Source organism: Rubrivirga sp. SAORIC476, from assembly GCF_002283555.1.
GTDB lineage: Bacteria > Bacteroidota > Rhodothermia > Rhodothermales > Rubricoccaceae > Rubrivirga.
The window spans coordinates 146536-259951 of sequence record NZ_MVOI01000003.1 but is presented as its reverse complement, the minus strand read 5'-3'; the positions used below and the strand labels follow the sequence as shown (position 1 = coordinate 259951).

General features: G+C 72.2%; 105 protein-coding genes. 51 read left to right on the top strand and 54 right to left on the bottom strand.

Annotated features, from left to right (window positions below):
* Position 1 precedes the first annotated feature (1 nt).
* Complete coding sequence (locus B1759_RS02965; protein WP_158225096.1) at positions 2 to 1213, top strand: patatin-like phospholipase family protein; 1212 nt, start codon at positions 2 to 4, stop codon at positions 1211 to 1213.
* An 8-nt stretch (positions 1214 to 1221) separates the two neighbouring features.
* On the opposite strand, the gene B1759_RS02960 is transcribed toward B1759_RS02965, so the two are convergent.
* The 5 genes from B1759_RS02960 to B1759_RS20510 form a co-directional block, all read right to left on the bottom strand.
* The gene (locus B1759_RS02960; RefSeq protein WP_095513547.1) at positions 1222 to 1776 is read right to left on the bottom strand and encodes a hypothetical protein; all 555 of its coding nucleotides are present in this window, start codon (positions 1774 to 1776) and stop codon (positions 1222 to 1224) included.
* A 113-nt stretch (positions 1777 to 1889) separates the two neighbouring features.
* On the bottom strand, positions 1890 to 2915 hold the full coding sequence (locus B1759_RS02955; protein WP_095513546.1) for a low specificity L-threonine aldolase: 1026 nt from the start codon (positions 2913 to 2915) through the stop codon (positions 1890 to 1892).
* An 85-nt stretch (positions 2916 to 3000) separates the two neighbouring features.
* On the bottom strand, positions 3001 to 3720 hold the full coding sequence (gene mtgA / locus B1759_RS02950) for a monofunctional biosynthetic peptidoglycan transglycosylase (RefSeq protein WP_095513545.1): 720 nt from the start codon (positions 3718 to 3720) through the stop codon (positions 3001 to 3003).
* Between the two features lies 1 nt (position 3721).
* Positions 3722 to 4195, bottom strand: coding sequence for a transcription elongation factor GreA (greA, locus tag B1759_RS02945; protein WP_095513544.1), 474 nt, complete (start codon positions 4193 to 4195; stop codon positions 3722 to 3724).
* A gap of 134 nt (positions 4196 to 4329) precedes the next feature.
* The gene (locus B1759_RS20510; protein WP_198948731.1) at positions 4330 to 5049 is read right to left on the bottom strand and encodes a C40 family peptidase; all 720 of its coding nucleotides are present in this window, start codon (positions 5047 to 5049) and stop codon (positions 4330 to 4332) included.
* A gap of 166 nt (positions 5050 to 5215) precedes the next feature.
* On the opposite strand from B1759_RS20510, the gene B1759_RS02935 reads away from it, so the two are divergent.
* The 3 genes from B1759_RS02935 to B1759_RS02925 all read left to right on the top strand — a co-directional run bounded on the left by B1759_RS02935 (position 5216) and on the right by B1759_RS02925 (position 8742).
* Positions 5216 to 5518, top strand: a complete 303-nt coding sequence (locus tag B1759_RS02935) for a YtxH domain-containing protein (RefSeq protein WP_095513543.1) — start codon at positions 5216 to 5218, stop codon at positions 5516 to 5518.
* Between the two features lie 56 nt (positions 5519 to 5574).
* On the top strand, positions 5575 to 6090 hold the full coding sequence (locus tag B1759_RS02930) for a BrxA/BrxB family bacilliredoxin (protein WP_095513542.1): 516 nt from the start codon (positions 5575 to 5577) through the stop codon (positions 6088 to 6090).
* 150 nt (positions 6091 to 6240) lie between these two features.
* Positions 6241 to 8742, top strand: a complete 2502-nt coding sequence (locus B1759_RS02925) for a cation:proton antiporter (protein WP_095513541.1) — start codon at positions 6241 to 6243, stop codon at positions 8740 to 8742.
* Here the strand turns inward: B1759_RS02925 and B1759_RS02920 are convergent.
* The 3 genes from B1759_RS02920 to B1759_RS02910 form a co-directional block, all read right to left on the bottom strand.
* Complete coding sequence (locus B1759_RS02920; protein ID WP_095513540.1) at positions 8739 to 9716, bottom strand: hypothetical protein; 978 nt, start codon at positions 9714 to 9716, stop codon at positions 8739 to 8741. The two genes, B1759_RS02925 and B1759_RS02920, sit on opposite strands and share 4 nt — an antisense overlap.
* Before the next feature lie 91 nt (positions 9717 to 9807).
* Positions 9808 to 12645 (bottom strand): serine/threonine-protein kinase, encoded by a 2838-nt coding sequence (locus B1759_RS02915; protein ID WP_095513539.1) that lies wholly within the window; start codon positions 12643 to 12645, stop codon positions 9808 to 9810.
* A gap of 76 nt (positions 12646 to 12721) precedes the next feature.
* Positions 12722 to 13285: an ECF-type sigma factor gene (locus tag B1759_RS02910; protein ID WP_198948730.1), complete on the bottom strand. Its 564-nt coding sequence runs from the start codon at positions 13283 to 13285 to the stop codon at positions 12722 to 12724.
* 113 nt (positions 13286 to 13398) lie between these two features.
* On the opposite strand from B1759_RS02910, the gene B1759_RS02905 reads away from it, so the two are divergent.
* Positions 13399 to 15459, top strand: a complete 2061-nt coding sequence (locus B1759_RS02905; protein WP_095513537.1) for a T9SS type A sorting domain-containing protein — start codon at positions 13399 to 13401, stop codon at positions 15457 to 15459.
* A 58-nt stretch (positions 15460 to 15517) separates the two neighbouring features.
* On the opposite strand, the gene B1759_RS02900 is transcribed toward B1759_RS02905, so the two are convergent.
* From B1759_RS02900 to B1759_RS02875, 6 genes are all read right to left on the bottom strand, one after another.
* Positions 15518 to 15988 (bottom strand): hypothetical protein, encoded by a 471-nt coding sequence (locus B1759_RS02900; RefSeq protein WP_095513536.1) that lies wholly within the window; start codon positions 15986 to 15988, stop codon positions 15518 to 15520.
* 34 nt (positions 15989 to 16022) lie between these two features.
* The gene (locus tag B1759_RS02895) at positions 16023 to 17225 is read right to left on the bottom strand and encodes a dipeptidase (RefSeq protein WP_095513535.1); all 1203 of its coding nucleotides are present in this window, start codon (positions 17223 to 17225) and stop codon (positions 16023 to 16025) included.
* Between the two features lie 184 nt (positions 17226 to 17409).
* Entirely contained in the window at positions 17410 to 20130 is a 2721-nt protein-coding gene (locus B1759_RS02890; RefSeq protein WP_095513534.1) for a DUF5916 domain-containing protein, read from the bottom strand.
* A gap of 143 nt (positions 20131 to 20273) precedes the next feature.
* On the bottom strand, positions 20274 to 21086 hold the full coding sequence (locus B1759_RS02885) for a hypothetical protein (RefSeq protein ID WP_095513533.1): 813 nt from the start codon (positions 21084 to 21086) through the stop codon (positions 20274 to 20276).
* A gap of 5 nt (positions 21087 to 21091) precedes the next feature.
* Positions 21092 to 23128, bottom strand: a complete 2037-nt coding sequence (locus tag B1759_RS02880; protein WP_095513532.1) for a M56 family metallopeptidase — start codon at positions 23126 to 23128, stop codon at positions 21092 to 21094.
* The gene (locus B1759_RS02875; protein WP_095513531.1) at positions 23125 to 23505 is read right to left on the bottom strand and encodes a BlaI/MecI/CopY family transcriptional regulator; all 381 of its coding nucleotides are present in this window, start codon (positions 23503 to 23505) and stop codon (positions 23125 to 23127) included. The genes B1759_RS02880 and B1759_RS02875 overlap by 4 nt, the downstream gene beginning before the upstream one ends.
* A gap of 209 nt (positions 23506 to 23714) precedes the next feature.
* Here B1759_RS02875 and B1759_RS02870 point away from each other — a divergent pair, with 209 nt between their 5' ends.
* From B1759_RS02870 to B1759_RS02855, 4 genes are all read left to right on the top strand, one after another.
* Positions 23715 to 24980 (top strand): vitamin K epoxide reductase family protein, encoded by a 1266-nt coding sequence (locus B1759_RS02870; RefSeq protein ID WP_095513530.1) that lies wholly within the window; start codon positions 23715 to 23717, stop codon positions 24978 to 24980.
* Between the two features lie 34 nt (positions 24981 to 25014).
* The gene (locus B1759_RS02865; RefSeq protein ID WP_095513529.1) at positions 25015 to 26052 is read left to right on the top strand and encodes a mechanosensitive ion channel family protein; all 1038 of its coding nucleotides are present in this window, start codon (positions 25015 to 25017) and stop codon (positions 26050 to 26052) included.
* Positions 26053 to 26171: 119 nt separating this feature from the next.
* Positions 26172 to 26972: a PspC domain-containing protein gene (locus B1759_RS19910; RefSeq protein ID WP_198948729.1), complete on the top strand. Its 801-nt coding sequence runs from the start codon at positions 26172 to 26174 to the stop codon at positions 26970 to 26972.
* Between the two features lie 50 nt (positions 26973 to 27022).
* Positions 27023 to 28693 carry a hypothetical protein gene (locus B1759_RS02855; protein WP_095513528.1) on the top strand — a complete coding sequence of 557 codons (1671 nt, stop codon included), beginning with the start codon at positions 27023 to 27025 and terminating at the stop codon, positions 28691 to 28693.
* Between the two features lie 63 nt (positions 28694 to 28756).
* Here B1759_RS02855 and B1759_RS02850 read toward each other — a convergent pair whose 3' ends face one another.
* The 3 genes from B1759_RS02850 to ribE form a co-directional block, all read right to left on the bottom strand.
* Entirely contained in the window at positions 28757 to 29332 is a 576-nt protein-coding gene (locus tag B1759_RS02850) for a hypothetical protein (RefSeq protein ID WP_095513527.1), read from the bottom strand.
* A gap of 143 nt (positions 29333 to 29475) precedes the next feature.
* Positions 29476 to 31785: a two-component regulator propeller domain-containing protein gene (locus B1759_RS02845; RefSeq protein ID WP_095513526.1), complete on the bottom strand. Its 2310-nt coding sequence runs from the start codon at positions 31783 to 31785 to the stop codon at positions 29476 to 29478.
* 46 nt (positions 31786 to 31831) lie between these two features.
* Positions 31832 to 32305, bottom strand: coding sequence for a 6,7-dimethyl-8-ribityllumazine synthase (gene ribE / locus B1759_RS02840; RefSeq protein WP_095513525.1), 474 nt, complete (start codon positions 32303 to 32305; stop codon positions 31832 to 31834).
* A gap of 89 nt (positions 32306 to 32394) precedes the next feature.
* Between ribE and B1759_RS02835 the strand changes: the two genes are divergently transcribed.
* Positions 32395 to 33048, top strand: coding sequence for a 1-acyl-sn-glycerol-3-phosphate acyltransferase (locus B1759_RS02835; protein ID WP_198948728.1), 654 nt, complete (start codon positions 32395 to 32397; stop codon positions 33046 to 33048).
* Positions 33049 to 33187: 139 nt separating this feature from the next.
* Here the strand turns inward: B1759_RS02835 and B1759_RS02830 are convergent, their stop codons facing one another.
* The 7 genes from B1759_RS02830 to B1759_RS02805 form a co-directional block, all read right to left on the bottom strand.
* The gene (locus tag B1759_RS02830; RefSeq protein WP_095513524.1) at positions 33188 to 33961 is read right to left on the bottom strand and encodes a sigma-70 family RNA polymerase sigma factor; all 774 of its coding nucleotides are present in this window, start codon (positions 33959 to 33961) and stop codon (positions 33188 to 33190) included.
* 23 nt (positions 33962 to 33984) lie between these two features.
* On the bottom strand, positions 33985 to 34146 hold the full coding sequence (locus B1759_RS19580; protein WP_158225093.1) for a hypothetical protein: 162 nt from the start codon (positions 34144 to 34146) through the stop codon (positions 33985 to 33987).
* A gap of 260 nt (positions 34147 to 34406) precedes the next feature.
* Positions 34407 to 35636, bottom strand: coding sequence for an aminotransferase class V-fold PLP-dependent enzyme (locus tag B1759_RS02825; protein ID WP_198948727.1), 1230 nt, complete (start codon positions 35634 to 35636; stop codon positions 34407 to 34409).
* Between the two features lie 98 nt (positions 35637 to 35734).
* Positions 35735 to 36724 carry a MoxR family ATPase gene (locus B1759_RS02820; RefSeq protein ID WP_095513523.1) on the bottom strand — a complete coding sequence of 330 codons (990 nt, stop codon included), beginning with the start codon at positions 36722 to 36724 and terminating at the stop codon, positions 35735 to 35737.
* A gap of 99 nt (positions 36725 to 36823) precedes the next feature.
* Positions 36824 to 38182: a peptidylprolyl isomerase gene (locus B1759_RS02815; protein WP_095513522.1), complete on the bottom strand. Its 1359-nt coding sequence runs from the start codon at positions 38180 to 38182 to the stop codon at positions 36824 to 36826.
* A 79-nt stretch (positions 38183 to 38261) separates the two neighbouring features.
* On the bottom strand, positions 38262 to 39122 hold the full coding sequence (locus B1759_RS02810) for a peptidylprolyl isomerase (protein WP_095513521.1): 861 nt from the start codon (positions 39120 to 39122) through the stop codon (positions 38262 to 38264).
* 11 nt (positions 39123 to 39133) lie between these two features.
* Entirely contained in the window at positions 39134 to 41173 is a 2040-nt protein-coding gene (locus B1759_RS02805) for a peptidylprolyl isomerase (RefSeq protein WP_095513520.1), read from the bottom strand.
* 258 nt (positions 41174 to 41431) lie between these two features.
* Here B1759_RS02805 and B1759_RS02800 point away from each other — a divergent pair, with 258 nt between their 5' ends.
* From B1759_RS02800 to gltX, 4 genes are all read left to right on the top strand, one after another.
* Positions 41432 to 42034, top strand: coding sequence for an RNA polymerase sigma factor (locus B1759_RS02800; protein WP_095513519.1), 603 nt, complete (start codon positions 41432 to 41434; stop codon positions 42032 to 42034).
* A gap of 2 nt (positions 42035 to 42036) precedes the next feature.
* Positions 42037 to 42516 (top strand): anti-sigma factor, encoded by a 480-nt coding sequence (locus tag B1759_RS02795; RefSeq protein WP_158225092.1) that lies wholly within the window; start codon positions 42037 to 42039, stop codon positions 42514 to 42516.
* Between the two features lie 18 nt (positions 42517 to 42534).
* Positions 42535 to 42852: a hypothetical protein gene (locus B1759_RS02790; protein ID WP_095513517.1), complete on the top strand. Its 318-nt coding sequence runs from the start codon at positions 42535 to 42537 to the stop codon at positions 42850 to 42852.
* A gap of 79 nt (positions 42853 to 42931) precedes the next feature.
* Complete coding sequence (gene gltX, locus B1759_RS02785; protein ID WP_095513516.1) at positions 42932 to 44410, top strand: glutamate--tRNA ligase; 1479 nt, start codon at positions 42932 to 42934, stop codon at positions 44408 to 44410.
* A gap of 56 nt (positions 44411 to 44466) precedes the next feature.
* On the opposite strand, the gene B1759_RS02780 is transcribed toward gltX, so the two are convergent.
* The 5 genes from B1759_RS02780 to B1759_RS02760 all read right to left on the bottom strand — a co-directional run bounded on the left by B1759_RS02780 (position 44467) and on the right by B1759_RS02760 (position 48835).
* The gene (locus tag B1759_RS02780; protein ID WP_095513515.1) at positions 44467 to 45006 is read right to left on the bottom strand and encodes a hypothetical protein; all 540 of its coding nucleotides are present in this window, start codon (positions 45004 to 45006) and stop codon (positions 44467 to 44469) included.
* Positions 45007 to 45081: 75 nt separating this feature from the next.
* Positions 45082 to 45381, bottom strand: coding sequence for a putative quinol monooxygenase (locus B1759_RS02775; protein ID WP_095513514.1), 300 nt, complete (start codon positions 45379 to 45381; stop codon positions 45082 to 45084).
* Positions 45382 to 45459: 78 nt separating this feature from the next.
* Entirely contained in the window at positions 45460 to 45981 is a 522-nt protein-coding gene (locus B1759_RS02770) for a GNAT family N-acetyltransferase (protein ID WP_095513513.1), read from the bottom strand.
* A complete protein-coding gene (locus B1759_RS02765) occupies positions 45978 to 46553 on the bottom strand; it encodes a hypothetical protein (RefSeq protein WP_143537247.1) in 576 nt (191 codons plus the stop codon). Before B1759_RS02765 ends, B1759_RS02770 begins: the two co-directional genes overlap by 4 nt.
* Positions 46550 to 48835, bottom strand: coding sequence for a glutamine--tRNA ligase/YqeY domain fusion protein (locus tag B1759_RS02760; RefSeq protein ID WP_095513511.1), 2286 nt, complete (start codon positions 48833 to 48835; stop codon positions 46550 to 46552). Before B1759_RS02760 ends, B1759_RS02765 begins: the two co-directional genes overlap by 4 nt.
* Positions 48836 to 48996: 161 nt before the next feature.
* On the opposite strand from B1759_RS02760, the gene B1759_RS02755 reads away from it, so the two are divergent.
* A complete protein-coding gene (locus B1759_RS02755; RefSeq protein ID WP_095513510.1) occupies positions 48997 to 49593 on the top strand; it encodes a GNAT family N-acetyltransferase in 597 nt (198 codons plus the stop codon).
* A 20-nt stretch (positions 49594 to 49613) separates the two neighbouring features.
* Here B1759_RS02755 and B1759_RS02750 read toward each other — a convergent pair whose 3' ends face one another.
* The 8 genes from B1759_RS02750 to B1759_RS02715 form a co-directional block, all read right to left on the bottom strand.
* Complete coding sequence (locus B1759_RS02750) at positions 49614 to 50204, bottom strand: bifunctional 2-polyprenyl-6-hydroxyphenol methylase/3-demethylubiquinol 3-O-methyltransferase UbiG (RefSeq protein ID WP_158225091.1); 591 nt, start codon at positions 50202 to 50204, stop codon at positions 49614 to 49616.
* A gap of 1 nt (position 50205) precedes the next feature.
* A complete protein-coding gene (locus B1759_RS02745; RefSeq protein WP_095513508.1) occupies positions 50206 to 50523 on the bottom strand; it encodes a DUF2007 domain-containing protein in 318 nt (105 codons plus the stop codon).
* A 60-nt stretch (positions 50524 to 50583) separates the two neighbouring features.
* Positions 50584 to 51363 (bottom strand): subclass B1 metallo-beta-lactamase, encoded by a 780-nt coding sequence (gene bla / locus B1759_RS02740; protein ID WP_095513507.1) that lies wholly within the window; start codon positions 51361 to 51363, stop codon positions 50584 to 50586.
* A 98-nt stretch (positions 51364 to 51461) separates the two neighbouring features.
* Entirely contained in the window at positions 51462 to 52316 is an 855-nt protein-coding gene (locus tag B1759_RS02735; protein WP_095513506.1) for an endonuclease/exonuclease/phosphatase family protein, read from the bottom strand.
* A 4-nt stretch (positions 52317 to 52320) separates the two neighbouring features.
* Positions 52321 to 52779 carry a VOC family protein gene (locus B1759_RS02730; protein ID WP_198948726.1) on the bottom strand — a complete coding sequence of 153 codons (459 nt, stop codon included), beginning with the start codon at positions 52777 to 52779 and terminating at the stop codon, positions 52321 to 52323.
* Between the two features lie 97 nt (positions 52780 to 52876).
* Positions 52877 to 54013, bottom strand: coding sequence for a SpoIIE family protein phosphatase (locus B1759_RS02725; protein WP_095513504.1), 1137 nt, complete (start codon positions 54011 to 54013; stop codon positions 52877 to 52879).
* Entirely contained in the window at positions 54010 to 54564 is a 555-nt protein-coding gene (locus B1759_RS02720; RefSeq protein WP_095513503.1) for an ATP-binding protein, read from the bottom strand. Before B1759_RS02720 ends, B1759_RS02725 begins: the two co-directional genes overlap by 4 nt.
* Positions 54565 to 54600: 36 nt before the next feature.
* Positions 54601 to 54987 carry an STAS domain-containing protein gene (locus tag B1759_RS02715; RefSeq protein WP_095513502.1) on the bottom strand — a complete coding sequence of 129 codons (387 nt, stop codon included), beginning with the start codon at positions 54985 to 54987 and terminating at the stop codon, positions 54601 to 54603.
* 372 nt (positions 54988 to 55359) lie between these two features.
* Here B1759_RS02715 and B1759_RS02710 point away from each other — a divergent pair, with 372 nt between their 5' ends.
* The 14 genes from B1759_RS02710 (at position 55360) to B1759_RS02645 (ending at position 67943) form a co-directional block, all read left to right on the top strand.
* On the top strand, positions 55360 to 56202 hold the full coding sequence (locus B1759_RS02710; RefSeq protein ID WP_095513501.1) for a hypothetical protein: 843 nt from the start codon (positions 55360 to 55362) through the stop codon (positions 56200 to 56202).
* A complete protein-coding gene (locus B1759_RS02705; protein ID WP_095513500.1) occupies positions 56199 to 57929 on the top strand; it encodes an OstA-like protein in 1731 nt (576 codons plus the stop codon). Before B1759_RS02710 ends, B1759_RS02705 begins: the two co-directional genes overlap by 4 nt.
* Positions 57930 to 57996: 67 nt before the next feature.
* Positions 57997 to 58776, top strand: a complete 780-nt coding sequence (gene lptB, locus B1759_RS02700) for an LPS export ABC transporter ATP-binding protein (RefSeq protein WP_095513499.1) — start codon at positions 57997 to 57999, stop codon at positions 58774 to 58776.
* Positions 58777 to 58870: 94 nt separating this feature from the next.
* On the top strand, positions 58871 to 59314 hold the full coding sequence (locus B1759_RS02695; protein WP_095513498.1) for a hypothetical protein: 444 nt from the start codon (positions 58871 to 58873) through the stop codon (positions 59312 to 59314).
* A gap of 120 nt (positions 59315 to 59434) precedes the next feature.
* Positions 59435 to 60484: a 3-deoxy-7-phosphoheptulonate synthase gene (aroF, locus tag B1759_RS02690; protein ID WP_095513497.1), complete on the top strand. Its 1050-nt coding sequence runs from the start codon at positions 59435 to 59437 to the stop codon at positions 60482 to 60484.
* A 128-nt stretch (positions 60485 to 60612) separates the two neighbouring features.
* Positions 60613 to 62451: a glutamine--fructose-6-phosphate transaminase (isomerizing) gene (glmS, locus tag B1759_RS02685; protein WP_095513496.1), complete on the top strand. Its 1839-nt coding sequence runs from the start codon at positions 60613 to 60615 to the stop codon at positions 62449 to 62451.
* 315 nt (positions 62452 to 62766) lie between these two features.
* Positions 62767 to 63207, top strand: coding sequence for a hypothetical protein (locus B1759_RS02680; RefSeq protein ID WP_095513495.1), 441 nt, complete (start codon positions 62767 to 62769; stop codon positions 63205 to 63207).
* Positions 63204 to 63635: a hypothetical protein gene (locus tag B1759_RS02675; RefSeq protein WP_095513494.1), complete on the top strand. Its 432-nt coding sequence runs from the start codon at positions 63204 to 63206 to the stop codon at positions 63633 to 63635. Before B1759_RS02680 ends, B1759_RS02675 begins: the two co-directional genes overlap by 4 nt.
* Before the next feature lie 97 nt (positions 63636 to 63732).
* The gene (prfA, locus tag B1759_RS02670; protein WP_095513493.1) at positions 63733 to 64815 is read left to right on the top strand and encodes a peptide chain release factor 1; all 1083 of its coding nucleotides are present in this window, start codon (positions 63733 to 63735) and stop codon (positions 64813 to 64815) included.
* A gap of 194 nt (positions 64816 to 65009) precedes the next feature.
* Positions 65010 to 65420: a 30S ribosomal protein S6 gene (gene rpsF, locus B1759_RS02665; protein WP_095513492.1), complete on the top strand. Its 411-nt coding sequence runs from the start codon at positions 65010 to 65012 to the stop codon at positions 65418 to 65420.
* Positions 65421 to 65651: 231 nt separating this feature from the next.
* Positions 65652 to 65921, top strand: coding sequence for a 30S ribosomal protein S18 (rpsR, locus tag B1759_RS02660; RefSeq protein WP_369811367.1), 270 nt, complete (start codon positions 65652 to 65654; stop codon positions 65919 to 65921).
* A gap of 81 nt (positions 65922 to 66002) precedes the next feature.
* A complete protein-coding gene (rplI, locus tag B1759_RS02655) occupies positions 66003 to 66458 on the top strand; it encodes a 50S ribosomal protein L9 (RefSeq protein WP_095513491.1) in 456 nt (151 codons plus the stop codon).
* Between the two features lie 97 nt (positions 66459 to 66555).
* A complete protein-coding gene (locus B1759_RS02650; protein WP_095513490.1) occupies positions 66556 to 67017 on the top strand; it encodes a protein-disulfide reductase DsbD domain-containing protein in 462 nt (153 codons plus the stop codon).
* Positions 67017 to 67943 (top strand): M28 family peptidase, encoded by a 927-nt coding sequence (locus B1759_RS02645; protein WP_095513489.1) that lies wholly within the window; start codon positions 67017 to 67019, stop codon positions 67941 to 67943. The genes B1759_RS02650 and B1759_RS02645 overlap by 1 nt, the downstream gene beginning before the upstream one ends.
* A gap of 6 nt (positions 67944 to 67949) precedes the next feature.
* Here the strand turns inward: B1759_RS02645 and B1759_RS02640 are convergent, their stop codons facing one another.
* Positions 67950 to 69362 (bottom strand): ATP-binding protein, encoded by a 1413-nt coding sequence (locus B1759_RS02640; protein ID WP_095513488.1) that lies wholly within the window; start codon positions 69360 to 69362, stop codon positions 67950 to 67952.
* Positions 69359 to 70501 (bottom strand): FIST signal transduction protein, encoded by a 1143-nt coding sequence (locus tag B1759_RS02635; RefSeq protein ID WP_095513487.1) that lies wholly within the window; start codon positions 70499 to 70501, stop codon positions 69359 to 69361. The genes B1759_RS02640 and B1759_RS02635 overlap by 4 nt, the downstream gene beginning before the upstream one ends.
* A gap of 403 nt (positions 70502 to 70904) precedes the next feature.
* On the opposite strand from B1759_RS02635, the gene B1759_RS02630 reads away from it, so the two are divergent.
* Positions 70905 to 71399 (top strand): CAP domain-containing protein, encoded by a 495-nt coding sequence (locus B1759_RS02630; RefSeq protein ID WP_095513486.1) that lies wholly within the window; start codon positions 70905 to 70907, stop codon positions 71397 to 71399.
* A gap of 172 nt (positions 71400 to 71571) precedes the next feature.
* Here the strand turns inward: B1759_RS02630 and B1759_RS02625 are convergent, their stop codons facing one another.
* On the bottom strand, positions 71572 to 72597 hold the full coding sequence (locus B1759_RS02625) for a histone deacetylase (RefSeq protein WP_095513485.1): 1026 nt from the start codon (positions 72595 to 72597) through the stop codon (positions 71572 to 71574).
* On the bottom strand, positions 72594 to 73886 hold the full coding sequence (locus B1759_RS02620; RefSeq protein ID WP_198948725.1) for an HD domain-containing protein: 1293 nt from the start codon (positions 73884 to 73886) through the stop codon (positions 72594 to 72596). The genes B1759_RS02625 and B1759_RS02620 overlap by 4 nt, the downstream gene beginning before the upstream one ends.
* Before the next feature lie 215 nt (positions 73887 to 74101).
* Between B1759_RS02620 and B1759_RS02615 the strand changes: the two genes are divergently transcribed.
* From B1759_RS02615 to B1759_RS02590, 6 genes are all read left to right on the top strand, one after another.
* Entirely contained in the window at positions 74102 to 75649 is a 1548-nt protein-coding gene (locus tag B1759_RS02615; RefSeq protein WP_158225089.1) for a glycoside hydrolase family 3 protein, read from the top strand.
* Positions 75646 to 75855, top strand: coding sequence for a hypothetical protein (locus tag B1759_RS02610; RefSeq protein ID WP_095513482.1), 210 nt, complete (start codon positions 75646 to 75648; stop codon positions 75853 to 75855). The genes B1759_RS02615 and B1759_RS02610 overlap by 4 nt, the downstream gene beginning before the upstream one ends.
* Positions 75852 to 76070 (top strand): hypothetical protein, encoded by a 219-nt coding sequence (locus B1759_RS02605; RefSeq protein WP_095513481.1) that lies wholly within the window; start codon positions 75852 to 75854, stop codon positions 76068 to 76070. Before B1759_RS02610 ends, B1759_RS02605 begins: the two co-directional genes overlap by 4 nt.
* Before the next feature lie 110 nt (positions 76071 to 76180).
* Positions 76181 to 77011, top strand: coding sequence for a phenylalanine 4-monooxygenase (locus B1759_RS02600; protein ID WP_095513480.1), 831 nt, complete (start codon positions 76181 to 76183; stop codon positions 77009 to 77011).
* Positions 77004 to 77285, top strand: coding sequence for an acylphosphatase (locus B1759_RS02595; protein ID WP_095513479.1), 282 nt, complete (start codon positions 77004 to 77006; stop codon positions 77283 to 77285). Before B1759_RS02600 ends, B1759_RS02595 begins: the two co-directional genes overlap by 8 nt.
* Positions 77286 to 77338: 53 nt before the next feature.
* Positions 77339 to 79648 carry a mechanosensitive ion channel family protein gene (locus B1759_RS02590; RefSeq protein WP_095513478.1) on the top strand — a complete coding sequence of 770 codons (2310 nt, stop codon included), beginning with the start codon at positions 77339 to 77341 and terminating at the stop codon, positions 79646 to 79648.
* A 26-nt stretch (positions 79649 to 79674) separates the two neighbouring features.
* Here B1759_RS02590 and B1759_RS02585 read toward each other — a convergent pair whose 3' ends face one another.
* Together B1759_RS02585 and B1759_RS02580 are read right to left on the bottom strand one after the other, a co-directional pair.
* Complete coding sequence (locus B1759_RS02585; RefSeq protein ID WP_095513477.1) at positions 79675 to 80460, bottom strand: SDR family oxidoreductase; 786 nt, start codon at positions 80458 to 80460, stop codon at positions 79675 to 79677.
* Positions 80457 to 81590: a GDSL-type esterase/lipase family protein gene (locus B1759_RS02580; protein WP_095513476.1), complete on the bottom strand. Its 1134-nt coding sequence runs from the start codon at positions 81588 to 81590 to the stop codon at positions 80457 to 80459. Before B1759_RS02580 ends, B1759_RS02585 begins: the two co-directional genes overlap by 4 nt.
* Positions 81591 to 81638: 48 nt before the next feature.
* On the opposite strand from B1759_RS02580, the gene prmC reads away from it, so the two are divergent.
* From prmC to B1759_RS02555, 5 genes are all read left to right on the top strand, one after another.
* Complete coding sequence (gene prmC, locus B1759_RS02575) at positions 81639 to 82499, top strand: peptide chain release factor N(5)-glutamine methyltransferase (protein WP_095513475.1); 861 nt, start codon at positions 81639 to 81641, stop codon at positions 82497 to 82499.
* Positions 82500 to 82792: 293 nt separating this feature from the next.
* On the top strand, positions 82793 to 85744 hold the full coding sequence (locus B1759_RS02570) for a T9SS type A sorting domain-containing protein (protein WP_095513474.1): 2952 nt from the start codon (positions 82793 to 82795) through the stop codon (positions 85742 to 85744).
* Positions 85745 to 85888: 144 nt separating this feature from the next.
* Entirely contained in the window at positions 85889 to 86812 is a 924-nt protein-coding gene (locus tag B1759_RS02565; protein WP_095513473.1) for an FAD-dependent oxidoreductase, read from the top strand.
* 91 nt (positions 86813 to 86903) lie between these two features.
* On the top strand, positions 86904 to 88988 hold the full coding sequence (locus B1759_RS02560; RefSeq protein WP_095513472.1) for an ATP-dependent helicase: 2085 nt from the start codon (positions 86904 to 86906) through the stop codon (positions 88986 to 88988).
* Between the two features lie 34 nt (positions 88989 to 89022).
* Positions 89023 to 89493: a GNAT family N-acetyltransferase gene (locus B1759_RS02555; protein ID WP_095513471.1), complete on the top strand. Its 471-nt coding sequence runs from the start codon at positions 89023 to 89025 to the stop codon at positions 89491 to 89493.
* A gap of 76 nt (positions 89494 to 89569) precedes the next feature.
* Here the strand turns inward: B1759_RS02555 and B1759_RS19905 are convergent, their stop codons facing one another.
* Entirely contained in the window at positions 89570 to 89728 is a 159-nt protein-coding gene (locus tag B1759_RS19905) for a DUF5989 family protein (RefSeq protein WP_198948724.1), read from the bottom strand.
* A gap of 147 nt (positions 89729 to 89875) precedes the next feature.
* Between B1759_RS19905 and B1759_RS02550 the strand changes: the two genes are divergently transcribed.
* The 3 genes from B1759_RS02550 to rpiA all read left to right on the top strand — a co-directional run bounded on the left by B1759_RS02550 (position 89876) and on the right by rpiA (position 93201).
* Entirely contained in the window at positions 89876 to 91102 is a 1227-nt protein-coding gene (locus B1759_RS02550) for an ABC transporter permease (RefSeq protein ID WP_095513470.1), read from the top strand.
* A 66-nt stretch (positions 91103 to 91168) separates the two neighbouring features.
* Positions 91169 to 92386 carry an ABC transporter permease gene (locus tag B1759_RS02545; protein ID WP_095513469.1) on the top strand — a complete coding sequence of 406 codons (1218 nt, stop codon included), beginning with the start codon at positions 91169 to 91171 and terminating at the stop codon, positions 92384 to 92386.
* An 83-nt stretch (positions 92387 to 92469) separates the two neighbouring features.
* Positions 92470 to 93201, top strand: coding sequence for a ribose-5-phosphate isomerase RpiA (gene rpiA / locus B1759_RS02540; RefSeq protein ID WP_198948723.1), 732 nt, complete (start codon positions 92470 to 92472; stop codon positions 93199 to 93201).
* Here the strand turns inward: rpiA and B1759_RS02535 are convergent.
* The 7 genes from B1759_RS02535 to B1759_RS02505 all read right to left on the bottom strand — a co-directional run bounded on the left by B1759_RS02535 (position 93198) and on the right by B1759_RS02505 (position 99484).
* The gene (locus tag B1759_RS02535; RefSeq protein WP_095513467.1) at positions 93198 to 93569 is read right to left on the bottom strand and encodes a hypothetical protein; all 372 of its coding nucleotides are present in this window, start codon (positions 93567 to 93569) and stop codon (positions 93198 to 93200) included. The two genes, rpiA and B1759_RS02535, sit on opposite strands and share 4 nt — an antisense overlap.
* A gap of 69 nt (positions 93570 to 93638) precedes the next feature.
* Positions 93639 to 94355, bottom strand: a complete 717-nt coding sequence (locus B1759_RS20410; RefSeq protein WP_095513466.1) for an energy transducer TonB — start codon at positions 94353 to 94355, stop codon at positions 93639 to 93641.
* A gap of 138 nt (positions 94356 to 94493) precedes the next feature.
* A complete protein-coding gene (locus tag B1759_RS02525) occupies positions 94494 to 95207 on the bottom strand; it encodes an energy transducer TonB (protein ID WP_198948722.1) in 714 nt (237 codons plus the stop codon).
* Positions 95208 to 95247: 40 nt separating this feature from the next.
* The gene (locus tag B1759_RS02520; protein ID WP_095513465.1) at positions 95248 to 95595 is read right to left on the bottom strand and encodes a VanZ family protein; all 348 of its coding nucleotides are present in this window, start codon (positions 95593 to 95595) and stop codon (positions 95248 to 95250) included.
* On the bottom strand, positions 95592 to 97133 hold the full coding sequence (locus B1759_RS02515) for an NAD(P)H-hydrate dehydratase (protein WP_095513464.1): 1542 nt from the start codon (positions 97131 to 97133) through the stop codon (positions 95592 to 95594). The genes B1759_RS02520 and B1759_RS02515 overlap by 4 nt, the downstream gene beginning before the upstream one ends.
* On the bottom strand, positions 97130 to 98761 hold the full coding sequence (locus B1759_RS02510; protein ID WP_158225088.1) for an Ig-like domain-containing protein: 1632 nt from the start codon (positions 98759 to 98761) through the stop codon (positions 97130 to 97132). Before B1759_RS02510 ends, B1759_RS02515 begins: the two co-directional genes overlap by 4 nt.
* A 51-nt stretch (positions 98762 to 98812) precedes the next feature.
* Complete coding sequence (locus B1759_RS02505) at positions 98813 to 99484, bottom strand: hypothetical protein (protein ID WP_095513462.1); 672 nt, start codon at positions 99482 to 99484, stop codon at positions 98813 to 98815.
* 131 nt (positions 99485 to 99615) lie between these two features.
* Between B1759_RS02505 and hisI the strand changes: the two genes are divergently transcribed.
* Positions 99616 to 100005, top strand: coding sequence for a phosphoribosyl-AMP cyclohydrolase (gene hisI / locus B1759_RS02500; RefSeq protein WP_095513461.1), 390 nt, complete (start codon positions 99616 to 99618; stop codon positions 100003 to 100005).
* A gap of 55 nt (positions 100006 to 100060) precedes the next feature.
* On the opposite strand, the gene B1759_RS02495 is transcribed toward hisI, so the two are convergent.
* The 3 genes from B1759_RS02495 to B1759_RS02485 are packed head-to-tail and all read right to left on the bottom strand — an operon-like array spanning position 100061 to position 103777.
* Complete coding sequence (locus B1759_RS02495) at positions 100061 to 101305, bottom strand: DUF1501 domain-containing protein (RefSeq protein WP_095513460.1); 1245 nt, start codon at positions 101303 to 101305, stop codon at positions 100061 to 100063.
* Positions 101306 to 101323: 18 nt separating this feature from the next.
* Positions 101324 to 103078, bottom strand: coding sequence for a DUF1800 domain-containing protein (locus tag B1759_RS02490; RefSeq protein ID WP_095513459.1), 1755 nt, complete (start codon positions 103076 to 103078; stop codon positions 101324 to 101326).
* Positions 103079 to 103087: 9 nt separating this feature from the next.
* On the bottom strand, positions 103088 to 103777 hold the full coding sequence (locus B1759_RS02485) for a hypothetical protein (protein ID WP_143537246.1): 690 nt from the start codon (positions 103775 to 103777) through the stop codon (positions 103088 to 103090).
* A 142-nt stretch (positions 103778 to 103919) separates the two neighbouring features.
* Here B1759_RS02485 and B1759_RS02480 point away from each other — a divergent pair, with 142 nt between their 5' ends.
* The 6 genes from B1759_RS02480 to B1759_RS19575 all read left to right on the top strand — a co-directional run.
* Positions 103920 to 104666 (top strand): response regulator transcription factor, encoded by a 747-nt coding sequence (locus tag B1759_RS02480; protein ID WP_095513457.1) that lies wholly within the window; start codon positions 103920 to 103922, stop codon positions 104664 to 104666.
* The gene (locus B1759_RS02475; protein WP_095513456.1) at positions 104663 to 106141 is read left to right on the top strand and encodes a HAMP domain-containing sensor histidine kinase; all 1479 of its coding nucleotides are present in this window, start codon (positions 104663 to 104665) and stop codon (positions 106139 to 106141) included. The genes B1759_RS02480 and B1759_RS02475 overlap by 4 nt, the downstream gene beginning before the upstream one ends.
* A gap of 114 nt (positions 106142 to 106255) precedes the next feature.
* Positions 106256 to 108559, top strand: coding sequence for a S9 family peptidase (locus B1759_RS02470; protein WP_095513455.1), 2304 nt, complete (start codon positions 106256 to 106258; stop codon positions 108557 to 108559).
* A 141-nt stretch (positions 108560 to 108700) separates the two neighbouring features.
* Positions 108701 to 109402 carry a (d)CMP kinase gene (gene cmk / locus B1759_RS02465; RefSeq protein WP_095513454.1) on the top strand — a complete coding sequence of 234 codons (702 nt, stop codon included), beginning with the start codon at positions 108701 to 108703 and terminating at the stop codon, positions 109400 to 109402.
* Positions 109403 to 109549: 147 nt separating this feature from the next.
* Positions 109550 to 112036 (top strand): 30S ribosomal protein S1, encoded by a 2487-nt coding sequence (gene rpsA, locus B1759_RS02460; RefSeq protein ID WP_095513453.1) that lies wholly within the window; start codon positions 109550 to 109552, stop codon positions 112034 to 112036.
* A 149-nt stretch (positions 112037 to 112185) separates the two neighbouring features.
* Positions 112186 to 113416 (top strand): Vms1/Ankzf1 family peptidyl-tRNA hydrolase (locus tag B1759_RS19575; RefSeq protein WP_158225087.1); only part of this gene is annotated, 1231 nt, incomplete at its 3' end.

The window sequence follows — 113416 nt, the reverse complement described above, 5'->3', positions numbered from 1 at the left end:
CGTGCTCGACCGCCTCGCCCGCCTCTTCGACGGCCTCCGTCCCGACGAGCCCGACCCCCCGCCCGGAGGCGGAGGGGGGACCGCGCTGGCGCTGACGGGGGGCGGCTCGCGGGCCGCCTACCAGGCGGGCGTCCTGCGGGGGCTCGCGAGGTTCGCCCCAGATTTCAAGCCCGACATCCTGACGGGCGTCTCGGCGGGTGCCATCAACAGCGCCTTCCTCGCGGCCAACGCCGACGCGCCGTTCGCCGACGCCGCCGACCGCCTCGTCCAGATCTGGCGCGAGTTGCGCGCCGACGAAGTCTTCCGGCTGGACCGGCCGACGCTGATGCAGACCATCGGGCGGTTTCTCCGGAATCCGGAGACCGTCTCACCTCCGGCCGAGGGCGGGCTGCTGGACACGACGCCGCTCCAGGAGTTTCTGGAACGTCACCTCGGGCCGGTCGGCCAGCCCATGGAGGCCGTCCAGCGCAACGTCGAGGCGGGGCACGTGGGGGCGTTCGCGGTGACCACGTCCTCGTACACGACGGGGCAGTCGGTGACGTGGGTGCAGGGGGAGGGCATCGAGCCGTGGGACCGGCCCATGCGCCGCGCCGTGCGGACGCCGCTGCGCACCGAGCACGTGCTCGCCTCCTCCGCGCTGCCGTTCTTCTTCCCGGCCGTCTCGCTGAACGACCCCCAGGTGGGCCACGGCTGGTACGGCGACGGGGGCATCCGGCTCACCGCGCCGCTGTCGCCCGCCCTCCACCTCGGCGCCGACAAGATCCTGGTCGTCAACACGCGGTCGAGCCAGAGCCGCGCCCAGGCCGACGCGCCGAAGGTCCGCGACTACCCGCCGCCGACGCGCGTGCTGGGGGTGCTGATGAACGCCGTCTTCCTGGACGTCATCGACCGGGACGCGCAGACGCTGCACCGCATCAACGCGCTCATGGCGGCGACGCCGCCGAGCCAGTGGAATGGCTTCCGCCCGGTCGAACTGCTGGTGATGCGGCCGTCGGTCGACCTGGCGACGCTTGTCGGGGAGGTATCGCCGCCGCTGCCGCCGTCAATGCGGCTGCTCTTGGGCGGGTTGGGCGCAGGCGACGCCAGCCCGGACTGGCTCTCGATGCTCGCCTTCGACCCGGCCTACGTCGAGCGGCTCATCGCGATCGGGGAGGAGGACGCCGAGCGACAGGCGGAGGCGTTGCAGGCGTTCCTCGCCTCCGAGCCGTCCTAGGGGATCGGTCAGGCGGTCGCGCCGACCGTCTCGCAGAGCGAGGGGAGCAGGGTCGCCAGGTCGAGGTCGTCGAGCGGGGTGCCCTCGACGCAGACGGTCCGCCCGTGCGCCTCGGCATACTCGACGGCTCGGTGGGCCAGCACGGTGAACTGCGGGATGCCTGCGGCCACCGTCAGACGCGTCCCGCGGCCCCGCTCGTCGCGCCCGGCCACCAGCAGCCCGTCCCGTGAGACATCCACCCGGTGGACGCGCGCCCACGAAAGCGAGGACCGGCGGCCCGCGGCGTCGTAGCCGACGAAGCGACCCATCGAGAGTTCGATGCGCCAGAGGCGGCGGTACTCCCGGCCCAGGATCACCATGACCACCCCCGCGCAGACGCTGAGCAGGGCGCCGCTGACGAGTGCCACCACGGTCGCGTCGAGGCGGGGGGAGAGGGTCGAGAGGGGCGCCAGGCAAACGAGCGCGCCGCTCACCCCCGCGAACACGATCACGCACCGGCGCGCGTGGGAGCGGGCCTCATCGAGGACCCGGTCGTCGTCGAACGTCTGCGACCATGTGGACATGCGGAGGACCCGGAAGCGCTTCCTATGTAAGGCTCGTGAAGATCGTTCGGTTCCGGTGCCGAGGGGCCTGGGGGAAACCCCTTGATCGTAAGGCCTTCCGCGGGGCCGGTTTCCTACGCGTAGCGGGTTTGGAGGGCCAGGATGGCCTGGTCCAGGGCCGCGTCGTCGAGGTCGCGGTGGAGCGTCGCGCGGACGGCACGCGGTCCGAAGGGGACCATCCGAACCCCCGCCTCGGCGAGGGCCCCGACGGCCTCGGCCGCGGGCTCGGGCGTCTCGAACAGGACGATGTTGGTGTCGGGCGGTCGGACGAGCGCGAGGCCACAGGCCGCGACGGCGTCCGCGAGGCGGCGGGCGCGCGCATGGTCGGCGCGGAGGAGGGCGCGGTCGTCCCGTTCGTAGTCGTCGAGCGCGACGAGGGCCGCGGCGGCCAGCACACCGACCTGGCGCATGCCGCCTCCGAGGAGCTTCCGGACCCGTCGCGCCTCGCGCATGAGGTCTGGAGGCCCGCACAAGACCGATCCGACGGGCGCCCCCAGGCCCTTCGACAGGCAGACGTTGACGGTGTCGAATGGCGAGGCGAGGGCAGCGGGCGACGTGTCGAGGGCGACGGCAGCGTTCCAGAGCCGAGCGCCATCCAGGTGGAGGGCCAGCTCGTGCGCGCGGGCGGTCTCGGCGACGGGCGTGATCGCGTCCATGGAGACCGCCACGCCGCCCGCCTTGTTGACGGTGTTCTCCAGGCAGACGAGCCGCGTGCGCGCCTCCCAGTCGTGGGCGCCCTGCACGACGGCCTCCACGTCGTCCGCCGTCAGCACCCCAGACGCGTCGCCGACGGGCCGAAGCTGCACCCCCCACAGCGCCGCCGGGGCCGCACCTTCATAGTGATAGATGTGGCTGCGCTCAGCGACCACGACCTCGTCGCCGGGTTGAGTGTGGAGGCGAATCGCGATCTGATTCCCCATCACCCCCGAGGGCACGAACAGCCCCGCCGCTTTCCCGAGCAGGTCGGCCACGCGGGCCTCCAGCCGCTCGACCGTGGGGTCCTCGCCGAACACATCGTCGCCCACCTCGGCGTCGGCCATGGCCCGCCGCATGGCGGCGGTGGGTCGGGTGACGGTATCGGATCGGAGGTCGGCGGGCATGGAGGACGTGGAAGGTGGTGGAGTTCGACCGGGCGAGGCCCGGATCACCCCGACGGGTCCGGGGGTCGGGAAGGGCGGCCCGAGCCTACCAGCCCATCTGGCGCATGCGGGTCAGGATGCGGGACGATGTCCGGCCCATGTCCTGGGGGAGGCGCTCGAGGGGGGCCGGAAGACACGCCACCAGCCGCGCCGCCTGCTCCCGCGTCAGTGCCGAGGCGGAGGTGCCGTAGTGATACTGCGCGGCGGCCTCGATGCCGAACACGCCAGGGCCCCACTCGGCCACGTCGAGGTAGAGCGTCAGGATGCGCTCCTTGGGGAGGATCCACTCGGCGAGCAGCGTGAGCGGGATCTCGAGCGCCTTTCGGACGATCGAACGGTGCGTGGTCAGGAACAGGTTCTTGACGAGCTGCTGGGTGAGCGTGGACGCGCCGCGCATGGGGCGGCCCGTCCGCTCGGCGTCCTCGCGGGCGCGCCGCAACTCCTCCATGTCGAAACCGCCGTGGGTGTAGAAGCGCGCATCCTCGCTGGCGACCGCGGCGTGGCGGACGTCGGCGTCCTGCGCCTCCTCCGACACGGGGCGGTACTGGAAGTCGTACGGCGTCTGCGTCGCGGCGGCCTCGACGGCGCGCTGGAGCTGGACGGTCGTCGCGGGGGGGAGGACCACCCGGTACGCCAGCAGCAGCAGCGTGCACGCGAGCAGGTAGCCGAGCGTCACCGCGGTCAGGATGCGGATCAGGGAGCCGATCCAGCGGAGCGGTCCGCGTCGGGGCGGCTTGGACGTCGCGGCGGCCTTCCGGCGGGCCACCCTATCGGGTGATGTCGAGGATCTCCAGCTGCACCGTACCCGCGGGCACGCGGACGGCCACCGTCTCGCCGACTTCGCGACCGAGAAGGGCCTTGCCGATGGGGCTCTCGACCGAGATCCGGTTGCGCTTCAGGTCGGCCTCCTGGGCCGCCACGAGCGTGTAGGTCGCCTCGCGCTTGGCCTTCTGGTTCATCACCCGGACGTTGGAGAGGATGCGCGCCTTCGACGCGTCCACCTCGTCCTCGTTGACGACGCGGGCGCTGGCGAGGGCGTTCTCCATCTTGACGATGCGCGCTTCGAGGTGGCCCTGGGCCTCCTTGGCGGCGTCGTACTCGGCGTTCTCGGACAGGTCCCCCTGAGCACGGGCCTCGGCGATCTCCTCGGAGATCTTCTGGCGTTCGACCGTGCGTGCGTGGTGGAGGTCGTCCTTGAGCTTCTGGAGCCCTTCGGCGGTGAGGTAAACGGTGGAGCTCATGGCGTGGGATGAGGTCCGGACGAGGCCGGCAGAGACCGGGAAAAAAACCGCACCCCGACGCGGAGGCCGGGATGCGGAGACGGGCGGAAAGATACGAACTCGCCGCCAGAAAGCGAGACGGGTGCCGTCGGCGTCTAGCCGCGCACGCCGGACGAGTCGCGACGAGCGGTCGAGCGCGGCGTCGGCATGCGGCCGGAGGGCTCGCTCAGGATGCGGCGCGACATCCAGTAATGACGGTCCCAGTAGCTGCTCGACAGGTTCGAGATGGTCACCCCGCGGCTCGACGACGCGTGGATGAACTCGCCGTCGGAGAGGTAGACGCCCACGTGGCGGACGCCGCGGCGCCGGAAGAAGACGAGGTCGCCCGCCTGCAACTCGGAGCGGTCGATGTGGACACCCTCGTAGCGCTGGCTCGCCGTCGTGCGAGGCAGAGCGATGCCGAGGTTCTGGTCGACGAACTGGCGGACGAACGCCGAGCAGTCGATGCCGCGGCGCGTGGTGCCGCCCCAGCGGTACGGGATGCCGATCCAGTTGGGGGCGTCCGAGCGGAGGGAGCGGTCCAGCCGGGCGACGCGAGCCGTGGCCGACTCGGCCGTCATCGGGCGCATCTCGGGGCGCGACGAGACCCGGCGGACGGGCACTTCGATGGTGTCGCGGCGGGCTTCCGAGCGGGGCGTCGGGCGGGTGCGGCGGACCGGGCGGCGGCGGGGAGCGGTCGCTTCCGCGGCGTCCTGAGAGGGCGCTGTGGAAACGGTCGGGGTCCCGGGACCGGTCTGGGCGTCGATGGGGCTGGAGAGGCCCGCGAGCGCGGCGACAGCGAGGAGCGCTGCCGCGCGGCGGAAAGACCAGGACATAGGCAGAAGGAACGGGGGTTGGTGGGGTCGCGTCAAAACTACTCTGAATCGGAGCCCGTGGGGGAAACCCCGCGACGGGACTTCTGTAAATGGCGGGTTAGGTCCCCGTGAACGAGGCCGCTGGCGGTATCGGCCAGCGGCGTTTCCTCTTTAGGCTCAAGGACGTATGCGCGAGACAGACTTTTTTGGACGCCTCTTGCTCGTTGGCCTGGCTCTCGGCGCGGGGGTCGGCCTCGGTCTGCTGATCGCGCCCGCTCGGGGGGACCTCACCCGCGAGCGGCTGTCTGCCTCGGCCCGCAGCGCTGCCGACGCGGCCCGCGATCGCACCTCCGACCTCGCCGAGCCGCTCGCCGAGGCTGCCCGCACCCGCGCTCGGCGCCTGTCCGAGCGGCACCTGCCGCTGACGGGCGACATCGACGTGATCGACACGCGCGGACTGCTCGACGACCTCCACGCGAGGCGGTCGTAAGCTCAGCCGACTGCTCCGCGTCCACGTCCCGACGCTCTTCACTTCCCCCCGACCCCATGCCGTACCCCGAACCTCTCGTCGCCCCCATGCGCGACGAACTCACCCGCCTCGGCGTCCGCGAACTCCGCACCGCGGAAGACGTCGACGCGCTGATCGACGAGGCCCAGAGCGGGACCACGCTCGCTATCGTCAACTCGGTCTGTGGCTGTGCCGCGGCCAACGCACGCCCGGCCGTCGCCTTCGTCCAGAACGTGGAGCCCCAGCCCGACCGCATGGTGACGGTGTTCGCGGGCCAGGACCTCGACGCCACGAACCGCCTGCGCGGCTTCCTGGCGGGCATCCAGCCTTCCAGCCCGTCCATGTTTCTTCTAAAGGACGGTGACCCGGTCTACGCCATCGAGCGCCGCCACATCGAGGGCCGCTCGGCGAGCGCCATCGCGGGGGACCTCAAGACGGCCTTCGAAACCTTCTGCGGCGAGGAGGCTGCTGAGGTACCCGACGCCCCGCTCCGCCCGGACGGTGCTGCGGCTCCGGCCCCCGGTCTCCCGGCGACGTTCCGCTCGATCCTGTAGCGCCACCGTCCGTCCTCTGGCCCGAGCCCCTCCGCCTCCCAGGCGGGGGGGCTCGTTTGTGTCTGTGTGTGCAGGGATCCGCCGGTCGGGCGGCTCGTTTGCGGCACGCTCGCGAGCCCCGCGCGGCGCCCTCCTCTTCGCCCCGCCCCGATGCTCGACCTGCCCCTCCATGAGCCCGTCGCCGTCTTCACAGTCGTGCTGCTGGTTCTCCTGGCGGCGCCCCTGATCGGTCGCCGCGGAGTGCCGTCGGCCGTTGTGCTGCTCGGGGCGGGGATCGCGCTCGGCCCGCACGCGCTGGGCGTGCTGGACCGCGACCCGACGATGGTGCTGCTGGGGACGGTCGGCCTGCTCTACATCATGTTCCTGGCGGGGCTGGAGGTCGACCTCCACGAGTTGGAAGAGGGGAAGGCGCGCAGCCTGGGCTTCGGCGCGGCGACGTTCCTGCTGCCCCAACTCGTCGGGGCGGGGGTCGGTCGGGTGGTGTTCGGGATGGGGTGGCCGGGAGCGATCCTACTCGGGAGCGTGTTCGCGAGCCACACGCTGCTCGCGTATCCGGCGGCGGCCCGCCTCGGGTTGCAGAAGGAGCGGGCCACGACGACCGCTGTGGGCGCGACGATCCTCACCGACACGCTGGCGCTGCTCGTGTTGGCCGTTATTGCAACGGGCGCCCGGAGTGGTGGCGGCTTCGACCTCGGCGTGCTCCTCCGCGTGGTCGGGTCGCTGCTCGTGGTGGGGGGGGCGGTGCTGTGGGGGCTGCCGCGCCTCGGGGCGTGGTTCTTCCGCACGGCGGCACAGGACGCGACGCTGGAGTTCGTGTTCGTGCTGACGGCCGTGTTCGTGTGCGCGCTGGGCGTCGAGGCGCTGGGCGTCGAGCCCATCATCGGCGCGTTCCTGGCGGGTCTGGCCCTGAACCGGCTGGTGCCGGAAGGCGGCCCGCTGATGAACCGGATCGGGTTCGTCGGCAACGCGCTCTTCGTGCCGTTCTTCCTGCTCGCGACCGGCATGCTGGTCGACCTCGGAGCGTTCGCGGGCGGCCCCGACGCCGGGCGCGCATGGACGGTGGCGCTGGCGATGACGGCGACGCTGCTCGTGACGAAGGGGACGGCGGCCTGGCTGACGCGCCCCGCCTTCGGGTTCTCGGCAGACGAGGCGCGGCTCGCGTTCGGGCTGACGGTTCCCCAGGCTGCGGCCACGCTCGCGGCCGTGCTGATCGGCGTCGAGGTGGGCCTCTTCGATGTCGCGGTGCTCAACGGCACCATCGCAATGGTGTTCGTGACGTGCGTTGTCGGGCCGGTCGTGGTGGAGCGCGTGGGACGTCGGCTGGCGCAGGCGGCGGCCGAGCGAGTGCCGGACGCTCGCGACGGGCGCGACCGCGTCCTCGTGTCGCTGGCAAACCCGGCAACGGCCGAGGCCCTCGTCGACCTCGCGCTCCTGGCGCGCGGGCCGGAGGCGTCGGCGCCGCTCGCGGTCGTGACCGTCGTGCCGGGCGGGCCGGACCAGGCCGCGGCCGTGGCCTCGGGCGAGCGGACGCTCTCGGCGGCCGTCGTCCACGCGGCTGGTGCGGAGGTACCGGTGCTGCCGATCGTCCGTGTCGAGTCGAACGTGGCGCGGGCGCTCGCGCGGGCCGCCGCCGAGACCCGTTCGTCGCTCCTCGTGATGGGCTGGGACGGGAGCGCGGCCGCCGAGCGCGTCCTGTTCGGCAGCGTCCCCGACCGCGTGCTCCGCGAGACGCCGACGGCCGTGCTCATCGCCCGCGAGACGCGCCCGCCGGCGACCGTCGGGCGTCTGTTCGTGGCCGTGCCGCCGATGGCCGAACTCGAGCCCGGTTTCCGGTCGGCGGCGGGGATGCTCCTCGGCCTGGCGAGCCGCTCGGGGGCTGAGCTCGTCGTCCTCACGCCGGCGCCCTACGCCGACGCGGTCCGCGAGGCGTTCGCCCGGGCGCGTCGGGGCGGCGCGGCGCCGGAGGTCCGCCCGCTTGACCGGTGGGCCGACCTCCCGCCGACCCTCGACACGGCGCTCCGTCCGACCGACGCGCTCGTGCTCGTCTCGGCCCGGCAGGGCGCGATCGCGTGGCGGGCCTCGCTCGACCGGCTGCCCCGCGTGCTCGCGCGGAGGCATCCCGACCTGTCCCTGTTCGTACTGTTCCCGGGCCAGGTGCCCGTCTCGGCGATCCTCCCGTCCGGCCTCACGAGCGGCGACCGCGCGTTCCTCGACCGGCTCCGCCCCAACGCCGTCCGTCTCGGCCTGCGCGCGGACGACCCTGCCGGCCTGTTCCGCCAGACGCTGGGCGACGCGTTCCCCGAGGATGTCGCGGCCCGGCTCGCCGCCGCGCCGGCCGACGCGCGGCCCGAGATCCGGCCCGGCGTGGTCCTGTCCCATGTTCGGTCCTCCAGAGCCGACGAACCGTTCCTGGGCGTCGGCGTGAGCCGGGAGGGCGTGGCGATGCCCGGCGCGTCGGGGCCGGTCCACGTCGTGCTGGCGCTCGTCGTGCCCGAGCGCGTCCCGTCGCGGCGCTACCTCGGCTGGCTGGCCCTCGTCGCCCGGATGCTCCGCGACGATGCGACCGTCGAAGCCGTCCGCCAGGCGGAGGCCCCGGGGCAGGCGCACGCGGCGCTTCTCGGGGCGCTCCGCACAGACGCCGAGGCGAGCTAGCGGGCCTCGACGAGCCAGGCCGCGGCTCCGCCGCCGTCGATCCGCGTCATCGGGTCGGCGCCCAGGGCCTGTCGGCCGGTCGGCACGATGGCTCCGTCGCGGACGGTGAACGGGTAGCGCGACACGGGACCCGGGTTGAGGTCGTAGGTCAGCACGTAGTCGCCGTCGTCGAGGCGCTCGGTGTTGGCCCGGAAGGCGGGGTTGTCGTAGTACGCGCCGCTCGTCGCGTTTCGCCGTCCCGGCCACTGGAGTTCGTACTCGACCCGGTTCCAGTTGTCCCCGCTGATGCCGAGGTGGTGCTCTGGCGACCCGCCGACGAGGATCGGCTCCGTGCTCCCGGCCCGCGAGACGGTCACTGTCGGCGCCATCGCCGTGGAGACGTCGTCCGGGTGGAGCCACCGCTTGAAGACCCACGAGCCGGACTCGTCGGTGTCGTGGAGGATGTAGGCGTGGTCGGCCCAGGGGCCGTCGAGGCGGACCGACGGGTTGGGCGCGTACGGGTCGTCGCCGCCGGAGGTCGTGACGGTGAACGGCATCCGCCAGAAGGGCTCGCCGCCCATGCGGTAGACGATCTCGTAGTCGCCGGGCTCGTCGAGCGGGACGCCGAGGGCGCTGAAGTCGCTCTCCGGCCACGTCACCCGCAGCGGCTCGATGTCGTAGAACGGGCCGGCCTGGTCGTAGGTGACCCAGTCGAACCGGGCGACCGTCTCGCCGCCCCGGAGCAACTCCGCCGTCCCCTCGCTCTCGGAGAGGAACACGAACCGCGTGTCGAGGAAGCGGAGGAAGGTGCCGAGCGCGGGCTGCTCGGTGACGGTGAGCGAGCCGAGGTAGGCCCCGTACAGCGGCGCGGGAGGCGGCGTGCTGGCCGAGGCGCGCCGGGTCTCCATCTGGCGGACCCGGTCCTCGATGCTCTGGGCGACGGCGAGGGGGGACAGCGTGAGGGCGGCGATGAGGGCGAAGAGGAGCGTGCGCATGGGATCGGGGTGTGAGGCGTCACATCCGGACACGCAGGCGGCCGCTGCCAGGGGACACGGACCGCCTCGGTCGCGCTGCGGACGTTCCCGGCTACCCCGCGATCGCCGCCGCCTCGCGGACGCGCGGCGCCGTCGGGGCCACGCGGCCGTCCCAGATCATGAGCGCCTCGCGGGCCCGCCGCCGGGCCGTCGCGACGTCCGGCGCCGCCCGAGCGAGCAGGACGAGGGTGGCCGCGCGGCGCTCGCTGCGGGTCTCGCCGTCGGCGTCGAGGCGGGCGAGGACGCGGCGGGCCTCGGCGCGAGCGCCGGCCCGGTCGTCGTCGGCGAGGTGCGCGGTGGCGAGGGCGAGGCGTGCGTCGTCGCGGGCTGCGTCGTCGGAGGCGGCGTCGAGGGCGCGGCGGGCCTCGGCGAGCGCGGCCGCCGCGTCGCCCATCCGCGCGAGGACGCGGGCCCGGCGGGCTGTGGCCTGCGCCGCCTCCCAGTGGTCGGGCCCGAACGCCTCCGCGAGCGCGTCGCGGGCCGTGTCGTAGGCCGCGAGCGCGTCGCCGAGGCGGCCGAGGTCGGCGAGCGCGTCGCCCCAGAGGAGCCGGGCGAGCGCCGTGCGCGGGTTGCCCGGCCCGATCGTGGCCGCGAGCAGGGCAGTGGCCTCGCGGAGCTGGCGCTCGGCCTCGGCGGCGTCGCCGCGGAGGCGGGCCGCCGTGCCCCGGTTGGTCCGCAAGAACCCGAACACCGGGTGCTCCGGCCCGACGGTCGCCCGCACGATGGCCTCGGACGCCGCAAAGGCCGAGTCGGCGCGGGCGTAGCGCATGGCGCCCCGGTGGGCCATGGCGAGGCCGTTGTAGGCGGCCGCCGTGTTCTCACTCTCGCGCCCGTAGACCGCGAGCGCCACGGCGACGGCCCGCTCGTGGACTACCAGCGCTTCGTCGTGGTCGCCCTTCGTCCGGAGGACGAGCCCGAGGTCGTTGTAGGACCGGCCCACGTCGGCGCTCATCGGCGGGAGGTGGCGGAGGCGGATCCCGAGCGCTCGCCGGTTGAGGGCCTCAGCCTCGTCGAGGTCGCCGGCATCGTGGACGGCGACGGCCAGCTCGTTGAGCGCGTACGCGAGGTGGAGGCTGTCGGTCGCGGCGCGCGCTTCCTGCCGGGTCACGGCGAGCCGGAGGAGCGAGTCGGCCGCGGACGGGTCGCCGGCGCGGAGCGCGTTGATGCCCTGGTCGGCGAGAAGCCGGGGGCGAAGGCCGTCCGGTGCGCGCGCGGGGAGGGCCGCCTCGACGAGCCGGTAGACTGAGTCGGCCTCGGCGTAGCGCCCTTCGAGGTGGAGCCGCCGGCCGGTCCAGAGAAGGGCCGAGGCGAGGTCGGGGTGGCGCTGGCCGTGGAGCGCGCGGAGGAGGTCGGCGGCGCGGTCCTGGAAGCGGGCCGCGGCCTCGTAGCCGCCCAGCCCCACGTGGAGCCGCCCGAGCACGTCATAGAGCCGGGCCTGGACGGCCGGCTGGCTGCCGAGGTCGGCCTCGATCCGCTCGTCGGCGCCGTCGAGCGCGGCGAGGACGGTGAGGTCGCGCCCGGCGCCCGACGACGGGTCCGGCGCGGCGAACAGCCCGACGACGAACTCGGTCACGGCGTCGGCCGTCTCGGCGGAGGTCCGCGCCCGGTCACGCTCGGCGCGGAGCGTGACGACGTAGACGAGCGAGAGGACGGCCATGAGCGCGGCGGCCGCCACGCCCGCCCGGTGCCGACGCACGAACCGGCCCGCGCGGTAGGCCGCCGAATCGGCCCGGGCCTCGACCGGGAGCTCGTCGAGGTGGCGGCGGACGTCGCGGCCGAACGCGTCGGCCGATCCGTAGCGGCGGTCGGGCTCCTTTCGGAGCGCCGTCAGGACGACCGCGTCGAGGTCGCCCGCGAGGCGGCGGCGGAGCCGGCCGGGCTCGGCACCGCGCGCCTCAGCGAGGGTCGCCGTCGGCGCGTCGTCGGTGGGCTCGGTGACAGCCGTGCTGGGGCGCGTCGGCTCGGCTTCGAGGATCGCCCGCTCGACGGCGTGGCGCGCGCGGCTCGGCAGGCGGTACGGCCGGCGGCCCGTCAGCAACTCGTAGAGGAGCACGCCAAGGGCGTACACGTCGGTGGCTGTCGTGGGCGGCTCGCCACGGACCTGCTCAGGCGCCGCGTAGGCCGGCGTCAAGAGCCGCTGCTCGGTGGCTGTGCGGACGAGCGACCGCTCGGCGCCATCGTCGAGCAGCTTGGCGATGCCGAAGTCGAGCAGCTTCACGCGCCCGCCGTCGGTGACGAGGATGTTCGACGGCTTCAGGTCGCGGTGGACGACGAGCTGGCGGTGCGCGTAGGCGACGGCGTCGCAGACCTGGCCGAAAAGGGCCAGCCGGTCCTCGACCGAGAGCCGCCGCGTGTCGCAGTAGGCCGTGATCGGCTCGCCCGCGACGTGCTCCATCACGAGGAACGGGCGGCCGTCGTCGGCGCGGCCGCCGTCGAGGAGCCGCGCGATGCCGGGGTGGTCGAGGCGGGCGAGGATCTGGCGCTCGGCTCGGAACCGGGCGAGGAGCCCCTCGGCCACGCCAGGGCGGACCAGCTTGAGCGCCACCTGCTTGTCGAACGCCCCGTCGGCTCGCTCGGCGAGGTGGACGGTGCCCATTCCGCCCCGCCCGATCCCGCGCACGATGCGGTAGGCCCCGACGCGCGCGCCGGGCATGGCGCCCCCGCCGCCGAGGTCGGCCGCCTCGACGAGCGCGCCCAGGCGGTCGGGGTGGTCGAGGACGGGCGCGTCGTCGGCGTCGGCGGCGAGGAGAGCGTCGAGCCGGGCGCGCTCCTCGGGCGGCAGGTCGAGGCCGTCGAGGTAGGCGCCTCGCTCGGCGGGCGGGAGGTCGAGCGCGGCGTCGAGCAAGGGCTCGAGCCGGGCCCAGTCGTCGGGGCGGAGGGTCACGGGCACGGGCGGGGCTGCCTTAGGACACGCGGAACCGAGCGACGAGGGGACAGCCAACCTGCAGACGGGACCAGGCGCGTGCTCACGCGTCCGTCAACTCGGCCTGGAGGAGCGCGCGCGCCTTCCGCCAGTCCCGCTTGACCGTCCGGTCGGAGACGCCCAGCGCCTCGGCGATCTCGACGATCTCCATTCCCCCGAAGAACCGCATCTCGACCACGCGCGCCAGCCGAGCGTCGAGCGCGGCCAGCCGGCCGAGCGCCTCATCGAGGGCGAGCACCTCGTCGGCCCGGGCGTCGACGGCGAGCGCGTGGCCCTCGTCGAGCGTCGTGGCGTGGGCGCCTCCGCCGCGCTTGAGCGCCTGTCGCCGCCGGGCTGCGTCGACGAGGACCTGCCGCATGGCCGTCGAGGCGATGGCGAAGAAGTGGGCGCGGTTGGAGGCCCCACTGCCGCTGCGTGCCAGCTTGAGGTAGGCTTCGTGGACGAGCGCCGTCGTGTGGATCGTTTCGGAGCCGCGCCCGCGGCCCAGGTGCCGGTGAGCGATCCGCCGGAGTTCGTCGTACACGAGGGGGAGGAGGGACCCGAGCGCGTCGGCGTCGCCACCCCGGTGGGCGTCGAGGAGGAGCGTGACGTCGGGGGCGGCGGACACAGGGCGCGAGCGAAGGCTCTGGAGGATACCGGGCAGCCGGTTGAGAATCAACGCCGTGTCCCCTGTAGGTCGGGGACTGCGTGTCCCCCGGCACACCCCCATTCCCAACCCTCATGCGACTCTCCCGACTCCTTCCGCTGGCGGCCCTCGCCGCCGTGCTCGCGCTCCCGACGCCCGTCCGCGCGCAGACGTGCCTGCCCACCGACACCTACTGCGCCTCGTTCGACACCGACGACGAGGGGTGGGGGACCGATTCAGACCCCGTCACTTTCCAGCCGAGCGGCGGCAATCCAGGGGGGCACGTGCTCCTCGACGTCCCCCTTAGCGCGGCTGTCGGAGTCCTCGAACTTCCGGTCCCGCTTCCCGGCGCCTACCGCCAGACTGTCTCGTTCGACGCCTATGCCATCAGCGGCGAGACGGACAGTGGGTATCCGGTCGTCGCTATGTACGGGCAGGACGACCAGGGCGACCCGCTGTCGATCCACCTCGACCCCCTCTGGACGGCGGCGTCCGGCCAGCCCGGTCTGGCCGCCGGCTGGGCCCGCTACTCCGCGCCGATCACGAACGAAGGGGCTGCCCCCGCACGCTGGATCGTGGTCGTCGGCCCCGGAGACTACCGACCTGCGACGGAGGCCGAGATCGAGCGCGTACTCAACACGCTCCAACTCGGAGGCATCCTGATCACCGGGGGCAACCGGGCTGACCGCTCGTCGTGGACCCTGTCGGAGATGGGCCTCGACAACGTAGTCATCCGGGCTGAGGCCGACACGAGCGGCCCGGCCGTCGCGCTCATCCCCTCGGCCGAGACGGTCGTGTCCGGCCAGCAGTTCGAGATCGACGTGGTCGCCGGGCGCGACTCGTCGGTCACCGACCTGTTCGGCGCCGCGTTCGAGGTGGGGTACGACGGGCTCCAGACACTCTTCGTCGAGTTCGTGCCAGACCCGGACTTCGGCTCGTGCGACGCGGACCCGAACACGGAGGACCTCGTCACGTCGGTGACGCCCCAGGCCGCGTCGGTGGCCGTCGCGGTGTCGAGGCGGGCGGACCGGTGCCCGACCGGCGCCTCGGGCGAGGTCAGGTTGGGGCACCTCGTCTTCGAGGTCCCGCTCGCCGTGCCCGGCGGACCGGCCGCGTTCCCCCTCGACGACCTGGAGGCCATCGACTCGAAGGGGACTCGGATGCCGCTGACGGCGGCGGGAACGCGGGTCCAGGTAGTCGACGGCGTCGTGGTGTGGCCGGGTGACACCGACGCGAACGGCACAGTGGCCGCCGCCGACTTGCTGTCTATCGGTTCTCGGTTCGGTGTGAGCGGCCCCGCCCGCCAGGACGAAGGCTATGCCTGGGCGCCCGTGGTGGCTCCGTTCTGGGACGATCCGGTCGGCACACACGCCGATGCCAACGGAGATGGCGAGGTCGACGAGGCGGACGTGCTCGCGGTGGGCGTCAACTACGGCCGGATGACGGAGGACGGCGTCGCCCTGCGCACCTCCTCGGCGCCGCTCGCGACGGTCACCGTCCAGCCGCAGCCGGTAGGAACCGAGGTCCCACTCGACGTGGTCGTGGCGACCGACGGCGCGCTGGGCGTGGCGGCGACGCTTTCGCTTCCGCCCGGTCTCGACGCCATCGACGTGGTCCCCGGCGGCTGGCTCGACGACGGCGACGTGCTCACCTACACGTCGGCCGAGGCGGGCGTGGTCGACGCCGCCGCGACCCGCAAGCGTGGGGCCGCGCTGGCGACCGGCGAGGGCGCGGCCCTGACCGTCCGCCTCCGCGTGGCGGCCCCGATGGCCGGCCCCGTGACCGTCGCCGTCGAGGCGCTCACGCTGGGGACCCCCGACGGCACGGCGCCCGCCGAACCCGGCACGATCCGCCTCGGCGACGCGCAGGCCACAGACGCGGACGATTGGGCCGCCGAGACGACGCTGGGACGCGCTTTCCCGAACCCAGCGGCCACGAACGCCTCCGTCCGGCTGGCGCTCGCCCAGGCTGGCCCCGTGCGCGCCACGCTCTACGACGCGCTCGGCCGCCGCGTCGCGACGCTCAGGGAGGGTCCGCTGGCGGCCGGTGACCACATCCTGGCCGTCCCCGTCGGGTCGCTCCCGGCCGGTGCCTACGTGGTCCGCGTCGAGGCCGACGGCGCCGTCCACGCGGCCCGGCTGACGGTCGCGCGGTAGCCACGGGTGCTCCCGCCTCGGTCGGCCCACGGGCAGGCCGAGGCGGGGGCGACGGCCGCTACAGGCCGATCTGGTCGCCGCGGACGACGCGGGGTGTGCCCTCGCCCCGGACGTCCAGTCGGAGGTCGACGATCACGTCGGTCAAGACGCCCTCGTGACGGCCCGGCTCGAACGGGCTCGCGTGCACGGCACGGCGCGCCGCGAGTCCCTTCGCCTCGGTCTCGGCGTGGAGCACGTCGCTACACCGCACCGCCCCGGTGGTGTCGATCACGGCGCGGAGGTCCACGAAGCGTCCGTCGGGCGTGGCGATGCGTGGACCCTCACGCGGGATGCGGACGCGCTCCTGCACGGCGCGCACCCCCCCGACCGGCTCCGGGGGGACGTCTACGTCGGCTGCGAGGCGGGCGCGGGACCCCTCGAACTGCGCATCCGCGCACGAGACGAGGGGCGTCGCCACCGTCGACGCGGCCGACTGGCAACCGGGGAGAAAGACGAGGACGGACGCGAACGGAAGGACGAGTCGGCGCATGAGAAGAGGGCAGGGCAGGAGCCTGCCCTCAAATCTACTTCGTCGCGGCGGCCTCGACAGCACGCCAGACGCGCATCGCGTTGCCCCCGAGCACCTTCCGCACGTCCTCGTCGGAGTACCCGCGGCGGAGCAACTCGGCGACGAGGTTCGGGAACGTCGACACGTCCTCCAGGCCGACCGGCAGCGTCGGGCCGACGCCGTCGTAGTCGGAGCCGAGGCCGACGTGGTCGATGCCGACGAGGTCGCGGACGTGGTCGATGTGGTCCGCCACGTCGGTCATGTCGGCGAGGCGGAGCGGGTTCTCAGCCTCGAAGGTCGCCTGGAAGGCGTCCGCCTCGGGCGAGCCGGGCTCCAGGCCGCGCGCCTCCATCTCGGTCCGGAACCGCTCGCGGAGGGCGTCGCGATCGTCCTGGACGCGCTTGAGCAGGAACGTCGAGCCGAAGTTGATCTGGATCACGCCGCCGTTCTCGGCCAGCCGCTCGATCATGGCGTCGCTCATGTTGCGCTCGAAGCCGGGCGTGAAGGCCCGCGCCGACGAGTGGCTCGCGATCACCGGCACCGTCGTGACCTCCATCACGTCGTCGAAGGCCGCGTCGGAGACGTGCGACACGTCCACCATGATGCCGAGGCGGTTCATCTCGCGGACGACCTCGCGGCCGAAGTCGCTCAGGCCGCCGTGCGTGCCGGTCTCGTCGTAGGACGAGTCGGAAATCTCGTTGTCGCGGCTGTGCGTAAGCGTCACGTAGCGGATGCCGCGGTCGCGGAAGTGGGTCAGGTTGGCGAGGTCGCCCTCGACGGGCGCGCCGTTCTCCATGCCGAGCGCCAACAGCACGCGGCCCGGCTGGCGGAGCCGCGCCACGTCGTCGACGGAGCGGACGACGGCGAACTTGTCGGGCGCCGCCTCGGCGATCCCCTCCACCATGTCGATCAGCGAGTCGGCGAGGGCGCGGGCGCCGCCGGTCTCCTGGTAGCTGGCCGGGATGTAGATCGACATGAAGGCGACGTCCAGCCCGCCTGCGATGGCGCGGGGGTGGTCGAAGTCGCCGGTCGCGGTGCGCACCGACACGTCGTCGGGCGTGTCGGCGAGGCGATACGGCACGTCGATGTGCGTGTCGACGATCAGGGCGTCCTGGGCGAGGGCGGCGGCGCGGGCAGAGAAATCCACGGTGGAGGGCGCGGTCGACGCACACCCGGACGCGAGCAGGGCGACGGCGACGAGGGGGAGGGCGAGACGCATCAGGGGAGGAGGGAGGAACGGCTCCGATGGTACGCCGAGGCGGACGGTCCCGGCACGGGCCGGTCGCGGGGATGGGGGACGGCCCCAGGGCGCCGCCGGATCGCCCAGACAGACGCCGGCCCCGGCAGAGACACACAATCTGCCGGGGCCGGACGGCCGGACACGCACGAGGCGCGGCCGGGAATCAGCCGAGCCAGTAGCTCAGCTTGAGGAGGAAGACGTTCGTGGACTGGTCGCGGAAGAGATCCGACACCTGGCGGTTCAGGTTGAAGCCGCGGTCGCTCGAGAAGCCGTTCCGCTGCTGCTGCCAGACCAGGAAGAGCGCCGAGCCGGGCCGGTACTCCCACCGCAGGACCGCATTTCCCTGGAGGGCGCGGACGGTGAAGTCGGGGTTGCCGAACTCAGTCGTCCCGCCGTCGGGGCCGGTCACGACGTACGACTCGGGCGCGTCGACGCCGGGCGTGGCGCCCTCGGCGTAGACCTCCTCGATGGATCCGATGTCGGTGCCGAAGCGCGGGAAGTCGAGCTGGCCGGGCGCCGTCATCTGGCGGAAGGCGTCGTAGCGGCCTCGCGAAACGAAGGGCCGGGCGTAGACCTGGAGCGAGAGACGCGACGTGAACGTCCAGTCGACGCGCGTCTCCAGCGACACCGTCGTCTGGTCGATGCGGCCGAAGACGTAGCGGCGGCCGAAGGTGGCGTCCAGCGCGGGCGCGTCGTCGCTCGTGACGTACTGCTGCGGGTCGGAGGAGAGGTACAGCTCGGGGCCGACGCGGACCGTCACCGACGAGCTGGGACGGGCCTCGATCCCGGCCTCGAAGCCGTTGAACGTGCTCCCGAGGTCGTCCCGGTTGTAGCCCGTCCACGCGTAGCCGGAGATCGGCTTGCGGTCGTCGCTCCAGGCGTTCAGGTTGAGGCCGAAGCCGCCGGGCGTGGACGCGAGCGGGCCGCCGCGCGTCAGGCGGTCGCTCATGCTGGCGAAGTAGCGCTCGCCGTTCACCCCGACCCCCCAGAAGTTCTTGAACCGGCCGTTGGCGTTGCCGCCGACGAACAGCGCCGTCTGGTCGCCGTCGAAGTTGCCGCGCCGCCCGGCGAAGGAGTTCGCGCTCCAGCTCTGGAACGGCCCCTGGGCCTGGTTCTGCTGGTACACCACCACGGCGCCGATGCCGAGCTCGTCGGCCCGGCTCTGGAAACCGAGCGCGTTGGCGTCGAAGCCGGGGGAGGTGAACTCGGCATGGACCGAGCCGACCCAGTGCTCGCCGCCCGACTTGAGCAGGTTGGCCTCGCCGGTCAGGCCCGAGATCGAGGTCCGCGTGGGGTCGTAGTCGAGGTGGTCGGCGTCGGGCCGCTGGAAGAGGCGCGGGAAGGCGCGCTGGACGCGGTCGATGGAGGCGGCGCTGCCGCTGACGTGGCTGCCCGCGAGCTGCGCGTTCAGGATCCAGTCGTCGGACAGCTGGTGCTCCACGTCGACGCCGAGGACGGCGGCCTGGCCGGGGAGGGCCTCGGCAATGGCGGCATCGGCGGTGCTACGGAGGACCGACGTGCCGAGCACGCCGAGCGTCGTCCGGCCGTAGGTGCCGCGGGCGCGGGCGGCGGCGAAGTTGGTGGCGGGCTCGACGAGCGCGCGGTCATCGGCGACGAGCGAGCCGGTGGGGTCGTAGGCGCGGAACTGGCCGTACTCCGGCGCGGTGACGGCGTTCAGCACGCCCACCGAGAACCGGCCGACGCGGCCCGACAGCTTTGCGGCGCCCAGGATGGTGCTCTGCTGGGGCGCGTCTGTGTAGATCGTCCCCGCGTCGCCGGCCGCATCGGTCGCCTCCTGGGAGACGAAGTTGCCGCGCTGCGGGCTCCGCCCGATGCGGCGCGTGTAGAGCAGCCCGGGGCGGTTCATGCCGAAGAAGCGCCGCGGCTGCATGTTGAACACGTCGGTGCCCTCGACGAAGAACGGGCGCCGTTCTTCGAACGACAGCTCGAAGCCACCCAGGTTGACGCGCGCCGGGTCCGCCTCGACCTGCCCGAAGTCCGGGTTGACGGTGGCGGTGAGCGTGAGATCGCTCGTGAGTCCGTACTTGACATCCAGGCCGACGCGCGGCTCCAGGTCGTTCGAGGAGTAGAACGGGTCGGCCGCGTCGCCGGGGGCCCGTGTCAGCGCCGAGGCGACGTAGGGCATGATCTCCAACTGGCGCGGCGGGCGGAGGCCGCGGAGGTCGCGGAGGGTCCCGAACTGCGACACCATGCCGTCCTCGTCCGGGCTCATCGGGTTCCAGAAGGACTCCTCGCCGGTTCGGAAGTGGGTCCGGCCGAACTGCAAGCCCCACTCCTGGGTCTCGCGGTCGGCGGCGTAGCGGAGCTGGCTGAGGGGGATCCGGAACTCGGCCGTCCACCCGTCGGCGTCGCGGCTGGCGGCGCCGTCCCAGACGGCATCCCACGAGTCGTCCTCGTTGACGTTGTCGTAGATCAGCATGTCGCGCTGCACGCCGGCCGGGTTGAGGGCGAAGATGAAGCCCGTCCGCCCGTCGCGGTAGGAGTCGACGGCGACGAAGGCCCAGTCGCCGGACAGGTTGGCGTCGCGGCGGCCGAGCGGAGCGCCGATGGCCTCGGCCTCGGAGTCATGGAGCCGCATGCCGACGTAGATCGCGTCCGCGTCGTAGAGGACGCGCGCCTCGGTGCGCTCGGAGGCGGCGTCGCCCGGGGTGGGGCGGAACTGGACGAAGCCCGTCGCGACCTCGGCATCGGCCCAGGCCGCGTCGTCCAGGCGGCCATCGAGGTTGATGGCGGTGTCCGAGAGGCTGTGTGCGGCGAGGCTCAGCGGGCCGTCGATGGTGACCGGTGCGGTCGGAGGAAGAGAGGTCTGAGACGCCGCCGGAAGGGCGAGGGTGACGGCGAGAGCGAGGAGAGCGAGGCGCATGAGTGTGTGGGGCGTGCAGTCCCAAGACGGGGGAGGCGGCGGATAGTTACTCGCTGTGCTAAAAAAACAGCACCTCCTGCGTCTGGGTGTCTCAGAACGCTGTTAACCTTCGGGTTGGGCACGACGGTGTGCCCTGATTTGTCTCAGCTCCCCTCGGAAGTCCGGATGCGGACCGGCCCGTTGTGGGCGTCGAGCGTGAGCAGCCCGCCGCCCGCGCCGAGGGTCGCGTCCAGGCGGTCGCCACGTCCGCCACGGCCACGCAGGGTGTGCAGGCCTGGCGCGACGATCGGACCCTGAGCGGTCTCCGCCATCAGGCGGGCGGAGTAGCGCGCAGGCAGGTCCATCGTGATCGGCCCGTTCGTGGCGTGGACCGCCAGGCCGGACCCGGTCCAGGCGTCGCCTCGGAGGTCGATCGAGACGGGGCCGTTGGTCGCGTTGACCTCCACGTCGCCCGAGAGCTTGACGAGGCAGACCGGACCGTTGGTCGCAGTCGCGCGGATGGTGCCGTCGAGGCCTTCTACATGGACCGGGCCGTTGAGGGCTGCGGCGGTCAGGTCGGTCGCTTTCGGAGCGAAGATCTCGAAGCTGACCGATGCGCTGCCGTCCCGGTGGCGGGGCGCCTCTGCGCGGATGAGGCCCTCCGTCGTGGACACGGTCGTTTCTCGGACCCGCCTCCAAGCGACGGCCTCGTCGTCGGCGGTGGCGACCACGCGGGCGCGGACCAGCACGTCCGGCCGGTCCCACTCGGTGACGGTGAGGGCTCCATTCATCACGGTCACGTCCAGCGCGTCCGTTCGGAGCACGGTCTCGCGGACTTCGCACGCCACCACACGGTCTCCTCGACCCTCGGCGTCCTCGCACCACGCATCGTCCGCGAGGGTGCGGCTCGGATGAGACTGGGCGCACGCCGTCGCTGGGAGCAGCAGGAGGGCGGTCGCGAGGAGGGGGAGACGCATGGGGGTTACCAGGAAGGCGTGGACCGGGTCGCGGCGGCGCGGGCGCGTTCGACCGCGCCCCAGTCGAAGGCGGCGGTGTCCGGGCGCGGCGCGCGGGGGCGGGCGGCGGCGGACGGCCGGGGCGCCGCCCGTGGGGTCTGGGGCGGAACGGGGGTGGCTCGGGCCGTCTGCGCGGCGCGGGTCGAGCGGAGGCGCGCCGTGTCGGCGGACGCCTTCCTTGTGCTGCGTCGGTCATCGACGCGCATGCGCCAGGAGCGCTCCGAGGCGGCGTCGTCGGCTGCCTCTCGCGCCTCCTCTTCGAGGTCCTCGATCTCCTCGCGGAGCTCCTCCAGCGCCTCCCGGACGGCCTCCTCGGCGTCACGCTGGATGTCGTCTTGCCAGTCCATGCGCTCCAGCGCAGCCTCCGCTTGACGGAGGGCCTCATGTTGGATCTCCAGCAGCCGGGCCTCGTCCGGGGCCCTGAACGACATCGCAGCCCGCTCGGCCTCGACACGCAGCGCGCCGAGGTCGATCTGGGAGAGGGCCGTCTCGGCTGCCCGGAGCGCGTCCGCGCGGATTCGGGCGACCTCGTCGCCTTCGCGATCGAGGTCGACGATCAGGCGCCGGACGTCCTGCCCGGCACGCGCGAGGTCGTCCTGGGCCTGGTCGAACTCGTCCTCCAGGCGGACGACCGAGACCGAGTCGGTGTCGGCGACGACGGGGACCGGCTCGACCTGCGGCGTCCACCCGGAGGTCGCGTCGACAGTCACGGTGACGGTGGGGGTGGCGACGGGGGCGGGCTCGACCGACTGTGTCCGGGCGACGGGCTGGAGGGCGGCCAGGGGCAGGAGGACGCCTGCGGCCAGGACCACCGTGGCCGTGTGGGCGACGCGGCCGAGGCGGCCCCGGCGGCGCCCGGCATCGAGGATGGAGACGATGCGGTCTTCGATGGGCGCGCACCGTGCCATCGGCGCGACGGCGGCCAGCGCGTAGGGGTCGCGGCGGAGCGACCGCGCCACGCCGACGAGATGAGCGGCGTAGTCGGACGGACGGGCGCCGCCCTGGATCACGGCATCGTCGCAGGCGTGCTCGCGCGCATCCAGGAACCGGCGATAGCCCCACCACGCGAGCGGGTTCATCCAGTGGACGGCGACGGCCACCTGGGCGATGGCCTGCGTCCAGGCGTCGCGGCGGCGGAGGTGGGCCATCTCGTGGAGGAGCACCGCCTCGCGGCGGCCGTCGTCCCAGGCGTCCGCCGAGGTGGGCAGGACGACGGCAGGACGCCCATAGCCCCAGGCGATGGGCACGTCCAGAGCGTCGGTGCGGAGGAGCCGCACAGGCCCCTCGATGCCGCTCAGGCGACGAGCGCGCTCGGCGAGCACCGCCCAGTCGTCATCAGTCTCGAGGCGGGCGGTCGCGACGATGCGTCGGGCGGCGAGCGCCGCGCCCAGCCAGCCGAGCCCCACCACGAAGGCGCCCAGAGCCCACAGCCCGACCAGCCAGCGGCCGACGGGGGAGAGGTCCCATCGCAACCATCCGTTGGCCTGTGGAGCCGCGGACACGGCCCACGAGTCTCCAAAGCTGGCCATCTCGGCCTCAAAGCCTTCCATCTCAGCCTCGAAGCCCGCCATCTCAGCTTCGAGACCTGCCATCTCGGCTTCCACCTCCCATGCATGCGCTTCGGCGAGAGCAGCGGCTTCCGCAGCGTGGCGCTCGATCTCAGCCTCATACTCGGCGAGCGTGGCCGGGGCCCCGTCCGCACTGAGGTGAGCGTCCGGCGGAGCAGGGGGCGCTGGCGGGACGGGGGGCAGCGGCGGCGTGGGAGGAATGGGTGGGACCGGCGCCACTGCAGACGCCGTCAGCGTCGCGGAGTGGGGGAGCAGGCCCACGGCCCACGTCGGGCCGACGCCTTCGAGCAGCGGCAGCAGCAGCAGGGCGGCGAAGGCGGCTGCCCAGACTCCGTGCCGGGCGGAGGCCGGGGCGTGGCGCAGGAGGCGCACCACGAGGGCGGCGAGCAGCAGGACGAGCGCGCCCTTGAGCGCGATGGCGAGGAGGAGAGTCATCGGCCCTGGGCGCGAGCGCGTTGGATGAGGTCGTCGAGGCGGTCCAGGTCCGCGTCGGACAGGTCGGCGGACGCGTCGTCGAGGAGGGCGGCGACGGCTCGGGTGGGCGCGTCGCCGAAGAACGTTTTCGTCAGGTGGCGCAGCGCCGAGAGCCCGGCTTCCTCGCGCGGCTGTACGGGCAGGTAGATGTAGCGTGGCCCGTCCTGCTCGTGACGGATGTGCCCTTTCTCCTCGAGAATCCGGAGGTGAGTGCGGACGGCCGAGTCGCTCGGCGGGTCCGCGAGGGCATCGCGGACATCGGCGGCGGAGGCGCGGCCGAGACGGTGCAGGACATCGAGCACCTGGCGCTCGCGACGGCTGAGAGAGGGGACAGGCATGGGGTGTGCTAAAAAGTTAACTGAGTGTAGGCTCTCAGGCGGGAGGAGTCAAGGGCGAGTGTTGTTTTTTTAGCAGGGCACGAGGCCTGTCCCATCTGCGTTGCGGGGGCGGCGGTGCGCGTTGTTCGCTGCCCCTCGCGCTCCGTACCTTTTCGGCCTCCCGCGCCGCCTTGTTGCGCTCGCATCGAACGGACACTCAACGGACCCCCATGGCCCTCCCCGCTCAGACCTCGCTCCTCCGCCGCATCATCGTCGGCGTGGCCCTCCTCGGCATCGTCGTGGTGACGCACCTCGCGCTCCAGAAGGCCAACGGATTCGCCGCCGGGTGCACGGGCCTCGGCGAGGTCGACTTCTCGGCTGGCGCGGCCGTCACCGGCGAAGGGTCGGGCTGCGCGACGGTGACCGAGGGCGAGTACGCCGACTTCCTCGGCCTCATCTCCAACATCGCCCTGGGGCTTCTGTTCTACGTCATCGTGGCGGGGCTTCGGCTCGCCTACGCGGCTCTCCGCGACGACCGGCTCCGGCTCGCGAGTGCGGGCGTCGTGTCCGTCGGCATCCTCTACACCGCCTACCTCGTGTACCTCCAGGCGGCCGTCATCGGCGCGTTCTGCGTGCTCTGCATGACCTCCGCCGCCCTCGTCACCACCCTCTTCATCCTCCACGTGATCGAGCACCGCCGCCTGTCCCAGGCTCCCGCCCCGACGCCTCGCCGCCGTGTGGCCTCCGAGGCGACTGGCCTCGCCGCCCTCCGTCCTTACGCGGTCGTCCTGGGTGGCTTCGTCGTCCTCCTCGCCTCCACGTTCGGCCTCGCGGCCCGCACCAACGGGGACGCGGTGGCCGGGACAGGGGACGTGCCGCCGACCCCGCAGCGCAGCATCCAGGACGTCACCGGCGCCTGCACCTACGACGCCGACTACCTGCCCATCGAGGACATGACGCCCTTCATGCAGGGACCGTGGCGCGGCAACCCGGACTCGCCCGTCAAGGTGGTCGAGGTCCTCGACCCGAACTGCCCGCACTGCCGCGAGCTGTCGGATGTCGTCGGGCCGTTCATCGACGAGAACCCGGATTCGGCCCAGTACTTCTTCGTCCCGTACCCGCTCCGCCAGGAGTCGGTCGGGCAGGTGATCGCGCTGCGGATGGCCGCCGAGCAGGACAAGTTCTTCGAGGTCCTCGACGAGATGTTCCGCCGCCAGGACACCTCCTGGGGCATGACCATGCCGGAGTTGGTAGCGACCCTCAACGCGGTCGGCATGGACGGCTCAGCGTTCGAGGCGACCCTCCAGGACGACACGCAGCTCCAGGGCTACCTGAGCGCCATCCAGACCGAGGCGGAGGCGGTCACGGAGGCCTTCACCAGCCAGAGCGGTCGCCTGTCGGTGCCCAAGCTGGCCATCAACGGCCGCATCGTGGAGTCGACCTACGCCTCGTACAGCGAGCGCTGCCTGAGCGAGTTCATCTCCGAGGCGCAGTAGCCGCTGGCGAGCGGGCCGCCCGCTCGTCCCGCCCATGCCTCAATCTGCTCCCGACTCGACCGTCTCCGACTCGCTCGCCGCGCTGGCGCGGTCGATGAAGCAGAACGCCCGCGGCTCGGTCCCCTCGCCCACGGACCTGGGGGAGGAGTGGTCGGACGCCCTCGCCGAGGCGGTCGGGATCGGACCGGCGCTGACGCGGGACCTTCTCCTGACGCTCCTGCTGGCGCTCTGCCTGTGGGGCGTCCGGCAGCTCGTCCTGCTGATGGTGCGCCGCCGCACCGGCGACGACGTGCGCCGCCTCTACCAGTGGCGCAAAGGCACCACCTACGCGGCAACGGCCATCGCGGTGCTCGCGCTCATCCAGATCTGGACGGGCGAGATGCAGTCGATCGGCACCTTCCTGGGTCTCCTCACGGCGGGCATCGCGATCGCCCTCAAGGACCCGCTGGTGGATCTGGCGGGGTGGATGTTCATCATCTCCCGACGCCCGTACGCGACGGGCGACCGGATCACGATTCGCGAGCACACGGGCGACGTGATCGACCAGCGGCTGTTCCAGTTCACGCTGCTGGAGGTGGGCACGGTGACGGGCGCGGGGCAGTCGACCGGGCGGATCGTGCACGTCCCGAACGGGTGGGTGTTCTCGGACTCGGTGACCAACCACACGGGGACCTTCGCGTACGTCTGGCACGAGGTGGCGGTCGTGGTGTCGTTCGAGAGCGACTGGCGGGCGGCCAAGCAGATCCTGACGGAGGTCGTCCACGAGTGCGCCGAGCACCTCTCCGAGGATGCTGCGCGGACGCTCCGGCGTGCGGCACGGGAGTACTTCATCTTCTACTCCAAGCTGACGCCGGTGGTCTACACGAGCGTCGTCGGCGAGGGGGTTCAGCTGACGCTGCGCTACCTCGTGGCGCCGCGCCGGGTGCGGGGCAGCGAGCAGGACGTCTGGGAGGCTGTCCTCGACCGCTTCGCCACTCGTGACGACATCGACCTCGCCTACCCGACGACGCGCCTCTACCGCAACGATCTCGAAGGCAAGCCGGGCGCGGGCGGGCCGAGGAGTGAGACGTGAGGAGGCCCACTGGGCGAGACGAGGAGGGCTTCGAAGGGGGCCGCCGTCGGGCCGGGCGAAGCTGACCCGCAACCGCGCCGGGCGCCCTCCGTACCTTGGGCCGTTCCTCCCGCCCCCCGATGTCCACCCGTTCCCGTCGCAGGTCCCGTCCGACCGAGACTGAGGCTCACGACGATGAGTTCAGCCTCATCAGCGACGACGACATCGTCGCGTTCATGGCCGAGCAGGAGCTCGAAGAAGAGGCCGAGGAGGAGAAGGAGGCGGGATTCTGGAATCTCCAGACGGCCTCCGGCATCGGGCTGATCGGGGTCGGGTCGCTGTACAGCCTCCAGTTGCTGGGCCTGTTGCGTCTGGGCAGCCCGATCCTGCAGAACCTCGTCCAGGTGCTGCCCATCTTCGCGGCGGTGCTGATCATGCTGACCGGCTTCGGGGTCTTGTCCTGGAGTCCGGCGGCGCGGCGGCGCAAGAAGGCCCGGAAGCGTGCCGCGCGCCGTCGCCAGCAGCAGCGTCGCGCGCAGCCCAAGACCGTCGGGCGGGCGCCGTCCACGGCATCGACGGATGCCGCAGGGCGGACCGCATCGCGGGCGTTCCGGCAGGCCGAGCGGGCGTTCCAGACGGCGGGAAAGGCCGCCGGGCGGGGACTCGACGAGGCGAAGGCGCGCCGTGCCGCCGCCCGCCGCGCTGGGCGCACCAAGCTCCTCAAGGACCGCAAGAACCGGAAGATCTCCGGGGTTGCGGCCGGCATGGCCAACTACTTCGGCCTCGACGCCACCGTGGTACGCATCGCGTGGGTCATCGCTGCCATCTTTACGCAGGGCGGCGCCATCATCCCGTACCTCATCCTCACGGCGGTGTTGAAGGACGAGGACAAAGACGCGTTCTCTGACGACGATCCTTTCCTCCGCATCACGGACGACTGACCGGGGCCGGCGAGCCCGAGGGCGGTTCGGGCGACGGTTAGCTTCGGGCCGTGACTCGTTCCACCGCCCTCCGAGCCTCCCTTCTCGCCCTCGCCCTGTTCGCGTCGCCGACGACGGAGGCGCAGCGCGAGGGCGTCCTCCAGATCGGGAGCCCCCTCGCAGACTTCGTCCAGCGCCAGGCGACCGCGGGACGGATTCCGGTGGCCTCGGCCGACGCGCTCCCGCTCTCCGCAGGAGAGGCGCTCCGATGGCTCGACTCGCTCGCCGTCGCCGCCGAGGCGGGCCGGGTGACGCTGTCACGGGTCGACCGGGACCTCCTCGCCCGGTACCGGTCGCCGACGAGGCGTTCCGGGCGGGCGCTCCCGCTCGGGCTCTACCCGGATGGGGTCTCGCCCTTCCGTACCGAGGGCGACGGCTACGCGTTCGAGGCGTCGCCCGTGATCGACGCCTCGCTCGGTCCGGTCCGGCGAACCGACGATGGCGTCCAGGACCCCTCCGGCTGGGTGTATCAGAACTCCCGCGGCATCCGTGTGGCAGGGCGCATGGGGCGGCTCTACGCTGAGTCTCGCGCCACGGAAAACCAGCGGCGGCCCGCGGTCTTCGCGCGGGACTCCGCCCGGGCGACGGCACCGCGGCTCGGGTTCGTCAAGCCGCTCGGGCGGGACCGCTACGACTACTTCGCCGCCGAAGGGGCCGTCGGCTATCGGGACCGCTTCGTCGATGTGCGACTCGCACGCGACCGCGTCCGGTGGGGCGCCGGCGTCGGCACCCTCTTCCTGTCCGACTACGCAGCCCCGACGGATCACCTCCGCATCGCTGCCCAGGCCGGGCCCGTCAGCTACACGATGATGGTGGCGCGGCTCACCACCCCCGACCGCGACCGGCAGGGGCTCGACGCGTTGCTGCCGTCGAGGTACGCGGCCTTCCACCGGGCCTCGCTGGAGATCGGCCGGCTCCAACTGGAAGCGTTCGAGACCGTCGTCTACCACGACGACACGCTGAGGGGCAACCGGCGCGGGCTGGAACTGGGCTACTTCAACCCGGTCATCTTCTACCGGTCCGTCGAGAGTGAACTCGGCTCTGGAGACAATGCGCTGCTCGGTGCAGGCATCTCGGCCCGTCCTCTCGACGGGGTCCGCGTCTACGGCCAGGCGCTGCTCGACGAGTTCCGCGCGCGGAGCTTCTTCGAGGACGCATGGACCAACAAGTGGGGGCTCCTGGGGGGCGTCCACACGGTCGACCTCGGTCTTGAGGGGCTGGAGGTCCGCGGCGAGTACGCCCGCCTGCGTCCCTACCTCTACGGTCACCGCACCGAGTTCAGCGCGTACGTCCACTACGACGATGTGCTGGGCCATCCCGTCGGTCCCAACGCCGACGACCTCTCCCTGTTCGTCGCCTACCGGCCGAGTGCCCGGCTAACTGCTCGCCTCCTCGCGGCCCGCACCCGACGGGGACGGGCGCCGGACGGTCAGATCGTGGGCGCCGACCCGCGGGAGCCCTACGGTGAGCGCCAGAGCGACGTCGCGCCGACGTTCGACGGCATTCGCCAGACGAAGTGGCTCGTCGAGGGGGGGGGCGCGTTCGAGATTCTCCCGCGCCTCGTCGTCGAGGGCGCGTTGCTCGTCCAGTCTCTCACAGATGCAGAGTCGGGCGCCGACCGTTCCGTGGCGGCGACGCTGGGGCTTCGCTGGGAGATGCCCTTCCGCAGCGTTCGCTACTGACCGGAACAGAAACGGGGCCGCCGCACGATGCGGCGACCCCGTACAGTCTGGCGAGGAGAGCGACTAGCTCGTCTCTTCCATGGTCGCCCAGGCAGCCTGCGTAGCGCGGACCGCGTCGGCGCCGGCGGTCGGGTCGATGGTCTTGTCCTCGTCGGTCAGCTCCGCCGCGACGACGGTGCAGACGGTCTCCGACAGTTGGCCGATGCGATCGGTGAGGTCCGACAGGTTGCCGAGGGCGAGCGCGGCGAGGTCGTCGGCCTTGAGCGCGAGCGCCGTCGTGTACAGCATGTGGTAGCTGATCGCGGCGAGGCTGGTCGCGGTGTAGGCGTCGCGGATCATACGCGAGACCTTGTCGGTCGGGCGCAACTGATCGTAGAAGCCCGCGGCGACACCGAGCGCGCCCGCGACGGCTTCCTTGAGGGCTTCCTTGACGCCGCCCCCGTCGGTCCGCTCGTTGTAGGCCTCGAGGGCCGTGACGTGCTTCGTGAGGGTCGACTGGAGATCCGTGAGGGCGGACACCGCCTCGGGATAGCGTGCCGTGTCGTCGGAGGCCAGCTGGCGCTCGACGGCGGCGAGGATGTGGGCCTCGACGGCCGACATGTCGGTGACGTAGTCGTTGAGAATGGAAGTGCGATCCATGGGAGGGGGGGAGGAAGAAAGGAAGCGCTTTGACCAGTGCCGTTCCGGGCGCGTTCCGGTCCGCACCGTGATCGCACACAACGACCCCGCAGTCATGGATTTCCCGACCCCCGAGTCGCGATCCTCCCCACCAGTCGCGGTCCCTACCGGATGACGGCCACCTTCCCGAACGTCGACGAGCCGTCGGAGCCGGAGGCTGCCACGAGGTAGACGCCGGACGGCACCGGCAGGCCGCTCGTGTCGCGGCCGTTCCACCGGAAGGACCCGCCCCGGACCTCGGCCGCGTAGACCACGTCGCCCGCGACGGTCATGACGCGGACCTGAGAGACGGCGCTCGGCAGCCCGCTCACCACCACGCCCGAGGCGTCCATCGCCGGGCGGTACGGCGACGGCGTGGCCGCGAGCGCGTCCGAGCCCGGCGTCTGGCGTGTCGCGTCGCCAGGCGCACTGAAGAGGCCCTCCGCGGTGACGAAGTAGACCCGGCCGGACGACGGGTCGACGGAGACGGCGAACACCGGATCGCTGGGGAGCGGGCTCGTCTCAGCGGTCAGGGTGCGGACGAGGCCCGTCCCCTCGGCGTCGATCAGGTAGGCCCCGGAGGACGTGCCGACCCAGATCTGGCCCGCCGGGTCCACGTCGAGGTCGTACACCTCCACGTCTCGGAGGAGGTAGCTGGTGCCGTCCTCGGTGAGGGGCCACTGCGGCGCGGCGAGGCCCGGGTCGGCCGAGAAGGCGTCGAGAGGTCGGAAGACGGACGCGACACCGCGGGCCGTGCCGATCCAGATGCGCCCGTCGCCGCCGAGCACCACGTCGCGCACATCCGCGCTGGGCAGCCCGACGCCGTTGCTCCCCTCGCCCGCGAAGCGCGTCGCGCGGTCGTCGGCCGCCGAGAGCGGGTCGGCGCCGGTGTCCCACACGCCGAGGCCGTTGGAGCCGAGCGCGAGCCACTTCTGCCCCAACCGGTCGATGGCGATCCGGAATGCCTCCGCGCCGGACGGGATGCCGCTGGGGTAGCCGAACCCGCGCCACGTCTCGCCATCGAAGCGGTGCAGAGGGCGGGCGGAGACGTTCAGCACCCAGGCCGCGTCCTGATCGTCCACGGCCACATCGCGGACGACCACGAAGTCGGTGGTGCCGATGGCGGATTGCAGCGACGAGTTGGACTCACGGTAGGTCGCGGGGCTGCCATCGCGGAAGACGCTCACGCCATCGCCTGCCGACCCCGCGTAGAACGTGCCGTCGGGGCCGACCGAGGCCGAGATCAGAGACGCGCGGACCACGTCGATGGACGGGTCGTCGGTGCGGAATGCCGTCCATGCGCCGTCCTCGAACCGGTTCACCGAGGCGAACACGCCCGACTCCAGCCGCTCGGTGACCGCCCAGAGCGTCCCGTCGTCGTCCACGTCGATGTCGACGATGTTGGTCGAGAGGGGGCCCGGGGGCGCGACGGGGTCCGGAGTGACGACGTTCTCACCGGGTTGAGGAGCCGCTGGAAGGCTGAACAGACCGATCGCGCCGTCGCCTGCCCACGGGGTGCCGTCGGGCCCGACTACGACGCCCGTCAGGGCACCCGCCCCGGCGATCCGGTAGAACGACGAAGGCTGGCCGGGCGGGAGGAGGGCGTAGACGAACGAGGGGGCCGATGCGAAGAGGCGACCGGGCGTGCCCGCGAGCGACGTGATGGGGTTGTTGATGAACAACTGCCGGTCGTAGGTCCCGGAGGCGGACCGCCGGTAGAGGTCGCGGGCACCATCCATGCCCCCGCCGACGTACACCGTCCCGTCGAACGCGGCGATGCTCAGTGCAGGCCCCTCGAATCCGGTCTCGCGGGTCCAAGACCCCGGTGCCTGGAGGTTGTCGGCGTCGCGGGAGGCCGTGAACACCCCGCCGTCGGTGGCGACCCACAGCCCGGGGGCGCCCGTGGAGAGGGGGGCTTCCAGCACATCATTGACCGGCGTTCCGGCCTCCTGGTCCGCGAAGCGGGCGTAGGCGTTCAGGACCCGTTCCCCGGCGGCGTCGAACACCACCACGCCGAAGTCGGTCGCCACGTACAGGACGTCGCCTCGCACGACGATGCGGCGGATGCCTCGTGCGGGGTACTGGTCGGCGCGGCGGATCTCGAAGAAGGCCCGAGCCTCCAACGTCTCGGCGTCGAGGCGCTCCAGGACGCCGTCACGATAGCCGATCCAGAGCGCTCCCCGCGCGTCGTCGACCGCTACGGCGCCGACCGCACCGCCGCGGAGCCCCGTCGCCGCCGTGGCGGTCCGCAGTTCGCCCGAGGCCGTGTCGTAGAAGAAGACCCCGCCGTCGCTGGCGGCCCAGAGCCCGTCCGACGCCGACGCGACGGCCGACACCTCGGTGAACGCCGGGTAGGCCTCCCAGCCGAGGGCGGACTGTGCCCGGCCGGGGACGGCGAGCAGGCAGATGACGGCGAACGCGAGCGAGATCCTCATGGGACGAGAGAGTGGGTCGCGTAGCGTCGTCGGGAGCGGTGCGGGGCTAGCGGCCGATGTGGCCGGCGAGGTTCACCATCTCGACGGCCGCCGCGGCCGCCTCGGCGCCCTTGTTGCCCGCCTTCGTCCCGGCCCGTTCCCACGCCTGGTCGAGCGTGTCGACGGTGAGCACGCCGAACATCACCGGCACGCCGGTCGCGAGCGCGACCTGCTGGCAGCCGCTCGCGACGCCCGAGGCGACGTAGTCGAAGTGCGCCGTCGCGCCGCGGATGACGGCGCCGAGACACAGCACCGCGTCGTAGGTGCCGGTCTGCGCCAGCTGCTGGGCGACGAGCGGGATCTCGAAGGCGCCGGGGCACCACGCCACGTCGATCGCGTCAGCGTCGGCGCCGTGACGGACGAGCGCCTCGGTGGCGCCGTCCAGGAGGCGGCGGGTGATGGCCTCGTTGAACCGGCTCGCGACGATCGCGTAGCGCGCGCCGCTGGGCGAGACGAGGGATCCTTGGAAGGTCGTGGACATGCGTCTGGGGGGGCGACCGGAAGGTAACGCCCCTCGGGGCGCAGGCCGAGTCACGCCCGAGGGCCCGAAGTAGCTTTCGCACCATGTCCGTGTCTCCATCCCCTGGTGCATCGGCGGACGCGGTCCGCGTGCTCCCTGTCGATGTCCTGCTGCCTGCGCTCCCGCCGTCCGTGCCCCGGCAGGGCCACCCCGCCTGGCTGCGGGCGCTAGGCCGCGGCGTGATGCGCGTGCTCGGCTGGCGCTTCGTCGGCGGCTTCGCGGACGTGCCCCGGCAGGTGATCATCGGCGCCCCCCACACGTCCAACCTCGACGGGCTCGTGGGGCTGGCCGCCGCTGCGGCATGCGACATCGGCGTGCAGGTGTTCGCCAAGCGCCAGTTGTTTTGGGGACCCCTCGGGGTGACGCTGCGTGCATTCGGTGGCGTGCCCGTGGACCGGGACGCGCCGGTCGGCCTGGTCGAGCACGCCGCGGCCGCGCTGCGACCGGGGCGGGCGGGCATCGTCGCGATCACCCCGGAGGGCACGCGGAGCGCCGTGCCGCGCTGGAAGACGGGCTTCCACCGGATCGCGCTCGCGGCCGACGTGCCGATCGCGATCGTCGCCATCGACTGGGGGCGCAAGGAGATCGGTGTCACCGGCACGCTCGTCCCGACCGGTGACCTCGACGCCGATCTGGCGGCCATCGGTCATCTCCTCGACGGCGTCCAGGGCCGCCACCCCGACCGGGCGACGCTGCCAGCCTAACTGGGCTCATTGAGGCGGCCTCCTCCCGCCTCGGCGCCGAGGCGGGCTTCCCGGGGTGCCAAAAACAGCGAGCCGAGGCCAGGTCTCCCCGGTCTCGGCTCGCCGCTCTCTCTCTCCCTCTCGGGAGGTCGGTGCGTGGCTAGGCAGCCACCGCGTGATGGTCCATGTGCCCGCGCAGCGTGCGGAGCGTCTTGGAGAGGATCTGCGAGATGCGTGCCTCGGTGAGGTGGAACTCGCCCGCGATCTCGCGGAGCGTGAGGCCCTCGAAGAAGTACAGGTGGACGATCCGCTGCTCGCGCTCGGGGAGCGTCTCGACGAGCGCCTCCACGAAGCCGTACAGCGAGCGGCGCTCGGCGCTGGCGTCGGCGGCCTCCACGTCCGGCGCGGGAAGCGTGTCGATGGGGGAGGGGCGGTCGGTGCCCTGGCCGTCGAAGAGCGACAGCGCGAAGCGCTGCTGGGCATCGCCGAGGAGGCGGTGGTAGGCGCGGACGGAGACGCCGAGGCGGTCGGCGACCTGCGCGGCGCGGGGCTCGTCGCCGAGTTCCTGCTGGAGCGTCTGCGCGGCTCGCGAGGCCTCCGCGACGCGGCGACGGCGGTCGCGGCTCAGGCAGTCGATGGTGCGGAGGAAGTCGACCAGGGACCCACGGATGCGGCCGTAGGCGAACGACGCGAACGGCGTGCCGCGGGACGGGTCGTAGCTGCCGAGGGCCTGCAGCATGCCCAGCATGCCCGCGTTCTCGAGGTCGGCGTAGGACGCCAGCGGGTGGTCCGGGAGCGCCACGCGGCGGGACAGAGAGCGGACGAGCGGCAGCGCGGCCACGGCCACGGCGCGGGCGTACATGTCCATTCGGGGGCCTTCGGCGTCGCGCTCGGCGGCGTAGCGTTCGACGGCAGTCTGGAGCGAAGAGGTCATGGGGGCGAGGCGACGCGGCCGGGTCAGGCGGACGGCTGGGAGGGCTCCGCCGGCCAGACGGCCAGCGCCGCGACCACGAGCGCGGCCACCGCCAGGCCGAGGGCCTCGGCGGCGGAGGCCGGGGGGCGGGCGGCGAGCGCGATGGCGCCGAGCGTGGCAGCGGAGCGGAGAGACCAGGCGAGCACGGGTGGGAGGGTGTCGATGCCGGTCCCTTCCGCAAGCCGAATGCCAGCCTCGTTTCGCGCGTCGCATGAGACCTCCTCCCTGCGCGCGCCTTCCCCATCAGAGGGCGCGGATGGAGCGCGCACGTGCCGCCAGACCCGTGTAGAGGGGACGATGTGACGTTCCGTGGGCTGTATCGGCCGTTGCCGACGAGGCCCCAATCAAGCCGTCCCGTCGGTACGGAAACGTAACGGCCCGTGTAGAATCAGCGTCGGGCGGGTCGTTACGTGACGGGGCCGCCCTCGTCGGCCAGGGCGAGCGCGCGGTGGGCGCCGGACGCGAGCCCCTCGCCGAGCGCGTCGAACAGGCGATCCACCTCGGCCGGGGTGTTCCACACGAACGGGGCAAAGCGGACGACCTCGCCGCGCCGGGCGTCTACGTACACGTCCTGCGTCTTGAGCCATCGGACCATGGCATCCGCCTCGGCCACTTCCAGCACGATCATGGCGCCGCGTCGGGCGTCCTCGCGGGGCGAGCGGACGGTCAGGCCGAGCGCGTCGGCGCGGCGCAGCGCATGGTCCCCCTTGGCTAGGGTGTCGGCGCGGACAGCCTCCAGGCCGGCGTCCAGCAGCACGCGGACGCCCTCGACGGCGTGGTACATCGACGCGACGGCGGTCGTGCCGCCCAGGAAGCGGCGGCGGACCTCGGGGTGGTCGGCAGGGGAGGGCCGGAAGCCGAACGGGTCGGCATCGCCGAACCAGCCGCTCAGGCGCGGGCGCAGGTCCAGGCCGGGGCGGACGTAGAGGTACGCGTTGCCGCTCGACCCGCACGCCTCCTTCAGCAGCCCGCCGAGGTAGACATCCGCCCCGATGGCATCCACGCCGACCGGGTACGAGGCCGTCGCGTGGTAGCCGTCGACCGCGAGCAGCGCGCCGTGCCGGTGGGCCACCTCGGCGAGCGCGCGGAGGGCCTCGTTCGGGATCACCTCCCCGGTCGCGAAGCCGACGTGGGAGACGAACACCCAGGCCGTCCGGTCGGTGATGGCGTCCGCGATGGCGTCGAGGTCGAGGAAGCCGTCGGGCCCGGCGGGCACCTCGACGGGGCGGAGGTCGCGGAGCCCGTCCCACCGTTGAGCGGAGTGGCGGACGGACGGGAAGGCGTTGGCAGTCAACACCACCTCGTCGCGTCCGTCGAAGGGGCCATCACACGACAGCAGCGCCTGGACGGTCGTGAAGACGTTGGGCTGCAGGATGCAGGTGCCCACCGGTGCGGACAGGAGCGGCGCCACGTAGGCGTCGGCGAGGTCCGTCGGGAGCGCCCACCAGCCGGTTTCGCGGCCTAGCCCCCAGCGGTCGGGCACCCGGTTCCAGGCGTCGACGCCGCGCTCGGCCCAGTCCGCGCAGAAGCCCGCCATGAGGTCGGGCACCGTCCGCGGCATCAGCCCGTGCGTAAAGGCGCGCAGTTCGACGGCGGGCGATGGGGGGACGGCGAAGTGGGCGGAGAGGTCCAGCACAGGAAGGTCGACGAGTGGTCAGGTGTGCGAGTGTACGAGCAGCCGCCTGAGGGATTCCCCGGACGCCGGCCATCTCGCTCGCTCCCGTGCCCGTCCGGTCAGTCCATTCCCACCAGCCGCCCGATGATGTCGACGCCCGAGACGCCCTCCGCCTCGGCGTTGAAGTTGGTCACGATGCGGTGGCGCAGGACAGCGACCGCCATCCGGTCGACGTCCTCCGCCAACGGCGTCACCCGTCCGTCGAGCAGCGCGAGCGCCTTCGCGCCGAGCACGAGGTACTGGCTCGCCCGCGGGCCCGCGCCGTAGGACAGGTACTGCGTCACGAAATCCGGCGCGCCCTCGCGGCCGGGGCGAGTGCGCGCCGCCAGGCGGACGGCGTGCTCGACGACATGGTCGGCCACGGGCGCGTTGCGGACGAGTGCCTGGAACGCGGCCAAGTCCTCGGCCGAGAGCACGGGCGAGATCGCCTGGGCCCCACCCGAGGTGGTGCTCTTGACGATGGCGACCTCGTCGGCGAAGGGCGGGTAGTCCAGCCAGAGGTTCAGCATGAACCGGTCGAGCTGGGCTTCGGGCAGCGGGTACGTGCCCTCCTGCTCGATCGGGTTCTGGGTGGCGAGCACGAAGAAGGGCTTCGGTAGCTCCACGGTCTCGCCCGCAGCGGTCACGTGGCCTTCCTGCATCGCCTCCAGGAGCGCCGCCTGCGTCTTGGGCGGCGTCCGGTTGATCTCGTCCGCCAGGACCACGTTCGCGAACACCGGGCCCTGAACGAACCGGAACGCGCGGCGGCCGGTCGCCGGGTCCTCCTCGACCACCTCGGTGCCCGTGATGTCGCTCGGCATCAGGTCCGGCGTGAACTGGATGCGGCGGAACGAGAGCTCCAGCGCGTCAGCCAGCGTCCGGATGAGGAGCGTCTTGGCGAGGCCGGGGACGCCCACGAGCAGCGCGTGGCCGCGGGCGAGCAGCGCCACGACGAGGCCCTCGACGGCGTCCTCCTGCCCGATCACGACCCGGCCCACCTCGGCGCGGAGCTGTCGGTAGCTGTCGGCCAGGGCAGAGACGGCGGTGGGGTCGCGGGGGTCGATCGGCATCAGAGTGGGCGAGGGAGCAGGAGTGCGAGTCTACGAGTCAGGCGCGCGAGGCTCCGAGGTCGCCCCCGCGCGTGGATGGGGCACTCGTGGGCCTGTCCTCTATCCGCCCGACGGCGGCTGGTACCGCTCGGCGCGGATGTCGACGTAGACCGTCTCCCGGAGGTCGCCGACCCACTCAGCGAGCACCTCGTTCTGTTTCTCCTGAAGCGCGTACTGGCTCAGCAACGCGTAGTCGTCGGTGACGGAGAGCGGGTGGGCGGGGGTCCGCTTCTGGAGGAGGACGATGTGGAAGGCGCGCGTGCCCGAGGCGTCGGCCAGGGTGACCGGCGCGGGCTCGCTGATCTCGCCGACCTCCAGCGAGTCGATGGTCGCTCGCCACTCGGGGCCGAGGCCCTCGACCGAGAGGTCGCGCTGGCGTGTCTGCGGTACCGAGACGTAGCCGCCGCGGGGTGCGCTGGCGGGATCCTCGGACTGGCGCCGCGCGATGGCCTCGAAGGGCGTTCCGGCGAGCACCGAGTCGCGGAGCACCGACAGGTACTCGCGGGCGGCCTGCCCCTCCGCCTCGCCCACCTCCACCTGCAGGAGCACGTGGTTGAACGAGAGCCGGTTGCCGTCCCGCGAGTTGACGCGCAGGAAGTGGTAGCCGAACGGCGTCTCGAAGACGGGCGAGAGGGTGCCGATCTCGGCTGCCGCCGCCGCCGCCTGGAAGCGCGGCTCCAGGTCCGTCAGCCGGAGCGTCGTGTAGAGGCCGCCGTTCTTCGTGCCGTCGCGGTTGGTGTTGCCGGGGTCCGCCGAGTGGCGGTTGGCGAGTTCCTCGATGGTCGCCTGCCCGGCGAGGACTGAGTCGCGGAGCGCGTCGGCGAAGGCGCGCAGGGAGGCACGCCCTGCCTCGTCGGTGGACGGGATGCGGACGATGTGGGCCACGCGCACCAGCTCGGGCACCACGGGCCGCTCGGTCTCGGGGATGCGCTCGAACCACGCGCGGACCTCGCCCGGCGTGATGACGACCTCGCGCATCCGGCGGGCCTGGTACTGCTGGAGCAGCAGCTCGTCGCGCACGTCGTCCCGGATGGAGATCTTGACCTCGTCGAGCGAGCGCCCGTAGGCCTGCTCCAGCGCGGCGTCTCCGCCGACCTGGGCCGAGAGCTGCGCCACCTGCGCGTCGACGCGCTGGTCGACGATGTCGTCGGTGATGTTGAGGGTCGTGTCCTGGCGCGCCCGCGCGATCACGACGCGCTGGTCCACGAGGCGGTCGAGGGCGCGGCTCCAGAAGTCCGGCGGCGGCGTCTGGCCCTGCGGCGTCGACTGCTGCACGAGGGCGTCGACCTCGGAGTACAGCACGACCTGCTCGCCGACGACGGCGGCGATGCCGTCGAGCCGGGCGCCTGGGGCGACGGGCTGGGCCACGGCGCCAGAGGCGGCGGCGAGAATCAGAAGGGCGGTGAGGATCGAACGCATCGGGCGAGGCTGGGGACAGGCGAGGGGCGAATACGGCCCGGGGGGGCGTCGTATTGCGCGAAGACGGGGAGAGGGAGGGTCAGGGCACGTCGAGGCGCCCGGCGGCCTGGGCCTCGGAGCGGAGCCGCTGGATGAGGCGCGCCTCGGCGTCGCGGCGCATCTGGATGCCCAACCGCTCGGCCAACTCGTCGCGGACGAGCCGGAAGGGGGGGACCGTGCCCGCGGGCACGCGGTCGATCACCTGCACGAGATGCACCGTCGGCCCGATGGGGATCGCGGTCCCCTGGCCACCGGCCGAGAGCCCGGCGACGCGCTCGCCCAGCGTCTCGTCGAGGGCGGCGAGGCGGGCCTCCGAGACATACTCGCGGGCGAACGCGATGGCGCCGTCGGGGTCGTCGGCGTACTCGCGGGCGACGAGGGCGAACAGCGAGTCTGGGAAGGGAGAGGCGATGGCGCGGTCGAGCGAGGCCCGGGCCTCGGTGGCGCGCGTCGGCGCGGCGAGCCGGAGGTGCCGGAGGCGCACGTACGGCTCCCGGAGCGCGAGCGCCTCGCTGTGGCGGTCGTAGTACGCCTGGAGGTCCGCCTCCGATGGGGTCGGCGGGGCCTGGTCGAAGAATGCCGCGAGGGCCGCCATCTCCAGCGTCGCGCGCTCTGCGTCCGCGAGGCGTCGGCGCACGCCCGGGTCGTCGGGGAGGCCCTGGCGCCGGGCTTCCTGCACCAGCAACTCGCGCTGCACCCACTGCTCGATGACCTGCTCACGGGCTGTGACGCTGTCCAGCCCCACCGGTCCGTCGCCGAGTGCATTCGCGACGTCGCCCTCCGTCAGGCGGGCGTCGCCGACACGGGCGACGGTCTCCCCGCCGCCGGGCGCGTCGGCGCTCGGTGCGTCCGAACACGCGCCGAGCGCCAGGAGCGCGAGCAGGGAAAGGCGCAGCGACATGCAGGCTCCGGCTACCGGGCGCCGTCGGAGAGGACCGTCGCGGGTCCCTCCGCCTCGGGCAGGGAAACCGACGAGGTCGCCGGGATGCGCGACGGGTAGGTGCGGGCGTCGTAGCGGGCCCGGAGGCGCGCCTCCCACTCCGACTCCACCTGGTCCTGGTAGCCCGTGATGAGCTCGGCGCGGGCCTCCTGGAAGGTCTTGTCGCGCGGCGGCTCGATGGCCTCCAGCACGTAGAGGACGCGCTGGGCACGCTCCAGAATCACCTCGCTCCGGTCGCCGACGCGCAGCGACAGCACCGCGTCGAGCGCGGAGCCCGTCGAGTCGGCCACGTAGACGGTATCGAGGCGGAGCCGGTCGTCGTCGACCAGGTCCTGACGTGCGGCGAGGGCGGCCTGGGGCGTCATCCCTGCGTCGAGGTCGGCGGCGACGGCGCGGAGGAGCGAGTCCGACGGCGCCCGGAAGGCGACCGCGCGACGGCGCTCGGGCCAGCGGAACTGGCCGGGGCGGGCGTCGAAGTAGGCCCGCAGCCCGTCGGTGTCCTCGCGGGCGGGCGTCCAGACGCTGTCCTCGGCGATGCGAAAGAGCAGCACGCCGTCGGCGTAGCTCCGGAAGACACGGGCGAACTCGGGGTCGCGGTCCTCCAGGCGCGCGAGCGCCATCTCGACCGCCTTCTCGTCGACGTACGCGCGGATGGCCTCGATCATCTCACCGGCCGGGTGCGGCCCGTAGCGCTGGCGGGCCAGCGGCAGCGCGAGGTCGCGGAGCACGTAGCTGGAGTCCCCGATGGTCGCGAACGTCCGGTCGTTGTACTCCCCGAAGCCGACGCTCTGGACGTACTGCTGCACCGAGTCGGCCGGGTACTGGTCGATGGCCTCGCGGACGAGCGCCTCGTCGTACGTCCCGCCCACTTCGGCGATGTACTCACGCCCGACGGCCTGGCGGCGGACGGCCGTGCGGGGAAGGCGGAGGGCCAGCGTCCGCAGGTTCGTGTAGGCCTCCTCGAACGACGGCCGCTCGGCGACGCCGGTCAACTGGATCAGGTGCGACCCGAAGCGCGACGCGACGGGCTGCGACACGTCGCCCACGGTGGCGAGCGCGAAGGCGGCCTCCTCGAACGGCGGCACCATGCGGCCTCGCGTGAACTCGCCCAGGTCGCCGCCGCGGGAGCCGGAGCCAGGGTCGTCGGAGTACTCCCGTGCGAGGTCGCCGAAGTCCTCGCCCGCCAGCACGCGCTCCCGCAGCGACGCGATGACCGCCTCGGCGGAATCGGCCGAGACCTCCTCCGAGGTGCTGATCAGGATGTGGCGGGCCGAGATGGCCGGGCGGTCGGCCTCACGCGCGGTCGGGTGAACGAGGTGGATGCCGAACCGGGTGCGGACGGGCTCCGAGACCTCGCCGACCGGCGTGGTGTAGGCTGCGTCCTCGAACGCCAGGACGGTGCGCCCGCCGGAGATCCAGCCGATGTCGCCCTGGTTCTCCGCGGCGGAGGGGTCCTCCGAATACTGGGCCGCAGCGTCGGCGAACGAGATCAGGCCTGCCTCGATGGAATCCCGGAGGGAGGTAGCGCGAGCGTAGACGGCGGCCGTGTCGCGCTCGGCCGGGCTCATCAGGAAGAGGATGTGGGAGACTGCGATGCGCTCGGCCTGCTTCGCGTAGAGGTCCGCGATGATGGCGTCCAGGACGCGGCGGTCGGTGAAGTAGGGGCCGGCGAGCTGGTCCCGGTACTCGGCCACCTCGGCGACGTAGGCGGAGTCGTCGGCGTAGCCCGCCTCGCGAGCGGCGAGCACCTTGAGGCGGAAGTCGACGTAGCGCTCCAGGAAGTCGAGACGGCGTGCGAGCGGCGTCTGCGTGGAGTCGACGATGGCGCCGTCAGCGGCGACGTAGGCCTCGTCGAAGGCGCGGAGCGTGAGCGTGTCTGCGCTCCAGGAGGCGACGATGGGCGTGCCGTCCGGCCCGAGGGCGACGGGCTCGGCGGTCGGCCGGGATCCGCCACACCCGGCGAGGGCAGCGGCGGCGACGAACGTGAGCAGGGCGAGGCGGGGGGAGAACATCGCGTCTCAGTCAGGTGACAGGGGGGGCGCCGGTCCACTCCGGCGCGTCGGGGCCGGGAAACTAACCGAGGCGCCGTGACGCACTGTCCAAGGTGGAGCGAAAACGCCCCCGCAACGGAACGCGACCCTGTCCCGGCTTCCCGTGGCCCCGAGGCGACCCGAGCGCCGTCGCCGACGGCCCGTGCGAAAAAGCACCAGACCGGAGCAACGATCCGTTGGCTCGTGTGTCTCCCTGAGACGACCCTCTCCCCGTCGCCCATGCCGCCCGACGACCCCGCCCTGATCGACGCGTTCCGCCAGGGCGACGAGTTCGCCTTCGTCACGCTCTACGACCGGTACAAAGGGGCCGTCTACGCCTACTGCGCCAAGATGCTGCTCGACCGCGCCCAGGCCGAGGACCTCCTCCAGGAAACCTTCGCGCGTGCCTACGAGCACCGGGAGCGGCTCCTCAGCTCGACGTCGTTCAAGGCGTGGCTCTTCACCATCGCGCGCAACCAGTGCCTCAACGTGCTCCGGAAGCGCGGGCGAGAGGTGGGGTTCGCCGAGGACGCGCCCGAGCCCCCGTCGCACGGCGCGACGCCGTTCGCCAACCTGCTCAAGAGCGAGCAGACGGCCCTCGTCACCAAAACGCTCGGCCAGCTCTCGCCGTCCTACCGCGAGGTGATCGTGCTCCGCGAGTACCAGAACCTCAGCTACGACGAGATCGCCTCGGTGACCAAGTCGACGGTGTCGGCGGTCAAGAGCCGTCTCTTCAAGGCCCGCCGCCAGATCGGGGTCCTGCTTCGGCCCTGGCTCCACCCGGACGAGGCGCCGGGGCCTGCCGTCCCCGCGCTCGCCGCACAGCCTGCGCGCTCCCTATGACCATGCTTTCCTTCTGCACCGACGACGAGGCCGAGATGCGGCTCAACGAATACGTCGACGGTGAACTCGACCCCGCCGAGCAGCCCGCGCTGTTCGGCCACCTCGCGGCGTGTGCCGGTTGCCGCCACCAGTTCGACGCGCTGCTGGCCTTCCGGCTGGCCGCGCGTCAGGAGCCGCTCGCCGTGCCCGCCTCGGCGGATGCGGCGCTGTTCGCGCGCCTCGACAAGCAGCGCCGCCTGTCGCGCCGGGCGCCAGACCGCCGCGCCCAGCGCTCGGCGGTGGGCCACGCGCTGCGGCGGCGCGTGTCGCTCGGCGCCCTGCTGGCTGTCGCCGGGATGGCCGTCTGGGTGGGCTCCGTCCTCGCGCCGACGCCCGCGCCTCCGGCTCAGGAGGAGCGCGTCGTGGAGGCCGTGCTGTCGGACGGCGCGTTGTACCTCATCGACCCCGGCGTGACGGTCGAGGCGCCGCGCTCGGCTCACTAGCCCCCACACCATCCGTCCATGCGCTTCGTCCTGATCCTCGGCCTCGTCGTCCTGGCCGGGTGCTCGCAGAGTCGGCTGTCCGACCCGTACCCGGCGGTCTCGGCGGAGACGTCGGTGGTCACGAGCCCCGAGGCGGCCGTGGACTTGGTAGTGGCGTCGCTCCCGGATCCCGCGGCGTACGAGCCCGACCCCATTCAGGTGATCGAATCGCCGGGGCAGTGGATGGTGTCGCTTCGGTATGCACAGGAGCGGGGCACCGTTCAGACCCCGGACCGGACGATCTTCCGCGTGTCGAAGGCGACCGGGGAAGTCGACATTCCGCTGATGCTCCGCTGATCCGGCCCGTCTGAAGTCCGCGCGGAGGCGTGGGGCGCGGGGGAGGGGATAGGTTCGGTCCTCCCCCTTCGCCTCGACCATGTCTGCCCCCGTCCGCGTCCGCTTCGCGCCCTCGCCCACCGGCCTCCTCCACATCGGCGGCCTGCGGACGGCGCTCACCAACTACCTGCTGGCCCGCCAGACCGGCGGCACGTTCGTCCTCCGGATCGAGGACACCGACCGCTCTCGCTTCGTGCCCGAGGCCGAGCAGGACATCCTCGACGGTCTCGCCTGGGCCGGCCTGACCGTCGATGAGGGGCCGACGCAGGGCGGAGACCTCGGGCCGTACCGCCAGTCGGAGCGCCGCGACCTCTACGCCGACGCGGCACAGGCGCTGCTCGACGGCGGACACGCGTATGTCGCCTTCGACACGCCGGACGAGATCGAGGCGATGAAGGAGCGCCACCGCTCGAAGGAAAACCCCAGCCCCCGCTACGACCTCGCCACGCGCGGCGAGATGACCAACTCGCTGACGCTGTCGGCCGACGAGGTCGCCGAGCGGCTCGCGCGGGGCGACGAGCACGTCGTGCGCCTGCTCGTGCCGGAGGGCGAGACGATCACGTTCACCGACCGTGTCCGCGGCGAGGTCGCCTTCGAGACCACCGAGGTGGACGACCAGGTGCTCGTCAAGAGCGACGGCATGCCGACGTACCACCTCGCCAACGTCGTGGACGACCACGCGATGGGCATCACCGACGTGATTCGTGGTGAGGAGTGGCTGTCATCCGTCCCCAAGCACCTGCTCATGTACCGCGCGCTCGGCTGGGAGGCGCCCCGGCTGGCGCACCTGCCGCTGATCCTGTCGCCCACCGGCGGCAAGCTCTCGAAGCGCTCCGCCGACCGCCTCGGCATCCCCGTGAGCGTGGTCCAGTACCGCGAGGCGGGCTTCGAGCCCGAGGCGGTGGTCAACTTCCTGGCGCTGCTGGGCTGGAACCCCGGCACCGAGCAGGAGCTGTTCACGCTCGACGAACTGGTGGCGGCGTTCGACGTTGAGCGGATCGGCAAGAGCGGCGTCCAGTTCGCGATGGATAAGCTGGAGTGGTTCAACGGCCAGCACCTGCGGCGGCTCTCGGCGGAGCAGATCGCTGAGCGCGCTCGCCCGGCCGTCCAGGCCGCCGTCGGCCCCGTCGACGACGCGGCGCTGGTCGAGGCCGCAGGCCTGATGCGCGAGCGCCTCACGCGCGCCTCGGATCTCGCCGAGGCGACCTACCTCTTCCAGGATCCCCAGTCGTTTGACGAGGCGGGCCTCAAGAAGCGCTGGAAGGACGACAGCGCGGCGCTCGTGGCCGCCTACGCCGACCGCCTGGAGGCCGACGCCGACTTCTCGGTCGAGAGCACCGAGGCGGTCATGCGCCAGCTCGCCGAGGACGAGGGGGCAGGCTTCGGCCGGATCGTCCACCCGGTCCGCCTCGCGGCCACGGGCACCTCGGTCGGCGCCGGGCTGTTCGAGACGCTCGTCGTGATCGGGAAGGAGGCCACGGTGCGTCGCCTCCGCCACGCCGCGAGCGTGCTCGGGTAGGGGAGAGGCGCCGTCTGCGTCCGCCCCTGGCCGCGGCAGCCGGGGCCGACATGGGCCTAGCCGTCGCCCGGGCAGTCGGCCCCGCCGCGGCGGACGACCGACACCATCACGTCGGCGCCCGTCTCGGTCGGCTGGTAGATCGCCTCAACGACGCGGCCCACCTGGGCGCACTCGACCCACTGGACCACCTTGCGGACCGCCGAGTTTTCGGCGACGGCCAGCATCCAGCCCAGCCCATTTTCCTCGTCTACGCTGCCGACCTGCTGGTTGAGGGTTCCGATGGCGGTTCCGAACAGCCGCTGCGCGTACGTCGTGTCGGTGGCCTGGATCGAAAACCAGAGCATGCTCTGGTTCACGCTGGCGTTCATCGCGATCCGCGAGTAGAGCGGCCCGCTCGGCCCTTCCGGCCGGTAGGTCGAGGCCCAGAGCGAGTCGGTGCCGCGCGTGTTGAGCAACTCGCCTCGGAGCGACGCGAAGTCGGTCGAGGCGGCGTCGACCAGGACCGGGGCCATCTCGGTCAGCATGTCGCCCATCGACCACGACTGGGCCGAGGCGGGGAGGGCGACCACGAGGGCGAGGAGGAGAAGCAGGCGCATGGGGGCGGGCGTCGGGGGCAGATCAACATACCGGTGCCGAAGGGAGCGCTCGGGACCCAGACGTCGCCAGGAGCCCTACTTGGCTGCCAGCAGGTCGACCTGCTCGATCACGGGCGGACGGTCGAGGAGGGCCTCGGCGTTCTCCATGAGCGCGGCGGCGATGTCGCCGTCGAGGTGAGCCTGACGACCGGCGTCGTCGGCGAAGGTGTCGAAAATGCCGAAGGTGGTGTCGTCGAGGCGGAGGGCGTACCACCGGATGGTGGCATCCTCCTGCTGAGCGAGCGGGAGCGCGCTCGTGAGGAACGCAGCCACCTCATCTTCCTTGCCGGGCTTGGCGTGGAGGCGGGCGAGGAGGGCTTTTTGTTCGGTGGCCATGACGTTGGGGGAGTGGAAAGAAGGCGTACCGTTGCCCTCCACCACCGTTCTCCCCATGGCTCGATGTCCGGCCTCGGCCTACGCTGCCGAGCCGACAGGCCGCTCCAGGATGAGGTCCGTCTGGTCGTCGCTCCCGAGCCGGAAGACGTGCGAGCCGACCACCCGAAACCCCCAGCGCTCGTAGAACGCGATGGCCCGCGCGTTCTCTTCCCAGACGCCCAGCCAGACGGTCTCAAAGCCCTGCCTCCGCGCCCGGTCCAGGCACGCGCGCATCAGCGCCGTGCCGACGCCCTGGCCGATGGCCTCGGGGGCTGCGTAGATGCGCTGGATCTCCAGGGGGCTCGGCCCGGTCACGCAGTCCTCGACTTCGCTGTCGCGGAGGGTGGCGTAGCCCACGAGGGTGCCGTCACTCTCGGCCACCATGTACTGGGTCGCCGGGTCTGCCACCTCGCCGCCCAGGCGGGCAGGGTCGAAGGCGTCGCGGACGTAGGCGTCCAGGTCGGCGGGGTCGTTCTGGGCGGCGAAGGCGGACCGGAACGCACGCTCGGCAAGGTCCCGGAGCGGGGGGAGGTCGGCGGGGGAGACGTCGCGGACGGTCATGGGGCCGCGGCGTCTCGGGGCGCGTAGTGCGCCGCCAAGCGGACTTCCTGGTCGAGCCGCAGGACGCCGATGCCCCGGCTGCGGACCCGGGTGTACATCGACTGCAGCAGCGGCACGCCATCGCGGTACTCGAACCGCATCTCGTTCTCGGTCGAGGCGATGAACCAGCCCATCAGGCCGGGAAGCTCGGGCGGCAGGGCCGACAGGCTCAGGAGACGCGGCGGGTCGGTCTGGAGGGTGATGTCGGCGCCGGGGGCTGCGCCTTCCACCTCGGGACCACCCCGGCGGACGGCCCGAACGCGCACGTCACCGGGGGCGGTCTCGGAGAACTCCGACCGCTCGTACTCGTCGCCCGTCAGCATGGCGATCAGGTCCCGATCGGGGGTCTCGGCATCCGGCGCGTCGGGGGCCTCCTCGGCGATCTGGCTGGAACTCGCGGGGCCCAGCAGGCCGTGCTTCACCTGGTGGACCTCCGAGAACGCGCGGAGCTGGCCCAGCACGTCCGGCACGCGGCGCAACTGGTCCGTCACCTCCGCGAGAGCAGCCTGGGTGGTCGGTCGCAGCGGCATCATGCGTCCGCCAGCTTCTCCCGCAGCAGACCCTGCACCGCCTTCGGGTCGGCCCCCTTGCCCGCCCGCCGCATCGCCTGCCCGACGAAGAAGCCGAACAGCTTCTGCTCGCCCGCGCGGTAGCGCGCCACCTCGTCGGGGTTCTCGGCCAGGGCGGCCTCCACAGCGGGCGTCAGCGCGTCGGCGTCGCGGACGGCGGCGAGGCCGCGGGCGGCGATGACCGCTCGCGCCGTGCCGCCCGCGTCCACCAGCCCGGCGACGGCATCGCCGACGGCGTTGCGCGTCAGCGTGCCGTCCTCGACGAGGGCGAGCACGGCCGCCAGTTCGTCCGCCTCGGCCTGTGAGTCGGCGAGGTCGCGGTCGCCGAGGGCGCGGCGGAGGTCGTGGACGACGAGCGCGCCGGCGGCCCGGGGATCGGCCCCCGCGTCGATGATGGCGTGCGCGAGGCGCCGCAGCGGCGTGTCGGCGGCGAGCACGGCCGCCTCTTCCTCGCCGATGCCGTGAACGAGAAGGGCGCTGTACGTCTCCCGCTGGTCCGCGTCGAGCGCCGAGGCGGGGTCGCGCGGGCCGGCGGGCGTCGTCGGCGTCTGCGAGCGAGCGGCGGGCGGTGTCGGGGCGTCCGGCTTCGGGGCCCAGGTGTCCTTCAGCGCCACGATCTGGTTGAACACGAGCGCGCCCGGCAGTGAGTCCTCCGGGTCGCGCCAGAAGTAGCCCGTCCGCTCGAACTGGTAGCGCGTGTCCATCGGGTCCTCGGCGACGGACGGCTCCACCCAGCCGATCTGCTCGACCAGCGAGTCCGGGTTGAGCGTCGCCATCGGGTCCTCCTCGGAGGCCGGGTCGGGGACGGTGAAGAGGCGCTCGATGAGGCGGAACGAGGCCGGGAGGCCGTGCTCGGCGTCGACCCAGTGGATCACGCCGGTCGGCTTCGCGTCGTCGGCGAGGCGGGCGCGGATGCGCGTGACGGTGTCGTCGGCGTCCGTCTCGGCGCCGAGGCACTCGACGACGGGGCCGTGCCGGAGGCGGACCGCCCGGCCGGGCGCCATCCGCTTCCACTTCTTCGGCGGGTCGGCGGAGAAGTCGTCGCGCTCGATCCACACCGTAGCCCCCAGCGGCAACTGCCGCGACCGCGGCGCCGAGGCGGGCGGGGTCACGTCGTGCGGCCAGTACGGCGCGTCGATCCACGTCGTGCCCTCGATCCCGTCGATGACCAGCTCCACCGGGTCGAGCACGGCCATCACGCGCGGGGCGACCGCGTTGAGGTCGTCGCGGAGGGCGTACTCCAGCTGCTGGATCTCGACGCTGCCGTTCACCTTCGTCACGCCCAGCCCGTCGAAAAACGACCGCAGCGCCTGGGGGCGGACGCCGCGGCGCTTGAGCCCGGCGATGGTCGGCATCCGCGGGTCGTCCCAGCCGTCGACGTGGCCGCCCTCGACGAGCCGGCGCAGGATGCGCTTGCTCATGACGGTGTAGTCGAGGTTGAAGCGCGCGAACTCGTACTGGTGGTTGCGCGGCTCCGGGATGCCGATGGCGTCGAGGTACCAGTCGTAGAGCGGCCGGTTGACGTCGAACTCCAGCGTGCAGACGGAGTGCGTGATGCCCTCGATGGCGTCGCCCTGCCCGTGGGCCCAGTCGTAGAGCGGGTAGATGGCCCACTCGGTGCCCCGGCGGTAGTGCTCCGCGTCGCGCCGGATGCGGTACATGATCGGGTCGCGGAGCTTCATGTTCGGGTGCGCCATCGGCCCGAACTCGGTGTCCACCTTCGCCCGGAGCACGTGCGCGCCATCGGGATGCTCGCCGTTCTTCATCTCCTCCAGGAGGCGCAGCGACTCCTCGGCGGGGCGGTCGCGGTACGGGCTGGGCGTGCCCGCCTCGGTGACCGTGCCGCGCCCCGCGCGGATCGCGTCGCCGTCCTGGCTGTCGACATACGCGAGCCCCTTGCGGATGAGGTCCTGCGCCCAGGCGTACAACGGCTCGAAGTAGTCAGACGCGTAGAGCACCTCGTTGGGCTCGAAGCCGAGCCAGCGGACCGCATCCAGCAGCGCGTCGGCGAACTCCTGGCTTTCGGCCTCGGGGTTCGTGTCGTCGTAGCGCAGGTTGGTGACGCCCCCGAACGACTTCGCCAGCCCGAAGTTGAGGCAGATCGACTGCGCGTGGCCGATGTGGGGGTAGCCGTTGGGCTCGGGCGGGAAGCGCGTCACGACGCGGCCGTCGTAGGTGCCCGCCGCCACGTCGGCGGCGACGATGTCGCGGAGGAAGTTGCCTTTCGGGGTCTCGGTGCGGTCCACGTGCGGAGCGGAGGGGAAGCCCTACGCTAACGCCGACGGAAGGCGCGGCGCTTCCACTCGGGGTGGAGACGAGTCGGATTGCATCCGATCCGGGGGACGAGGCGCGAGGTCCGGCGGCGGATCTGGACGTACCGTGCACTCCCTTCTCCCTGACGAACGCGATGCCTCGTTCCCGCCTCCACGTTCTGCCCGACCCCTTCGCCGAGGGCCTACCGGTACTGAGCGGCGCCCGCGTCCGGCTCCGCGCCGTCCGCCCGAGCGACGACCCCGACCTGCTGGCCGTCTTCGGCGATGCGACGCACCTCCGTTATTGGAGTCATGGGCCGCTCGCTGACCTCGACGCGGCCCGTACCTACCGCGAGGGCATCGAGGCGGGCACTCGGGACCGGGCCTTCTTTCAGTGGGCCCTCACGCGCCCCGAGGCGGACCGGCTCGTCGGCACGGTCACGCTCGCCGACTGGGACCGGACGAACCGGCGCATCGAGGTCGGCTTCATTCTCCACCCGGACGCGAAAGGCCAGGGGCTCGCCTCGGACGCTGTCCGCACGGTGCTCGCCTTCGCCATCGACACGCTCGGCGTCCACCGCGTCGAGGCGGACGTCGACCCGGACAACGCGGCCTCGATCCGCCTGCTCACCGGGCTGGGGTTCGTGTTCGAGGGGCGCCTCCGCGACCGCTGGTTCACGTTCTTCGACGAGTGGAAGGACACGGCGATGTATGGCCTGCTGGCGCCGGATCTGATTCGCGGGACGACGTAGGCCGCGGGGTGGATGGATCTCTACAGGGCGCTGGCGTCGGCGACCGGCTTCCGGGCCACGTAGACGTGGTTGTCCCATGCGTCGGGACGGTCGGACTCCAGCACCAGCCCGGCCCGGTCGAGCGCCGCGCGGTATTGCTCGGCGCCGAGCGAGACGTAGTGGAAGGTCACCCCGTCCATCTCGCTCTCTGTCCCCCCGGCCTCCGCGCCGGACGTGAAGAGGACCCGCCCGCCGGGCTTCAGCCACTCGGCCATCGACTCGATCACAGCACGCTGGTCGGGCGCCGACAGGTGGAACAGGACGCCCCACGCCGCGACCCCGTCGAACGACGCGGCCTCGAACGACGCGGCCTGGACCCGCTCGCATCGGACGGGGACAGAGGGAAGGGCGGCTCGGAAGCGCGCGACCATCTCCGGGGAACTGTCCAGCCCGACGACCTCGGCGCCCGCCCGGACCAGGAACTGTGAGACCGGGACGCCGTCGCCGCAGCCGATGTCGAGCACCTTCGCGCCGGGCGGCAGATGGCGCGCGAACGACTCCAGGTCGGGGATGCCGACTTCGGGATTCCGAGCGATCGTGTACCAGTCGGCGATCTGGTCGTACTCGCGCACGCTAGGAGGGAACCATCGGGGCCTCCGCGCCGCAGGCCCAGCAGGTCGCGAACTGGCCCTCCATGGTCTCGCCACAGGCGCACGTCCAGTCCGCGTCCGGGGGAGAGGCGGAGGTCACCTCCGAGATGACGGTCTGGACCGCCTCGGCTGTGGGGTCGCCTGCGACCCAGACCTCCGACCACGCCGCGATCGGCGGAATCTCGCCCATGCCGCGCCCGACCGCCAGCCCGCGGATCACCCCGTCGATGCCTTCTTGCTGAAGGCGGTTCAGGACCAGATGCGTGATCGAGGGGTCGGGATGACTGAAGACGCGGGTCATGGGAGGAAGGGGCGATGTGAGACTCCTACGAACCGCCCCTCGCAAAGTTGTTGCGCTGCCCTAGTCGCCCGCGGCCTCGACCACCTCGATCGAGTGATCCAGCAACTCGCGACCTCCGGGCGGCCCGTGGCCCGGCACCACGAGGTCCGCCTCGGGGTAGCGGTCGCGGACCCGGCGCAGCGACACCGGCCAGGCATCGAGGTCGGCGTCCGCCACGTTGCCGGCATGCGTCCGGCTGGCCTCGTGGACGGCACACCCTCCCGCCAGGATGCCCGCCTCGGGGACGTACACGACGAGGTTGTCCCGCGTGTGGCCCGGACCCGCGTAGAACACATCCAGCGGGCCCAGCCGGACATTCGCTCCGGGGACGGTCAGCCCGGCCAGCGAATCCGAGGGGACCGCGTTGCCCTCCTCGGCGGCGAGCCGACGGGTCATCGACGACGCAAAGACCGGGATGCCGCGTGAGCGGAACACGTCGGCGCCTTCGACCCGGTCGTCATGGAAGTGCGTCGAGACCACGCCTCGGACCGGCAGCCCGATCTCGGCGTCGATGGCCGCCAGGAGCGCGACCGTCGCCTCCTCGCCCCATGCCGTGTCGACGAGGTACACGCTGTCGCCGTCCCGCACCACCAGGCCGTTGGAAGGGTAGACGGTGCCGTCTTCGAAGCGAAACGTCGAGACGTGTGCCCAGACTCCGGGGCGGAGCGGGACCAACTTGATCTGGCCTGGCTCGACATCGGCCCCGGTCGGGTACGTCGTCGGCGGGCTCGGGGAGACTGCGTCGGGCGCCGACGCGCAGCCGGTGACCAGCAGGGCGAGGAGAAGACCGAGGCGGAGCATGTCGATGCGGAAGGGGAGGGGCCTACCCCTCCCGCGACCATGGGTTCGCGCTCGTTGCCGGGATGCTGCGACGGGGCGCCTCCCTCCTCATGGCGCCCCTAGAGCGCGAGCGTCGCCGTGACGGCGTGGTGGTCGGAGGGTAGGCGCGGGTTCTCCGTCCCGAGCACGTCGCCGATGGTGCGGTCCAGCGTCGCGGCCTCCAGCACGCGGACGCCCTCGGACACGAACACGTAGTCGATGCGCCGGTCGTCGGTGGCGGTCCCGAAGGCGTTCCAGGTTGCGTGACCGCCCGCCGCGGGAGTCTCGGCCACGAGACGCGTATCGCGGAGCGCAGCGCCGAACGTGCGGGCCACCTCGGAGTCGTCGTCGGCGTTCAGGTCGCCGATGACCGCCAGCGGGGCACCGTCGGCGAGTCCCTGCGCGCGGGCGACGACCAGCCGTGCGCTCTCGCGCCGAGCCGTCTCGCCCATGTGGTCGAAGTGCGTGTTCACGATCACGAACGAGCGCCCGCTTTGCCGGTCGCGGAGGCGAGCCCACGTCGCGATGCGGGGAAGGGCGGCGTCCCAGCCCTGGCTGCCCGCGACGCCTGGCGTCGGCGAGAGCCAGAAGGTGCCGCCGTCGATGCGGTCGAACCGGTCGGTGCGGTAGAGGATCGCGCCCTGCTCGCCTCCGCCGTCGGCGTCGCGGCCGACGCCGTAGCGGGTGTAGGCGGGGAGCTCGCCGTCGAGCGTCGCCAGCATGGCGGGGGTCGCCTCCTGAACGCCCACCACGTCCGCCTCTCGGATCGTCGCGGCCACAGCGTCGACGCGGTTCGGCCATGCGTTCTCGCCGTCCGACGCCACGTCGACCCGGATGTTGAAGCTCATCACGCGGACCGGCACGGTCGGGGCGGGCGGCGGGGCGGAGGCGCACGCGCTGAGTGCCAGCCCGGCGAGCAGAAGGAGGCTGCGCATGGGCCTACCGGACGTTGTTGACCTCGATCCAGTACCCGTCGGGGTCCTGGACGTAGATCTGGCGGATGCCGTCGCCGCGGACGCTGACCGTCGCCGGAGCCCCCGGCCAGTCGGAGTACGGCACGCCGAGGTCGGCGACGCGCGCCACCAGCGCGTCGAAGTCGGCCACGCGGAGGGCGAAGTGAACGGCCTTCGTGGTCGGCGGCACATCCCCATCGTAGTGGATCAGGTGGAGCTGTGCAGGCCCGAGGCCGAGCCAGCGGATCACCGTCGGGTCGCCCGGCGCGGGGATCTCCTCCAGTCCGAACACCTGCTCGTAGAAGGCCACGCTCTCGCCGAGGTCGGCGACGTGCAGCGCGGCGTGGTCCAGCCCAACCGGTGGGGCTGGAGCCGCCTGCATGGGGGCTGTCGACTGGCAAGCGCCGAGGGTCAGAAGGGCGGCGAGCGGAAGGAAGCGGAGCACGAAAACGGGAGGAGCGTCCCCGAGTCTACCACCTCGCCCGCCTCGGTGCCGAGGCGGGTGAGAGTCCCGGTCAGGGGGCATTCTGTCGCCTGCGGGCTTACGCCTGTCCGTCGCCGCCGAGGCCCATTCGCTGGAGCCAGAACACCAGCACGTCGTCGCCGAACTGGGGGTCCTGGCTGCGGCTCAGCAGCCACGACAGCAGCGTGTGGACCGGCTGCTGCGTCGTGAGCGCGGCCTGGGCGCCCATCGCCACGCCCGCCTCGCCGAACATGGCGCCCGTCTTCGTGAGCTGCTCGTTGAGGCCGTCGGTGTAGCAGAGCAGGGCGCTGTCGGGCGGCAGGATGAGCTGCCGGTCCTCGTAGGTGGTGCTGGGGTCGAGGCCCAGGATCAGGTCCGAGTATTCGAGCAGGCCGGGGCCGTCGGGCGTGACCAGGATCGGGCGGCAGTGGCCCGCGTTGGCGTAGACGACGCGGTTCGTGGCCGGCTCCCACCGCATGATGAGCAGGGACGCGAACGTCTCCTCCAGCACCGCGTCGTTGATCAGCATCTCGTTGACGCGGCTCATCAGCTTGGCCGGGCTGAGCGTCTCGCGCAGCATGGCGTGGACCGTGCTGCGGATGTACGACAGGAAGCTGAAGGCGTAGAACTTGGCCTGGAGCCCCTTGCCCATGATGTCGCCGACGGTGAACAGGTACGAGCCGTCCTGCGCGCGCGTCCAGTCGAAGAGGTCGCCGCCGCCGTCCTCCTTGGGACGGGAGAAGAAGACGGTCCGGTAGCCCGGCTCGTCCGGCATGTCCTTGGGCAGGAGGCGGTCCGAGAAGTCGCGCCCGATCTTGGCGTTGAGCTTGTTCTGGTAGATCTGGCTCCGCTGCACGATCTGCCCGACCCGCGTGATGAGGCGGTCGACGTCGAACGGCTTCGTGAGGTAGTCGTCGACGCCCTTCTTGAGGCCCTTCTGGCGGCTCAGGTCGTCAGACTTTGCGGTCAGGAAGATGAACGGCACCGCCTGGGTCGCCGGGTCGCTGCGGAGAGCGGCCAGCAGGGCGAAGCCGTCCATCACCGGCATCATGATGTCCGACACCACGAGGTCGGGCGTCCGCGCCTCGACGGCCTCGAGGGCGCGCTCGCCGTTCTCCGCGACGGACACGTCGTAGACCTTCCCGAGGCGGTACTCGAGCAGGCGCCGGAGCGTCTTGTTGTCCTCGACGATGAGGACGTGGGGGCGGGCACTCATCGGTTCGGGGGAGGCGTGGCCGTCGACGCTGGAACGTCAGAGAGGAGGCCGTCCCCCATGGAACGGAGAAAGGAGGGGTCGGTCTCGAGGTCGGCCGGGCGGAACAGAGCCGCGAGGTCTCCACCGGCAGGGTCGCGCATGGAGAACGCGAGCCGCTGGCGGACGCCCGGTTCGGCGGCGCGGAACTCCAGGTCCTCGGCACAGGAGACGAGCATCAGCAGGCCGCGTCCGCGCTCGGAGGGGCCGGGCGCATCCAGCAAGGTGCGCTGGGACTCGATCTGCGCCGCGAAGTCGAACCCCGCGGACGTGTCCTCGACGATGCAGTGGACGGCGCCCTCCTGCACGTCGATCGTCAGCAGGATCTCCGCCTCGGCGGCGAAGCTCGCGTGCTGCACCAGGTTCGCCACCCACTCGTGGAGCGTCAGGCGAAGGACGTGCATCCCGTCTGCCCCGAGCACGTGCGCGATCGGACCCTCGTCGGTCCATCCGTCGCAGACGGCATGGAGCCGGTCTACAGCGCGGTCGAGATCGGTGAAGGCGGTGGTCGGCATGGTGCCGTCGTCCGGGGAGAGGGGGCCGGGCGGTCGTTACGCGGTGCCCGTCGGGCGCTGCGTGATCTGGGCGGGCGCCGAGGGCGCGCTGTGGGCCTGGAGGGCCGCCTCGACGGTCGGGAACTGGCGGAACACCTTGTAGGTGCGCGTCAGCTGGACGACGACCTGCACGGGGCGGCTCACCGAGGCGAACACGACCTGCCCGCCGGCGGGCGTCAGCTGGCGGTACAGTGAGAAGATCACCCCGAGGCCGGTCGAGTCGAGGATGCCCGTGCCCGAGAAGTCGAGCACGTAGTAGCGGACGCCCTGCCGGGCGTGCTCCTGGCACGACGCCTTGAACTCGGCGGCGTTGCGGAAGTCGAGGGCCTTGCCGATGCGGACGACAGCCGCGGTGGGGGAGGCTTTCTGGAAAGTGAAGCTCATGAGGGCGCCCGAGGGGGCGGGTGGGGATCGCAGGGGGCCGGAATGGCGGCGGCCCCTGTCCCTGCGACAGATATCATACCACCGGGCTTTCCCTGTCCGCCGAGGCGTCACGCGGACGCGACACGATGCGAAATCAAACGCTCTGGGCGTTCTCGGCCGCCCCGCTGCCCTGATCTGCCCTGCTGAGAGGCTTGTGCGGGGGCTCCTTCCGTAATCCGGCCGGGCGTTTCGAACCCCGAGCCGGTCACCGGGGCAGGCGCGGAAGGCGGGTGGCCCCGCGACTCGTCCCGCTCGCACGCCGACGTTTGCCTCTCGCGCCTCTCTCTGTCTTCTCACCGGTCCCGGCTGGCGGCCTCGCTAGCTTCTCTCCCTGTGCGCCGCTCCCCGCTCCCGCTCGTCCTCCTCGCCGTCGCGCTCGTCGTGGGGGGCTGCACGCGGCGAGCCGTGGAGGGCCTGCCGCCCGGCGTGTCGGTCGAGGATCTGCCCGACAGCGAGAGCTGGAACGCGAGCCTCCGCACCAGTGCCGACGGCCGGTCTCAGCTGGAGATCGACGCGCCGTACCTCGCCCGCTACGACCGCGACACGGCGTACGTGTACCTCGGCCCGGCACCGGGCGACACCGCGGCCACGCCCGTCTCGATCCGACTGTTCGACGCGGAAGGGGCAGCCCGGGGGGCGGTCCGCGCGCGAGAGGTCCGGCTGTTCGACAATGGGGCCCGCGTCGAAGCGGAAGGCCAGGCGAGGGCCACCGTCTCCGGTGCCGACGGGGCGGTGATCGATGCCGCGCGCCTCACAGTCGAGGGCACGAACGTGACTGCCTCGGGCGGCGTGCGGGCCGAGGTGCTCGGGGGCGGCGGCGCACGCGTCCGGGCGCCCCGCGTGACGATCCGGGAGGGCGGGGCGTTCACGGCGTCGGGAGGCGCCGAGGTGGAGCTGTCGGGCCGTGCCCAGGCGACCGTCCGTGCGCGGACCGTCAGTGGGGGGAGCGGGCGGTACGAGGCCGTCGGCGGCGTGCGCGTGGTCTCGTCGGGTGGGCGGACGTTGGTCGCCGAGCGTGTGATCTGGAGCGAGTCGGCCGGCCGGTTCTCAGCACCGGGCGCGTTCTCGTTCGACGGCCCCGGCGAGCGCGTCCGCGGTGTGGGGCTCTCAGCCACGGCCGACCTGTCGCGCTACTCGTTCCGCAACGCGACCGGCGAAATCGAGGTGAGCGAATGATCAGGGAAGCACGCGGGGCACGGGACTCGGGAGGGGGGTGGTGGCTGCGAGCCCTCGCTCTGCTCATCCCGTTCTGCCTCTTCATCCCGCAGCCCTCCACGGCCCAGACGCGGCTCGTCGAGATCCTCAACGCCGACTACGTGGAGGTGACCTCGGACACGGCGGGCGTCGTGCGGCGGCTGGAGGGAAACGTGCGGCTCCGTCAGGACACGACGCTGCTGCGCTCGCGGCGGGCCTTCTACTACGAGAGCCGCGGCGAGGTGGTGCTGGACGGCGCCGTCCGGATTCTCTCCGGGCAGGACACGCTCACGGCGGACGCGGTGACGTACGACTCGAACGCCAAGGTCGCCGTGGCCACCGGGGCCGTCCGCCTCGGCGATGGCGAGTCGGTGCTGTTCGCGCCCACCGCGACCTACGACAGCCGCGCCGAGATCGCAGCGTTCTCCGGCGGCGGGCGCATTCTGCACCGTGGCGCCGTCCTGACCTCGCCCGAGGGCACGTATTCGTCCGCCCGGCGCGTCGCCGAGTTCTCGGGGCCGGTCGCGCTGGAGGACTCGTCCGGCACGCTCACGGCCGCGCGCGGGACCTACGACGCCGACGTGCGCCGGGCCGACTTCTCCGGGGACGTTCGCCTGCGGCGTCCCGATGCGGCCCTCGACGCCGACTCGGTGGTCTACTTCCGGCGGACCGAGCGGGCCCGCGCCTACGGTCGCGTGGTGCTCGACCGCCTCGGCGACGATCGCCGCGCCGAGCGCGCTCCCGAAGCGTCCCCGGATTCGTCCCGGCGGACGCTCCTCTTCGGCGAGACGCTCCTGTTCGACGGCCAGGAGGAGACGGCGTCGGCGCGCGGCGAGCCCGACCGCGACCCGCTCCTGCTCGTCCTGTCGCGCGACTCGACCGGGCGTGTCGACTCCACGCTCGCACGGGCGCCCCGCATCGACGCCTCCCGACTCGCCGTCGGGGCGGACACCTCCACCGTGGTCGTGCTGGCGGGCGGGATGCGGCTCTGGGAACGGCGGCTCGCGGCCGTCGCCGACTCCGCGCGCTTCGTCCGCACCCCCGCCGCCGACTCGCTCGCCGAGCCGCTCGACCGGCTGGGTCTGTTCGGCGCGAGCCGCCCTTCCGTCTGGGCCGACGGCTCGCAGCTGACCGGCGACAGCCTCTTCACGACCATCCGCGGCGGCGCCGTCGACTCACTCCTCGTCCTCGGCCGGGCCTTCGCAGCGCGCCTCGACTCGACACTCGGCCGCCTCCAGCAGATCGCGGGGGTCCGCATGGTGGGCCGCTTCGATGCCGACGAACTGCGCTCGCTGGGCGTCGGGCCGAACGCCCAGGTGGTCTACTACCGCGCGACTCCAGAGGGGCTGCTCGCGGGTGCCGAGGAGCTCTCGGCCGACACGCTCTCGTTCCGCTTCGCCGACGGCGAGTTGCGGGAGCTCTCGGGCTACCGCGGCATCGAAGGCACGACCTACGGCCCCAGCGTCGTCCCGGACGACCCGCGCCTGCCGGGCTTCGCCTACGACCCGGACGCGCCGACCCGCGAGGCGGTCCTCGGCGACGGCTGGGAGGTCGGCTGGCTGGAGCGAGACGCAGCCGGCAGACCGGGAGCAGAGGATGACCGGCCGCAGGTACCGGGCGCCGAGGAGGCGCTCTCATCCGACGACACAGAGCCCCTCCCCGACGACGAGCCCATCTCCGACGACGCCCCTCCCTCGTCCGATGGCTGACCCCGCCCACCTCGGCGCCGAGGCGGCCCGGGGCGATCTTCCTGGCGATGCCTGACCCCACCGAACCCTGAACCCCGCCCTCCCCACTCCCGAGCCGAAGACCCTCCGCGCCGAGGGCCTCGTCAAGCGCTACCGTCGCCGCACCGTCGTCGACGGCGTGTCGCTGTCGGTCGAGCAGGGCACGTGCGTCGGCCTGCTGGGGCCGAACGGAGCGGGCAAGACGACGACCTTCTACATGGTGGTCGGCATGATCCGGCCGGACGCCGGGAACGTCTACCTCGACACGCCCGGTGGCGACGAGACGCGCATCACGCGGACGCCGATGTACCGGCGCGCCCGTCTCGGCATCGGCTACCTCGCCCAGGAGGCGTCCATCTTCGGCGCGATGACCGTCGAGGACAACCTGCGCGCGGTGCTCGACTTCCAAAAGATGCCGCGCGACGAGAAGGAGGCGCGTGTCGAGGAGCTGATCGGCGAGTTCGGGCTGGAGACGGTCCGCCGGTCGAAGGGGCACCAGCTCTCCGGCGGCGAGCGGCGGCGGACCGAGATCGCCCGCGCGCTCGCCACGCGCCCCGGCTTCATCCTCCTCGACGAGCCGTTCGCCGGCGTCGACCCGATCGCTGTGGAAGACATCATGCGGATCGTGGCCCAGCTCCGCGAGCGCGGGATCGGGGTCCTCATCACCGACCACAACGTCCACGAGACGCTGGCGATCACCGACCGCGCGTACCTGCTCTACGACGGGAAGATCTTTATGGAGGGCACGGCGGAGGAGCTGGCGGCCAACGAAGAGGTCCGGCGGCGCTACCTCGGGGAGAGCTTTACCCTGGACCGCTACCAGGGCTGACCCGAGGTCGCCGACAGGACGGAGAAGAGGCCGAGGCTTCGTGAGCCGGTCGGGCCCGCGATCTCGTTGGGTCGAGTACATCCTCCCGACTCCCATGCCTCGTCTCGTCCTCGCGCTCCTGCTTGTCGTCGCCGTCGGTTGCGACAGCGGCGGCGGCGACACCGCGCTCGCCGGTCCCTACGAGGGCGATGTCACAGCCGCCTTCGCCGACGGGATTTCCATCGACTTCGAGATCCGCCTCGACCTCGACGAACCCGATGCGGAGGGCGAGTTCGAGGGACGCCTCCGCGTGGTGCGCGGGCCTGTCGGCCTCGCCGACGAATACGTCGGGCTCGGCGAGGTCTCCGGGGTGGTGACCGGCTCCAGCGTCACCCTCTCCGGCATGACGACGAGGACGGAGGTCGCGCGAGCACACGGCACCGGCATCCGGTTGACCGGTGGAGGCACCATCGACGGCGGCACCATCCGGCTCTCATCGGCGACCCTCCTCGACTTCGCGTACGGAGAGTCGGAGCCGGTCTCGATCACGTTCCGGTAGGATCGAGGTGGCGTCCGCAGACCTCACCGTACGGACGGCGTGGTGCGCGGACTCGGCGTGAAGCGCGAACCGGACGGATGGCGTCCCGTACGTTTCAGTCCTCCCTGAAACCCCGCGCCCATGCCCGGCCTCGTCGTCATCCCCGACCCCACCGTCCCCGGCGACCGCGTCGAGGCCCTCGTCGCAGCGCTGGAGGCGTTCGGCTTCGGCGTCCACCGGACCGGCGACGAGCCCGTCGTGCTCGGCGCGACCGGCGTTCCGGTCGACTTCGACGTGCGCCACATCAAGGTGCTGCCGGACGTTCGCGACGTGGTCCGGGTGACGAGCCCGTACACGTTCGCCGCCCGCACCGGTCACCCGTCCGACACTGTCGTGTCCGTGGACGGCCTCGCGGTCGGCGGGGCGGAACTGGTGGTGATGGCCGGGCCGTGCTCCGTCGAGAGCGAGGACCAGATGGAGGCCTCGGCGGCGGCGGTCGCGGCAGCGGGCGCCCGCATCCTGCGTGGCGGCGCCTTCAAGCCCCGCTCCAGCCCGTACTCGTTCCAGGGGCTGGGGGAGGAGGGGCTGAAGATCATGCGCGGCGCGGCCGACCGCCACGGCCTCAAGGTGGTCACCGAGGTGATGACCGAGAGCCAGCTGGAGGTCGTCGGGCGGTACACCGACGTGCTCCAGATCGGGGCGCGCAACATGCAGAACTTCGCCCTCCTCAAAGAGGCCGGGCGGTCGGGCATCCCGGTGCTCCTCAAGCGCGGCATGAGCGCGACCATCGAGGAGTGGCTGATGTCGGCCGAGTACATCCTCGCCGAGGGCAACCCGGACGTGATCCTCTGCGAGCGCGGTATCCGGACGTTCGAGACGGCGACGCGCAACACGCTCGACCTGAGCGCGGTGCCGGTCGTGAAGCAGCTCAGCCACCTGCCCATCATCGTCGACCCCAGCCACGGGGTCGGCATCCGCGACAAGGTGGCGCCGATGGCCGTCGCGGCCGTCGCCTGTGGGGCCGACGGGCTGATGATCGAGGCGCACCCCAACCCGCCCGAGGCGCTCTCCGACGGTCCCCAGTCGCTCTACCTCGACGCCTTCGCGGGCCTCATGGACCAGGCCCGCCGCGTCGCCGAGGTGGTCGGGCGGACGCTCCCGGACGGCGAGCCCGCGCCCGCGCTGGCCTAGCTTTCGGCGGCCCGGCCGTTCGTGGCGCCTCCGGCACGAATCGCCCTCCTCGCGCGTAGGTCTTGCCGTGCTCGTGCCCGTCGGCACCGGTCGCGGCGCCATCCCCCCTTTTTTAGCTCCCCTCGTCTATGTGTGGCATCGTCGGATACATCGGTCCTCGTCAGGCCAGCGACCTCCTCGTCAGCGGCCTCCGGCGGCTCGAATACCGCGGGTATGACTCCGCCGGCGTCGCCATCCTGAACGGCTCGCTCCAGGTCCGCAAGAAGGAGGGCAAGGTCGACGAACTCGCCAAGCTGCTCGACGGCCGCCCCGTCGAGGGCACCGTCGGCATGGGGCACACCCGCTGGGCGACCCACGGCGCGCCGTGCGACCTCAACTCGCACCCCCACACCTCCGGCGACGGCCGCTTCGCGATCGTCCACAACGGCATCATCGAGAACTACGCTGCCATCAAGAAGCAGCTCGTCGGGCAGGGCTACACCTTCGAGAGCGACACCGACACCGAGGTGCTGGCCAAGTTCATCGAGCAGGTCCAGAAGGAGGCCGACCTCGACTTCCCCGAGGCCGTCCGCCAGGCGCTCACCCGCGTCGAGGGCGCCTACGGCATCGTGGCGCTGAGCCTCGACGAGCCCGACATGCTCGTCGTCGCCCGCAACGGCAGCCCGCTGCTGCTCGGCGTCGGCGAGGGCGAGCACTTCATCGGCTCCGACGCGAGCCCGTTCATCGAGTTCACCAAGCAGGTCGTCTACCTCTCCGACGGCGAGATGGCCATCGTGCGCGCCGACGGCCACGAGGTCTTCGAGATCGACGGCGCGCCGGTCTCGAAGGAGGTCCACCAGCTCGACTGGGACCTCGAGGAGATCGCCAAGGGCGGCTACGAGCACTTCATGCTCAAGGAGATCATGGAGCAGCCCGAGTCGGTGGCCAACGCCATGCGCGGGCGCGTCCGGCCGGGCGAGGGCCGCATCAAGCTGGGCGGCCTCGACGACGTGCTGCCGCAGCTGACGGCCGCCGAGCGGATCGTGATCTGCGCCTGCGGCACGTCGTGGCACGCCGGGCTGGTGGGCGAGTACCTGATCGAGCGGCTGGCGCGGCTCAACGTGGAGGTCGAGTACGCCTCCGAGTTCCGGTACCGCAACCCGGTGCTGGACCCCGACCGCGACGTGGTGATCGTGATCTCGCAGTCCGGCGAGACGGCCGACACGCTCGCGGCGGTGCGGCAGGCGCAGGCGGCGGGCGTGCTGGCCATCGGGCTGGTCAACGCGGTCGGCTCGACGATCGCGCGGGAGACCGACGCGGGGGTGTACCTGCACGCGGGTCCCGAGATCGGTGTCGCGAGCACGAAGGCGTTCACGGCGCAGGTGGCGGTGCTGGCGCAGATCGCGCTGCTGCTGGGCCACGAGCGGGGCACGCTCACCGACGAGGCGCTCCAGGAGCACACCGAGGCGCTCGCGAAGATCCCCGGCCAGATCCAGACGGTGCTCGACGACGACGACCTGATCCAGCGGATGGCGCGTGACTACCGCTACGCGTCCAACTTCCTCTACCTCGGGCGGGGCGTGAACTTCCCCGTGGCGCTGGAGGGCGCGCTGAAGCTGAAGGAGATCAGCTACATCCACGCGGAGGGCTACCCGGCCGCGGAGATGAAGCACGGCCCGATCGCGCTGATCGACCAGTTCATGCCGGTGGTGTTCATCGCCACGCGGGAGGCGACTTACGACAAGGTGGTGTCGAACATCGAGGAGGTGGCGGCGCGCGGCGGGACGGTGATCGCGATCACAGACGCGGGCAACGACGGGCTGGGCGATCTGGCGGAGTACGTGGTCCAGGTGCCGAAGACGCTCGACGCGTTCGAGCCGCTGCTGACGGTGGTGCCGCTGCAGCTGCTGAGCTACCACATCGCGGTGATGCGGGGGTGCAACGTGGACCAGCCGCGCAACCTCGCCAAGAGCGTCACGGTCGAGTAGCCGACGCCGGACTTTGCGCCACGTTCGAGATCACGCAGGAGGGCCAGACCGACCAGCACTTCCTCACCGCGACCGACAGCCTCCAGCCGCTCCGCATCTCGACTACCCGGCCGGCGGTGGAGTAGGTCGGTTCGTCGGCGAGCGAGAGCCGCTGGCCGCGTCTGCGGGGCCTCCGGCGAGATCGGTGTCTGGTGAAGAGGCCGCGCGGCAGGCGGGGTCCGAGTGAACGTGACGGTCTGTGGCGTGAGGGGACATCCTTCTGCATTTGACGGCGCCCCGGCGCGGACCTAGCGTGCGGCGCTCCACTTCCTCGCCATGCGCCGCGTCCTGCTCGCCTTCGTGCTCCTCTCTCTCGCCGGGTGCGACAGCCTCGGTACCGACATCGTCGCCCTCGACGACGTGCTGGTGGTCGACCTCGTGGCGGAGTCCCCGACGTCGCCGCCGGTGCTCGGCTTCGTCACCGAGGGCATCCCGGGCTGCGCGACGCCCATTGCGTATGAGACCCGCGTCGCCAGCGACGTGCTGACGGTCGAGGTCGAGGGGCTGGAGATCACGCGCGGCCCCACGTGCCTGGCGCTGATCCCGTCCTCTTTTACCGTCGCGCTCCCCTCGACCCGGTACGGCGGGCCGCTGACCGTCGACGTGCGCCACCGGGGCGAGACGGACCGGTACACCGTCGAGTTCGGCGGCGAAGGGCCGGTTCTCGTGCCCGTCCACACGTCCGTGACCCGACCAGGGCCGCGCTCCCTCCCATGACCCGAGTCCGACACCTTTTGTGGGCCGCCGTGCTCGTTACCTCGTTCGCGGGGTGCGATTCCGCCGACGATCTCGTCCCGATCGAGGACGCCATGTTGGTCGGGCTCACAGACGAGCGGCTGCTCCAGGTCGCGACCGAGAGCTACGACTTCTGCGGCGTGCCGATCTACGTCGACAGCCAGTCGGGTCCCAGCACCCTGGACGTCTACGTCCGGGGGGCCGCGCGGGTCAGCGCCTCGTGCGACGCGCTGGTGCGTGGAAGGTGGGCAGTCGCGCTCCCGGCCGGCCTCCCGACCGAGATCCGGGTCCATCACCGCGGCGCCACCGACCTGTACGAGGTCCGGTCGGCAAATGCGGGACTGGACCTGGTCGCGGTACGCACCTCGACGACACAGTTGGAAGCGAGGCCGGAGCGCGACAGTCTGTGAGCGCAGAGGCCATCGGGGAAATCGGGGCGAGGACCGAGGGGCAGGGGAGGGGCGTTCAGAAGGCACGCTAGCTTCCGGCCCCCCGCGCCCCGCTCCAATGATCAACCCCGACGCCCTCGACGCGCTCCTCGCCCGCTACCAGGAAGTGCTGACGGCGATGTCCCAGCCGGACGTCGCCAGCGACCCGTCCCAGCTGGCCTCCCTCGGCCGCGAGATGTCCGGCCTGGAGCCCGCCGTCAAGGCCGCTCGGCTGTGGCGCGAGTTGGACGAGGAGGTCAAGGGGCTCCGCGAGATGGTCGAGGCCGAGGAGGGCGAGATGGCCGAACTGGCGGCGATGGAGCTGGAGGAGGTCGAAGAGCGCCTCGCCGCGGCCGAGAAGGAACTCGAAGAGGAACTGGTCCCGAAGGACCCCGAGGACGCGCGCGACGCCATCGTCGAGATTCGGTCCGGGACGGGGGGCGACGAGGCGGCGCTGTTCGCGGGCGACCTGTTCGACATGTACCAGAAGGTCGCCGCGGACAAGGGCTGGAAGGTGGAGGTGATGGACACCTCCGAGGGCACCGCGGGCGGCTTCCGCGACATCACGTTCGCGCTCAAGGGCAAGGACGTGTTCGGGCGGATGAAGTATGAGTCGGGCGTCCACCGCGTCCAGCGCGTGCCCGCCACCGAGAGCCAGGGCCGCATCCACACGTCGGCCGCCACGGTCGCCGTGCTGCCCGAGGCGGAGGAGGTGGACGTCGAGATCCGCGCCCAGGACGTCCGCATCGACGTGTACCGGTCGTCCGGGCCGGGCGGGCAGTCGGTCAACACGACCGACTCGGCGGTGCGCCTGACGCACGAGCCGACGGGCCTGGTGGTGAGCATCCAGGACGAGAAGAGCCAGATCAAGAACAAGGAGAAGGCCTTCCGTGTGCTGCGCTCGCGGCTCTACCAGCTGGAGCTGGACCGCGTCCATAACGAGCGGGCGGCGGCGCGCAAGGAGATGGTCGGCTCGGGCGACCGCTCGGGCAAGATCCGGACGTACAACTGGCCCCAGGGCCGCGTGACCGACCACCGCCTCGAAGGCGACGACAAAAACCACGCGCTCCAGAACGTCCTCGATGGCGACCTCGACGCCATCGTGCGGGCGCTCGCCCTGGCCGACCGCGAGGCGCGCATGGAGGAGGCGGCGAACGGCTAGGGGCGTCTGCCCCGCGGCGTCGCCCGCGGCGGGGCTCCAGAGGCCGCGGAAGCCCGGCGGCGTCTTCGCCCCTGCTTCGCCCGCCTCGGGAGCGCGATGGGCTAGGTTCCGTGTTCGCCCTGCTCGTGGCGGACTCCGGGGAGACATCCCGGGCGTCGCGGGCATACGACACTCATCGTTTCCCACAGGGACTTATGGCAGACGCCACCGAGGCCGCGGCCTCCGGGTCGACCGACCCCCTCTACGAGTTGATGTACATCATCAACCCGGTCCTCAACGAGGACCAGACCAAGGACATCGTCCAGCGCGTGACGCAGTACCTCTCCGACAACGGCGCTGCCGTCGAGAACGTCGAAGAGCGCGGCAGCCAGCGCCTGGCCTACCCGATCGAGAAGAAGCGCAACGGCTACTACGTCGTGGTCAACTTCCGCATGTCGACCGCCGTCGTGACGGGCCTGCCCAAGATCGAGCGCGCGCTGATCATCAACGACGACATCATGCGCCACCTCGTGCTCCGCTACGACGCCAAGATGGAGCGGCACTACGAGGCCACGCGCTCCGGCAAGGAGCTCCCCAAGATCGCGCCGCCCGTCCAGCGCGCCTAGCGCACATCCAATCTGACCATGTCTGAAGTCCAGAACTCCGCCGGCGACGCCGGCACCCCCGGCGACGGCGTCGAGGTGACGAAGATCGAAGAGACCAACGTCGGCGCCGCGCTCGAGAGCGCCGCCGTCCCGACCTCCTCCGACGCGCCGACGGCCGTCGAGCAGGCCGCCGAGCAGATCGGCTCGGAGCCCGCGCCCCGCGCCGTCTCGCCCGAGGTCGCCCGCCGCCTGATCGCCGCCTCCAACCCGGAGGACCTCCAGCGCATCGCGGCGCCCGGCGCGGCCGGCACCACGATGAAGTGCCCCTTCAAGACGGCCGGCGTCGAGTACATCGATTACAAGGACGTCGAGACGCTCAAGCGCTTCGTCAACGAGCAGGGCAAGATGCTGCCGCGCCGCATGACCGGCGTCTCGGCCAAGTTCCAGCGCCAGCTGACGACCGCCATCAAGCGGGCCCGGCAGGTCGCGCTCCTCCCGTTCGCCGCCGACAACGTCAAGTAGCTCTGAGGCGTCCGGCGTGGGGCGTGGGCGATCCGCGCCCTCCTCACGCCCCACCGCTCAGGGCTCATAGCTCCGAAACCCATGAAAGTCATTCTCACGGAGGACCACGACACGCTCGGCATCAAGGGCGACCTCGTCGAGGTGAAGCCCGGCTACGGGCAGAACTACCTCATCCCGCGCCAGATGGCCGTCGTCGCCACGAAGTCGACCATCAAGCGCTACGCCGAGGAGCGCCGCCAGGCGGCGCACAAGATCGAAGCCGCCCGCGGCAACGCCGAGAAGCTGGCTGCCCGCCTCAACGGCACCGAGATCCTGATCCCGGTCCGCACCGGCGAGGAGGGCCGCCTCTTCGGCACCGTCACGACGCAGCAGATCACCGACGAACTGACCGCGCTCGGCTACGACATCGACCGTCGGAAGGTCTCGCTCGCGGAGGACATCAAGACCGTCGGGGAATACCCCGCCACGGTCCGGATCCACCCCGAGATCACGTCCGAGATCACGATCAAGGTCGTCGCCGAGGAGGAGTCGGTATAGCCGACCTCCCTCGACCGATCGGCGGGGCGTCGTTCTTCGGGACGGCGCCCCGCATCCGTTCGGGCACTTTCCCCCCTTCGCCTGCGTTGGTCGCCGCATGACCCGGATCGCCCTGCTGCTCGCCCTGCTCGTCACCCTGCCCGCCTCGGCGCAGCGGACGAGCGACATCGTCTCCTGGCGCGTCCGCGCCGACCGCGCCCAGGCCGGCGGGGAGGCCCGCGTGGTGCTCGACGCCACCATCCGGCCCGGCTGGCGCCTCTACGCGCTCGGCTCGCCCGTCGGCATTCCGCTGACCGTCACGCTGGACCCGCTGCCGCCGCGCGTCCGCGCCGCGCGCCTCGTCCAGGCGACGCCTGTGGAGGGCTACGACGAAGCCTTCGAGAGGGCCTACCCGTACTTCGCCGAGACGGGCCGCGTGGTGCAGGTGCTCGCCGTCGGCGAGGGCGCCGAGGCGGGCAGCCGCGAGGTGTCGGGCTCGGTCCGCTACGCCGTCTGCGACGACCGCATCTGCCTGCCGCCCACCGAGACGGCCTTCCGCGTGCCCCTGGTGGTCGAGTAGTGCGCCGCCCGCTTCTTCTGATCCTGGGGCTGACGCTCGGCCTCACCGCCTGCCGAACGGCCAGCGTGCCGCCCGTGGAGGCACCGGTCCCCGTGGCGCCCGTGCCGCAGGCCGCGCCCCAACTCATCGCCGACGTGTCGATGCTCGCGGGCGACGCCTTCGAAGGGCGGGGTGCCGGGACGCCCGGCGGCTACCGCGCGGCCGACTTCGTGGAGCGCCGCTTCCGAGAAAGCGGGCTGACGGGCGCCTTCGACGGCCGCTTCCGCCAGACCGTCGCGTTGCCCCAGGGAGGGGACGGCGTCAACCTCGCCGGGCGGGTCGAGGGGACCGTGTTTCCGCAGCAGGTGCTCCTCGTCACCGCCCACTACGACCACCTCGGCGTCCGCGCAGGGCAGGTCTACAACGGGGCCGACGACAACGCCTCCGGCGTGGCAGCGCTGTTCGCGCTGGCCGAGCAACTCCGAGAGGTCCCCCCCGCGCACACCGTCATCCTGGCTGCCTTCGACGCCGAGGAGCAGGGGCTCGTGGGCGCGCAGGCCTTCGCCGACACACCGCCGGTTCCGCTGGGCGCCGTGCTGGCGGTCGTCAACCTCGACATGGTGTCGCGCGGGCCTCTCTGGGCCGCCGGGACGGCGCACTACCCGCACCTCGGCCGCTTGCTCCAGGGCGCGGGCCTGGACCTCCGGTACGGCCATGACGAGGGCACCGGGGCCGACAACTGGACCGGCGCCTCCGACCATGCCGTCTTCCACCGCCAGGGCGTGCCGTTCGTCTACTTCGGCGTCGAGGACCACGCCGACTACCACGCGCCCACCGACGACGCGGCGCGAATCGACCCGGTCGTGTTCGCCCACAACGTCGACACGATCACCGAGGCGGTGCGGGAACTGGACCGCCGCCACGTCGACCTGGTCGCTGGCCGCTGAGACCGGTCAGGCGGACGACCGGAGGCGCTGCCCCTTCGCCAGCGCCCCCGAAAGGTCGGCGCGGCGGGTCGGCTTGGTGAGGAAGTCGTCGCAGCCCGCGGCGAGGCACCGGTCGCGTTCGCCGTGCTGCGCGTTGGCCGTAACGGCGATCACGTACGGCTGTGCCCCGGCCTCGACCGTCGCCCGGAGCGTGCGGGTCGCCTCGTAGCCGTCCATGCGCGGCATGTGGATGTCCATCAGCACCACGTCGTAGGGCGCCCCATCCCGGATGGACCGGTGGACTGCCTCGACGGCCTCGGCGCCGTCCTGGGCGATGTCGGCGCCATGCCCGAGGCTCGCCAGGATGCGAGACGTGACGCGCTGGTTGACGGGGTGGTCCTCGGCGATGAGGATGCGGAGCGCGTCGCCCGGGCTGTTGTGGCCGGGGGCTGCCGTCATGGCCGGTCGCGAGCGCGCGATCCAGGCCGCGGTCGCCGGGGTGGGCGCCTGCGGGGCGTCGAAGGAGAAGCCGAACACCGATCCCGCTCCGACCTCGCTCTCGACCCACAGCGTGCCCCCCATCATCTCGACGAGGCGGCGGCAGATGGAGAGGCCCAGCCCGGTCCCGCCGTAGGTGCGCGTCGTGGACGCGTCGGCCTGGGAGAACGACTGGAAGATGGCCTCGCGCTTCTCCGGCGCGATGCCGATGCCCGTGTCGCGGACCGTCAGCCGCAGCCGCGACGGCCCCTCCGCCTCGATGCGGAGGCGCACGGAGCCCGCGGCGGTGAACTTGATCGCGTTCGAGAGCAGGTTCAGGATGACCTGCCGCAGACGGGTCACGTCGCCGATCACGCTCGCCGGGACGGCCGGGTCCACCTCGGAGGTCAGCAGGAGCCCCTTCTCGGATGCCAGCACTGTGCACGGGGCGAGGGCGTCGTAGATGGCCGGGCGCACCTCGTACGGACAGGATTCGAGCGTGAGCATCCCGGCCTCGATCTTGGAGAAGTCCAGGATGTCGTTGATGAGCGTGATGAGCGCGTCCCCGCTGGTCTGGATGGTGCGGACCATCTCGCGCTGCTCGTCGTCGAGGCGGGTGTCCAGGAGCAGCCCCGTCATGCCGATTACGCCGTTCATGGGCGTCCGGATCTCGTGGCTCATGGTGGCCAGGAACTCCGACTTGGCGCGCGTGGCCGCCTCAGCCGCCTCGCGGGCCTCCTCCAGCTGCTCGGTGCGGGCCTCGAAATCCTTCGAGACGCGCGTCAGGAGGTGGTTCAGAGCGTGCGACTCACGCGTGAGGTGCTCCACCCGGTAGTCGCGGCGGGCCGTCGCGCGGTCGGCGCGGCGAAGCGACACCATCATCTCGTCGCGCGTGGCCGGGTCCGCGATGCGCGACTGGACGAGCGCCGCCAGCGCGGCGAGGTCGGGGTCGGAGAGACTCATACCCGCTCGCGGAGGGTGAGGATCGAACAGGTCTCGTTGTGGAAGTCGCACGCGCCGCCGTGCTGCGCCCCGATCTCGCCGTACGAGAAGTAGCCCACCAGCGGCGCGCCCCACAGGCGGTAGAGAGCCTCCACCTCGTCCTCGGCGATGGGGCCGAGCGCCGTGTGCCGGGCCTTGCAGGCGACCAGCAGGACGGCGTCGGGTGCCGGGGTGCGGTCGCGGAGGGCCGACGCCTGCGCCACCACCCGCTCGACGATGTCGAGGGAGGGAGGGACGCAGAACCGGACCCGGCCGCCCTCGGGCACACCCCCGGCGAACACCAGCCCGCCGGTCCCTGGGGCGGGGAACAGCGGCGCGCGGATGACCGACGTGCCGTCGTCGCGGCGAATGCTGAGCGGGAACTGGACGCCGATGTCCATGACGATGCTCGCTTCGGGGTCCCGGAGCCCCTCGATGCCGAAGGTGTCGCCGTACACGTCCAGCACCGACTCGCCGTCAAGCTCGAACACGACGTTGCCCTCCGACCGGGTGACGGTCTTCTCGACGCCGACCGGCTGCCAGCCACTCGTGGCGAGGCCCTGGGTCTCGATCCGGGCGCCGTCCAGCACGAGGCCGACCAAGCCGTCGGTGAGCACGTCCGAGGAGGACGCGACGCGGGTCTCGACCATGCGGAGGTTGTCCCCGGCGAGTCCCCCGAACAGGGTCACCGGCCGCCCGGCGCCCGCCTGCACGCCGTTCACGACCGCCTCGCCATCGGTGGTGAGGCCCGACCCGAAGGTGATCACGACGGGGTCGGCGTAGCGATCGGCGGCGAACCGGCCGAGGCGCTCGGCGACGGTCGCCGAGGTCTCGCCCTCGGCGCGGCGGTCGGACCAGACCGAAAAGGCATCCTCGGGCGCGTCGAGCAGGAGGAGGGCGATGCCGTCTTCGGTGAGCGAGGCGTCGGCGATCTCCCCGGCCGTGCTGGCGCCGACGACCGCCATCCCCCGCGAGACGAGCGCGGCCCGGAGCACGTCCAGGTCCTGGTCGGGGCCACAGAAGGCGAGCGCGAGCGTCGGCCGGTCGCCGGCTGCCCGGAGGCGGTCGACCTCGGCGAGCACCGTGGAGGGGTCGAGGCCGCTCGTGACGCGGGTGGTCATGGAAGACAAAGGAGGGGACACCTTGTGCTATCGGTCACGGAGTGCGTGCCTTAACCCGTACCTGCGCCGGTCGCGCCGGGACAGGGTTTCCCCCAGAGCGGTGCAGCCGGTGGCCTGCCGACCCCGACTCGCCCGCCTGAGCGCTCGTCTCGGCGGGTGCTCAGCCTGCCCCTCTCGGGCGCGACGGGGGATCGCATCTTCCAGTCGGGCAGCGCGGTGGAGGGAACGCAGAGGCGCGGGGCGGTCCGTTTGCGCCCCAGGGCGTGCTTCCGGCACTCCGGAGAGAGTCGCGCGGTCTGAGACCGTACAGGCCGGGCGGGGGGGACGCTCGCGTTCCCTTCGGCGGGAGGGTTTCCGGAAGTGAGACGACCTGACGGAGGTTCCGGGACCCGCCCGTCCTCCGATGCCGCTCCGCCTGTCTGCCCTGCTCGTCTTCCTCGTCGGCCTGAGCGCCTGTGATACGGTCGGGCTGGACCTCCCGCCGGAGCCCGAGGCGGGCGTGCAGGCGTGGGACGAGATGCTGACGGCGGTCAACGCGGTTCGGGCGGAAGGCGCTACCTGCGGGGACCGGCGCATGGCCCCGGCGGCGCCGCTGATCTGGGACAGCCGCCTGGAGGCGGCCGCGGAGCGCCACTCGCGGGACATGGCCGAGCACGGCCACTTCGACCACCGGGGCAGCGACGGGCTGGGCACGGGCGAGCGGGTCCGGCGGGCGGGCTACGACTGGCGGGTGATCGGGGAGAACATCGCGGCGCGGCAGCAGTCGGTGGCGGAGGTGGTGGGCGACTGGGTGGAGAGCGAGGGGCACTGCCTCCACCTGATGGACCCGGGCTTCCAGGAGATCGGCGCCGCCGAGGTGGACGGCTACTGGACGCAGGTCTTCGGCGTCCCACGGTAGCACGCTTGGGTCCGGAGGCGACGTCTGGAGACCGGCGACCCGGCCCATCTCGGTGCCGAGGCGGGAGCGTTCGGGGGCACGGTGCCGGGTCGGGGCGTCTCGCGGTATACCCCGATGGGGTGGTCCGGAGCGTTCGAGAGCGCAGCGATGGGGGACGGGAGGGACGCCCTCCTCACCCCAGCCTGTGCCGCCCCCGGATCGCCTCCGTGAGCGTGCCCAGGTCCCGTGTTCGCCGCGCCGTCGGCCCGAAGGGGTCCGCGATCTCTGCCATCGGGTCCGCCAGGCGCCGCGCCACCGCCGCCACGCAGGTCGCCAGCACCTCGGCGTGGTAGCCGCCCTCCAGCGTCGCTACCAAGCGCCCCCCGCAGTGCGTGTCCGCCACCTCCTGGATCACCCCCACCGCGTCCGCCAGCCCGGCGACGCTCAGGTCGAGGCCCGCCAGCGGGTCGAGACGGTGCGCGTCGGCGCCGAACGAGAGCAGCACGAGGTCTGGCCGGAAGCGGGCCGCGAGCGGGGGGAGGACCGCCCGGTACAGGTCCGCCAACTCGTCGCCGGTCCCGGCCGGGACCGGCAGGTTCACGGTGGTCCCCGCCCCCGCCCCGGCGCCCGTCTCCGCGAGGTGACCGGTCCCGGGATAGATGTCCCCCTGGTGCGACGACACGAAGAGCACCGACGGGTCCTCGTAGAACGCCTCTTGCGTGCCGTTGCCGTGGTGCACGTCCAGGTCTACGATCAGCACCCGCTCGGCTCCGTGCACCGCCTGCGCGTAGCGGGCCGCCACGGCCACGTTGGCGAGCAGGCAGAACCCCATCGCCGCCATCGGCCGCGCATGGTGTCCCGGCGGACGTGCCAGCGCGAACCCGTTCGCCACGTCGCCCCCGCACACCGCATCCACCAGCGCCAGCAGGTTGCCGCAGCCCTCGCGCACGACCGCCAGGGAGCCGGGGGTCGCGTACGTGTCCACGTCGAGGTCTCCGCCGCCGCGTTCGCAGAAGGCTTCCAGCAGGTCGAGGTAGGCCGGGTCGTGGACCCGCTCCAGCGCCTCGCGGCTCGCGGGCAGGCCGCGGAGACGGGGGAGGGCCGCCAGCACCGGGTCCGCGTCGAGCGCGTTCCGGATGGCCGCCATCCGTGCGGGGCGGTCCGGGTGGCCCGGCTGGGCGTGGCGGGCGTCGTCGGCGAGGACGGTGAGGGCGGTCATGGGGCGATGGCCTTGGGGAGGCAGACGTAGGCGCGCTCCCGTCGGGCCTCCAGCGCCCCCGCCGTCGGCGCGTCCGCCGCCTGGCTCAGCTCGCGGATCGAGCCGTCCCGTTCGAGGAGCCGGATCGCGTCGCCGGACGCGTTGTAGGGCGTCAGCCGGGCGACTCCGGTGGAGACGTAGAGCGCCGCATCGCGCCGGGCGTCGTCGCGCGAGGACAGCCCCTCGGCCACGAGCCAGTCGGCCGTGCGGGCCATCCAGTCGGCCACCTGCCCCGCCTCGGCAGGCGCGTCGAGGGCCGTCGTGCGGACGAGGTCGCGGTCGAGAAAGCGGCGCGCGAGATCGGCCAGGACGCGGTCCGAGGACGCCGTCCAGCGCTTGAGGCTGGCCAGCACGTCCGCGTCGTCGAGGGCCGTGTAGGCATCCAGCAGCGCCTCGTGGGCAGGCGAGCCGGGGGCGTCGAGGTCGTCGGCCGTGGCACGGTCGGCCAGGAAGAAGGCGAGGCTGGGAGCCGTGTGTCCGAGCGCCGGGTCAGTGCCCCAGCGGTCGCGGGCCCGCGCGAACGCCGCCCGGAGGACGTGGTCGGCCGCGAGCACCGTCTTGTGGAGGTACACCTGCCAGTACATCAGCCGTCGGCTCAAGAGCACGTTCTCGACCGCGTACGCGCCCTTCGCCTCGATCACGATCCGCCCGTCGTACACCTGCATCGTCTTGATAACGCGGTCCACCCCCACCACGCCCTCGGCGACGCCCGTGTAGAACGAGTCGCGCCGGAGGTAGTCCAGCCGGTCCATGTCGAGCTGGCTCGCCACCAGGCTGTGGAAGAACGGCCGGTCGTAGGTCCCGTCGAAGATGGCCAGCGCGCAGGCCAGCCGCCCGCCCGTGCGCCGGTCGAGGCGGGCGATCAGCGCGCGGCTCATCCGCTCGTGGTGGAACGGGCGACCGGACGGCCCTGTGCCGAGCAGTTGATGCTCCAGCGTGTGCGAGAACGGCCCGTGGCCCACGTCGTGGAGCAGTGCCGCGGCGAGGGCCCCGTCGATCTCATCGGTGTCCATCACCGTCCCCTTCTCGCGCAGCGTGTCGAGCGCCTCGCCCATCAGCGCCATCGCGCCGATCCCGTGCTCGAACCGGGTGTGGACGGCGCCGGGGAACACGAGGAAGCCGAGCCCCAGTTGTCGGATCCGCCGCAGCCGCTGCACCTCGGGCGTCTCGACCAGCGACAGCACCAGCCCCTTCGGGACCGAGACGAACCCGTGGACGGGGTCGTTGAACAGGGTAAAGCGACTGGCCACAGCGGCGGGGGAGGGAGACGGGTGGACCCGGGCGGTCGGGGCAAGATCCCGCTTTTGGGAGGAGGGCGGGGCCGCGTCGCGGAGAGCGTTCCGTCGCCGGGAGAGCGCATCTCGGCGCTCGGGGCGGAGGAGCCCACCATACCGGCCGCGTCCCATCTCGGGGATCGCCCCCCCCGACCTGCCGTAGCATCCCACCCCCCACCTTCCTCCAGACTGTGCCTCTCTCGCTCGAAGACAAAGCCGCCGGGCTGCTCATCGTCCGCCTCGGCAACAACCTGCCGCCCGCCGTCACCGCCTCCGAGCAGGAGGCCGAGGTGGCGGACCTGCTCGACCGGCTGCCCATCGGCGGGCTGATCCTGTTCAACGGCCGCTGGCCCGACACGCGCGACACGCTGTCGCGCCTGCAGGCAAAGTCCGAGCGCGGGCTGATCGTCACCACGGACATGGAGCGCGGCTTCGGCCAGCAGGTCATCGGCGGGACTGTCTACCCCCACGCCGAGGCCTTCGGCGAGGCCGCCGACGCCGAGACCGTCCGCACGTTCGCGCGGCAGGCGAGCGAAGAGGCCCTGGCCTGCGGGGTCCACGTGACCTACTCGCCCGTGGCCGACGTGGACCGCAACCCGGCCAACCCGATCATCGGCGCCCGCGCCTTCTCCGCCGACCCGGCGCGCGCCGCCGAGCACGTCGCGGCGTTCGTCGCTGGCGTCCACGACGCGGGCCAGTTCGCGACCGCGAAGCACTTCCCCGGCCACGGCGGCACCACCGGCGACTCGCACGCCGAGATGCCCGTCCTCGACGACGACCGGGCGACCATGGAGGCCACCGACTTCGTGCCGTTCCGCGCCGCCATCGACGCGGGCGTGGACCTCGTCATGACGGCGCACGTCGTCTACCCGGCCCTCGACCCCGACCACCCGGCGACGCGGTCGCCCGCGATCCTGCGCGGCCTGCTCCGCGACGAGATGGGCTTCGAGGGGGTCGTCGTGACCGACAGCCTCCAGATGGCAGGCGCCAAGGTCGACGGCCGCACCGAGGCCGACCTCGCGGTGGACCTCCTGGAGGCGGGCGTGGACCTGTTCGTGGACGCGGTCGATCCCGAGGCGCTGGTCGCCGGGCTGGCCGCGGCGGTCCGGGAGGAGCGCCTGGACGAGGGCCTGATCGACGCCGCGCTCGCCCGCGTGGACGCCCTCCGCGACACGCTGAAGGCCCGCTTCGGCGAGGACGCGTTCCGGACGCCGCCGCTGCCGCCCGAGACCATCGCCGCGCCTGCCCACCAGGCGCTCGCCGAGCGCGTCGCCCGCGACGCCGTCGAGGTCGCCCGCGGCCCGCTGCCCGACCTCGGAGACGGCACGGGCACGCTCGTGGTGCTCATGAAGCCTGCGCCACGCCCCAACGAGCCCGTCACGATGCCGATGGGGGAGGCCGTCGCCCGGCTCCTGCCCGGCGCCGTCTACCGCGAGTTGGAGCCCACCCACGAGGACCAGGACGACGTGTTCGACGAGATCCGCCTGCTGGCCGCCGAGGCGGACCACCTCGTGCTCGCCACCATCGCCCGGCCCGCCGCGTGGAACACGTTCGGGCTCGCCGCCCGCGAGCACCGCTTCGCGCTTCGCCTGATGGAGGCCCACCCGACCACGCTCGTCGTGCTCGGCGACGCCCGCGGCCTGCGCGGCTACGACGCCTGTGCGTCCGCCCTCGTGACTTACTCCGACGTGGCCCCGTCGCAGGTGGCCGCCGTCGAGCGGCTGGCAGGGGGCGCATGAATCTGCCCACCGAACGTCTCGTGCTGGCGTTCGGATGCGGGATCGCCGCCGCCGCCTACGGGTACTGGACGGTGGAGGCGATCCGCCTGGGTCTCGGGTGGACGAGCCTCGCTGCCATCCGCGCGGCGGTGGTGCTGGGGGCGACGCTGCTGCTCGCCCTCGTCCTCCGCGCCGCGTCCCGCGCCAACCCGCCCCCCGACCCATGACCTCCGGAACCAACTATCGCTGGGTGACCGTCCTCGCTGCGGCCGTGATCGCAGGCGTCGTGACGGGCCTCGTCGTCCCTCGCGTGCTCGATACCGACACGGGGTGGATCGTCGCCCTCGTCGTCGCAGCCGTGGCGGGCGGGGCCGTCGCCCTCGCCACGCGCGAGCGCATCGACGACGGCAAGCAGGTCCGCGACGACGCGCTCGACCGGTAGCGCGCCTCCTCGTGACATCTGGGCGAAAGCGGGCGTCCGGAGCCTTCCGGGCTGCCGGCCACGCCCCACGCCTGCCTACTTTTCGGAAGCCCTTCCAGTCCCCTCCTTCTATGTCTGACGCCACGACCGACGCCCCCGTCTCTGCCTACGAAAAGGCCCCTTCCGATGGATCGGAGGTGGACCCCCGCTGCGTTCCCCAGGTCCTCGACGGCGACCCGCCCACGGGCGCCGATATCGCCTACCCCGACTACTCGCAGGAGGACCAGGACAACTGGCGGTTCCTGTTCGAACGTCAGATGGCGATGCTGCCCGGCCGCGCGGGCGCCGCCTACCTCCGCGGCGTCGACACGCTCGGCATGACGCCGGACCGGATCCCCGCCCTCGCCGACCTCTCGGCGACGCTGGAGCGCGAGACGGACTGGCGCGTGGCTCGCATCCCCGGCCTGCTCCACGAGCGGGACTTCTTCACGCTCCTCTCCGAGCGCCGCTTCCCGTCGACGGACTACATCCGCGGATCGGACGAGTTGGACTACACGCCTGCGCCGGACCTCTTCCACGACATCTTCGGCCACATGCCGATGCTGACGGAGCCGGACTTCGCCGACTTCTACCAGCTGTTCGGGCAGGCCGCGCTTCGCGCCGAGGGCGTCGACCGGCAGAGCCTGGAACGGCTCCACTGGTTCACGGTCGAGTTCGGGCTGATCCGCGACCCGGAGGAAATCCGGATCTTCGGGGCGGGCGTCAACTCGTCCAAGGACGAGGTGCTCCACGCGCTCGAGAAAGCCGAGCAGCGCCCCTTCTCTGTCCAGGCGGTGATCGACCAGGACTACGAGGTGTGGCACCTCCAGCCGGTGCTCTTCGTCGCCGAGTCGTTCGAGCAACTCGTGACCGAGTTCCGCGCCTGGGCGGTCTCGCGCGGCCTCCTGCCTGACGGTGCCTGAGCCGACCGAGCGCCTGGAGGCGGTCGTGACTGGCCGCGTCCAGGGCGTCGGGTTCCGGCGCTACGTGGCTCGCTGGGCGCGGCGCCTCGCGCTGGCCGGCTGGGTCCGCAACGAGCCCGACGGCTCGGTCCGCCTCGTGGCCGAGGGGGACCGGGCCGCGCTCGACCGGCTGACGCGGCTCCTCTGGGGCGGCCCGCCGACGGCCGACGTGGAGGCGGTCCAGGGCGATCGGGGGCCGACGGAAGGGGAGGGTGGCTTCCGCATCGACCGGTAGAAATGGTCCCGCGGGAGGAGGCACGCCGCGCGGACGCGCTCTAGGTTCGCCGGATGCGTCCGCTCCTGCTCGCTCTCCTGCTCGCTGCGACCGCCTCGGCTCAGGCCGATTGGACCGGCCGTTGGGACAGTTGCTGGGTCGACGGCTGTGCCGTCCTCGACCTCGTCCAGACGGGCGACCGCGTCCGCGGGACGTACGACCTGTACGAAGGCGTCATCGAGGGCACCGTGGAGGGGCGGACGCTGACCGGCACCTGGGCAGAGCCCGACGACGGCGGCACCATCGTGTTCACGCTCGCCCCCGACGCTCAGACGTTCTTCGGTCGCGACGACGTCGGGGACTGGTGGAACGGCGGGCGCCTTCCGGCGGCGTCGGATGTCGCCGAGGCGGCGGTGGGGGACCCGCGTGAGGCATTGCAGTCCTACCTGACCGGCATGAACGGTGTCCGCGAGGTCGGCCTGGAGCACTTCGCGACCGCTCTCCCCGCGCTGACGTTCGCGCTCGACCCGGAGCCGCCGCCGCCGTGGGACCGCGTCGAGCGCGCCAACGCCCTCTTCCAGGTCCTCGACCGGACCCTCATTCGCCTGTACGACGTGCCCCACGCCGACCTCGTCGGCACCGACACGTCGCTGGTGGTGGAGCAACTCGGCACGGGGGAGACGGTCACGGTCGCCTTCCACGCGACCGGCGGGCGCTGGGGCATCGTCGTCCCCTCCCGCGCGTCTCTGGACTCGACGCTGACGCGCCTGCTCACCGCCCGCGACGACGAGGCCACGCTCCGCGCCCTGCTCGCCACGAAGGGTCTCATCGGGACCGTCCCCGACCGGCACCACCGCCTCGACTCGCCGCGAGCCACGGTCCGCACGTTCATGGAGGGCTTCGCCGACGGGGCCGCAGGCCGCGAGCGGATCGAGGCCACCCTGGACCTGTCGCGCGTCGACCCCGCCGTCCGCGCCCAGGAAGCGCCGCTCCTCGCGGACTTCCTGCGCCAGATCCTGCTGCGCGTCGGGACGCTGGTGTGGCAGCAGATCCCCGACGACCCGGGCAGCGAGGCGCCGTACGTCCACTTCGTCCACCCCCGCGGGCGGATCGTGGTCGCCCCCGGCGAAACCGAGGCGGGAGACCGGGTGTGGCGGTTCACGCCCGAGACCCTGGCGAGCCTGCGGGGCCTGTACGAGGCCATCGACGACATGCCGCTGAGCGAGGGGGCGCGCGAGGGGGGCGAGCGGAGCCCGTTCTTCCGCCTCCGCGACCGCGTCGAGGACGTGTCGCCCGCGCTCGTCCGCCGCGCGGGGCTGGCGGAGACGTGGCAGTGGCTGGCGCTCGCGCTGCTGCTGGGGCTCGCGCCCGTGCTCGCGCTCGGCCTCGGCCGTCTCGCCGCAGGCCCGCCGCGTCCAGACTCCGACGGCGCGGACGAGGCGCGTCAGGCGCGGGCCCGGTTCCGCTGGCCCGTGCGCCTCGTGGTAGTGGGGGGGACCCTGCTCTGGGGCGTCTCACACCTCGGTCTGCCGCAGAGCCTGTTTTCGCCGCTGCGCGCGGTGGGGCTGGTCGCCCTGATCGCGGGCGGCGTCGGCGCGGTGTTCGTGCTGGTGGATGTCGTGTCGGGGCGCCTCATGGGCCGCTCGCGGCACGACGACCCGGTCGTGGTGGACGACATCCTCGTCTCGCTCACTGCGGGGGTGACCAAGATCATGGCGGTGGTCACCGCCATCCTGCTCATCTCCGACGCCCTCGCGCTCCCCTACCAGTCGGTGCTGGCGGGCATCGGCATCGGTGGCCTCGCGTTCGCGATCGCGGCGCAGGACACCATCGCCAACTTCTTCGGGAGCGCCGTCATCATGGCCGACCGGCCGTTTCGCAAGGGCGATCTGGTGAGCGTCGGCGACCAGACGGGGGTCGTCCAGCACGTCGGCCTGCGGAGCACTCAGCTTCGCACGCGCGAGGACGCCCTGGTCGTGATCCCGAACGCCCACCTCGCCAAGGAGACCGTCGACAACCGCGGGCTGCAACGGGGACGCCGGGTGGACCTCCTGCTCGGCGTCGAGTACGGTACGCCGCCGGACGTGCTGAATGCGTTCGCGGAGCGGGTCGCCGAGGTGGCCGCCTGCCACGCGGCGGAGGGAGCGCCGCCGACCGTCGGGGTGTGGGCCTTCGGGGCCTCCTCCATCGACGTGAAGGTGGTCTGCTTCCTCCCGGCGCAAACGCTCGCGGAGGAGCAGGCCGCCCGCCACCGCCTCCTGCTGGAGCTGCTCTCGCTGGCCGACGAGATGGGGGTCGCCTTCGCGTTCCCGACACAGACGCTCCACGTCGAGTCCGTACCGAAGGAGGAGGCTCCCATCGACCGAGTCTGCGTCGAGCCGTAGCGGGCCGAACGGAGCACGCGCCCTCGCTACCCGGCGCGCTTCATGATGGCGCCCGTGGCCGCCAGCAGCGGCCCCGGGGGGACGAACCGGACGGCGGCCGTCTGGAGCTTGTTGGCGAGTCCCGGCACCACACGGCGACGGTCGGCGGCCAGCGCCACGAGGCCCGCACGCGCGACATCGGCCGATGCCATCGCGCCCGAGAAGAACGCGTCCGCCATGCCCGCGCGATCGGCGAAGGCAGTCCGCACCGGGCCGGGGCAGAGGCAGGACACGTGCACGCCCGTCCCCCGGCACTCGGCCCAGAGCGCCTCGGTGAGCGACAGCACGTACGCCTTGGTGGCGGCATAGACCGCGAACTGTGGCGCGGGCACGAACGCGGCCACGCTCGCCACCGTGAGGACGCCCCCTCGCCGACGCTCGACCATGCCGGGCAGCAGCCGCCGCGTCAGCGAGGTCAGCGCAGCGACGTTGAGGCCGACCATGCCCTCGGCCTGCTCCGCCGTCGCGGTGAGGAACGGTCCCTGGATCCCGAAGCCCGCGTTGTTGACCAGCACGTCCACCTCCAGGCCCGCCTCGGCCAGCCGGTCGACCAGCGCGGCCGGGGCCGGGGCGGGTTCGAGGTCGGCCGCCAGAACCGTGGCGGTGCCCCCCGCCGACTCGATCTCGTCGGCGACCGACCGGAGCGCCTCCTCGGAGCGCGCCACGAGGACTACGTGCGCGCCTGCCGCGCCGAGCTGGCGGGCCATGTCGGCGCCGATGCCGGACGAGGCGCCGGTGACGAGGGCCGTGCGCTCGCGGTAGAAGTCGGTCATGGGGAGGGGGGAAGAGCCCGCGTGGCGAGCGTGTCGGCCAACGCCTCGGCCACCAGGCGGGAGCCCGCGGCCGTCAGGTGGACGTAGTCGTAGAGGTGCGCCCGGTCGCGCGGGACGATCGCGTCGAGGTCGACCACCGGCACGCCGAGGTCGGCGGCGACGGACCGCGTGATGGCGTTGAAGGCGACGTACTGCGCCCGGTACGCAGCGTAGCTCAGGCCGAGGTCGTCATGCGGGAACGCGAGCGTGGGCTGGGGCTCGGGCGTGAACCGGTTCGCCTGCGTCATCAGGACCGGCGTGATGCCCCACGCCCGCGCGCTCTCGACCACGCCGACCAGCGCACTCCGGAAGCGGGCCTGCACGAACGCCGTATCGGGGGCGACGACGGGGCCATCGAACTCCGACACGCGCGCCGCCTGCGGCCGCAGACGCCGGCCGAGGGCTGGGAAAAGGGCGCTGCCCAGTCCGCGGAGGCCGAGCCGGAGGTGGCAGCCCGGCGTCTGGCACGGGTCGTCGATCAGCAGGCCGCGGCTGGGGTTGTCGTTCCAGTAGTCGCCCGCCCGGAGCAGCGTCGTGAGGTCGTTGACGGCGTGCATCACCACGACCACGTCCGGGGTCTGGGGAACGCCCTTGCCGAGGAGGAGCGCCTGGGAGTGGAGCAGGTGGTTACCCGTCCGCGCCGCGTTGAGGGCGTCCACGCGGCGCCCGGTCTGGGCTTCGAGCCGCGTCGCCGTGAGCGCGTGGAAGCGGAGCGAGTCCGGCACGAACAGGCACGCCGTCGTGGAGCCGCCCAGGAAGAGCACCGTGAGGTCCGCCGACGCGTGGCGCCGCGCCGGGAGGATGAAGCCGTCGCCGTCGGTCTGGAAGCGGACCGGCACGTCCTCCAGGCCGTCCGCGTCGGCGAGCATGGCCGCCTCGGGACGGAGGAGGAGGTCGGCGCCGAGCGGCGACTCGCGGAAGCGCATCACCCGCTCCGGCGGCGGGACCGCCTGCGGCTTGCGGTCGGCCCGCCGGAGCCCGGCCTCGGCCGCGACGAGGACCCCGACCACGAGCATGATGCCGGTCAGCGCCACGAGTGCGAGCGTCCACCGGGGGTGGCGGAGAAACCAGGGCGTCGCGTCGGCAGGCACGGGGGCGAAGAGGGGAGCGCTATTCTACGGCCCGCCCGCCTCCGCCCCATGACCCGACGCGCTCTCCTGGACGACGCCATCGCCCGGCTCGATGCAGCGGGCATCGAGGACGCCCGTCGCAACGCCGAGTGGATGGTCGAGGAGGCGACCGGCGCCACCCGCGCGGGCCTCTACGCTCGCCCCAACGTCGTGGTCGAGCCCGCCGAGGCGGCCCTCGTGGAGCGCTACGTCGCGCGCCGCGCCACCGGCGAGCCCGTCCAGTACGTCCTCGGCCACGCCGACTTCTACGGCCTCCGCCTGACCGTCACGCCGGACGTGCTGATCCCCCGCCCGGAGACGGAGGAGGTGGTCGAGGAGGCGCTCCGGCGCCTGCAAGGCTGCGAGGCGCCCTGGGTGCTGGACGTCGGAACCGGCAGCGGCGCGGTCGCGCTGGCCGTCGCCCACCAGCGGCCGGACGCCCAGGTCTTCGCCGTCGACGTGTCGAGCGGTGCGCTGGCCGTCGCCGCCGCCAACGCCGACCGCCTCGGGCTGGCCATCTCGTTCGTCGAGGCTGATGCGCTGCGCCCGGCCTTCGCCCTCGACGTGCCGCCCACCTTCGACCTGCTGATCTCGAACCCGCCCTACGTGCCCGAGGCCGAGCGGGCCGGCCTCCAGCGGGAGGTCCGCGATCACGAGCCCGGCACGGCGCTCTTCGTCCCCGATGCCGACCCCCTCGTCTTCTACCGCGCCCTCGCGGGCCATGCCGAGCACCTGCTCCGTCCCGGCGGCTGGCTCGTCGCCGAGACCCACGCCGACCTCGGGCAGCAGGTGGGCCGCCTCTGGACCGAGGCGGGCCTGGTGGAGGTGGCCGTGCTGCCGGACCTGGCGCGGCGCGACCGGATCGCAGTCGGGCGGCGAGCGCGAGGCTGAGTCGGCAGGCGGGAATGCAGGCGTCTGGCGGGGATCCTGCGGCGTGGAGCCTGATGCCGGGGCTCCTGTCCCAAGCCGGTCTATCGGAACCTCCCGTTGTGTGCGGGACGAAGGGGAGGCCGATTGCGCCGGTCTAACACAGGGGCAAGACGTGGAGGCCCGCTAGCCTGAGGACTGTCCGCACCGGGCCCCGGGTCCCTTCCTCTGGAGGCCACCGGGTTCGGTGGAGAGACGCTCCTGTTGGGCCGGCGCGCACCCTGCGCAGGACCGGCCTGTCTCCAACACCCAGTCACATGCGCCTTCTTCTCCTCGCGCTCCTCGCCCTGGTACCGTTCGCGACGGTCCAGGCCCAGGACGCCTTCCAGTCTCAGGTTGCCGGGGTCTACTCCCGCCTGAACTACACCCCTCCGGCCAACACCGGACGGTTCCTCATGAACGCCGTCGCCTCGACGGTCGACCCTGCTCCGTTCGACGGGCGCAATCAGGCGCCTGCGCTCAACGGGAACGATTGGTGGAACGTCTATGACCAGCTCAGCCGTGGCTCGAAGAGCACGACGAGCCCCCTGCCGGCGATCGAAACGGTCGCGGGCCGCGTGGCGACCTGGGATGGGACGGGACACATCCCGGTCGGCCTGATGCTCTGGAACTACAACTACGTCGAGCCCGAGTCCTTCGACGACGACCGCGTGGACGTAGACAACGCGGGCTTCTTCCGACCGGTGGATTACGAGGGCAAGATGCTCAACACGACCACCCCGTTCGGTCTGCAGCGCCTCGTCGCGAGCTCCGCGCTTCGCGCTCCCGGGACCGCAGGCCCGCTTCCGCTCGCCGTGTCGTTCGTCGTCCCCTCGGACCTCGTGTTCGTCTCTCCCGAGATGCAGCTGGTGTCGATGGAGGTCAAGTTCACGGGCGGGGTCTCGTTCCAGCCGATCGCGCTCGACACGCCCGTCTCCTACACCTACAGCTCCGAGAGCTCGCACGAGGTCGTGATCCGAGCCGACATCATCGACCGGGGCACAGCCCGGACCGTCAAGGCCCGGTTTGCGATCGACGTTTCCCCTCCAAGCGCACAGGCGTTCTCGGGCGAGGCCCCCGGATTCGAATCCGGTGACCTCTACGACGGCGAGGTGTTCTGCGGAACGGGCACCACCTCGGGACCCGGCAACTACGAAGGCTGCCGCTCGGCGGGCTACCGGTACGGGATCTACTACGCCAACCCGGATCAGCAGCTTCGCAAGCCCATCATCGTCGTGGACGGCTACGACGTGGATGAGGATCGGGGCGTGCGTGAGATCTACAACCAGTACCTGGACCGCAACACTGGCGGAGGGTCCCTGGCGGACAACCTGCGCGCTCAGGGCTACGACATCGTCGTCCTCGACTGGGTCGACTCGAAGGACTTCATCCAGCGCAACGGCCTCGCTCTCGTCAAGCTGATCGAGACGCTCAACGGTCAGATCGCCAGCACCGGCAACCCGATCCAGGCGGTCGTGGGCGTCAGCATGGGGGGGCTCGTGGCGCGCTACTCGCTCCTCCGCATGGAGGCGGAGGGCCGCGATCACAACGTGCACGCGTTCGTGTCCTTCGATGGTGCTCAGCAGGGCGGCAACGTACCCCTCGGGCTCCAGTACCACATCGGCCACGTGCCGGGCGTCGTGAGCTGGGCCCCGGGCCGCGGGCCGGGCGACTACAGCGAAGACCTGCGGCGCCCCGGCACGCGGCAACTGCTGATGGTCAACCGTGACCATGGCATGACGGACCCGCTCCGGAACGCGCTCTACGATGAGATCTGGGCGCTCGGCGACTACCCGGACGATGTCCGCCGGGTGGCGATCGTCAACGGCAGCGGCACTGGGGACAGGCAGTTCCGAAGCGCCCTGTACGAGGCGCAGGGGGGAGGTAGCACGTCGTCCGCGTATCGGATCGATCCCGGCGAGCAGTATGCCAACCAGACCTTCCGTGCCACGGTGTTCGGCGTCGGGATCGCGCTCGAGATCAATCACTGGGCCGTTCCGAACCAGTCGTCCGGCCGCGTGGAAGAGAACGTGACGCGGTCGTGCGCGCCCTGGCCGGTCGGATGCTCGGGGGTCCTGGAACGGAACGAGTACTTCAGCCCGACGAACGTGCTGCCCTTCGACGGAGCGCCCGGTGGATGGCGCGGATCCCAGGGGGCGCTCGATGACAACGACATCTACATCCGAATCGGGTCGTTCGGCGCGGGCGTCGAGACCAACCTGTACGCGGAACGGCACAACTTCATCTCGTCGGTCAGCGCCCTCGACTATGCGACCTCCGGCCAGTCCCGGCAGTCACTCACGCAGGGGCTCTTCCTGACACAGAACGTCCTCCACGACATCTCCAACGACACGCCCGCGCAGCGACTCGCGCGGACCCCGTTCGACGCGTTCTACCTGCCCGGCGTAACGGCGGGCACCGACGGGCGCAACCAGGAGCACATCGCGGCGAGTGACCCGACCATCGGGAGCTTCTTCTTTCAGCAACTGACGTTGCCGATCCCCGACCGCACCGCTCCGCCGCTGACAGTCTCCATCTCCGGGCCGTCCTCCATCGACAAGGGGGTCCCGGCGAGCTGGTCGGCCTCGGTCACCAACGGGACAGCGCCGTACGGGTACGCATGGTCGTACTACTACAACTGCACGTCGCCGCCTCCGCCGCCGTCCCCATGCTCCGGCGACATGTGCACGGAACTCCAGGCATCGCCCCGCGAAGAGGCATCGTCGCTCGCGCCGGACGATCCGGGCACCTGCGGGGTCTGGAACGATGGGGGGACGAACTCCTACTTCGCGGACACCTTCTGGAAGACCCCGCAGGTCCAGATCCGGGTGACCGCGACCGACGCGGCCGGCCAGACGGCCACCAAGACCCGCTCTGTACGTGTGATCCATGATGACGAGTTGGTCGCAGGCCGCACCTCTGCCGCGCCGCGCGCCGGCGCGGCACGGGCGTCGGCGACCGTGCCGGCCGAGTTCGCGCTCGCGGCTCCCCGCCCGAACCCGTTCTCGTCCATGGCGCAGGTCACGTTCGACCTTCCCAAGGCGAGCGACGTCCGCCTGGCGGTGTACGACGTCCTCGGCCGAGAGGTCGCGGTGCTGGCCGAGGGACGCCACGAGGCCGGGCGCTACACGCCGACCTTCGACGGCGGCCGCCTGCCCTCGGGGACCTACCTCGTGCGGATCCAGGCGGGCACCTTCGGGGCCACGCGCTCGATGACGCTGTCGCGCTAGCCACCGCGGCACCCGCCCGTCCGGGGCCCGTTCCGATGCCGGAGCGGGCCCCGGTCTGTGTCGGCCCGCCTCGGCGCCGAGGCGGGCGGTCGCGAGGTCCCGCGCCCCGCTCCGCGGTAGGTTGCGGCTCGTTCGCTCCGCACCATGACCCTCCTCGTGATCGGCGCCGGGGTGTCCGGGTTGTCCACGGCCCTGCGGCTGCTGGAGGCCGGACACGCCGTCGAGATCTGGACCCGCGATCCGCCTGTCGAGACCGTCTCCGCCGTCGCGGCGGCGATCTGGTACCCGTACCGCGCCGCGCCGGTGGACCGCGTGCTGAGGTGGGGCGAGGCCAGCCTCCGCGAGTTCGTCCGCCTCGCCGACGATCCAGAGACCGGCGTGATCCTCCGCGACGGGCTGGAGATCTTCCGGGAGCCGGTTCCAGATCCCTGGTGGATGTCCGCCGTCCCGGGCTTCCGACGGGCCGACGCGTCCGCCCTCCCGGCGGGCTACGCGGACGGCTTCGCGCTGCGGCTTCCGGTGATCGACATGTCGGTGTACCTGGGCTGGCTCGGCCGCCGTGTCGAGGCGGCAGGGGGGCGGGTGGTGCGCCGGTCAATCGCGAGCCTCGGCGAGACGGCGGGCATGGCGGACGCCGTCGTCAACTGCACCGGGCTGGCGGCGCGGGAGGTCGCGCGGGACCCCGACGTGTACGGCGTGCGGGGCCAGATCCAGGTCGTCCGCGCTGCTGGCGTGACACGCTTCTTGATCGACGACTCCGGCCCGACGTACGTCATCCCCCGCGTCACCGACGTAGTCCTCGGAGGAACGGCCGACGAGCACGTGGACGAGGCGACCGTCGACCCGGCCACGGCGGCGACGCTCCGCGAGCGCTGCGTGGGCCTGATGCCGGAGCTGGCCGGCGCGCCCGTGCTGGCCGACCGGGTCGGCATCCGGCCGTGCCGGGCGACAGTGCGCCTGGAGGCGGAGACGGTGGGGGAGACCCGCGTCGTCCACAACTACGGGCACGGCGGCTCCGGCGTGACGCTGTCGTGGGGGTGCGCCGACGAGGTGGCGGCGCTCGTCTGACGCTCCGGGCCTCCGCCTCGGCCCCGGGGCGGACCGACACGACGGCGGCAGCCCCCGGCCGTAGACTGACACTCCGCTCCCACGTTCTGAATTGGCCCGCCGCTTCGTCCTCCAGCCCCGCGAGCCCGACCTGGCCGACGCGCGCCTCACGCTCGACTACGCGGCCGACCTCGACCCTCAGCAATTCGCCGCCGCGACCGCAGGCGACGGCGCGACCCTCGTCGTCGCGGGCGCGGGCACCGGCAAGACGCGGACGCTCGTCTACCGCGTCGCCTACCTCGTCGAGACCGGCGTCCCACCCGAGCAGATCGTCCTGCTGACGTTCACGCGGCGCGCGGCCAGCCAGATGCTCCAGCGGGCCGCCGGGCTACTCGACGGCCGGTGCGAGCGCGTCCGCGGGGGCACCTTCCACGCGTTCTGCCTCGAAACGCTGCGCCGGTACGCCGAGCGCGTCGGCTATCCGTCCCGTTTCGGCGTCCTCGACCAGGCCGACGCCGCCGACGTGGTGGACCTCGCCCGCACCCGGCTCGGGCTCGACCGGCTGCCCAAGCGCTTCCCCAAGAAGCGGACGCTGCTGGCCATGTTCTCGACGGCCACCAACCGGGGCCTGGAGATCGACGAGGTGCTGGCCGAGAGCTACCCGCAGTACGCCGAGCACCTGGACACCATCGAGCGCCTGCGCCGCGCCTACGCCGAGGCCAAGCGCCGCACCGGCGTCATGGACTTCGACGACCTGCTGGCGCTCACCCTCGACCTGCTCCGCGAGAACCCCGATGTGCGGCGCGAGGTGTCGACCCGCATCCGTCACGTGCTCGTCGACGAGTACCAGGATGTCAACCTGCTTCAGGCCGATCTGGTCGAGCAGTTCCAGTCCACGCACGGCAACGTGCTCATGGTCGGCGACGACGCCCAGTCGATCTACCGCTTCCGCGGCGCCGACGTGGGCCACATCCTGGACGTGCCGAAGCGCTACAACGGGGCTCGCGTGCTGAAGCTGGAGCACAACTACCGCTCGACCCAGCCCATCCTCGACCTCGCCAACCATGTGCTGGAGGGGGCGGTCGAGAAGTACGACAAGCGGCTGTTTACGGACCGCGAGGGCGGCGACCTCCCCGCGCTCGTCGCCGCGCCCGACGACGACATGGAGGCGCGCTTCGTGGCGCAGGTCGTCCTCGACAAGCGCGAGGCGGGAACAGCCCTCAACCGAATGGCGGTCCTGTTTCGCTCCGGCTGGTGCTCGTATGCCCTTGAAGCGGAGTTGAACCGGCGCAAGATCCCGTTCGTCAAGTTCGGCGGCCTCAAGCTCACCGAGGCGGCCCACGTCAAGGACATCGTCGCCCACCTCCGCGTGGCCGAGAATCCGGCCGACGCGGTCGCCTGGAATCGCGCACTACGGCTGGTCGAGGGCGTCGGCCCGACGACGGCGTCGCGGTTGCTGGACTGGATCTCCGCCGCTGCCGAGGGCGGGCCTGGGAGTGCCGTGCACGCCCTCCAGACCTCGGTGGACGAGGTGGTGCCGTCGCCCGCCGTGGCCGAGTCGGTCGGGCGCCTCGTTGCCGCGCTCTCGCCTCTCCGCGACGACGCCCTGCCGCCCGAGCAGCAGGTCGAGCAACTGCTGACCTACTACCGCCCCGTCTTCGAGCGCGTCTACGCCGACGACTACCTGAGCCGGGAGGCCGACCTCGACGCCGTCGTCTCGCTCGCCGCCCGCCACCGCTCGCGGACCGCCCTGCTGGAGTCGCTCGCCCTCGACCCGCTCGACTGGACACAGGAGCCCGCCGACGCGGCGCTCAAGGACGAGCCTCCGCTCGTGCTCTCGACCATCCACTCGGCGAAGGGACTGGAGTTCGACACCGTCTTCCTGATCCACGCCCTGGATGGCGTCCTGCCGTCGGCCTACGCGCTGGCGTCGAGTGACGAGGAGGACGAGGAGCGACGGTTGCTCTACGTAGCCCTGACGCGGGCAGAGACGGAGCTGTACTGCTCGTACCCGCTCGTCCAGTACCGCCGCGGTACCGGCCAATTCCTGACCGAGCCGAGCCGCTTCCTGTCCGGCCTGCCCGAGTCGCTGATCGAGCCCTGGTCGCTCGTCGAAGAGCCCACCTCGCCCGCCTCGGTGCCCGTGTTGCCCGCGTCGGCCCCGCGCGCGCTGCCCGGACCGGACGGCGCCCCTTGACCCGGGGCGCCGTGTGCCCTACCGTGCCGGGGACATGCAGGTCGACTCCCCCCCGACTCCCCGAACGTCCGGCCCCGAGGGGCTGCGGATCGAGCGCGTCTCGCTGGACCGCTACCGCGAGATCCAGGCCCTCAACCGCATCCTCTTCGGCGACGACCGGGTGATCTTCCGCCTCGACCGCGACGATCTGCTGCTGCTGCTGGCGTTCGTCGGCGATGAGGCGGTCGGCTACAAGGTGGGTTACCGGGAGAGCGCGACCACGTTCTACAGCGCCAAGGGAGGGGTACTGGATGCGTGGCGCCGGATGGGCGTCGCGAAGGCGTTGCTCGTTCGCATGGAGGCCGAGGCCCGGCGCATGGGGTACGCGCGTCTCGCGTTCGACACGTTCCCGAACCGGCATCCCGGCATGACGGTCCTCGGGCTGGCGGAGGGCTTCACCGTCACCGCCGCGGGCTACAACGCCGCCTACCGCGATTACCGCATCCGCTTCGAGCGGGACCTCTGAGCCGCAGGACGGCCCCGGTCTGTCCCGGGGCCGGCGGTGTCGGGCTCGGCCCTCGAAGGAGACCCGCCCTCGCCGGCTAGAACAGCGCGTACACGAATGGCGCGAGCGGGCTGCCGGAGACCGACACCACGAGGACGCCGAGGAGCACCAGCACGAGCACGATCGGCAGGAGCCAGTACTTCTTGCGGATGCGGAGGAACTGCCAGAGCTGGCTGAGGACGCTGAGCTTCGACATGGGCGCGGAGGTTTCGGGCAAGGTACCGAGGTGGGGGGAGGCAGCCCACCTCGGGGCCCGGTGGAGGAATGCGACCCGCCCGCCCGCCGTAGACTCCGCAACCCCGACTGCGCGGCCCCGTAGCCGCCTCGCCACCCCCCGACACCCGTGCCCGCCCTCCGAACCGAGATCGCCGAAGGCGTCCGCATCGCGGGCCGGGCGCTGTGGCAGCAGAAGGCGCGCGCGCTCCTGACCACGCTGGGCATCGTCATCGGCATCGTGTCGGTGACCTCCATGTTCACCGTCATCAACGGCATCGAGAAGGAGTTCGACCGCTCGATGGCCATGATCGGCGACGACGCGCTGTTCGTGCAGCGGACGCCCTGGATCATCCTCGGCGACTGGTGGAAGTACCGCAATCGCCCCCCGGTGACCGAGGACCTGGCGCCGTACCTGCGCGAGCGATCTGAGACGGCGTTCGCAGTCGCGGCTGTGACCGGCATCGGGGCGACCGTCACGCGGGGACGCGAGGAGGCCACGGGGGTCGGCGTGGAGACCTCGACGGCAGACTACGTGGAGACGGGCGGCGTCGAACTCGACCTCGGGCGCTTCTACTCGGACAGTGAGGACCGCGCCGCGCGGGCCGTCACCGTGCTCGGTGCCGACGTGGTGGAGGCGCTCTTCCCGGCCGAGGACCCCATCGGCAAGGAAGTCCGCATCGGCGGGCAACGCTTCGAAGTGATCGGGACGCTCACCAAGCGAGGGAAATTCCTCGGCATGGCGTCGGCCGACAACCGGGCCATCGTGCCGTTCGAGACCTACAAGCGGCTGTTCGGCAACGCCGAGGACCTCGCGATCAAGGTGCGCCTGAAGCCGGACGTGGACCAGGCGGAGGCAATCGACGAACTCGTGGGCCTGACGCGCCTCTGGCGCGGCCTCGACGCGCTGGAAGACGACGACTTCTCAGTCAACAGCCAGGACCAGTTCCGCGACCTCGTCCAGACGATGCGGATCGCGACGTACGCCGTCGGCCTGTTCCTGACCGCGCTGTCGCTGCTCGTCGGCGGCATCGGGGTGATGAACATCATGTTCGTGAGCGTCAAGGAGCGGACGCGCGAGATCGGGGTCCGGAAGGCGCTCGGGGCGACGCGCCGGGCCATCCTGTTCCAGTTCCTTTGCGAGGCGGTCGCCATCTGCCTGGTGGGGGGCGTGATCGGGGTCGGTCTGGCGGCGCTCGTGGCCTTCGGCGTCAATCAGGTGTTCACCGCCGAGTTGTCGGTCGGCACCGTCCTGCTCGCCTTCGGCATCTGCGCCGTCGTCGGCGTCTCGTTCGGTCTCGTCCCGGCGTGGCAGGCGGCGAAGGCGCGACCCATCGAGGCCCTCCGCTACGAATGAGGCTGGCGTTCGGGGCGGCGACACGCAGTTCCGAATTCCACCCTCTGAACTCCGACTCCTCAACCCGTGACCGAGACCATCCTCCAGGCGCTCCAGGCGCTTCGCTCGAACCGCCTCCGGTCGGCGCTGACGCTGGTCGGCATGGCGATCGGCGTGTTCTCGGTGATCGCGTCGGTGACGGCGGTCAAGGTGCTCGACCAGACGCTCATGGGCCAGCTCGCGGCGATGGGCACCCAGACGATCTCGTTCGACCGCGTCCCGGACGACCGGCCCGCGACGGAGGAGGAGATGCGGCGTCCGCAGCTGACCTACGACCAGGCGCTGGCGTTGCAGGACCGCGTGCCGCTGGCCGCCTCGGTCAGTTCGACGCTGTGGGGCGGCAGCCGCGAGGTGCGGACGACCGAGGCCTCGACGGACCCCGACGTGAACGTGATGGCGACCGACCAGGGCTACGCGCAAAACAACGGCTGGGAGATGGACCAGGGACGGTTCCTGTCCGAGGACGACGTCCGCTCGGCGGCTTCCGTGACGGTCCTGGGCTCGACGGTCGCCGAGGAGGTGTTCGGCGACATGGACCCGCTGGGCCGTGAGGTGCGCATCGACGGGGTGCGCTTCACGGTGGTGGGCGTGCTGGAGGAGAAGAGCGGCGGGCTCAACCTGGGCGACTCCAACAACCGCGTGATCGTGCCCATCACGCGGGGGATTCCGGTGTTCGGATTGCAGGATCGTGACGTGACCATTGACGTCCGCGCGCCGAGCGCCGAGATGCTGGCGGCGACCCAGGACCAGGCCGTCGGCGCGCTGCGGGCGGTACGTCGGCTCCCGCCCGAGGCCGAGGACAACTTCGAGACGTTCACCAGTGCCGAGGCGGCCGACGGACTCAAGGCGTTCACGAGCGCCCTCGCGACCGGCGGCGCGGGCATCGGCCTGATCGCGCTGCTGGCGGCCGGCGTCGGCGTGATGAACATCATGCTGGTGAGCGTGACTGAGCGGACGCGCGAGATCGGCGTCCGCAAGTCGCTCGGTGCGACCCGGCGCGACATCCTGCTCCAGTTCCTCGTCGAGGCGGTGGTGCTGTGCCAGCTTGGCGGTCTGGCGGGCATCCTGATGGGTGTCCTCGGGGGCAACGTGGTGGCGGCGCTCATGACGACGGCGCCCGCCTTCCCGTGGGGCTGGGCGACCATCGCGGTCCTGGGCGTCACCGTCGTGGCGCTCGTGTTCGGTGTCTACCCGGCCACCAAGGCGGCGCGGCTCCATCCCATCGAGGCGCTGCGCTACGAGTAGGAGAAAGCGGGCAGAGAACAGAGGATTCGAGTCTCGGCACCCGCTAGCTTGCGGCTCCGTCTCCTCATCCTGTGCGTTCCGCCATGTCCACTTCTGAAGATGCCAAACGCGCGGTCGGCCACGCCGCCGCCGCTCTCGTCGAAGACGGCATGCGTCTCGGCCTGGGGACGGGCTCCACGACGGCGTTCGCCATCGAGGCCCTCGGCCGCCGCATCGAGGCGGAGGGACTGCGTGTCGTCGGCGTGCCGACCTCATTTGCGGCTGAGCGGCTGGCGCGGGCGTCCGGCGTCCCGCTCATCACGCTGGACGACCTGGGGATGGCCGCACTCCCGACGGCGCAGGCGCCCCTGGACCTCGCCTTCGACGGTGCCGATGAGGTGAGCCCGGACCTCGACCTCATCAAGGGGCGGGGCGCGGCGCACGTCCGCGAGAAGGTGGTGGCCGCCCTCGCCGCCCGCTTCGTGGTCCTGGTGGACACCTCCAAGGAGGTCGCCCGCCTCGGGACCACGATGCCCGTCCCCGTCGAGGTGCTGCCGTTCGCGGAGCCCGCCGTCGCGCGCGCGCTTCGCGGGCTCGGCGCCGAGCCCGACCTGCGCATGGGCCAGCGAAAAGACGGGCCGGTGGTCACCGATCAGGGCCTCTGGATCCTCGATGCCCGGTTTGAGGGCATCCGCGATCCCGGCGCGCTCGGCGCAGCCATCGACGGCATTCCGGGCGTGCTCGGCCACGGCCTGTTCGTAAACGTGGCGACCGACGTCCTGGTCGGCGATCCCGACGGGAGCGTCCGCCACACTGTGCAGCCGCGCGAGCGCTAGCGCCAGACCACCCGCAGGTCGATGTCGCGCGGACCGACGCCCGACACGGTGGCGCGGACGGTGTGACGAAACCGGCTGCTGGTGGCGGTGGGCACCGCCGCTTCGGCCTCCAGAGCGAGCGCGATGGAATGCGTCGTCTCCGAGGCGTAGGGGACCTCGGCGCGGTCGTCCTCGCCGAGCCCGTCGGTGAGCGCGCGGAGGGTGAGCCCCTCGAAGGACGGGCCGCCACCGCCAACCGCGGCAGGCTTCAGCGCCCATGCCTGGGCAGACACCGCAAGCCGGAGCGTGAGCGTTTTGAGCGTCCGAAGGTCCGACTCGGACGCGCTCTCGAACGCAGGCGGGGGCGCCCCGGACAGGTCGATGGGCATGGCAGATAACGAAAACCGCCCCGCCGGTCGGAACCAGCGGGGCGGTGGAAGCGGGGACCGAGACTCGGTCTAGCGCAGGCGGAACGTCACCGGGACGGCGAAGCGGACCTTGACGGGGCGACCGCGCTGCTGGCCCGGCGTGAACCGGCTCTCGCGGACGGCCGTCAGCGCGGCCTCGGAGAGGAGCTCGTTGGGCGAGCGCAGCACCACCGGGTCCACGACGTTGCCACGCTCGTCGACGACGAACTGGACCACGACCTGACCCTCGATGCCCGCGCGACGCGCGAACTCGGGGTACTCGACACGGCTCTGCAGGCCGGGCAGGCCACCGATGAGCTCCGGCTGGACCTCCGCGACCTCGAAGATCTCGGGCTCCGTCGGTTCGGGCTCCGGCGGCGGCGGCGGCGGGGGCGGCGGCGGGGCGTCCGGCGGCGGCGGCGGAGCGGCCGGCGGGGCGGGCGGGGCCGGCGGCGGCGGCGGGGTGTCGGTCAGGTCGAGGTCGATCTCCTCGATGACCTCCTCCTCGATCTCGATGTCGTCCGGGACCTCCTGCGGCGGAGGCGGCGCGGGCGGCGGAGGGGGAGGCGGCTGGATCTGCTGCGTCTGCTCGATGTCCTCGAGCTCAATGATCTCCTGCGCGTCGTCCATCACCACCACCTCGCTACCGCCCGAGTACGGGACGGTGAACGCGGCGACCATGAGGGCGAGCGAGGCGAGCAGCCCCAACTGCAGGAAGAGCGGGTATTTCCGCTTGAGGTCGGCTTTGGGCGTCTTGTAGAGGGCCATGTCGGAAGGGAGAGAGGGCGGCCGGGTCAGGCCTCGGGGGGAAGGTAGGCCCGTCGGGGGCGTCGGCGCGAGTCCTGTGCGGAAATCGGCGAGCGTCCGGTCTACAGACACAGGCCTCGCGCAGAAGTTGCTCGGGCGTCAGCGCAGGCGAAACGTCACCGGGACGGCGAATCGCACCTTGACGGGGCGACCGCGCTGCTGGCCCGGCGTGAACTGACTCTCGCGAACGGCCGTCAGCGCGGCCTCGGAGAGGAGCTCGCTGGGCGAGCGCAGCACCACCGGGTCCACGACGTTGCCACGCTCGTCGACGACGAACTGGACCACGACCTGACCCTCGATGCCGACGCGCTGCGCCATCTCGGGATAGATCACCCGGCTCTGCAGTCCGGCGAGGCCGCCGATGAGCTCCGGGTTGACCTCCACCACCGTGAAAATGGGGTCCTCGACCGGCTCCACCACCGGCGGCGTCGGGGGGACGGGCGGCGGGTCCGCGACGACCGGAGGCGCGATGACGGGCGGATCCGCCGGGGGCGTCGCTGAAATCTGCGGCACCTCATCCGACGACAGGTCGAGGTCGCGAATGAGGTCTTCCACCTCGATGTCGTTGGCGACCTCGACGGGCGGCGGCGGGGCAGGAGGTGGAGGTGGCGGGGGCGTGGTCTGGATCGTCGGGTCCGCGAACAGCGGCTCTAACACATCGTCAGGGCCCTCGGCGAACGAGGCTGGCTCGGCGGGGGGCGTCGGGACGGTGAACGCGGCGATGACGGCGACCAGCGCGACGATCATCCCCACCTCGGCGTAGAGCGGGCGGCGGCGCCGGACATCGGCCTCCGGGGTTTTCTGGACGGACATGGGACAGGGGAAACGTGTCCCATCCAGACACGCCCTGTCCTTAATCGTTGCTCGACACCTTGCGCGTCAGAAGCACGGCCAGTCCGATGCCCAGCCCGAGGCCGACCCCGTCGGCCAGCGCGTCCAGGATGTCCGGCGACCGCCCGATGGGAAGGAGGCCTTGCAGGATCTCGATGGCGACCCCGTAGGCCGCTCCCACCCAGAAGACGGTCCACGCCCGGTCGGGACGGACGGTGGTCCAGAGCGCCCCGAACCCCACGAACATCACCAGGTGCACCCACTTGTCGATGGAGAACGGCAGGAAGGAAGGTGGGGTGATCTGCGATCCGGGGATCAGGCAGGCCAGCAGGATGCCCAGCGTCCAGGCGACGGCGAGGAATCGGGTCACGATCGGAGGGCGTGGGCAGCGGCGGGAAGCCGAGCGATCAGGTCGGAGGCGACGAGCCCGGCCGCGCCGTGGTCGGCGGCCCAGAGGCGGGCGGCCGTGGCCCCGAGGTGGAGGGCGCAGAGCGCGGCTTCGGCCGGGGAGAGACCCTGGGCGAGCAGTCCGACGATGGATCCCGCGAGCGTGTCGCCGGTCCCGGCCGTGGCGAGGGCCGGTTCGCCCGGCGGGCCGACGAGCACGCGGCCGTCGGGCAGGCCGATCACGCTCGGCATCCCTTTGAGCACGAGGGTCGCATCCCACTGTGACGCAAGCCTCCGGCAGGTTTCGATGCGATCCTCCGGATCGAATGTGTCGTCCCCGACGAGGCGCCGCAGTTCCCCCAGGTGGGGCGTCAGCACGAGCGGCCGCGTGCGCTGGCGGAGTCGGTCGGCATCTCCGGCGAAGGCCGACAGCCCATCGGCGTCGAGGACGAGGGGCGCAGCCACCGTGGCGACGAGAGAGCGGACGAGATCTGTCGTCTCGGGATCTCGCCCCAGCCCGCACCCGACGAGCACGGCGTCGGCACGGTCGGCCCGCGCCAGGATCGCGTCGCGGGCGGACGCCGCCAGGGTGCCCGCCTCGGTCTCCGGCTGGGCGTCCACCATGACCTCGGCGTTGCGCAGGTCCACCGCCGCCGCCGCCGAGGTGGGGACGGTCGCCACGACGGCCCCGGCGCCGACCCGGTAGGCGGCAGCGGTCGAGAGCACGGCGGCGCCGCTGAACGCCCGGCTCCCGACGACGGCGAGCACCTGCCCTGCGGTGTACTTGTGGGCGTCTGCGCTGCGGCGCGGCAGCATCCGCCCGATGGCTCCCGGCGGGATACGGAACGCCGTCGCGTGCTCACGCAGCAGCGCATCCGGGATGCCGATCTCCACCGTCACGACCTCGCCCGCGTGCGTCGGCCCGTCGCCGAGCAGCAGGCCTGCCTTGACCCCTCCGAAGGCGACCGTCAGGGTGGCGTCCACAGTGTCGGGTGCGGCGCGGCCCGTCGTGGCATCGAGGCCGGAGGGGACATCGAGCGCGACGACCGACACGGCGCTCCGGTTCATCCAGGCGCACAGCGACCGCGTGGGCTTGCGTAGGTCGCCGGTGATGCCGATGCCAAGCAGGGCGTCCACGACCAGATCGGCCGGGGCGTTGGCGGCCTGGTGCACGTCTTCGAAAGGGACGACCTCGATTCCGCTCGTCGCGTCGGCGAGACGCCGGAGGAGCGCGAGGTTCGCCGCGCGGTCCGGTGTCCCCTCGCCGGGGAGAACGAGCACGCGGACAAGGGCGCCGTGGCCCGCCAGCACGCGCGCCACCACGAGCCCATCGCCGCCGTTGTTGCCAGTGCCCACAAGCACCTGGAGGTCGCGGTCGGCGACCGGGTAGCGGGCCGCGATCTCGCGGGCCGCCGCGCGGCCCGCGGTCTCCATCAGCACGCGCCCCGGGACGCCCCACGTCTCGATGGTGGCCGCGTCCGCCGCCTTCATGCCACCAGCACCGAGGATGGGCTCGGTCATAGCGTCACCGGGTCGATCTCTGTCTCCCAGCGTGCGCGGACCTGCACGGGCTGGGGCGAGAAGTAGAGAGGCTCGGCGGCGCGGTAGGGGGCGAGGCGCCCGCCCGTCCACCGGGCGTCGCCGTCGCGGTCGGCCCAGATGCGGAGCGTGTAGGGGCCGGGCAGGAGACCGTCGGCGAGGAAGCTGCCGTCTGCGTCGGCCCGCACGAGGAGGGGGGCGCCACTCTCGGGGCGGACCTCGACCATGACGGGCGCGTCTGCGGTGACCTGGCCCAGGATGGCGCCGAGGTCGCGCGCGTCCGGGACCCGGTAGCCCCGCGTGCGGACGGAGTCGGGCCCGACCTCGACAGACAGGGTGAATGCCGCCGGCAGCGCGGTCGTGGAGTCGGGCCGAAACGTGACGCCGTCCGTGCTCTCGAAGCCGACCGGTAGCGGCGTGCCCCCGGCGAGGAGGCGGACGCCGTCGAGCCGGGCACCGGGGGGCGACGTGAACCGGACGCCGGGGCGCTGGCCAGGGCGGAGGCTCGTCAGCGAGTCCGAGGAGACGGGAAGGAAGGCATCGACACGCGCGGCGACCGTGTCCGCGCGGGCCGGAGGCGTGGTGCTCAGGCGGAAGGCCTCGGGGCCGAGACCTGCGGAGTCGGCGAGGGCCGGAGTCTCGGGCGGCGTGTAGGTGACGACCAGCCGGGCTTCCGGCAGCGCCGCGTCCGCCTCGGCGACGACCTCGAAGGCCGACCCGGCAGGCTGGTACCACGAGACGGCTCGCTCCGCACCCGAGGTGGAGTCGGTCACGACCATGGCGTCGGAAAAGGCCGCCGCGTCGCGGAGCTGGACGGGCTCGGAAAACCGGAGGGCCAGTCGCCGGTCGGAGATCGGGCGGAGGCGCTGGGCGACGGGCGGGATCGTGTCGAGGACCGTCGTCCAGAACGTCGCGGGCGTCGGGGGGGCGGACGAATCGGCTGAGGCGACGAGGAAGGGCGTCGGGGAGGCGGCGAACCGCTCGCCCGCGTCGGCCCGGCCGTTGCGGTTTCGGTCCTGCACCGCGGCGACGGCGTAGCGGCCCGGCCGCAGGTATTCCAGGCGGAACGCGCCGTCGGTGCCGGTCTCCGTGCGGTAGTCGGGCGTGACCGTCCGCGGGTCGGGAGGCGCGAGCGTGTCGGGGAGGGCATATGCCCACACAGCGAAGCCGCCTGCGCTGGCGCCCCGCTCGGGCTCGCGGACGAGTCCCACGATCTGTCCGCGGTCGATGGCATCCCCCGTCGCGAAGGCGACCGTGATGGGAGCGCGCAGGGCCACGCTTCGCTGATCGGCCAGCGCCGTACCGACGGTGATGACGTAGGTCGTCGAGTCGCGGAGCGACGGCAGGGTCACGTCTACCTCGCGTCCGCGGACACGCACCTCCGGCGGCGTGTCGGAGGCGGGCGTCACCGTGACGGCGTTCGCGGCGGTGGCGGCGAGGCGCTCCGAGAACGTCAGCCGGATCGTGCGCTCGGTGACGTTGGTCGACCCGTCCGCCGGATCGGTCGAGACGAGCGACGGGGGCGTCGTGTCGGCCGGGCCGCCGGTGGGGGCGACGGGCGTGGCGCAGGCGCCGAGGCCGAGTAGGAGCAGGGGGAGAAGGAGGCGCACGCCGTCGCGGATCGACGCGGGGCGGGAGAGGTTCCCTGACAGGCGATCCACCTAGTCTCCCGTGAGGAAGGAGCGCAGGTGCCAGCCGTCGCCGTCGTCCCAGAACGTGGCGCGGTAGCCGACGGGGCTCAGCACGGCCGGTTCGGGGACGACCGCCGCGCGTCCGTCGGGGAGCGTCACGGGGCGCCAGCCGTCCGTGGCCGGGCCCGAGGTGGGCAGGGTGGTGCGGCTCAGCGTCGCCAGCGGCGTCCCGTCGGGGGCATCGAACGCCGTCACGTCGTCGCCGGGGATGGCGACGTTGGCGAACGGGTCGAGGCTCTCCGGCCACAGCGTCGCGATGGCGGGCACGATCACCGCGCCGTCCTCCTCGACGCTGCCACCGTCGAGAAGGCGGGGGAGGAGGTCCCAGATCGGCTCATCGGGGGCACCCTCGAACCAGAGGGCTCGGAAGCCGTCCGGTCCGCCGGGGGTGTCGCCGAACGACAGGCGCGCATCCGGGGCGACGAGGGCCAGCAGTGCCGCCGTGTCGCGTCGGGCGACGACGGCCCGGAGCGAGTCGCGGAGACTGGCGAAGCCCTCGGTCTCCGCGCCATCGTCGACGGACGTCAGGTCCCCGCGGAACGCTGGCACCTCCGCCTCGGCGGGGGCCTCCGATGGCGAGGCGTCGGGCTCGCAGGCGAGCAGCAGGACGGGGAGCGCGAGGAGAAGAGGAAACAGACGCATAGACGGAGAGGGACGACGGTGGGAGCCTACTCCACGCGGGCCGCTGGGTCCCGACTTCCCGGCGTTTTCCATTCCAGAAGGGACATCGGGGCGTCACCTTGCGTCCACTCCACCCTTCATACCTCCCTCCGATGGATCTCCAGCCCCTCCTCGACGCCGCCACGTTCAACGCCGACGGCCTCGTCGCCGCCATCGCCCAGGACGACGCCACCGGCGATGTCCTGATGCTCGCCTACATGAACCGCGAGACGCTCGCGCAGACGCTCGAGACGGGCATCATGACGTACTGGAGCCGCTCGCGCCAGAAGGTCTGGGTGAAGGGCGAGACCAGCGGCAACGTCCAGCACGTCAAGTCGGCGTTCATCGACTGCGACGGGGACGCGATCCTGTTCCGGATCGAGCAGGTGGGCGACGCGGCCTGCCACACGGGGCACCGGAGCTGCTTCTACCGCCGTGTCGAGGACGGGGCGCTGGAGACCGTCGGCACGCCGGTGTTCGACGCCGGCTCGGTCTACAAGTAGGGGCCGCCACGCCCGCCTCGGCACCGAGGCGGGCACAGCGCGGCCCGCGGAGCCGCTACCCTCGGATCAGGTCCAGCGGCCGCCCCGTCCAGCCGGGGAAGAGCTCCGTGCCCGTCGGGATGCCGAGGTGGCCGCCCGCGACGCTGGCGAAGATGGACCGGAAGTCGGTCGTGACCGGGAGGTCGCGGCCGTCCTCCAGCGCGTCCGGGTCGAGGACGAGCGGCTGGCCGTGGACCTCGCCGCCGCGCACGTCGTTGCCGAGCACGAACATGGCCGACGCGCGCCCGTGGTCGGTGCCGCCGGTGCCGTTCTCGGCGACCGTCCGCCCGAACTCGGTCATCGTGAGCACCGTCACGTCGTCGTGGAAGCGCTCGATGTCGGTCCAGAACGCCGCGATGGACTGGGCGAGGTCCTCGCCGCGCCGCGCGAACGAGCCCGTCTCGCCGCCCTGGCGCGCGTGGGTGTCCCAGCCGCCCGCCTCCGCGAAGGCGACCTCCAGGCCGACGTCCGCCTTGATGAGCTGGGCGATCTGGCGAAGGCTCTCGGCGAGGTCGGAGCGCGGGTAGGTGGCGCCGTTCTCGGGCGTGTAGCGATCCAGCCGGGCGGACTCGAGCAGGCGCGCCGCGTCCAGGCCCTCGCGGCCGGTGTTGCTGAGCAGGTCACCCGCCGTCTGCGCGTAGAGCGCCTCCAGGCTCGCGCCCGCTGCGCCACCTCGCATCCCGCCGGGACCGATGACGCCGAACTCCTCCAGGTTGGAGACGGCGAGCGTCGGCACGGGCCCCTGGAGCGAGAGCGGCAGCGCGGGCGTCAGGGCGACGGCCTGGAACGGCGTCTCGGGCTCGTGGCCGAGGAGACCGGTGGCGCGGTTCAGCCAGCCCGTCGAGGCCCGCTTGTCGCCCGGCTGGCCGGTCTCCATGAAGTCCTGCGCGTCGAAGTGCGACCGCGTCGCCACCGGCGAGCCTGCGCCGTGGACGATGCCGAGGCGCCCCTCGGTGAAGTAGCGGGCCAGCGGCGAGAGCGACGGGTGGAGGCCGTAGCGCCCGTCGAGGTCGACCAACTGCCGGCGCGGGTCGAGGGCGAGCGTCGGGCGGAGGCGGGAGAGGAGCGGGTCCGAGAGCGGCTGGACCGCCGCGAGGCCGTCCATGGCACCGCGCTGGAAGATGGTGACCAGCACCTTGCGCCGCTGGAACGGGCCTTTCGGCGTGGCCTGCGCGGCCTTGGCCAGGAACGTGGGCACGCCGCCGACGCCGGTGGCGAGGAGGGCGAGCCCGCTGGAGGAGACAAATGCGCGACGAGTCATGGTGGGCACCCCGGAGGGCTACTGACGCTGGAAGGAAGGCGAGCCGAGCACGACGCCGACCACGAAGGCCGCCGTGTCGTCGGCGTCGAAGGGCACCGGCTCGTCGGCCTCGAAGACGCCGTCGTCGTCGAGAGCCATCGGGGTGCGGGCCTCGGCCTCCCCGGCCGCCTCGGCGACCCGGCGGGCGAAGGCGGGCTCGCGGACGATGGGCTGGAGCAGCTCGACTGTCGGCGCGGGGTCGCGGCCGGGCAGCAGGGTGCGGATGTAGGTGTCGAGTGCGGCGTCGACGGACTCGGGTTGGCGTCCGCCGGTGAGGGCGTCGAGGTCGGGCTGGGCGCCGCGGAGGCGGCCCGAGGCGAGGCGCAGGCCGAGGTTCATCCGCGTCAGCAGCAGGCCCGCGTTGACCCACGCCTCGGCGTGGTCCGGGAAGCCGGTCGGCGGCTCGGCGTGGAAGACGGGCTCGCCCATGTTGCGGAGCGCCCGCGCGATGCCGCGGATCTCGGTGATCGGGGCTGCCGTGGCACGGGCTGCGCTGGCGACGTACTCGAAGGGGGTCTTGACCTTCGAGGGCGCCCCTTCCGGTCCCGAGGTCGCCGAGGCCCAGAACGCCTCGTCTCGGACGAGCGAGGCCATCACCGCCCCGAGGTTGCCGTCGGTACGGCGGTACACGTCCGCCAGGCGGTCGACGAGCGCGTCCGCCGGGTTGTCGTCCACGAAGCGGATCGCGAGCGTGCGGGCGATGTGGCGGGCGGTGGCGGGGTGGGCGGCCAACAGGTCGAGCACGTCCTCGCCGTCCTCGATGCCGCGCCCGCCGGGCAGCGTCTGCCCGAGGAGCGTCTTCGGCTCGGCGTCGTGCCAGTTGGGGCGGAAGAGGAACAGGCCCTCGCGGACGATCCCGGTTTCGCCCCGGCGCTCCAGCCGCTCCAGGTTCTGGAGCTGGCGCTCGATGGCGTCCTCTCGACCGCGGACGGGCGTGACGGTCCACCCGGTGAAGGCGCGCGCCGCCGCCAGCACGTCGGCCTGCGAGTACCCGCCGTCGACGCCGAGGGTGTGGAGTTCGAGCAGCTCGCGGCCGTAGTTCTCGTTCAGCCCGCCCTGCCCCGGCGCGCGGCCGAAGGTGGTCGTTGTGCCCGAGGGGGCTCGGGACCTGCTGTTGTCGAGGTACTGGAGCATCGCCGGGTGGCGGGCCGTGGCTCCCAGCAGATCCCGGAAGCGCCCGAGGACGTGGGGGCGGATCGCGTCGCGCTCGTACGAGGCGACGAAGGAGATCGCCTGCCCGCGCGCGTCGACGTTGAAGTGGTTGTACCACAGGTCCGTCAGCACCTCGCGGAGCTGACTCTGCGCGTGCACCGCGCGGATCAGCTTGGCCTGGACCACGTCGTTCCGCAGGTCGCGGATGTGACGGAAGCCCTCGCGGGCCATCCAGGCGTCGAGGCGGTCGCGGATCTCGGCGTCGCGGGGCGTGAAGCCGCTCGGCAGGTCGCCGCGCGCCACCGCGATCTGGAGCGCGTAGTTCGGGGGGACGAAGGTGGTCGCGACCGCCTCGGCGTCCATGCCGAGGTAGTCGAACCCGGCGAGGCGGCGGTCGAGGTCGGCGTCGGGGCGGAGCGCGGCGAGCTGCTCGGCGATCCAGTCCTCGACACCGCGCTCGGCCACGGCGGCGGCCTCGCCGGGGCGGGGGCCATAGCCGAGCCGGTTGAGCGCGTGCGCGGCGGCGGCCTCGTCGGTGAGGCCGACCTCGGCGTAGGGGAGAGCGGGGTCGTCGCGGCGCATGGGGTGGGGCTAGCGGAGCGTGTGTCCGGAGTACGCACCAACGGCGGTGAGGGTCACGAAGTACTCGCGCAGGCGGCGACGTTGCCGAACGGTGAACGTCGTCCGCGACTCGGACGGCACGTCCAGCCCGCGGACGCGGGCGTAGCGGATCTCGCGCACGAAGCGCCCGCCACGGGGGCGGCGTCCCTCGACCCGGACCGCCAGCAGCCGGGGCGAGTCGGAGCGGGTGAACCAGGCTTCGGCGCGATCCGTGCGCGTGTCGAGGTCGACGCGCCACGCGAGCACGCCCTCGGCACGGTCGGCCGCGATGCCGAGGGGGCGGGCGTCGAACAGGAACTGGTCGGGGAGGCCGGGGGGGGCGTGGACCTCGCGCCCGGCCGGTCCGAAGGCGCGCTGCCAGCGTCCGCCCTGCCCGCGTCCGCGCGCCGGGTCGACGGTGCGCCCGTTGACCTGCGTGCGCTCGACGTTGCGCTCGGTCGGGCCGTCGTCGAAGCGGACTTGGCCTTCGCTCTCGACGATGGTGCGCCCGCGCGGGCCGTCCACCGTCCACTCGGTGCGCTCGCGAGCGTCCACGGCGCGCACGCCGACGGACGCGCGCGCCCAGCCGTCGCGCCACGCGTCCAGCACCGCGCCCGCCGACGGCTGGGCGGTAGCGGGCAACGCGAAGGCGAGCACGAGCAGGAGCGAAGCGGATCTCACGGGACGGGGGAGGGGCGGAGTCTGAAGAACGCACCGCCTACAGGATGCATGTCACAGAACCGTGGCGACTCCGTCCCGACTGTGCGAGTCTGCCCGGGCGAGCGTGTCTCGCGCCTAGCTTGCGGTGCCCCTCCGATCCGCCATGTCTCCCGCCTCCATCCTCGTCGTCGAGGACGACGACGACCTCCGCCAAACCCTCGCCCGCCGCCTCTCAGAGGCTGGCTACGAGGTCGCCATGGCCGCCACCGGCCCCGACGCGCTCGCCGCCGTCGCCGAGAGCGTCCCCGACCTCGTCGTGCTGGACGTGATGCTGCCCGGCCTCGACGGCATCGAGGTCTGCCGCCGCCTTCGCGCCGACCACCCGTTGCTCTACATCCTCATGCTCACCGCCCGCGCCGACGAACTCGACCGGGTGGTCGGGCTGGAGGTCGGGGCGGACGACTACGTCACGAAGCCGTTCAGCCTGCAGGAGGTCGTCGCCCGGATTCGCTCGGCCCTCCGTCGCGTGCGCACCGTCCGCGAGCAGATGGCGGCGGCCCCGTCGGCCGACGACGAGGCGCCGATCGTGGCGGGCGGGCTCACCGTCGACCCGGTGCGGCGGGAGGTGTCGCTGGACGGCGAGGAGGTCCACCTGACCGTCCGCGAGTTCGACCTGCTGCTGTTTCTCGCGCGCCACCCGGACCGTCCGTTCACGCGCAGCCAGCTGCTCCAGCAGATCTGGGACATCTCGTACGAGGGCTACGACCGGACCATCGACAGCCACGTCCAGCGCCTCCGCGCCAAGATCGAGGCGGACGCAGGCAACCCGACGTTCATCCGCACGGTCTGGGGCGTGGGCTACAAGTTCGCGGGCGAGGAGAACGGGCTCCGCAGCGCCGACCCCGGATGACGCCTGGCACCGAGCCTGCGTCGGGGCCGTCGGCAGACGAGGGGCGCCGGTCGTCCTCCGCCTTCTGGAAGGTGGCCGCGGTGCTGGTGGGCGCCCAGGTCGCGACGGCTTTGCTGGCCGTCGTGCTGAGCGGCGTCTTCGCACAGGACCGGAGCGCGGAGCTGCTCGCAGGGACGCTCCGCCTCCGCCTCGACGCGGTCGCCGAGGAGGTCGAGGCGCGGGCGGACATCGGCCCGTTCGGCGACGTGGCACTGGGAGACAGGCTCCGGGCGGATCTCGGGACGCGCTTCCCGGATCCTCTGTCGCTCCTCGACGAGGCCGGAGCGCCCGTGGAGACCTTCGGCGATGCGCCGTTGCCCGATGTGCCGGTCGACGCGTTGGACGCCCTCGACGCAGGGCGCGTGGAGGTCGACCTGAACGCGCCGGGCGGGGGCTGGGGGCTCGCGCCGATCCTGGCGCCCGACGGGCTCCCGGCCGGGGCGCTGCTGGTGCGCCCGCTCGCCGGGACGGTCGCCGAGGAGCGGAGCGGGACCGTGCGGACGTTCTGGCAGGCGACCGGCATCACGGTCGTCGTGGCGGTCGCGCTGGCGCTGCTGCTCGGGGCGCTGTTCACGTCGCGTCTGCTCCGGCCCGTGCGCGAGGTCACGCGCCGTGTCGAGCGTCTTGGGGAGGGCGACTACGCCGACCGGCTCCCCGAGGCGGGGACGGACGAACTGGGACGCCTCGCGCGAGCGGTCAATGACATGGCCGCCCGGGTGGAAGCCTCCATCCAGTCGCTCCGCGACACCGACCGGCTCCGCCGCGAGCTGGTCGCCAACGTCGGCCACGACCTGCGGACGCCGCTGGCGGCGCTGCGCGTCACGCTCGATGAGGCCGAGCGCTTCGCGGGCGAGGGCCGTACGGCGGACGTGGAAGAGGCCGTCGCGGCGGCGCGGCGGCAGGCCGAGGGCGCGGCGACGCTCGTCGCCGACCTCTTCGAGCTGTCCGTCCTCGATCGCCCCGACCAGGCGCTCCGCCTCGATCCCGTCCCGGTCGGCGAACTCGTGGCCGACGTGGGCCGCCAGCACGCCCGGGCCTTTGCTGCGGCGGGCATCACCTTCGAGGTCGACGTGCCGACCGGGCTGCCCGTCGTCCTGGCCGACGGCGCCCGCCTCGTCCGCGCGCTCTCCAACCTGCTCGACAACGCGCGGCGCCACACGGCGGCGGGCGGGTCGGTCCGCCTCGGGGCCCTCGTCGCGGCCGACGCCGTCGTGGTGGAGGTCGCCGACACCGGCGAGGGCATCCCGGCGGACGCGTTGCCCCACGTCTTCGAGCGCTACTACCGCGGCGACGGCCCGCGGACGCGCGGCACGGGCACGGGCCTCGGGCTCGCCATCGCCCGGGCCGTCGCCGAAGCGCACGGGGGCGCGCTGGCCGTGCAGAGCGAGGTCGGGGAGGGGACCACCTTCCGGTTGTCGCTGTCGGCGGAGCGGTGACGGGCCGGTCGCGCTGTCGCTGCGACGGTCGGCGGAGTGGGCACGAAACGAGCCCGCCCACCGCGTACTTTGTCGCGTTCCGTCGTCGTTCGGCCTGACCCCACCGCTCTGTCCATGCGCCTCCGCTTCTCGCCTCTCGCCCTTCTCGCCTTTCTGCTGGCGCCGCTCGCCGCGGTCGCCCAGCCTGCCGATAGTCCGAAGCGGTTGACGCTCGAGACCCTCTTCGCCAGCCCCGAGTTCTACGGCGAGAGCTTCCAGGGCGGCCGGTGGGCGGAGACCGGGGCGCGACTGCTCTACGTCGAAGGCGACGCATCGGGTGCGTCGAGCCTCCGGGAGCTGGACCTCACCACCGACACCCGCCGGACGATCCTCGACGGCTCGCAGCTGGTCAAGCCGGACGCTGAGGGACTGATCGAGATCGAGGACTATGCCACCTCGATGGACGGCGCCAAAACCCTCCTCTACACCGACTCCGAGCGCGTCTGGCGCCTCAACACGAAGGGCTACTACTACGTCCTCGACAACGAGAGCGGGACCGTCACGCCGGTCGCCGACCGCTCAGAGGGCTTCCAGATGTTCGCCAAGTTCGATCCCGCCGCCGAGCACGTCGCCTTCGTTCGCGACCGCAACCTGTTCGTGGTGGACCTCGCGACCTGCACTGAGCGGGCGCTGACCGACAACGGCTCCGAGGGCGGCGTCATCAACGGCACCTTCGACTGGGTCTATGAGGAGGAGTTCGGCCTCCGCGACGGCTTCCGCTGGAGCCCGGACGGCCGCTACATCGCGTTCTTCCAGCTCGACGAGTCCGGCACGCGCGACTTCGAGATGCTCGACTTCACGACGCTCTACCCGGAGAGCACGCGCTTCCGCTACCCCAAGGCGGGCGAGACGAACGCCGAGATCCAGATCGGTGTGGTCGAGGTGGCGACAGGCGAGACGACGTTCTTCGACACCGACACGTGGTTCGAGGGAGGCGACGAGACCGAGTACATCGCCGGCATGGGCTGGACGCCGGCCCTCGAAGACGGCACCGCCGACGTGTGGATGCTGCGCCTCAACCGCGACCAGAACCACGTGGATCTCCTCTACGGCGACCCCGCCTCGGGCGACGTGGACACCATCCTGACCGAGGAGAACGACTCCTACATCGAGGTCGAGACCGGGTTTTCGGACGTCGCGACCGGCACCATCACCTACCTCGGCGACGGCGACCACTTCGTCTGGCGCAGCGACCGCGACGGCTACGGCCACCTCTACCTCTATGAGAACGACGGCGACTTCGTTCGCCAGGTGACGACGGGCGCATGGGACGTGACCGACTTCCACGGCGTCGACGAGGCGGCCGGGATGGCGTACGTCACCACGACGGCCGAGAGCCCGATGGAGCGGCACCTCTACCGCGTCCCGCTCGCGGGCGGCGCTCCGGTCAAGCTGACCACCGGCGCGGGCTGGCACAACGTCGACCTGAGTCGCGACTTCGCCTACATGGTGGACACGTACTCGACGGCCACGACGCCGCCCACGACGACGCTCTACCGAACGACCGGCGAAGAGCTGGCGGTGCTGGTGGACAACGCCGCACTCATCGACCGGCTGGCGGCCTATGATCTCCCGGCGCCCGAGTTCATGACCGTCCCCGCGGCCGACGGGACGCCGCTCAATGCGTACCTCGTCACGCCCCGCGACTTCGACCCGACGCGCGCCTACCCGCTCCTCATCCACACCTACGGCGGCCCCGGCAGCCAGGAGGTCTACGACCGCTGGGCAGGGCAGGAGCGGCTCTGGCACCAGTACCTCGCCGAGACCTACGGCGTGCTCGTCGCTGGCGTCGACAACCGCGGCACGGGCGGCCGCGGAAAGGCCTTCAAGACGCTCACCCAGAACCGCCTCGGGATCCTCGAAGCCGAGGACCAGATCGCCGCGGCGCAGTGGTTCGGCGCCCAGGACTACGTCGACGCCGACCGGATGGGCATCTGGGGCTGGAGCTACGGCGGCTACCTGTCGCTGCTCGCGATGACCTACGGCGAAGGTCCTGAGACCTTCCGCCTCGGCATCGCCGTGGCTCCGGTCACGAGCTGGCGCCAGTACGACACCATCTACACGGAGCGCTACCTCTCGACGCCCCAGAAGAACGCCGCCGGCTATGACCTCGGCAGTCCGACGACCTACGCGGGCAACCTCGCCGACGACCAGGACCTGCTCATCGTCCACGGCGACGCCGACGACAACGTCCACGTCCAGAACACGATGGCGATGGTGGACGCGCTCCAGGCCGAGGGCAAGCAGTTCGACCTGATGATCTACCCGGGTCGCAACCACGGCATCTACGGGGGCAACACGCGCCGTCACCTGTACACGCTCCTGACCGAGACCGTCGCCGAGAGCCTCGCGGGCATGGAACTGACGGCGAATCGGTAGCACGTGGGGCATCGAGCGGAGGCTCAACCCCCTGTGTTCCATGCCCTACCTTACCGAACGGCCTCACCGCTTCCTCACAGCGCGCTCACCGAAATCGGTGGGGTGGGGTCCTATACTCATGGGCTCCCCTGAGCATGCACTGTGATCGTCGCGATTGACGGACCCGCGGGGTCCGGGAAAAGCACGACGGCCCGGCGCGTCGCCGACCGGCTCGGGTGGCTCTACCTCGACACCGGTGCCATGTACCGGGCCGTCGGGCTCGCGTTTCGCGAGAAGGGCCTCCCGGTGACCGAGGCGGCGGCGACCGACCTCGTCCCCGGCCTCGATGTCCGCCTCGAACCCGGCTCCGACGGAACGCGCGTCGCCCTCGACGGCGACGACGTGACCGACCGGATCCGCACCCCAGAGGCGTCCTCGGACGCCTCGCGCGTCAGCGCGCTCGCGCCCGTGCGGGCGGCGATGGTCGCTCTCCAGCGGCACGTCGCCCGCGAGTATGTGACTGCACACGCCGACAGCGGCGTGGTAGTCGAGGGGCGCGACATCGGCACCGTCGTCTTCCCCGACGCCGAGGTCAAGTTCTTTCTCGTGGCCGACCTCGACGCTCGCGCGTCCCGCCGACTGGTGGATCTCGCGGACGGCGGACCTGCCGACGCCTCGGAGGCGTTGGACACGGTCCGGGCCGAGCTCGCGGCGCGCGACCTGCGCGACGAGAGCCGCGCCCTCGCCCCGCTTCGAGCGGCCCCCGACGCCGTCACGCTCGACACGACGGCGCTCACCATCGACCAGCAGGTCGAGCACGTCCTCGACGCGGTCCGCCGCGTTCGGGCGCCCTCGGCCCCCTGACCGCGTCACCCCGACGCACCCGTCGCTCCGTGCGCCCCGGCCCTGGCCGGACAGAGGCACCGCACGGCGCGCTTTCTTCCTGTTTGACCCCCGCGGCGTCTGCCATGCCTCTTGCCCATCCGGGCGGCGGACGACCGACACCATCTTATGGCTGATACCCAGCTTACCCCCGAGACGCCCGAGGAGGGCGACACCACGACCGCCGTCGAGTCCGAGGCGCCCGCCACGGAGGAGACCACCGCTGACACGGCTGCGCCCGCAGAGCCGGACGCCCCGTCCGACTCCACCCCGGTCGAGCCCGTCTCCTCTGAGGAGGAGCCTGAGACCGAGACGCCCTCTGAGGGCGACGGTGGCAGCGAAGACGGCCCCCCGCCGGACGGAATGACGGAAACCGAGGCTCCGAAGGGCGTCATCGAGACGGTCACCGGCGCCGTGTCGGGTGCCGCAGAGGCCGTCTCTGAGACTGCATCGAACATCGCGGAGACGGTCGCGGAGACCGTGTCCGAGGCGACGCACGCCGTCGCCGAGACGGCAACGGCCGCGGTCGGCGCCGTGGCCGATGCCGTCCAGTCCAACGACGCCCCCTCGGGCGACGGTGCGGACTCCGCCGCGAGCCTCGGCTACACCGGCAAGAACCTCGGCCGGACGATCTCGATCGAGGAACTCAACGAGGTCGACGCCAAGAACGCCGGCGTCTCCGGCATCGGCGCCTCGTCGCAGGTCATGGACCAGGGCGCGGCCCCGGACGAGATGACGGACCTCTACAGCGGGTCCCTCTCGGCCGTCGAGGCGGACCAGATCGTGACCGGCACCGTCGTCGGCCTGACCGACAAGGAGGTCGTCGTCGACATCGGCTTCAAGTCCGACGGCGTCGTCGCCAAGAACGAGTTCGGTGAGGTGCCCGAGGTCGGAGACCAGGTCGACGTGTACGTCGAGCGCCTGGAGGACCGCCGCGGCCAGCTCACGCTGAGCTACACGATGGCCACCCACAAGCTGCGGTGGAACATCTTCGAGGGCGCGCTGGAGTCCGGCGCCGTCATCGAGGGCGAGATCGTCAAGCGCATCAAGGGCGGCATGATCGTCAACCTGCTCGGCTCGGAGGCCTTCCTCCCCGGCTCGCAGGTCGACGTGCGCCCCGTGCGCGACTTCGACGTCTACATCGGCAAGACGATGGAGTTCAAGGTGGTCAAGACGAACCCCGGCAACGGCAACGTCGTGATCTCCCACAAGGCGCTCATCGAGAAGGACCTCCAGGAGCAGCGCAAGCACATCCTCGACTCGCTCGAGGTGGGCCAGGTGCTCGAGGGCCAGGTCAAGAACATCGTCAACTTCGGCGCCTTCGTCGATCTCGGCGGCGTCGACGGCCTGCTCCACATCACCGACATCTCGTGGGGCCGGGTGGGCCACCCGAGCGAGGTGCTGGAGCTCGACATGAAGCTCAACGTGGTCGTGCTCGACTACGACAAGGAGCGCCAGCGGATCTCGCTCGGCTACAAGCAGCTCCAGGAGCACCCGTGGGAGAACCTCGCGGAGCGCATCGTGGAGGGCATGCAAATCGAGGGCCGCGTGGTCTCGATCACCGACTACGGCGCGTTCGTCGAGATCGAGCCCGGCATCGAGGGCTTGGTCCACATCTCGGAGATGTCCTGGACGGAGCACGTCAAGCACCCCACCCAGAAGGTGCAGCTCGGCCAGACCGTCCAGGTCAAGGTGCTCAAGGTCGACGAGGACACCAAGAAGATCAGCCTCGGCATGAAGCAGCTCGAGCCCGACCCGTGGGAGGGCCTGCTCGACCGGTTCCCGGTCGGCACGGTCACCCGTGGCAAGGTTCGCAACATCACGACCTTCGGCGCCTTCGTCGAGATCGAGCAGGGCATCGACGGCCTCGTGCACGTCTCCGACCTGTCCTGGACGCGGCGCGTGAAGCACCCGTCCGAGGTGGTCAAGAAGGGCATGGAGCTCGACGTGATCGTGATCGACATCGACATCGCGCAGCGTCGGATCAGCCTCGGCCACAAGCAGGTCTCGACCGACCCGTGGCAGAAGGTCTCCGAGGTGTACTACGAGGGCGCGGAGGCCGACGGCACCGTCGCCGAGATCAACGACGGCGGCGTCGTGGTCGACCTCGCGATGGATGTCGAGGCGTTCGTGCCCGCGTCGCACCTGCTGCGCTCCGGCCGGCCGGCCGACGCGTACCAGATCGGCGACGAGCTGAAGCTGCAGGTCATCCGGATGGACCGCGAGGACCGCGAGCTGGTGATGTCGGAGACGGCCAAGGTCCGCGCCGAGGAGCGCGCCGAGCGCGACGCCGAGTTCCGCGAGAAGCGGAACGCGGAGCGCGAGGAGCGCAAGCAGGTCGAGTCCTACGGCTCGAACCAGTCTGGCCCGGCCACGCTCGGTGAGCTGTCCGGCCTCGCCGCGCTCCGCCAGCAGATGGCGGCCGCAGAGGCCAACCAGGCCTCCAAGGCCGAGGAGAACGTCACGACGCCCGTCGACGTGGAGGGTCCCACCGTGGACTCGACCGACGATGTCAAGGTGCCGGACGTGCTCTCGGTCCCGGCCGGTGAGGTCGTGGCGGACGCCTACGAGGACCTCGACGGCGAAGGCGACGAGTACGAGGACGAGGACGAGTAATCGTCCCGCCTCGGACTGACGATCAGGGCGGCGGTCTCTTCGGAGGCCGCCGCCCTTTTCTGTGTGCGCCTGGGGGGAGACCTGGGGCGAGAGGTTGCGGGAGCCGCAGGGCGGCTGTCCCGTTCGAGCGGACCTCTCTCCCTACGCTGATGCTCGACGCCGCCGCCCTCCGCTCCCTGGCCGACCTCGACGGTCCCGAGCGGGCCTTCCTGACGATCTACCTCGACGCGGGCGACGACCCGTCTGTGATCGACGCACGGGCCACGCGGGTCCGCGCCCTGCTGTCCGACCAGCCGGCCGAACTGGAGCACTTCGAGGAGAGCCTCACGATGGCCCGGGAGATGGTGGAGACCCACGCGCCGACGGAGGGAGCGCTGGCCGTCTTCGCATCCTGGGCCGCCGACCTGCGACGTGCGTATGCGCTTCCGGAGCCGGTCGGCACGACGCTGTGGATGGGGGATGCGCCCTACCTCCGCCCGGCCGCCGAACTTCTGGACGAGCACGAGACCTACGCGGCGGTCGTCCTCGACAACACGAAGGCCCGCATCTACCTCGTCTCCGCAGATGAGGTGGACGAAGAGGGGCGCGTCCGGGGCGACATCAAGAACCGCGTCAAGAAGGGCGGCTGGAGTCAGAAGCGCTACGCCCGGCGCCGGGACAAGCAGTTGGAGACCTACGCCACAGAACTGGCCGCCGACCTCGCCACGCTCGACGCCGAGCGGCCCTTCGCCCGACTGGTGGTGGTGGGCTCCGAGGAACCTGCGCGTGCTCTGGCGGAGGCGCTCCGGCAGGATCTGAAGGACAAGCTGGTCGGCTCGCGCTCGGTCGACGGGAACGCGTCCGACGCCGAAGCGCTGGGCGTGGCGGCGGACCTCGCCGAGCAGGGCGAGCGGGAGGCCGAGCAGGCGCTGTGGCTCGCGATCCGGGAGCAGGGGATGGGGCCCGGACTCGCCGCATTCGGGGCGACCTCGGTGCTCGAAGCGGTCCAGCAGGCGCGCGCCGAGGCGATCCTGGTGGACCGCGAGGTGGAGATCGACGGGACCAAGTGCCGCGCGTGCGAGCGCGTCGTCCACGGCACGCCGGAGACGTGCCAGCACTGCGGCTCGTCCGACGTCTTCCGGGTCGACCTGGTGGAGGCGATCACGGAACAGGCCACGCGCACGGGCGCAGAGGTGGACTTCGCCGACCCTTTTGAGGCGCTGGCCGGGGTGGGCGGGGTGGCGGCGTTGCTTCGGTATTCGCTGTCCGAGAACCACGCGCAGCGCGAGGAGCGCGAACGCCGCGCGCAAGCCCGGCGGGAGGCCCAGGTCGAGCGCGAGGCCGAGCCGCCTGCGGTGGGGAACTCGGCCGTCGCGGAGCCGGTCGCGGAGCCGGTCGCGG

What these genes read in the sequence shown, in the direction of transcription:
- B1759_RS19910 (WP_198948729.1), top strand. Translation starts at nt 26,172, where the DNA reads ATGTCCACCCGTTCCCGTCGCAGGTCCCGTCCGACCGAGACTGAGGCT.
- ribE (WP_095513525.1), bottom strand. Translation starts at nt 32,305, where the DNA reads ATGTCCACGACCTTCCAAGGATCCCTCGTCTCGCCCAGCGGCGCGCGC.
- B1759_RS02905 (WP_095513537.1), top strand. Translation starts at nt 13,399, where the DNA reads ATGCGACTCTCCCGACTCCTTCCGCTGGCGGCCCTCGCCGCCGTGCTC.
- B1759_RS02895 (WP_095513535.1), bottom strand. Translation starts at nt 17,225, where the DNA reads ATGCGTCTCGCCCTCCCCCTCGTCGCCGTCGCCCTGCTCGCGTCCGGG.
- aroF (WP_095513497.1), top strand. Translation starts at nt 59,435, where the DNA reads ATGCCCGGCCTCGTCGTCATCCCCGACCCCACCGTCCCCGGCGACCGC.
- B1759_RS20510 (WP_198948731.1), bottom strand. Translation starts at nt 5,049, where the DNA reads ATGTCCTGGTCTTTCCGCCGCGCGGCAGCGCTCCTCGCTGTCGCCGCG.
- B1759_RS02475 (WP_095513456.1), top strand. Translation starts at nt 104,663, where the DNA reads ATGACGCCTGGCACCGAGCCTGCGTCGGGGCCGTCGGCAGACGAGGGG.
- B1759_RS02920 (WP_095513540.1), bottom strand. Translation starts at nt 9,716, where the DNA reads ATGCGCACGCTCCTCTTCGCCCTCATCGCCGCCCTCACGCTGTCCCCC.
- B1759_RS02960 (WP_095513547.1), bottom strand. Translation starts at nt 1,776, where the DNA reads ATGTCCACATGGTCGCAGACGTTCGACGACGACCGGGTCCTCGATGAG.
- B1759_RS02810 (WP_095513521.1), bottom strand. Translation starts at nt 39,122, where the DNA reads ATGTCGCTGCGCCTTTCCCTGCTCGCGCTCCTGGCGCTCGGCGCGTGT.
- B1759_RS02780 (WP_095513515.1), bottom strand. Translation starts at nt 45,006, where the DNA reads ATGCGCCTGCTTCTCCTCCTCGCCCTCGTGGTCGCCCTCCCCGCCTCG.
- B1759_RS02585 (WP_095513477.1), bottom strand. Translation starts at nt 80,460, where the DNA reads ATGACCGACTTCTACCGCGAGCGCACGGCCCTCGTCACCGGCGCCTCG.
- B1759_RS02930 (WP_095513542.1), top strand. Translation starts at nt 5,575, where the DNA reads ATGCCGTACCCCGAACCTCTCGTCGCCCCCATGCGCGACGAACTCACC.
- B1759_RS02845 (WP_095513526.1), bottom strand. Translation starts at nt 31,785, where the DNA reads ATGAGGATCTCGCTCGCGTTCGCCGTCATCTGCCTGCTCGCCGTCCCC.
- B1759_RS02925 (WP_095513541.1), top strand. Translation starts at nt 6,241, where the DNA reads ATGCTCGACCTGCCCCTCCATGAGCCCGTCGCCGTCTTCACAGTCGTG.
- B1759_RS02745 (WP_095513508.1), bottom strand. Translation starts at nt 50,523, where the DNA reads ATGACCCGCGTCTTCAGTCATCCCGACCCCTCGATCACGCATCTGGTC.
- B1759_RS02705 (WP_095513500.1), top strand. Translation starts at nt 56,199, where the DNA reads ATGATCAGGGAAGCACGCGGGGCACGGGACTCGGGAGGGGGGTGGTGG.
- B1759_RS02695 (WP_095513498.1), top strand. Translation starts at nt 58,871, where the DNA reads ATGCCTCGTCTCGTCCTCGCGCTCCTGCTTGTCGTCGCCGTCGGTTGC.
- gltX (WP_095513516.1), top strand. Translation starts at nt 42,932, where the DNA reads ATGTCTGCCCCCGTCCGCGTCCGCTTCGCGCCCTCGCCCACCGGCCTC.
- B1759_RS02635 (WP_095513487.1), bottom strand. Translation starts at nt 70,501, where the DNA reads ATGACCACCCGCGTCACGAGCGGCCTCGACCCCTCCACGGTGCTCGCC.
- B1759_RS02600 (WP_095513480.1), top strand. Translation starts at nt 76,181, where the DNA reads ATGTCTGACGCCACGACCGACGCCCCCGTCTCTGCCTACGAAAAGGCC.
- B1759_RS02935 (WP_095513543.1), top strand. Translation starts at nt 5,216, where the DNA reads ATGCGCGAGACAGACTTTTTTGGACGCCTCTTGCTCGTTGGCCTGGCT.
- B1759_RS02515 (WP_095513464.1), bottom strand. Translation starts at nt 97,133, where the DNA reads ATGACCGAGCCCATCCTCGGTGCTGGTGGCATGAAGGCGGCGGACGCG.
- B1759_RS02650 (WP_095513490.1), top strand. Translation starts at nt 66,556, where the DNA reads ATGACCCGGATCGCCCTGCTGCTCGCCCTGCTCGTCACCCTGCCCGCC.
- B1759_RS02630 (WP_095513486.1), top strand. Translation starts at nt 70,905, where the DNA reads ATGCCGCTCCGCCTGTCTGCCCTGCTCGTCTTCCTCGTCGGCCTGAGC.
- B1759_RS02725 (WP_095513504.1), bottom strand. Translation starts at nt 54,013, where the DNA reads ATGAGTGCCCGCCCCCACGTCCTCATCGTCGAGGACAACAAGACGCTC.
- B1759_RS02495 (WP_095513460.1), bottom strand. Translation starts at nt 101,305, where the DNA reads ATGACTCGTCGCGCATTTGTCTCCTCCAGCGGGCTCGCCCTCCTCGCC.
- bla (WP_095513507.1), bottom strand. Translation starts at nt 51,363, where the DNA reads ATGCTCCGCCTCGGTCTTCTCCTCGCCCTGCTGGTCACCGGCTGCGCG.
- B1759_RS02535 (WP_095513467.1), bottom strand. Translation starts at nt 93,569, where the DNA reads ATGCCCATCGACCTGTCCGGGGCGCCCCCGCCTGCGTTCGAGAGCGCG.
- B1759_RS02625 (WP_095513485.1), bottom strand. Translation starts at nt 72,597, where the DNA reads ATGACCGCCCTCACCGTCCTCGCCGACGACGCCCGCCACGCCCAGCCG.
- greA (WP_095513544.1), bottom strand. Translation starts at nt 4,195, where the DNA reads ATGAGCTCCACCGTTTACCTCACCGCCGAAGGGCTCCAGAAGCTCAAG.
- B1759_RS02830 (WP_095513524.1), bottom strand. Translation starts at nt 33,961, where the DNA reads ATGACCTCTTCGCTCCAGACTGCCGTCGAACGCTACGCCGCCGAGCGC.
- B1759_RS02715 (WP_095513502.1), bottom strand. Translation starts at nt 54,987, where the DNA reads ATGAGCTTCACTTTCCAGAAAGCCTCCCCCACCGCGGCTGTCGTCCGC.
- B1759_RS02640 (WP_095513488.1), bottom strand. Translation starts at nt 69,362, where the DNA reads ATGAGTCTCTCCGACCCCGACCTCGCCGCGCTGGCGGCGCTCGTCCAG.
- B1759_RS02565 (WP_095513473.1), top strand. Translation starts at nt 85,889, where the DNA reads ATGACCCTCCTCGTGATCGGCGCCGGGGTGTCCGGGTTGTCCACGGCC.
- rplI (WP_095513491.1), top strand. Translation starts at nt 66,003, where the DNA reads ATGAAAGTCATTCTCACGGAGGACCACGACACGCTCGGCATCAAGGGC.
- B1759_RS02470 (WP_095513455.1), top strand. Translation starts at nt 106,256, where the DNA reads ATGCGCCTCCGCTTCTCGCCTCTCGCCCTTCTCGCCTTTCTGCTGGCG.
- B1759_RS02850 (WP_095513527.1), bottom strand. Translation starts at nt 29,332, where the DNA reads ATGGATCGCACTTCCATTCTCAACGACTACGTCACCGACATGTCGGCC.
- B1759_RS02875 (WP_095513531.1), bottom strand. Translation starts at nt 23,505, where the DNA reads ATGCCTGTCCCCTCTCTCAGCCGTCGCGAGCGCCAGGTGCTCGATGTC.
- B1759_RS02870 (WP_095513530.1), top strand. Translation starts at nt 23,715, where the DNA reads ATGGCCCTCCCCGCTCAGACCTCGCTCCTCCGCCGCATCATCGTCGGC.
- B1759_RS02720 (WP_095513503.1), bottom strand. Translation starts at nt 54,564, where the DNA reads ATGCCGACCACCGCCTTCACCGATCTCGACCGCGCTGTAGACCGGCTC.
- rpiA (WP_198948723.1), top strand. Translation starts at nt 92,470, where the DNA reads ATGTCCACTTCTGAAGATGCCAAACGCGCGGTCGGCCACGCCGCCGCC.
- B1759_RS02880 (WP_095513532.1), bottom strand. Translation starts at nt 23,128, where the DNA reads ATGACTCTCCTCCTCGCCATCGCGCTCAAGGGCGCGCTCGTCCTGCTG.
- B1759_RS02795 (WP_158225092.1), top strand. Translation starts at nt 42,037, where the DNA reads ATGCTTTCCTTCTGCACCGACGACGAGGCCGAGATGCGGCTCAACGAA.
- B1759_RS02815 (WP_095513522.1), bottom strand. Translation starts at nt 38,182, where the DNA reads ATGCGTTCGATCCTCACCGCCCTTCTGATTCTCGCCGCCGCCTCTGGC.
- B1759_RS02900 (WP_095513536.1), bottom strand. Translation starts at nt 15,988, where the DNA reads ATGCGCCGACTCGTCCTTCCGTTCGCGTCCGTCCTCGTCTTTCTCCCC.
- B1759_RS02755 (WP_095513510.1), top strand. Translation starts at nt 48,997, where the DNA reads ATGCCTCGTTCCCGCCTCCACGTTCTGCCCGACCCCTTCGCCGAGGGC.
- glmS (WP_095513496.1), top strand. Translation starts at nt 60,613, where the DNA reads ATGTGTGGCATCGTCGGATACATCGGTCCTCGTCAGGCCAGCGACCTC.
- B1759_RS02805 (WP_095513520.1), bottom strand. Translation starts at nt 41,173, where the DNA reads ATGTTCTCCCCCCGCCTCGCCCTGCTCACGTTCGTCGCCGCCGCTGCC.
- B1759_RS02800 (WP_095513519.1), top strand. Translation starts at nt 41,432, where the DNA reads ATGCCGCCCGACGACCCCGCCCTGATCGACGCGTTCCGCCAGGGCGAC.
- rpsA (WP_095513453.1), top strand. Translation starts at nt 109,550, where the DNA reads ATGGCTGATACCCAGCTTACCCCCGAGACGCCCGAGGAGGGCGACACC.
- B1759_RS02890 (WP_095513534.1), bottom strand. Translation starts at nt 20,130, where the DNA reads ATGCGCCTCGCTCTCCTCGCTCTCGCCGTCACCCTCGCCCTTCCGGCG.
- prfA (WP_095513493.1), top strand. Translation starts at nt 63,733, where the DNA reads ATGATCAACCCCGACGCCCTCGACGCGCTCCTCGCCCGCTACCAGGAA.
- B1759_RS02765 (WP_143537247.1), bottom strand. Translation starts at nt 46,553, where the DNA reads ATGATGCCGCTGCGACCGACCACCCAGGCTGCTCTCGCGGAGGTGACG.
- rpsF (WP_095513492.1), top strand. Translation starts at nt 65,010, where the DNA reads ATGGCAGACGCCACCGAGGCCGCGGCCTCCGGGTCGACCGACCCCCTC.
- B1759_RS20410 (WP_095513466.1), bottom strand. Translation starts at nt 94,355, where the DNA reads ATGGCCCTCTACAAGACGCCCAAAGCCGACCTCAAGCGGAAATACCCG.
- B1759_RS02820 (WP_095513523.1), bottom strand. Translation starts at nt 36,724, where the DNA reads ATGCCGATCGACCCCCGCGACCCCACCGCCGTCTCTGCCCTGGCCGAC.
- B1759_RS02790 (WP_095513517.1), top strand. Translation starts at nt 42,535, where the DNA reads ATGCGCTTCGTCCTGATCCTCGGCCTCGTCGTCCTGGCCGGGTGCTCG.
- B1759_RS19905 (WP_198948724.1), bottom strand. Translation starts at nt 89,728, where the DNA reads ATGTCGAAGCTCAGCGTCCTCAGCCAGCTCTGGCAGTTCCTCCGCATC.
- hisI (WP_095513461.1), top strand. Translation starts at nt 99,616, where the DNA reads ATGGATCTCCAGCCCCTCCTCGACGCCGCCACGTTCAACGCCGACGGC.
- B1759_RS02605 (WP_095513481.1), top strand. Translation starts at nt 75,852, where the DNA reads ATGACCTCCGGAACCAACTATCGCTGGGTGACCGTCCTCGCTGCGGCC.
- B1759_RS02490 (WP_095513459.1), bottom strand. Translation starts at nt 103,078, where the DNA reads ATGCGCCGCGACGACCCCGCTCTCCCCTACGCCGAGGTCGGCCTCACC.
- B1759_RS02590 (WP_095513478.1), top strand. Translation starts at nt 77,339, where the DNA reads ATGCGTCCGCTCCTGCTCGCTCTCCTGCTCGCTGCGACCGCCTCGGCT.
- B1759_RS02680 (WP_095513495.1), top strand. Translation starts at nt 62,767, where the DNA reads ATGCGCCGCGTCCTGCTCGCCTTCGTGCTCCTCTCTCTCGCCGGGTGC.
- B1759_RS02735 (WP_095513506.1), bottom strand. Translation starts at nt 52,316, where the DNA reads ATGCGCAGCCTCCTTCTGCTCGCCGGGCTGGCACTCAGCGCGTGCGCC.
- B1759_RS02885 (WP_095513533.1), bottom strand. Translation starts at nt 21,086, where the DNA reads ATGCGTCTCCCCCTCCTCGCGACCGCCCTCCTGCTGCTCCCAGCGACG.
- B1759_RS02555 (WP_095513471.1), top strand. Translation starts at nt 89,023, where the DNA reads ATGCAGGTCGACTCCCCCCCGACTCCCCGAACGTCCGGCCCCGAGGGG.
- B1759_RS02525 (WP_198948722.1), bottom strand. Translation starts at nt 95,207, where the DNA reads ATGTCCGTCCAGAAAACCCCGGAGGCCGATGTCCGGCGCCGCCGCCCG.
- B1759_RS02610 (WP_095513482.1), top strand. Translation starts at nt 75,646, where the DNA reads ATGAATCTGCCCACCGAACGTCTCGTGCTGGCGTTCGGATGCGGGATC.
- B1759_RS02770 (WP_095513513.1), bottom strand. Translation starts at nt 45,981, where the DNA reads ATGACCGTCCGCGACGTCTCCCCCGCCGACCTCCCCCCGCTCCGGGAC.
- prmC (WP_095513475.1), top strand. Translation starts at nt 81,639, where the DNA reads ATGACCCGACGCGCTCTCCTGGACGACGCCATCGCCCGGCTCGATGCA.
- B1759_RS02955 (WP_095513546.1), bottom strand. Translation starts at nt 2,915, where the DNA reads ATGCCCGCCGACCTCCGATCCGATACCGTCACCCGACCCACCGCCGCC.
- B1759_RS02675 (WP_095513494.1), top strand. Translation starts at nt 63,204, where the DNA reads ATGACCCGAGTCCGACACCTTTTGTGGGCCGCCGTGCTCGTTACCTCG.
- B1759_RS02505 (WP_095513462.1), bottom strand. Translation starts at nt 99,484, where the DNA reads ATGCGTCTGTTTCCTCTTCTCCTCGCGCTCCCCGTCCTGCTGCTCGCC.
- B1759_RS02480 (WP_095513457.1), top strand. Translation starts at nt 103,920, where the DNA reads ATGTCTCCCGCCTCCATCCTCGTCGTCGAGGACGACGACGACCTCCGC.
- B1759_RS02775 (WP_095513514.1), bottom strand. Translation starts at nt 45,381, where the DNA reads ATGGCCACCGAACAAAAAGCCCTCCTCGCCCGCCTCCACGCCAAGCCC.
- B1759_RS02570 (WP_095513474.1), top strand. Translation starts at nt 82,793, where the DNA reads ATGCGCCTTCTTCTCCTCGCGCTCCTCGCCCTGGTACCGTTCGCGACG.
- B1759_RS02865 (WP_095513529.1), top strand. Translation starts at nt 25,015, where the DNA reads ATGCCTCAATCTGCTCCCGACTCGACCGTCTCCGACTCGCTCGCCGCG.